This is a genomic window from Clostridium pasteurianum DSM 525 = ATCC 6013 (assembly GCF_000807255.1).
GTDB classification, from domain to species: domain Bacteria; phylum Bacillota; class Clostridia; order Clostridiales; family Clostridiaceae; genus Clostridium_I; species Clostridium_I pasteurianum.
In genome coordinates this window covers 4,036,837-4,152,179 of record NZ_CP009268.1, presented here as the reverse complement: position 1 = coordinate 4,152,179, position 115,343 = coordinate 4,036,837, and the positions used below count along the sequence as shown (strand labels likewise).

Annotated in this window: 112 protein-coding genes and 3 pseudogenes (2 of these 115 only partly in view); 82 read left to right on the top strand and 33 right to left on the bottom strand. The window is 30.1% G+C overall.

The features are described 5' to 3' along the window. The 6 genes from CLPA_RS18965 to CLPA_RS18940 all read left to right on the top strand — a co-directional run. Positions 1-101, top strand: partial view of a nitrogenase component 1 gene (locus CLPA_RS18965; RefSeq protein ID WP_003445227.1) — the 3' portion only. It extends 1,381 nt beyond the left edge of the window; the window shows 101 of its 1,482 coding nt (coding positions 1,382-1,482); the start codon falls outside the window, past its left edge; the stop codon is at positions 99-101. Continuing rightward, complete coding sequence (locus tag CLPA_RS18960) at positions 85-1,401, top strand: nitrogenase component 1 (protein ID WP_003445229.1); 1,317 nt, start codon at positions 85-87, stop codon at positions 1,399-1,401. Before CLPA_RS18965 ends, CLPA_RS18960 begins: the two co-directional genes overlap by 17 nt. A 250-nt stretch (positions 1,402-1,651) precedes the next feature. Then, positions 1,652-1,993, top strand: a complete 342-nt coding sequence (locus tag CLPA_RS18955) for a PadR family transcriptional regulator (RefSeq protein WP_003445231.1) — start codon at positions 1,652-1,654, stop codon at positions 1,991-1,993. Beyond that, the gene (locus CLPA_RS18950) at positions 1,986-2,642 is read left to right on the top strand and encodes a permease prefix domain 1-containing protein (RefSeq protein WP_003445234.1); all 657 of its coding nucleotides are present in this window, start codon (positions 1,986-1,988) and stop codon (positions 2,640-2,642) included. The genes CLPA_RS18955 and CLPA_RS18950 overlap by 8 nt, the downstream gene beginning before the upstream one ends. Before the next feature lie 4 nt (positions 2,643-2,646). Beyond that, entirely contained in the window at positions 2,647-3,585 is a 939-nt protein-coding gene (locus CLPA_RS18945; RefSeq protein WP_003445236.1) for a DUF4097 family beta strand repeat-containing protein, read from the top strand. A 162-nt stretch (positions 3,586-3,747) separates the two neighbouring features. Then, positions 3,748-4,704 carry a 2-hydroxyacid dehydrogenase gene (locus CLPA_RS18940; RefSeq protein WP_003445238.1) on the top strand — a complete coding sequence of 319 codons (957 nt, stop codon included), beginning with the start codon at positions 3,748-3,750 and terminating at the stop codon, positions 4,702-4,704. Between the two features lie 190 nt (positions 4,705-4,894). Here CLPA_RS18940 and CLPA_RS18935 read toward each other — a convergent pair whose 3' ends face one another. Both CLPA_RS18935 and CLPA_RS18930 read right to left on the bottom strand, forming a co-directional pair. After that, positions 4,895-5,305: an ABC transporter permease gene (locus tag CLPA_RS18935; protein ID WP_003445240.1), complete on the bottom strand. Its 411-nt coding sequence runs from the start codon at positions 5,303-5,305 to the stop codon at positions 4,895-4,897. Further along, on the bottom strand, positions 5,293-6,216 hold the full coding sequence (locus CLPA_RS18930) for a daunorubicin resistance protein DrrA family ABC transporter ATP-binding protein (RefSeq protein ID WP_003445242.1): 924 nt from the start codon (positions 6,214-6,216) through the stop codon (positions 5,293-5,295). The genes CLPA_RS18935 and CLPA_RS18930 overlap by 13 nt, the downstream gene beginning before the upstream one ends. Before the next feature lie 549 nt (positions 6,217-6,765). Here CLPA_RS18930 and CLPA_RS21450 point away from each other — a divergent pair. The 4 genes and pseudogenes from CLPA_RS21450 to CLPA_RS18905 form a co-directional block, all read left to right on the top strand. Continuing rightward, positions 6,766-6,969, top strand: a pseudogene (locus tag CLPA_RS21450) (winged helix-turn-helix domain-containing protein); the annotation flags it as partial. A gap of 308 nt (positions 6,970-7,277) precedes the next feature. After that, positions 7,278-8,498, top strand: coding sequence for a multidrug effflux MFS transporter (locus CLPA_RS18920; protein WP_003445245.1), 1,221 nt, complete (start codon positions 7,278-7,280; stop codon positions 8,496-8,498). Positions 8,499-9,156: 658 nt separating this feature from the next. After that, positions 9,157-9,654 carry a reverse transcriptase domain-containing protein gene (locus CLPA_RS18915; RefSeq protein WP_003445247.1) on the top strand — a complete coding sequence of 166 codons (498 nt, stop codon included), beginning with the start codon at positions 9,157-9,159 and terminating at the stop codon, positions 9,652-9,654. A gap of 483 nt (positions 9,655-10,137) precedes the next feature. Further along, positions 10,138-10,941 (top strand): reverse transcriptase domain-containing protein, encoded by an 804-nt coding sequence (locus CLPA_RS18905; RefSeq protein ID WP_003445249.1) that lies wholly within the window; start codon positions 10,138-10,140, stop codon positions 10,939-10,941. Positions 10,942-11,142: 201 nt separating this feature from the next. Here CLPA_RS18905 and CLPA_RS18900 read toward each other — a convergent pair whose 3' ends face one another. The 3 genes from CLPA_RS18900 to CLPA_RS22190 form a co-directional block, all read right to left on the bottom strand. Beyond that, positions 11,143-11,949, bottom strand: a complete 807-nt coding sequence (locus CLPA_RS18900; RefSeq protein WP_003448320.1) for an ExeA family protein — start codon at positions 11,947-11,949, stop codon at positions 11,143-11,145. A 15-nt stretch (positions 11,950-11,964) separates the two neighbouring features. Then, entirely contained in the window at positions 11,965-13,227 is a 1,263-nt protein-coding gene (locus CLPA_RS18895) for a DDE-type integrase/transposase/recombinase (RefSeq protein WP_236900340.1), read from the bottom strand. 199 nt (positions 13,228-13,426) lie between these two features. Next, positions 13,427-13,981 (bottom strand): DUF6431 domain-containing protein, encoded by a 555-nt coding sequence (locus tag CLPA_RS22190; RefSeq protein ID WP_076719224.1) that lies wholly within the window; start codon positions 13,979-13,981, stop codon positions 13,427-13,429. A 230-nt stretch (positions 13,982-14,211) separates the two neighbouring features. Between CLPA_RS22190 and CLPA_RS18885 the strand changes: the two genes are divergently transcribed. The 6 genes from CLPA_RS18885 (at position 14,212) to CLPA_RS18860 (ending at position 20,827) form a co-directional block, all read left to right on the top strand. Beyond that, positions 14,212-14,685: an RNA-dependent RNA polymerase family protein gene (locus tag CLPA_RS18885; RefSeq protein ID WP_039263276.1), complete on the top strand. Its 474-nt coding sequence runs from the start codon at positions 14,212-14,214 to the stop codon at positions 14,683-14,685. Beyond that, complete coding sequence (locus CLPA_RS18880; protein ID WP_003447809.1) at positions 14,678-15,598, top strand: reverse transcriptase domain-containing protein; 921 nt, start codon at positions 14,678-14,680, stop codon at positions 15,596-15,598. The genes CLPA_RS18885 and CLPA_RS18880 overlap by 8 nt, the downstream gene beginning before the upstream one ends. 122 nt (positions 15,599-15,720) lie before the next feature. Further along, entirely contained in the window at positions 15,721-16,413 is a 693-nt protein-coding gene (locus tag CLPA_RS18875) for a response regulator transcription factor (RefSeq protein ID WP_034830577.1), read from the top strand. Beyond that, positions 16,410-17,669 carry a sensor histidine kinase gene (locus CLPA_RS18870; protein ID WP_003447806.1) on the top strand — a complete coding sequence of 420 codons (1,260 nt, stop codon included), beginning with the start codon at positions 16,410-16,412 and terminating at the stop codon, positions 17,667-17,669. Before CLPA_RS18875 ends, CLPA_RS18870 begins: the two co-directional genes overlap by 4 nt. A 105-nt stretch (positions 17,670-17,774) precedes the next feature. Beyond that, positions 17,775-18,449: an ABC transporter ATP-binding protein gene (locus CLPA_RS18865; protein ID WP_003447804.1), complete on the top strand. Its 675-nt coding sequence runs from the start codon at positions 17,775-17,777 to the stop codon at positions 18,447-18,449. A 2-nt stretch (positions 18,450-18,451) separates the two neighbouring features. Then, a complete protein-coding gene (locus tag CLPA_RS18860; RefSeq protein ID WP_003447803.1) occupies positions 18,452-20,827 on the top strand; it encodes an ABC transporter permease in 2,376 nt (791 codons plus the stop codon). Positions 20,828-21,079: 252 nt separating this feature from the next. On the opposite strand, the gene CLPA_RS18855 is transcribed toward CLPA_RS18860, so the two are convergent. Together CLPA_RS18855 and CLPA_RS18850 are read right to left on the bottom strand one after the other, a co-directional pair. Then, on the bottom strand, positions 21,080-21,286 hold the full coding sequence (locus CLPA_RS18855; protein WP_003447802.1) for a TOBE domain-containing protein: 207 nt from the start codon (positions 21,284-21,286) through the stop codon (positions 21,080-21,082). 339 nt (positions 21,287-21,625) lie between these two features. After that, on the bottom strand, positions 21,626-21,832 hold the full coding sequence (locus tag CLPA_RS18850; RefSeq protein WP_003447801.1) for a TOBE domain-containing protein: 207 nt from the start codon (positions 21,830-21,832) through the stop codon (positions 21,626-21,628). Between the two features lie 319 nt (positions 21,833-22,151). Here CLPA_RS18850 and CLPA_RS18845 point away from each other — a divergent pair, with 319 nt between their 5' ends. From CLPA_RS18845 to CLPA_RS18820, 6 genes are all read left to right on the top strand, one after another. Beyond that, positions 22,152-23,339, top strand: coding sequence for a sensor histidine kinase (locus tag CLPA_RS18845; protein ID WP_003447800.1), 1,188 nt, complete (start codon positions 22,152-22,154; stop codon positions 23,337-23,339). Continuing rightward, entirely contained in the window at positions 23,326-23,982 is a 657-nt protein-coding gene (locus tag CLPA_RS18840; RefSeq protein ID WP_003447799.1) for a response regulator transcription factor, read from the top strand. The genes CLPA_RS18845 and CLPA_RS18840 overlap by 14 nt, the downstream gene beginning before the upstream one ends. A 98-nt stretch (positions 23,983-24,080) precedes the next feature. Further along, positions 24,081-25,019, top strand: coding sequence for an ABC transporter ATP-binding protein (locus tag CLPA_RS18835; protein WP_003447798.1), 939 nt, complete (start codon positions 24,081-24,083; stop codon positions 25,017-25,019). Between the two features lie 8 nt (positions 25,020-25,027). Further along, the gene (locus CLPA_RS18830; protein WP_080751540.1) at positions 25,028-26,188 is read left to right on the top strand and encodes an ABC transporter permease; all 1,161 of its coding nucleotides are present in this window, start codon (positions 25,028-25,030) and stop codon (positions 26,186-26,188) included. Positions 26,189-26,193: 5 nt separating this feature from the next. Next, the gene (locus tag CLPA_RS18825; protein WP_003447796.1) at positions 26,194-27,270 is read left to right on the top strand and encodes an ABC transporter permease; all 1,077 of its coding nucleotides are present in this window, start codon (positions 26,194-26,196) and stop codon (positions 27,268-27,270) included. A gap of 565 nt (positions 27,271-27,835) precedes the next feature. After that, positions 27,836-28,282 (top strand): MarR family transcriptional regulator, encoded by a 447-nt coding sequence (locus tag CLPA_RS18820; RefSeq protein ID WP_003447788.1) that lies wholly within the window; start codon positions 27,836-27,838, stop codon positions 28,280-28,282. Between the two features lie 189 nt (positions 28,283-28,471). Here CLPA_RS18820 and CLPA_RS18815 read toward each other — a convergent pair whose 3' ends face one another. Beyond that, positions 28,472-29,716 (bottom strand): IS110 family RNA-guided transposase, encoded by a 1,245-nt coding sequence (locus tag CLPA_RS18815; RefSeq protein ID WP_003447787.1) that lies wholly within the window; start codon positions 29,714-29,716, stop codon positions 28,472-28,474. A 316-nt stretch (positions 29,717-30,032) separates the two neighbouring features. On the opposite strand from CLPA_RS18815, the gene CLPA_RS18810 reads away from it, so the two are divergent. The 3 genes from CLPA_RS18810 to CLPA_RS18800 all read left to right on the top strand — a co-directional run bounded on the left by CLPA_RS18810 (position 30,033) and on the right by CLPA_RS18800 (position 32,782). Further along, positions 30,033-31,109: an SDR family NAD(P)-dependent oxidoreductase gene (locus tag CLPA_RS18810; RefSeq protein ID WP_003447786.1), complete on the top strand. Its 1,077-nt coding sequence runs from the start codon at positions 30,033-30,035 to the stop codon at positions 31,107-31,109. Positions 31,110-31,310: 201 nt separating this feature from the next. Beyond that, positions 31,311-32,318: a hypothetical protein gene (locus CLPA_RS18805; protein ID WP_003447782.1), complete on the top strand. Its 1,008-nt coding sequence runs from the start codon at positions 31,311-31,313 to the stop codon at positions 32,316-32,318. A 125-nt stretch (positions 32,319-32,443) separates the two neighbouring features. Next, a complete protein-coding gene (locus tag CLPA_RS18800; RefSeq protein WP_003447780.1) occupies positions 32,444-32,782 on the top strand; it encodes a hypothetical protein in 339 nt (112 codons plus the stop codon). Positions 32,783-33,103: 321 nt separating this feature from the next. On the opposite strand, the gene CLPA_RS18795 is transcribed toward CLPA_RS18800, so the two are convergent. Further along, entirely contained in the window at positions 33,104-33,685 is a 582-nt protein-coding gene (locus CLPA_RS18795; protein ID WP_003447778.1) for a flavodoxin family protein, read from the bottom strand. A 121-nt stretch (positions 33,686-33,806) separates the two neighbouring features. On the opposite strand from CLPA_RS18795, the gene CLPA_RS18790 reads away from it, so the two are divergent. The 5 genes from CLPA_RS18790 to CLPA_RS18770 all read left to right on the top strand — a co-directional run bounded on the left by CLPA_RS18790 (position 33,807) and on the right by CLPA_RS18770 (position 39,654). Beyond that, a complete protein-coding gene (locus tag CLPA_RS18790) occupies positions 33,807-34,649 on the top strand; it encodes a helix-turn-helix transcriptional regulator (protein WP_143756601.1) in 843 nt (280 codons plus the stop codon). 68 nt (positions 34,650-34,717) lie between these two features. Then, a complete protein-coding gene (locus tag CLPA_RS18785) occupies positions 34,718-35,446 on the top strand; it encodes a response regulator transcription factor (protein WP_003447775.1) in 729 nt (242 codons plus the stop codon). A gap of 1 nt (position 35,447) precedes the next feature. Then, entirely contained in the window at positions 35,448-36,854 is a 1,407-nt protein-coding gene (locus CLPA_RS18780; RefSeq protein WP_003447774.1) for a sensor histidine kinase, read from the top strand. A gap of 81 nt (positions 36,855-36,935) precedes the next feature. Continuing rightward, the gene (locus tag CLPA_RS18775; protein ID WP_003447773.1) at positions 36,936-37,703 is read left to right on the top strand and encodes an ABC transporter ATP-binding protein; all 768 of its coding nucleotides are present in this window, start codon (positions 36,936-36,938) and stop codon (positions 37,701-37,703) included. Continuing rightward, positions 37,690-39,654: an FtsX-like permease family protein gene (locus CLPA_RS18770; RefSeq protein WP_003447772.1), complete on the top strand. Its 1,965-nt coding sequence runs from the start codon at positions 37,690-37,692 to the stop codon at positions 39,652-39,654. Before CLPA_RS18775 ends, CLPA_RS18770 begins: the two co-directional genes overlap by 14 nt. A gap of 215 nt (positions 39,655-39,869) precedes the next feature. On the opposite strand, the gene CLPA_RS18765 is transcribed toward CLPA_RS18770, so the two are convergent. Then, positions 39,870-40,679 carry a hypothetical protein gene (locus tag CLPA_RS18765; protein ID WP_003447771.1) on the bottom strand — a complete coding sequence of 270 codons (810 nt, stop codon included), beginning with the start codon at positions 40,677-40,679 and terminating at the stop codon, positions 39,870-39,872. Then, positions 40,676-41,284, bottom strand: coding sequence for a TetR/AcrR family transcriptional regulator (locus CLPA_RS18760; RefSeq protein ID WP_003447770.1), 609 nt, complete (start codon positions 41,282-41,284; stop codon positions 40,676-40,678). Before CLPA_RS18760 ends, CLPA_RS18765 begins: the two co-directional genes overlap by 4 nt. Before the next feature lie 329 nt (positions 41,285-41,613). On the opposite strand from CLPA_RS18760, the gene CLPA_RS18755 reads away from it, so the two are divergent. Further along, positions 41,614-42,660, top strand: coding sequence for a Fic family protein (locus CLPA_RS18755; RefSeq protein WP_003447768.1), 1,047 nt, complete (start codon positions 41,614-41,616; stop codon positions 42,658-42,660). An 85-nt stretch (positions 42,661-42,745) separates the two neighbouring features. Here the strand turns inward: CLPA_RS18755 and CLPA_RS21290 are convergent. Then, positions 42,746-42,961, bottom strand: a pseudogene (locus CLPA_RS21290) (YhgE/Pip domain-containing protein); the annotation flags it as partial. A 354-nt stretch (positions 42,962-43,315) separates the two neighbouring features. Between CLPA_RS21290 and CLPA_RS18750 the strand changes: the two are divergent. Genes CLPA_RS18750 through CLPA_RS18740 form a run of 3 tightly spaced genes read left to right on the top strand, consistent with a single transcriptional unit; the run spans position 43,316 to position 44,697 of the window. Further along, positions 43,316-43,867, top strand: a complete 552-nt coding sequence (locus tag CLPA_RS18750; protein WP_003447766.1) for an RNA polymerase sigma factor — start codon at positions 43,316-43,318, stop codon at positions 43,865-43,867. Continuing rightward, complete coding sequence (locus CLPA_RS18745) at positions 43,857-44,132, top strand: hypothetical protein (RefSeq protein WP_003447765.1); 276 nt, start codon at positions 43,857-43,859, stop codon at positions 44,130-44,132. The genes CLPA_RS18750 and CLPA_RS18745 overlap by 11 nt, the downstream gene beginning before the upstream one ends. 1 nt (position 44,133) lies before the next feature. Continuing rightward, entirely contained in the window at positions 44,134-44,697 is a 564-nt protein-coding gene (locus tag CLPA_RS18740) for a hypothetical protein (RefSeq protein WP_003447764.1), read from the top strand. A gap of 223 nt (positions 44,698-44,920) precedes the next feature. Here the strand turns inward: CLPA_RS18740 and CLPA_RS18735 are convergent, their stop codons facing one another. From CLPA_RS18735 to CLPA_RS18720, 4 genes are all read right to left on the bottom strand, one after another. Then, on the bottom strand, positions 44,921-45,616 hold the full coding sequence (locus tag CLPA_RS18735; RefSeq protein WP_003447763.1) for an ABC transporter permease: 696 nt from the start codon (positions 45,614-45,616) through the stop codon (positions 44,921-44,923). Beyond that, positions 45,609-46,532: an ABC transporter ATP-binding protein gene (locus CLPA_RS18730; protein WP_003447762.1), complete on the bottom strand. Its 924-nt coding sequence runs from the start codon at positions 46,530-46,532 to the stop codon at positions 45,609-45,611. The genes CLPA_RS18735 and CLPA_RS18730 overlap by 8 nt, the downstream gene beginning before the upstream one ends. A gap of 338 nt (positions 46,533-46,870) precedes the next feature. Further along, the gene (locus CLPA_RS18725) at positions 46,871-47,806 is read right to left on the bottom strand and encodes a sensor histidine kinase (RefSeq protein WP_003447761.1); all 936 of its coding nucleotides are present in this window, start codon (positions 47,804-47,806) and stop codon (positions 46,871-46,873) included. Position 47,807: 1 nt separating this feature from the next. Beyond that, positions 47,808-48,500, bottom strand: coding sequence for a response regulator transcription factor (locus tag CLPA_RS18720; RefSeq protein ID WP_003447760.1), 693 nt, complete (start codon positions 48,498-48,500; stop codon positions 47,808-47,810). Between the two features lie 177 nt (positions 48,501-48,677). On the opposite strand from CLPA_RS18720, the gene CLPA_RS18715 reads away from it, so the two are divergent. Then, the gene (locus CLPA_RS18715; RefSeq protein ID WP_003447758.1) at positions 48,678-49,136 is read left to right on the top strand and encodes a DUF441 domain-containing protein; all 459 of its coding nucleotides are present in this window, start codon (positions 48,678-48,680) and stop codon (positions 49,134-49,136) included. A gap of 181 nt (positions 49,137-49,317) precedes the next feature. Here CLPA_RS18715 and CLPA_RS18710 read toward each other — a convergent pair whose 3' ends face one another. Together CLPA_RS18710 and infC are read right to left on the bottom strand one after the other, a co-directional pair. Further along, positions 49,318-49,803 (bottom strand): hypothetical protein, encoded by a 486-nt coding sequence (locus tag CLPA_RS18710; RefSeq protein ID WP_003447756.1) that lies wholly within the window; start codon positions 49,801-49,803, stop codon positions 49,318-49,320. Positions 49,804-50,101: 298 nt separating this feature from the next. Next, the gene (infC, locus tag CLPA_RS18705) at positions 50,102-50,611 is read right to left on the bottom strand and encodes a translation initiation factor IF-3 (RefSeq protein ID WP_003447754.1); all 510 of its coding nucleotides are present in this window, start codon (positions 50,609-50,611) and stop codon (positions 50,102-50,104) included. 329 nt (positions 50,612-50,940) lie between these two features. On the opposite strand from infC, the gene sigI reads away from it, so the two are divergent. From sigI to nifH, 22 genes and pseudogenes are all read left to right on the top strand, one after another. Then, complete coding sequence (gene sigI / locus CLPA_RS18700) at positions 50,941-51,645, top strand: RNA polymerase sigma-I factor (RefSeq protein ID WP_003447752.1); 705 nt, start codon at positions 50,941-50,943, stop codon at positions 51,643-51,645. 303 nt (positions 51,646-51,948) lie between these two features. Beyond that, complete coding sequence (locus CLPA_RS18695) at positions 51,949-52,920, top strand: 2-hydroxyacid dehydrogenase (protein ID WP_003447749.1); 972 nt, start codon at positions 51,949-51,951, stop codon at positions 52,918-52,920. 243 nt (positions 52,921-53,163) lie between these two features. Beyond that, positions 53,164-53,916 carry a Fe-S cluster assembly ATPase SufC gene (sufC, locus tag CLPA_RS18690; RefSeq protein ID WP_003447747.1) on the top strand — a complete coding sequence of 251 codons (753 nt, stop codon included), beginning with the start codon at positions 53,164-53,166 and terminating at the stop codon, positions 53,914-53,916. A gap of 62 nt (positions 53,917-53,978) precedes the next feature. Beyond that, positions 53,979-55,385: a Fe-S cluster assembly protein SufB gene (gene sufB / locus CLPA_RS18685; protein ID WP_003447745.1), complete on the top strand. Its 1,407-nt coding sequence runs from the start codon at positions 53,979-53,981 to the stop codon at positions 55,383-55,385. Positions 55,386-55,397: 12 nt separating this feature from the next. Next, entirely contained in the window at positions 55,398-56,504 is a 1,107-nt protein-coding gene (gene sufD / locus CLPA_RS18680) for a Fe-S cluster assembly protein SufD (protein WP_003447743.1), read from the top strand. Beyond that, positions 56,497-57,723, top strand: coding sequence for a cysteine desulfurase (locus CLPA_RS18675; protein ID WP_003447741.1), 1,227 nt, complete (start codon positions 56,497-56,499; stop codon positions 57,721-57,723). The genes sufD and CLPA_RS18675 overlap by 8 nt, the downstream gene beginning before the upstream one ends. After that, complete coding sequence (gene sufU / locus CLPA_RS18670; protein ID WP_003447739.1) at positions 57,713-58,147, top strand: Fe-S cluster assembly sulfur transfer protein SufU; 435 nt, start codon at positions 57,713-57,715, stop codon at positions 58,145-58,147. The genes CLPA_RS18675 and sufU overlap by 11 nt, the downstream gene beginning before the upstream one ends. Before the next feature lie 492 nt (positions 58,148-58,639). Further along, positions 58,640-59,731 carry a glycerol dehydrogenase gene (locus CLPA_RS18665; protein ID WP_003447737.1) on the top strand — a complete coding sequence of 364 codons (1,092 nt, stop codon included), beginning with the start codon at positions 58,640-58,642 and terminating at the stop codon, positions 59,729-59,731. 977 nt (positions 59,732-60,708) lie between these two features. After that, entirely contained in the window at positions 60,709-61,740 is a 1,032-nt protein-coding gene (gene aroF, locus CLPA_RS18660) for a 3-deoxy-7-phosphoheptulonate synthase (RefSeq protein WP_003447734.1), read from the top strand. Then, positions 61,724-62,581, top strand: coding sequence for a prephenate dehydrogenase (locus CLPA_RS18655; protein WP_003447733.1), 858 nt, complete (start codon positions 61,724-61,726; stop codon positions 62,579-62,581). Before aroF ends, CLPA_RS18655 begins: the two co-directional genes overlap by 17 nt. Beyond that, complete coding sequence (gene aroB / locus CLPA_RS18650) at positions 62,574-63,635, top strand: 3-dehydroquinate synthase (RefSeq protein WP_003447732.1); 1,062 nt, start codon at positions 62,574-62,576, stop codon at positions 63,633-63,635. The genes CLPA_RS18655 and aroB overlap by 8 nt, the downstream gene beginning before the upstream one ends. 17 nt (positions 63,636-63,652) lie before the next feature. Next, a complete protein-coding gene (gene aroA / locus CLPA_RS18645; protein ID WP_003447731.1) occupies positions 63,653-64,945 on the top strand; it encodes a 3-phosphoshikimate 1-carboxyvinyltransferase in 1,293 nt (430 codons plus the stop codon). Continuing rightward, complete coding sequence (aroC, locus tag CLPA_RS18640; RefSeq protein ID WP_003447730.1) at positions 64,926-66,008, top strand: chorismate synthase; 1,083 nt, start codon at positions 64,926-64,928, stop codon at positions 66,006-66,008. The genes aroA and aroC overlap by 20 nt, the downstream gene beginning before the upstream one ends. Before the next feature lie 241 nt (positions 66,009-66,249). Further along, positions 66,250-67,452: a prephenate dehydratase gene (gene pheA, locus CLPA_RS18635; RefSeq protein WP_003447729.1), complete on the top strand. Its 1,203-nt coding sequence runs from the start codon at positions 66,250-66,252 to the stop codon at positions 67,450-67,452. Between the two features lie 3 nt (positions 67,453-67,455). Beyond that, on the top strand, positions 67,456-68,271 hold the full coding sequence (gene aroE, locus CLPA_RS18630) for a shikimate dehydrogenase (protein WP_003447728.1): 816 nt from the start codon (positions 67,456-67,458) through the stop codon (positions 68,269-68,271). A gap of 150 nt (positions 68,272-68,421) precedes the next feature. Continuing rightward, on the top strand, positions 68,422-68,934 hold the full coding sequence (locus CLPA_RS18625; RefSeq protein WP_003447727.1) for a shikimate kinase: 513 nt from the start codon (positions 68,422-68,424) through the stop codon (positions 68,932-68,934). 67 nt (positions 68,935-69,001) lie between these two features. Then, positions 69,002-69,436 carry a type II 3-dehydroquinate dehydratase gene (aroQ, locus tag CLPA_RS18620; protein WP_003447726.1) on the top strand — a complete coding sequence of 145 codons (435 nt, stop codon included), beginning with the start codon at positions 69,002-69,004 and terminating at the stop codon, positions 69,434-69,436. A 1-nt stretch (position 69,437) separates the two neighbouring features. Further along, on the top strand, positions 69,438-70,064 hold the full coding sequence (locus CLPA_RS18615) for a GntR family transcriptional regulator (RefSeq protein ID WP_003447725.1): 627 nt from the start codon (positions 69,438-69,440) through the stop codon (positions 70,062-70,064). A 145-nt stretch (positions 70,065-70,209) separates the two neighbouring features. Continuing rightward, positions 70,210-71,352: pseudogene (locus CLPA_RS18610) on the top strand (betaine/proline/choline family ABC transporter ATP-binding protein); the annotation flags it as partial. Next, a complete protein-coding gene (locus tag CLPA_RS18605; RefSeq protein ID WP_003447713.1) occupies positions 71,352-72,926 on the top strand; it encodes an ABC transporter permease/substrate-binding protein in 1,575 nt (524 codons plus the stop codon). The pseudogene CLPA_RS18610 and the gene CLPA_RS18605, both read left to right, overlap by 1 nt. A 175-nt stretch (positions 72,927-73,101) precedes the next feature. Continuing rightward, the gene (locus CLPA_RS18600) at positions 73,102-74,859 is read left to right on the top strand and encodes a helicase-related protein (RefSeq protein WP_003447711.1); all 1,758 of its coding nucleotides are present in this window, start codon (positions 73,102-73,104) and stop codon (positions 74,857-74,859) included. 1,089 nt (positions 74,860-75,948) lie between these two features. Further along, a complete protein-coding gene (gene nifH, locus CLPA_RS18595; protein WP_003447709.1) occupies positions 75,949-76,776 on the top strand; it encodes a nitrogenase iron protein in 828 nt (275 codons plus the stop codon). Between the two features lie 185 nt (positions 76,777-76,961). Here the strand turns inward: nifH and CLPA_RS18590 are convergent, their stop codons facing one another. Beyond that, entirely contained in the window at positions 76,962-78,257 is a 1,296-nt protein-coding gene (locus CLPA_RS18590) for an IS110 family RNA-guided transposase (protein ID WP_003440352.1), read from the bottom strand. A 408-nt stretch (positions 78,258-78,665) separates the two neighbouring features. Between CLPA_RS18590 and anfD the strand changes: the two genes are divergently transcribed. From anfD to CLPA_RS18565, 7 genes are all read left to right on the top strand, one after another. Beyond that, entirely contained in the window at positions 78,666-80,243 is a 1,578-nt protein-coding gene (gene anfD, locus CLPA_RS18585; RefSeq protein WP_003447707.1) for a nitrogenase iron-iron protein, alpha chain, read from the top strand. A 15-nt stretch (positions 80,244-80,258) separates the two neighbouring features. Then, positions 80,259-80,609, top strand: coding sequence for a Fe-only nitrogenase subunit delta (anfG, locus tag CLPA_RS18580; RefSeq protein WP_003447705.1), 351 nt, complete (start codon positions 80,259-80,261; stop codon positions 80,607-80,609). A gap of 15 nt (positions 80,610-80,624) precedes the next feature. Next, complete coding sequence (gene anfK / locus CLPA_RS18575) at positions 80,625-82,013, top strand: Fe-only nitrogenase subunit beta (protein ID WP_003447703.1); 1,389 nt, start codon at positions 80,625-80,627, stop codon at positions 82,011-82,013. Between the two features lie 149 nt (positions 82,014-82,162). Further along, positions 82,163-82,327, top strand: a complete 165-nt coding sequence (locus tag CLPA_RS21285; protein WP_155760404.1) for a hypothetical protein — start codon at positions 82,163-82,165, stop codon at positions 82,325-82,327. Positions 82,328-82,484: 157 nt separating this feature from the next. Continuing rightward, positions 82,485-82,646: a Fe-only nitrogenase accessory AnfO family protein gene (locus CLPA_RS20605; RefSeq protein WP_158380947.1), complete on the top strand. Its 162-nt coding sequence runs from the start codon at positions 82,485-82,487 to the stop codon at positions 82,644-82,646. Between the two features lie 32 nt (positions 82,647-82,678). Beyond that, a complete protein-coding gene (locus CLPA_RS18570; protein WP_003447698.1) occupies positions 82,679-83,323 on the top strand; it encodes a type 1 glutamine amidotransferase in 645 nt (214 codons plus the stop codon). A gap of 4 nt (positions 83,324-83,327) precedes the next feature. After that, positions 83,328-83,867 (top strand): pyridoxamine 5'-phosphate oxidase family protein, encoded by a 540-nt coding sequence (locus CLPA_RS18565; protein ID WP_003447696.1) that lies wholly within the window; start codon positions 83,328-83,330, stop codon positions 83,865-83,867. Between the two features lie 203 nt (positions 83,868-84,070). Here the strand turns inward: CLPA_RS18565 and CLPA_RS18560 are convergent, their stop codons facing one another. The 3 genes from CLPA_RS18560 to CLPA_RS18550 are packed head-to-tail and all read right to left on the bottom strand — an operon-like array spanning position 84,071 to position 85,263. Beyond that, positions 84,071-84,643 (bottom strand): manganese catalase family protein, encoded by a 573-nt coding sequence (locus tag CLPA_RS18560; RefSeq protein ID WP_003447694.1) that lies wholly within the window; start codon positions 84,641-84,643, stop codon positions 84,071-84,073. A 30-nt stretch (positions 84,644-84,673) separates the two neighbouring features. Next, a complete protein-coding gene (locus CLPA_RS18555; protein ID WP_003447692.1) occupies positions 84,674-84,946 on the bottom strand; it encodes a spore coat protein CotJB in 273 nt (90 codons plus the stop codon). Between the two features lie 20 nt (positions 84,947-84,966). After that, positions 84,967-85,263 carry a spore coat associated protein CotJA gene (locus CLPA_RS18550; protein WP_003447691.1) on the bottom strand — a complete coding sequence of 99 codons (297 nt, stop codon included), beginning with the start codon at positions 85,261-85,263 and terminating at the stop codon, positions 84,967-84,969. Positions 85,264-85,615: 352 nt separating this feature from the next. Between CLPA_RS18550 and trxB the strand changes: the two genes are divergently transcribed. The 4 genes from trxB to rd all read left to right on the top strand — a co-directional run bounded on the left by trxB (position 85,616) and on the right by rd (position 87,739). Beyond that, positions 85,616-86,542: a thioredoxin-disulfide reductase gene (trxB, locus tag CLPA_RS18545; RefSeq protein WP_003447690.1), complete on the top strand. Its 927-nt coding sequence runs from the start codon at positions 85,616-85,618 to the stop codon at positions 86,540-86,542. A 1-nt stretch (position 86,543) separates the two neighbouring features. Continuing rightward, positions 86,544-86,771, top strand: a complete 228-nt coding sequence (locus CLPA_RS18540; protein WP_003447688.1) for a glutaredoxin domain-containing protein — start codon at positions 86,544-86,546, stop codon at positions 86,769-86,771. Positions 86,772-86,825: 54 nt separating this feature from the next. Then, complete coding sequence (locus CLPA_RS18535) at positions 86,826-87,362, top strand: peroxiredoxin (RefSeq protein WP_003447686.1); 537 nt, start codon at positions 86,826-86,828, stop codon at positions 87,360-87,362. Positions 87,363-87,574: 212 nt separating this feature from the next. Further along, complete coding sequence (gene rd / locus CLPA_RS18530) at positions 87,575-87,739, top strand: rubredoxin (RefSeq protein WP_003447684.1); 165 nt, start codon at positions 87,575-87,577, stop codon at positions 87,737-87,739. Between the two features lie 52 nt (positions 87,740-87,791). On the opposite strand, the gene asnB is transcribed toward rd, so the two are convergent. Beyond that, positions 87,792-89,633, bottom strand: a complete 1,842-nt coding sequence (asnB, locus tag CLPA_RS18525) for an asparagine synthase (glutamine-hydrolyzing) (RefSeq protein ID WP_003447673.1) — start codon at positions 89,631-89,633, stop codon at positions 87,792-87,794. A 377-nt stretch (positions 89,634-90,010) separates the two neighbouring features. Between asnB and asnS the strand changes: the two genes are divergently transcribed. Then, on the top strand, positions 90,011-91,402 hold the full coding sequence (asnS, locus tag CLPA_RS18520; protein ID WP_003447672.1) for an asparagine--tRNA ligase: 1,392 nt from the start codon (positions 90,011-90,013) through the stop codon (positions 91,400-91,402). Positions 91,403-91,487: 85 nt separating this feature from the next. Here the strand turns inward: asnS and CLPA_RS18515 are convergent, their stop codons facing one another. Genes CLPA_RS18515 through proB form a run of 3 tightly spaced genes read right to left on the bottom strand, consistent with a single transcriptional unit; the run spans position 91,488 to position 93,904 of the window. Further along, complete coding sequence (locus CLPA_RS18515; RefSeq protein WP_003447671.1) at positions 91,488-91,769, bottom strand: DUF4491 family protein; 282 nt, start codon at positions 91,767-91,769, stop codon at positions 91,488-91,490. 49 nt (positions 91,770-91,818) lie between these two features. After that, the gene (locus CLPA_RS18510; RefSeq protein WP_003447670.1) at positions 91,819-93,075 is read right to left on the bottom strand and encodes a glutamate-5-semialdehyde dehydrogenase; all 1,257 of its coding nucleotides are present in this window, start codon (positions 93,073-93,075) and stop codon (positions 91,819-91,821) included. A 28-nt stretch (positions 93,076-93,103) separates the two neighbouring features. Beyond that, positions 93,104-93,904, bottom strand: a complete 801-nt coding sequence (proB, locus tag CLPA_RS18505) for a glutamate 5-kinase (RefSeq protein ID WP_003447669.1) — start codon at positions 93,902-93,904, stop codon at positions 93,104-93,106. Positions 93,905-94,074: 170 nt separating this feature from the next. On the opposite strand from proB, the gene proC reads away from it, so the two are divergent. Then, the gene (proC, locus tag CLPA_RS18500) at positions 94,075-94,881 is read left to right on the top strand and encodes a pyrroline-5-carboxylate reductase (protein ID WP_003447668.1); all 807 of its coding nucleotides are present in this window, start codon (positions 94,075-94,077) and stop codon (positions 94,879-94,881) included. 93 nt (positions 94,882-94,974) lie between these two features. On the opposite strand, the gene CLPA_RS18495 is transcribed toward proC, so the two are convergent. Continuing rightward, the gene (locus CLPA_RS18495) at positions 94,975-97,062 is read right to left on the bottom strand and encodes a glutamine synthetase III family protein (RefSeq protein WP_003447667.1); all 2,088 of its coding nucleotides are present in this window, start codon (positions 97,060-97,062) and stop codon (positions 94,975-94,977) included. A 423-nt stretch (positions 97,063-97,485) separates the two neighbouring features. On the opposite strand from CLPA_RS18495, the gene murI reads away from it, so the two are divergent. The 5 genes from murI to CLPA_RS18470 all read left to right on the top strand — a co-directional run bounded on the left by murI (position 97,486) and on the right by CLPA_RS18470 (position 101,874). Continuing rightward, entirely contained in the window at positions 97,486-98,265 is a 780-nt protein-coding gene (gene murI / locus CLPA_RS18490) for a glutamate racemase (RefSeq protein WP_003447666.1), read from the top strand. A gap of 152 nt (positions 98,266-98,417) precedes the next feature. Beyond that, positions 98,418-98,933 (top strand): peptidylprolyl isomerase, encoded by a 516-nt coding sequence (locus tag CLPA_RS18485; RefSeq protein ID WP_003447665.1) that lies wholly within the window; start codon positions 98,418-98,420, stop codon positions 98,931-98,933. 55 nt (positions 98,934-98,988) lie between these two features. Beyond that, positions 98,989-99,375, top strand: a complete 387-nt coding sequence (locus CLPA_RS18480; RefSeq protein WP_003447663.1) for a DUF3783 domain-containing protein — start codon at positions 98,989-98,991, stop codon at positions 99,373-99,375. Between the two features lie 5 nt (positions 99,376-99,380). Further along, on the top strand, positions 99,381-100,055 hold the full coding sequence (locus tag CLPA_RS18475; RefSeq protein ID WP_003447661.1) for a helix-turn-helix transcriptional regulator: 675 nt from the start codon (positions 99,381-99,383) through the stop codon (positions 100,053-100,055). A 19-nt stretch (positions 100,056-100,074) separates the two neighbouring features. Continuing rightward, entirely contained in the window at positions 100,075-101,874 is a 1,800-nt protein-coding gene (locus tag CLPA_RS18470) for a heme NO-binding domain-containing protein (RefSeq protein WP_003447659.1), read from the top strand. Between the two features lie 141 nt (positions 101,875-102,015). Here the strand turns inward: CLPA_RS18470 and CLPA_RS18465 are convergent, their stop codons facing one another. Both CLPA_RS18465 and CLPA_RS18460 read right to left on the bottom strand, forming a co-directional pair. Next, a complete protein-coding gene (locus CLPA_RS18465; protein WP_003447656.1) occupies positions 102,016-102,915 on the bottom strand; it encodes a radical SAM protein in 900 nt (299 codons plus the stop codon). An 85-nt stretch (positions 102,916-103,000) separates the two neighbouring features. Continuing rightward, complete coding sequence (locus CLPA_RS18460) at positions 103,001-104,047, bottom strand: YkvI family membrane protein (protein WP_003447655.1); 1,047 nt, start codon at positions 104,045-104,047, stop codon at positions 103,001-103,003. Between the two features lie 256 nt (positions 104,048-104,303). Between CLPA_RS18460 and CLPA_RS18455 the strand changes: the two genes are divergently transcribed. From CLPA_RS18455 to CLPA_RS18430, 6 genes are all read left to right on the top strand, one after another. Continuing rightward, positions 104,304-105,461 (top strand): hypothetical protein, encoded by a 1,158-nt coding sequence (locus tag CLPA_RS18455; RefSeq protein ID WP_003447653.1) that lies wholly within the window; start codon positions 104,304-104,306, stop codon positions 105,459-105,461. Between the two features lie 129 nt (positions 105,462-105,590). Beyond that, positions 105,591-106,487, top strand: coding sequence for a tRNA modification radical SAM protein MnmL/YtqA (gene mnmL, locus CLPA_RS18450; protein ID WP_003447650.1), 897 nt, complete (start codon positions 105,591-105,593; stop codon positions 106,485-106,487). A gap of 94 nt (positions 106,488-106,581) precedes the next feature. Further along, the gene (locus CLPA_RS18445) at positions 106,582-107,691 is read left to right on the top strand and encodes an ABC transporter ATP-binding protein (protein WP_003447648.1); all 1,110 of its coding nucleotides are present in this window, start codon (positions 106,582-106,584) and stop codon (positions 107,689-107,691) included. 11 nt (positions 107,692-107,702) lie between these two features. Further along, a complete protein-coding gene (locus tag CLPA_RS18440) occupies positions 107,703-108,653 on the top strand; it encodes a PucR family transcriptional regulator (RefSeq protein WP_003447646.1) in 951 nt (316 codons plus the stop codon). A 124-nt stretch (positions 108,654-108,777) separates the two neighbouring features. Further along, entirely contained in the window at positions 108,778-109,488 is a 711-nt protein-coding gene (locus CLPA_RS18435) for a 2-phosphosulfolactate phosphatase family protein (RefSeq protein ID WP_003447643.1), read from the top strand. 120 nt (positions 109,489-109,608) lie between these two features. Then, the gene (locus CLPA_RS18430; RefSeq protein WP_003447640.1) at positions 109,609-111,165 is read left to right on the top strand and encodes an ABC-F family ATP-binding cassette domain-containing protein; all 1,557 of its coding nucleotides are present in this window, start codon (positions 109,609-109,611) and stop codon (positions 111,163-111,165) included. A gap of 46 nt (positions 111,166-111,211) precedes the next feature. Here CLPA_RS18430 and CLPA_RS18425 read toward each other — a convergent pair whose 3' ends face one another. The 4 genes from CLPA_RS18425 to CLPA_RS18410 form a co-directional block, all read right to left on the bottom strand. Continuing rightward, complete coding sequence (locus tag CLPA_RS18425; protein ID WP_003447638.1) at positions 111,212-111,652, bottom strand: hypothetical protein; 441 nt, start codon at positions 111,650-111,652, stop codon at positions 111,212-111,214. 192 nt (positions 111,653-111,844) lie between these two features. Continuing rightward, positions 111,845-112,498: an HAD family hydrolase gene (locus CLPA_RS18420; protein WP_003447637.1), complete on the bottom strand. Its 654-nt coding sequence runs from the start codon at positions 112,496-112,498 to the stop codon at positions 111,845-111,847. Between the two features lie 56 nt (positions 112,499-112,554). After that, positions 112,555-113,076: a phosphatase PAP2 family protein gene (locus CLPA_RS18415; protein WP_003447635.1), complete on the bottom strand. Its 522-nt coding sequence runs from the start codon at positions 113,074-113,076 to the stop codon at positions 112,555-112,557. Positions 113,077-113,269: 193 nt separating this feature from the next. Next, positions 113,270-114,622: a [Fe-Fe] hydrogenase large subunit C-terminal domain-containing protein gene (locus tag CLPA_RS18410; RefSeq protein WP_003447632.1), complete on the bottom strand. Its 1,353-nt coding sequence runs from the start codon at positions 114,620-114,622 to the stop codon at positions 113,270-113,272. Positions 114,623-115,238: 616 nt separating this feature from the next. Here CLPA_RS18410 and CLPA_RS18405 point away from each other — a divergent pair. Further along, a protein-coding gene (locus CLPA_RS18405; protein WP_003447630.1) for a hypothetical protein crosses the window boundary here: on the top strand, positions 115,239-115,343 show its start. Its footprint extends 216 nt past the window's final position; 105 of the gene's 321 nt are visible here — the first part of the coding sequence; it begins with the start codon at positions 115,239-115,241; its stop codon lies beyond the right edge, outside the window.

Here is a 115,343-nt window from a genome sequence, read left to right as displayed (position 1 = left end):
CTAATCTTGCAAAACACAGCACTATGCCTTATACAAAATGGTGGCTGGATCAAGATCCTTTCACTTTTCTTGGAGGTGGAGCACATGTCAAAAATTATTGAGCAGCCTAGGTACTCCTGTGCATTAGGAGTACAGCAAACTGTAATAGCTATAAAAAGAGCAGTACCTATAGTGCATGCTGGTCCGGGATGCAGTACGAAAATAAGTAGATTGATAGGTCAGGGAGAAGGCTATGCAGGAGGAAGTACAATACCATGTACTAATTCCAGTGAATCAGAAATTGTCTTTGGTGGAGAAAAAAAGCTGAGGACAGTAATTGATGGTTCCTTTAAAGTTATAGATGCAGATCTTTATGTAGTTCTTTCAGGATGTACTTCTGATATTGTGGGGGATAACATAGAGAGTGTTACTGGTGAATACCAAAAACAGGATAAGCCAATTGCCTTTGCTGAAACCGGAGGATTTAAGAGCAATAATTATGTAAGTCATGATATTGTAGTAAATGCAATAATAGATCAATATGTAGATAAGTTTGCAGAAGACAAAACTGTAGAAAAGGGACTGGTAAATGTATTTGTTACTATTCCCTACCAAGATCCTTATTGGAATGGTAATCTTGAAGAGATAAAAAGAATTTTGCAAGGTATAGGACTTAAAGTCAATATATTATTTGGTAATGAATCTGGTGGAGTTGAAGAATGGAAAACAATACCTAAAGCAGAATTTAATATTGTGGTAAGTTCCTGGGTTGGACTTAATATAGCTAACCATCTAAAAGATAAATATAATACACCATACTTTCATTTTCCATACCTACCTATAGGAGGAGAAGAAACTACAAAGTTTTTAAGGCAGGTAGCGGATTATGCAAAGCTGGATAAAACTAAAGTAGACGCTTTTATTGCTAAGGAAGAAGAAAAGTTCTATTCTCATATTGAGAGAACTGCTGACTTTATGCTGGAATTTAGATATGGCATACCAAGAAGATTCTACACTATATTAGATGCCAGTTATGCTGTGGGTTTTGCAAAGTTTCTTTTAAATGAGCTTGGAATTATACCTGCTAAACAATTTGTAATTGATGATACTCCTCAAAAGTATCAACAGCAAATAATTGATCAATTTAAAACCATATCTCCATATAGGTCTGCAGAGGTTACTTTCTCCATTGACGGAGGAGAAATTCAGGAAGAAATAAGAAAAGAACCTCAAAATAATAGAGCATTGATACTTGGAAGCGGCTGGGAGAGAGATCTTGCGAAAGATATAGGAGCAGATCTTTTAATAGTAAGTGCACCAGTAAACTATAGGCTAATTCTTAATTGTGGCTATGCAGGATATAATGGAGGATTAAGGGTTATTGAAGATATATATGATAGAGTACTGGATACCTATAGATAAAAATTGTAGAATTAATTAAATATAAAACATATAATTTATAATTAAAGGCCACATAATGGATTCTATTTCCAAAATGTGGCCTGTTTTTATATGTATTTTGATGTATCTCAGTAAAATATAAAAAATCACAAGCTATATCGTATATTAAATATATAATATAACAAAATATACATTGACAGACGATGTATATTATATTACTATATAAGTATAGAAAGAGTTTATATAATGAACTGAAGAGAGGAGTGAGGGTATGTCTATAACTTCGGATATAATAAGAGGTCATACAGAAACTATAATTTTATCTCATCTTGTAGAAAATGACAGTTATGGGTATGAAATTAACAAATCAATACAGCAAAAGACAGATAACCAATATGAACTTAAAGAGGCAACCCTGTATTCAGCCTTTAGAAGACTAGAACAAGCAGGACTAATAGCTTCCTATTGGGGAAATGAAACAACAGGGGCAAGAAGACGATATTATTCCATAACAGCGCTTGGAAAAGCGGCTTTAAAACAAAATAAATTGGATTGGGAAGAAGCAAAACAGTTAATTGATAAATTGATCTATGGAGGGGATGGAGATGTATGAAAAATTTCAAAAAAAATTGGATGAATTATTTGAAAATGCACCAGAAACTAATAGGGCAAGAGAGTTAAAGGAAGAATTATTAGCAAATCTAATAGATAAGTACAATGACTTGATAGCTTCTGGTAAAAATGATGAAGAAGCCTTTAATATTGCCGTTTCAGGTATAGGAGATGTAGATGAACTCATAAGGGGACTTAAGGAAAAGGATGTACTTGATTATGCACAGATAGAAAAGAGTAGAAAGAAAAGTGCATTAATTATATCTACTTCTGTAGGATTATATATTATAAGTGTAGTTATTTTAATACTATTTAGCGAAGTTTTTCAAATTGATGATAATATCAGTGTTTGTGTAATGTTAACCATAGATGCAATAGCTACTTGTCTTATAGTATACAATGCAATTTCAAAACCTAAATATTTAAAAGCTGATGACACTATAGTAGAAGAATTTAAAGAATGGAAATCTGCTAATAGTAAAGATAAGGAGATACTAAAATCGATAAAATCTATACTGTGGATGTTAATTGTAGTTCTATATTTTGTATTGAGTTTTGAATTTGGCAGTTGGGCGTATTCCTGGGTTATATTTATTATAGGGGCTGCTTTAGAGAGAATTATTACTTTAGCATTTCAATTAAGGAAGTGATAATATGAGTAGAAATTTAATAAAGATATTAATTGGAATATGGACTTGTATTGCATTGGTACTCACAGTATTTCTGGTTTACAATATAAGTTATAACAGAAGTGCAGGAGATGCCTTTAGAATTTTCAAATGGGATAATAATTCTATGCTAACTGTTCAGAAGGATGAAAGCATATCTATAGATAATTTTAATAAAATAGAAGTGAATTTCTCAAGTGCAGATATAATAGTACAGAGTACAGATGAATCTAATCTTAGAATTGTTCAAAAATCCAGAGGTAAATTAAAGGAAGAAGAAAAGTTTGCCATTAATAAAGAAAATAACAGCATTTTAGTTAAAAGAAGTACTTCCCATAAAGTATTTAGTATATTTAATATTGGAAACCTTCAAGAAAGTATAGAAATATATATACCTAAAAACTATGCTAAAGATTTAGATATACAATCTTCTTCTGGAAATATCATATTCAATTCAAATATAAATTTAAATAATATAAGCTGTGTAGCCAGATCAGGAAATTTACAAAGTGAAACTAATATAAATGCAAATAATATTAATTTAAAAGCCAACTCAGGCAACATTAATGTAGAAAATTTAATGAGCAAAAGCTATAAAGTAAATACTTCTTCTGGTAATATTCATATAGGCTCTATTTCTGGTTCCGGTGAGGTAACTGCATCTTCAGGAAATGTCAGGATAAGTTATAAGGATATTAGTGAGTATTCAAATGTTAGTGCAAATTCTGGAAATGTTAATTTGGTAGTTCCAGAGGAATTAAGTTTTGAATTCAATGGAAAGTGCAATTCCGGTGATATAGATTCAAACTTTGATCTGAATTATAAAAATAAAAGAGGTAATGAAGCAACAGGTCAGGTTGGCAGTGCCCCTTATAAGAAGATAAATGTAACAACAAGTTCTGGAAATATAGATATTTCTAAGTAATTATTTTAGTATATAATCCTCTATATGATTAATCATATAGAGGATTATATGATTTTTTCGTAAACAAATAGTTATTATAGGTTTATTTTGGTAATTTTAATTTTACGAGTGATATAATAAAAGTAATTTATATAATAATAAAAATAGGAGGATTTTTTATTTATGAACGTTGTTATGATAGAACCCTTAGGAGTTAGCAAAGAAAAAATTAATGAACTTGCAGAAAAATTGGTGAGTTGTGGTCATGAGTTTGTTTATTATGATACAAGAACAGAAGATACAAAAGAATTAATTGAAAGAGCTGCAAATGCTGAGATTGTTATGTTAGCAAATTTACCTTTTAGAAGAGAAGTTATTGAAAATTGTCCTAAGCTAAAAATGATATCTGTAGCATTTACAGGAGTTGACCATGTGGATATGGATGTATGCAGAGAAAAGGGAATTACTGTTTGCAATGCGGCTGGATATTCAACAAATGCAGTGGCAGAACTTGTATATGGTCTTGCTATATCAGTAATACGTAATATTGTACCTTGTGACAATGCAACAAGAACTGAAAAAACTAAAAATGGCCTTGTAGGTACGGAATTATTTAATAAGAAGTTTGGTGTTGTTGGAACGGGAGCAATTGGATTAAGAGTAGCTGAAATAGCAAGTGCTTTTGGTTGTGAAGTATTAGCTTACAGCAGAACTCAAAGAACAGATGCTGTTGAAAAAGGTGTAAAGTATGTTGATCTTGATACCCTTTTAAAAGAAAGTGATATTGTATCATTACACGTACCTTTAAATGAAAGTACTAAAAACTTAATTGATGAGAAAAAAATAAATCTTTTAAAATCTTCAGCTATATTAATAAATACAGCAAGAGGACCTGTTGTAGATAATACAGCTTTGGCTAAAGCCCTTAACGAAGGTAAAATTGCAGGTGCAGGTATTGATGTGTTTGAAAATGAACCTCCAATAGAAAGTGTACACCCTCTTGTAAGTGCCAAAAATACTGTATTAACACCACATGTTGCTTTTGCAACTGAGGAAGCTCTTTATATTCGTGCACAAATAGTATTTGACAATATTGATAAATGGCTTAAAGGTAAGCCTCAGAATGTTATATGTGTATAGTAAATATGTAAGGGTAAAAGGATATATTTCTCACCTTATGTGAATCTACGGAGAGAAATATTTTTAATTGATTATTTAAACACTAGGCCTAGTATTATGAACAGACCTAGATAAGGTTTTATTATAAAACCATTTATATCAAAAGCTACTCCAGCCTTTACTAAGGATTCTGTACTGAGATTTCACATGCTCAAGGTAATATATCTGAAAATTGAAGTACATCTAGTTTTAACCCCAGGAACATACCTAGTATAATAACTATGAGGCCCTGAATAAAAGCTATAGTTGTAGCTGAAAGAACTTGTCCTATTGATATTTGCCATCTTTTAATAGGGGATACTATAATTTCTTTCATAAAACCCATGGACATATCCTCTATTATACTTGTGGAGTTACTTAAAGCAGCTTGGAATACTGTCATGATGATTATTCCTGAAATCAGATAGTTAAGTGGCTGAGCAACTCCCGTGGTAGAAGATTTCATTACAAAGGAAAAAACAAATAAGAAAAATACTGACATAATTATTGAAAATACTAGTCTAAGTTTATCACGTACAAAATTAGTTAAATTTCTTTTTAAAATGGCAATCATTCCACGCATTGTTCTATCTCCTTTCCTGTTACGGTTAAAAATACATCGTTTAGGGTTCCTTTAGTTGTTTCAAAGTCTGTAATGGAGTCTTTAAATAGGGATACCATTGATAATATATCTTTTATATTTGTTGAATATATTTTAAATAAATCTTCACTCAGTTTATATTTTATAGAATTAGCTTCAAGGTACTGAATGAATAAATCCATATTGGAAACTTTTATTCTAGTTACATTTGAAGTATATTTTTTTTCAAGATTATAAGGACTGTCGTAAGCTACTATCTTTCCATGGTCCATAATAGCTACTTTATTGCATATCTCGGCTTCATCCATATAATGTGTAGTTAAAAAAATAGTAATATTCTTTTCCTTTTGTAATTTGTAAATATAACTCCATATATTTGCTCTGGTCTGAGGATCAAGTCCTGTAGTAGGCTCGTCTAAGAATAGAACCTTTGGGTAATGAACAAGGCCTCTTGCCAGCTCAACTCTTCTTTTCATACCTCCAGAAAGACTTCCTACAGGAGCTTTTCTCCAGTCTGTAAGATCTACTAGATTCAGTACAAAATCAATTCGTTCTTTAATTTCGTTTTTTGGTACACTGTAAAATTCGCAATGGAATTTTATATTTTCTTCAATTGTGAGTTTATTGTCTAGTGTAGATTCTTGAAATACTATTCCTATTTCATTTCTGACTTTATCCTTTTGTCTAGATATATCATATCCATTAATTTTTACATTCCCTTTAGTTTTGTCTAATATGGTGCAGAGTGTATTAATGGTTGTACTTTTACCAGCACCATTGGAACCAAGAAAACCAAAAATAGAGCCTTCTTCCACAGTAAAAGAAATATCATTTACAGCAACAAAGTCACCAAATCTTTTAGTGAAATTTTTCACTTCAATTATATTTGACATAATTTTTTACCTCCTGCTTTTATATTGTCTATGTTCCTTATACTAATGTCCCATTATAAAATTCCCTTAAATTGTTTTTAAAGATTTTATAAAATTATTTGAATTTTTTATTGATACAATCTCATAAATAAAAATTTATATGAGTAAATTTAAGAACAATAATTAGTAGCTATTATGTAATTGAGATTGAGTTAAAATAGTAATTAATATATTGAAAAGGAAAGTATTTTATAAAATTTTTATAATTGATTTAAAGGATTTTTAATATTTAACTTTAAAATTATATAGAATATATTTATGAAAAAATCAGGTGATAAAATGAAGAAAAATATAAAATTTATAGAAGTTGTTCATAAAAGAATTGCAGCGATACGTCAATATAGATACAGAGCAAAAAAAAATCATGAAAGATTTCACGAAATACAAAGTGAAATCAATAGAAAGATTAAAAAAGAATATATGGAAGACGATGAATTTCAGTGGTATTATAAACATGTTAAATATTCACGTATATTTACTATAATTTTTAATGTGATCTTATGGTTTTTGATATTAGTATTTTTTGCTTCAAATCCTAATATTGTTTTTACTAAAGAGCATATTTTTGATAGAATATGGGGAGATGAATTTTGTGGTGATATGGCAACAGTAGCAGTTCATATTCAAAAAATAAGAAAAAAGATAGAAAAAAATCCATCAAACCCGGAATTTATAGAAACACTATGGGGAACTGGATATAGGTTTAGAGATTAGGCATGTGAAAATAAATAGTAAGTGAAAGAGGCAACGAATATTTTGAATCCAACAAGGAAGCAGGTGACCAGGATAGTGGCCTATCTGAGGGTTCTGCTGACGCAGTAGGATTCAAAATAGGCTAGCATACTGACTAGTTATTTATTTGAATATGCCTTAGATAAAAATTATATGGAAAAGGTGGTGGATTCCGTTATTAATTTACTAAAATAACTTTAAGTATATTGATTTATTATTTGTATTTTTTTATGACTTACGATAATTATAGGATATTATATATTTTAAGTAGATTTAATTTAACGGTTTAAATGATTACAGAAGAAAAAATGGATAATGATAGTATAAAGGCACAAAAATATTTAGGAAGTAGAGGATTTGTAATATTTATTGCTTTTTTAAGTGCATTTGTTCCTCTATCTACAGATTTATATCTTCCAGCACTTCCACGGATGGTAGAAAGTTTCCAAACTACTATTGGATTGTTAAACATGACTCTAATTTTATTTTTTATATTTTACGCAGTTGGAATGCTTTTATGGGGTCCTTTAAGTGATAAGTATGGAAGACGGCCCATATTGTTGACAGGACTTAGTATTTATACTTTGTCAAGTACACTATGTGCTCTAGCGGGATCCGTACATATGCTTATTATATTTAGAATTTTACAAGCAATTGGCAGTGGGGCAGTTGTTTCTGTATCAGTAGCAACTATAAAAGATTCTTACAATGGTAGAAAGCGTGTAGCTATATTGGCAGTTGTACAGTCTATGGCAATGCTGGCACCAGTTATTGCACCGGTTATTGGTGCTGTAATACTTAAACTTTTCTCTTGGCACGGAGTATTTTGGATATTGTCTATTGTGGGAGTTATAGCTTTAATAGGCGGTATTTTGATGCAGGAGACAATTCCAAGTCATAGTAATGAAAATATTTTCAGAACGGTCGCAAGAATAGGGGTTGTAATTAAAAATCCTAGATATACAGTTTTATTAGTAATATTTGCAATTCAGATGCTGCCTCTATTAGCATATATTTCTGTATCTTCTTATATTTATATAGATGGTTTTGGATTAAGTGAACAGGTGTATAGTTATTTCTATGCATTTAATGCTATATTTTCAGTACTGGCACCATTATTTTATATGAGAATATCAACTTATTGTAAAAATACACTTATAATTATGACTTCCTTTGCAATAATAATTATAAGTGGTATATTAATTATCACTATAGGAAGATTTTCACCTTGGTTATTTGCATTATCAATTTTGCCTGCTACTTTGGGTGGAAATATAATAAGACCACCAAGCACTAATTTGATACTTGAACAACAGCAGAGTGACACGGGCACAGCCTCATCACTTATGAGTTTTTCCTATACGATTATGGGAAGTATAGGTATGATGCTTATCTCTTTAAGTTCTGGAAATAGAATTTTTACAATGGGATTTATGTATATAATTATTGGGGGAATTAGTTTAATAGGTTGGGTATTAGTGCAGAAGAAAGCTTTTATAAATAATATTTAATGAAAAAATTTTTATTCAGATAATAACTGGTGTAAGTAGATTTATTAAAAATAGTATTAAATCTACTTACACCAGTTGTTTTATATATTTTTATTTTATTTATCTAGTACTTTTGTCTTATGGTTGCTGTTATATTGCTATGCTATAATTGTAATTGGGTGGTGCGACAGTTCGGTGCCAGGTGTATAGTTGGTGAGAAGCCGACACGGTAAGGTCTAGCCAACCGCCGTTATCCAGCCTTGGAGCCGAAGCCGTGAGGCTAGGTTTAAGCGTAGGTAAGAAACTATGCGAGCCGTAATGCGAAAGCGTGAAGTGATTGAATCTCGTTAGTTTATATAGAATGGAAGCCGATACCCTCACCTCGGTAGCAGGTAATAATACTTGGTCGTAAAGGGCAAGAACAAGTAGGTTCCATCGGGGTCTTAGAGCACGGCGAGCATAAGATAGTTACACATGGCATACCTGTGAGACCTTGCATATTCCCGTTAGGGTATTTGTTACACAAGGAGCATTTCATCCAAGGTGATAGAAATGGTATGCAAGGAGTCGGATTTGCTCATAGTACCGAAGAAGCTTGTAACGAAAGTGGAGGAAAGGGGCAAACATATAAGCCGTTTTGAAAATAAAACATTGGTCACACTGGAGGTGGCAGAAGACAATGGCAAATGCGTTTGAAGAAATAGCATTACAAGCAGAAAAGCATAATAAAGTACAGACCATAATGCACTATGTCAACAAAGAAAGTTTGATTATGGAACACATAAAACAGACAAGTGGAAAGGCTATGGGAATTGACGGAGTAAACAAGGAAACCTATGGAGAACAGCTAGAAGAAAATATAGATAATCTACTAGCAAGAATGAAGAATTTTAGTTATAAACCACAGGCAGTTAGACGGACGTACATTCCTAAAGCAGGTAGTGATAAGCTTAGACCTCTTGGAATTCCATCATATGAAGATAAGCTTGTTCAAGGAGTAATGAGGAAGATACTTGACCAAATCTATGAAAATAAATTTTATGATTTCTCTTATGGGTTTAGGGAAGGTAAAAGTTGTCACGATGCAATTAGAGAAGTAAATCAAATAATCATGACTAAGAGAATTAACTTTATTGTGGATGCCGATATTAAAGGATTCTTTGGTGCGCCGGGCTAAGCCGGGCAATTTCAGTTGGTGAAATTCCAACTCAGGAAAGAGGTAAGCCACCTCACCTGAAATCGAGTCTTGGGTTTGTGAAGGTAACGACACAGACTAAGCGTAGACAGAGCGAGTCTAGGCCGTAACGCAAGTGAAGCGATTGAGCCTCGTTAGTACGTCCGGAGGCCGACAAGGTCGAATACTTGGAAGGCTATAGTAGTTTCCTGTTAATGGCGAGGGAAATGGAGACTCCGGCGGGGTCTGAGAGCATGGCATGGATGAAATGGAATTGTCAAGGAACCCGGGAGACCCGTCATGGTCTTTACAAAACGTAGAGTACGCAAGCCGAAAGGACCATCCACAAGCAAGCGGAAGCTGTGGCGGGAGTCGGACCTGTTGGTAGTACTCGGAGCGTGGGAAAGCCACGTACATGGGGAAGCGACAGGACAAAATAAACTCTCAGCAAGGAAACATAAACTACACAAACAGAGGTAGATAGATATGTCAACAAAATTGAATGAGATAGCAATTAAAGCTCGTAAAGACAGGAAAGCAGTATTTACATCACTTGCTCATATTATAACTCCGGAATTTCTAAAAGAAACATGGAAAATGATGAATAGAAAAGGATCAAGTGGTGTGGACGGAGAGACGACTCTAGAATTTGAATGTAATATTGATGAAAGAGTAAAAGATATATGGAGCAGAATGAAAGAAAAGAAATATAAAGCACCGCCGGTAAGGCGTGTAGAAATACCAAAAGGTAATGGAAAAACACGACCATTAGGCATTCCAACTGTAGAAGATAGACTTGTACAACGTGCGGTAGCAAGAATTCTTGAGTCCATATATGAACAGGAATTTATGGATTTCTCATATGGCTTCAGACCAAGAAGAAATCCTCATCAAGCACTCAAAACACTAAGAGAATGCATAGTAAAGAAGAAAGTAAGATTTATATACGAGGCTGATATTAAAGGATATTTTAATAATATAAACCATCAGTGGCTTATGAAAATGATAAAGCTGAGAATAGCGGACCCTGTAATAATTAATATGATAGGGAAATGGCTAAAAGCGGGAGTAATGATTAATGGAGTAGTTACAATAAATACACAAGGAACTCCTCAAGGTGGACCAATCAGCCCTATACTTGCAAATATTTATCTTCACTATGTTTTAGATTTATGGTTTGCAAAGAAATATAAAACATATGCACAAGGCGAAGCATACCTGATAAGGTTTGCTGATGACTATGTGGCTTGCTTCCAATACATGTTACGTGTCAAATTATTTAATCCTTAAAAAGTCAAATTATTTCAGCCTAAAATTAGTAATAATGTGGTAAAAAATCAGTTTAAATAATCTTACTAATGGCAAATTAAGTCTCAAAAATCAAATTAAATAACCCTTTCTCCACAATATCCACAATGTATAAAATTCTAAAATTGGTCAATAAATATAGGCATAGAAAAACACTGCTCAGAATAAGCAGTGTAAAAAATTTTAAATTGTAAGATCAATTTCACTCTGAGATTTATAAACTGTATCTGAATTAATAGAAGTAAGTCTTTCATTAGCACCAGAGATAAGGCACATTCTCGTTAGAGAATTTAGTGGTCTTATAGCTCCATTAGTGCTTGAATAAATGAGTTCAAAAGCATCATCAGTAAAAATTGGTTCTGAACAGCCTGCGGCTTTTAGCATAGAAGTTATGTAGGGCTTACATTCATCATGCGTTAGCCCTTTTAAGCAATAATTCATTATGATTCGTTGACGTAGTGCTTCATGGACCTGCCTGCTGAGTTGAAGTAAAAAATTAGGTTGACCTGAAAGAATTAACATAGCATAATTCTTTGAGTCCATATGAAAATTAAATATTATTCTTAAATCATCAAGAATGGAATTGCTTAAAAATTGACATTCATCAATTATAATAACTGGAATTACATTTTTACTGTGGCTATAAGTGTATATAGACTCTTGTATTTGCTTAAACATAGTTACTTTTTTCTGAGCATGAATTATTCCAAGACCATCGCATAATGCTCTATAGAAGTCCATAACAGTTAAAGTGGAAATAGGAATGTATACGCACTTATATAAATTTGGATTTAGTGAATCTACAAAATTGCGGAGCAAGAAAGACTTACCAACTCCAGGCTCTCCAGTAATAACGCCAATCCCTAAAACAGATTTTAAAAATTCTAATCTATTCATTGCTTTAGAGAAATCCTCAGATTTAAAACTGTATTTTAAGTCAAGATTTTTATCAAAAGGATCAAAAGTTAAGCCATAAAAAGCTTTATACATAATATCAACCTCCGGTTAGTTAGCTTCAAAGGCAGAAAAATCAACAGAATTAGTATTGTTAGTTCTTCTGATTTTTGAATTATCAATTTTTTTAACAGGGAAAATAGTATCTTCAAGTTTACCATCCTGTGAAAAAATATAAGCTTTATCAATAGATGATGGATCATAGCGTATATTTATTTTGTCACCAACATATTTTAGTGGTACTTCAAATATTTTTGTACCTATAGATACTGTGGAGTCATTTTTTACAGTACGGAGTACTTTATATAAAAATAAATAGTCTAGTTCAGTTTTAGAATCAATAAATCTTATATTTTCAACATTAGACATGTACTTATCAATTGGTTTTTTGTTTATTGAGGAATGTATAGTGTTGTTATAACTGTTAACATAACCCGACAGGGATTCATTTAAAAGGTCTATAGATTTAAAATCATTCCAATTAATTGAATTCATCCATTGTTTTTGCATAGTTTGGAACCATCTTTCAATTTTGCCCTTAGATTGAGGGGAATATGGTCTTGCAAAACTTAAAATACTACCAAGAGCTGCACAAATCAAATGAAATTGCTCACTTTTATATATCTTTCCATTATCAACGAAAACTTTTTTAGGAATTCCCTTTGATGCTACCGCATCTTTAAATACAGACATAAGAGATAAAAGATCATCTTTAAAAAATGCTTTGCATCCTACAATGACTCTACTGGAATCATCTAAAAAAGCTATAATATAAGTCTTGAATTTTTTATCTTCTATAGTAAGGTAAGGACCTACAGATACGTCAGATTGCCAGCATTCATTGGAAAACTCAAATTCAAAGGCTCTTCTATCATCAGGTACAAGCTTTTTAGAACCTATCTTAGCCTTATTTATAAATCTAGTTACTGTTGACAGGGAAATACTAGTTTCACTTTCAAAACCTTTAGCTATAACTTCATGATATATGTACTTGGCAGTTTTTTTAGGTGAATTTAATTTACTGTTTATAATAAATTCTTTGGTTTCATTTGAAATTTTTCTGGAAGTACCTTTATCAGCTCTTGATTTTGGATATAAGCCATCAATACCATATTTCCTATATTGAACTAGCCATCCTTTGATTGTTGCAGGAGAATACTCTTTTTTCTTGCCGTTAGGCAGTGTATAAGACTTTGCTGCAATTTCTGCTAAATAATCTTTTACAGAAGTCTGAGTAAATGTATTGGTTATAATGGGTGCAATCAGAGAATAACGAAATAATGCTATCTTTTGATTAAATTCTTTTAATATCATTGATTATCAACCTCCTATTTTTATTAATAATTATGACTTAAAATCGACATTTAAACCGTTAAAGGTTGTGTGGAATTATACAAAAATTTTAGATAGAACAAGAGAAATGAGGACAAGATTGATATAAAAAGACATTAAAAAAAGTGTGAAGTATTTAATTTGATAAAAAAGATAGATCTAATTTGTACCTATTAAATTATCATTTACAAAAGAAATACTTAGGCATGTGTAAAAAATAATCCAAGTTAAAATCGTGCCTTAAACGGCAAAAGATAATAATTTTTTTTATGATATCAATAGGTAATTTGCTATTTATGTTAGAATTATAGAATTTATACTGTGCAAAAAATAAACGAATACTCGATAATGAGCTTACTAGCCTATTTTTCCAAAATGATAGATCTGTTGTATTAAGAGATGAGTAGTTAATATTAAGAGATTTTATAAGAGTTAATATTTTACTAAAGGAATAACCTAGTTTTAGCATCATAATAATAGAAGTTAGAATAACTTCATAAGCATATTGCCTATAAGGAATAATAAAACTGGGTATAAGAGAATAGGTTTTACCACAGGATTGACATTTACAACGCAGGATGACTATCTTGTATGCACCTTTAAGGGTAATTAAGTTTCTATAATAAAATCCATGTCTGTACAGCTTACCTTCAAATCCACATGCTTCGCATCCATATTTACTTGGAAATTGATTAAACTTACAAAGTTTATTGTATTTTTTTATTCCGTAAGGCATTTTTACTATATTTATCATTATTATTTCTTCTCATAATTAAAAAATTTTCTCCTTACTAATTATCGTCAGATTAAATAATCTTATTCTTTTTGAGTCAGATTATTTAATCTGACCTATAAATTAAGTCTATAATAATTTGACTTTTTTGAATGTTTTTTAGCTTAAGTAAAATGCCTAATAACAAATACAAAAGAGATGCAGAAAAGTTTCAGAAATATTCAAAGTACCGAATGAACAAGTTTAGTTTAGAACTTGCGGAGGAAAAGACGAGACTTCTTTCTTTTGGGAGATATGCAAGAGAAAGAAGAGCCCAATATGGCGAAAAGCCGGAAACATTTGATTTCTTAGGCTTTAAGCATATAAGTGGAGTTGGTACAAATGGACAATTTGCACTAATTCGAAAACCTACAGTAAAGAGTTGTAGAAAGTTTCTGGATAAAACTCATAAATGGCTTAAAGGGCATAGTCACTGGAAAAGAAGAGACCAGCAGAAGCAACTAATAAGTATGTTGAAAGGTTTCTATCAATACTTTTCCTTATACCACTGTAGAAATAAACTTGTATACATTCGTGAAGAAGTTGTTAATCAATGGATTAGGTCGCTTAGAAGAAGGAGCCAAAGGCATAAAATGTATTGGTCTTATCTAAGTACTAAAGAATGGTTTAAATTACCATATCCAGAATTAATACATGCAGATGTCTAACGATGATAATTGTGAATTGTTTTGGGGAGCCCGGTGCGGAAAAACTGCACGCCGGGTTCTGATTGGGGCTGGAAGTACAAGGATAAAACCAAGGCTTCCTTCTACCAACCATAATGTAGATCATGAATGGTTAATAAAATTTCTAGAACATGATATCCAGGACAAGAACTTTCTACGCTATACTAAAAGGTTTCTAAAAGCTGGTATTATAGAAGATATGAAATTTTATGAAAGCGACAAGGGAACGCCGCAAGGCGGCTTAATATCACCTGTTTGTGCTAATGTGTATCTCCACTATGTACTGGATATGTGGTTTGATATTGTAGTAAAGAAACATTGCAAAGGTGATGCATATATTGTGCGTTATGCAGATGATTTTGTATGCTTCTTTCAGTATAAGAAAGAAGCTGAAAGCTTCTATAAATCTCTGGCAGGAAGACTTAAGAAATTTGGACTTGAACTTGCAAGAGATAAAAGTAAAATAATTCCTTTTGGAAGATTTGCTGCTGAAAATAGCAAGGACGGCAAAACAGATACCTTTGACTTTCTAGGTTTTACGCATATAAATGGTAAGACAAGAACAGGTAAATATAGACTTCAACACAGAACCAGTAGAAAGAAGCTGAAAGCCAAGAAACTAAAGGTAAAGGAATGGCTGAAAAGCAACATACATGGGAAACCATCAGACACAATAAAGCTTCTAAACCGAAAGATAAAAGGACATTATGCTTATTATGGAATATCAGGCAACTATCGAGGATTACTGAATTTCTATAGATTTGTAAAAGTTGCACTGTATAAGGTGATTACACGAAGAAGCCAAAGAGCCTATCTTAGTTGGGCTCGCTATCAGTATCTTCTTAAGAAACACCCCATATCAGAACCTAAAATTTATGCAAATATTTGGTTGTAATGTAAGGAATATATGAAGAGCCTAATGCCTTAGTAGGGCACGTTGGGTTCTGTGAGGGGCAATAGACTAGCCCTCACTTTAATGAAAGAGAGGTGAAAGTCGAGTTGTCTACTCGACATTGTATGAAAAATATTTTGCTGGTAGAAGATGATAAATCTTTAAATAGAGGTATTAGTTTTAAGTTGAGCAAGGAAGGATATAAGGTGTTTTCAGCTAAAACAGTTGAAGAGGCCTGGAAAATATTTAATAATAACAATGTTGATCTTATTTTACTTGATGTAGGGCTACCTGATGGTGATGGCTTTGATTTTTGCAGTGAAGTTAGAAAAAAGAGCAATGTACTTATTATTTTTCTTACTGCTTGTGATCAAGAGACTGATATTGTTACAGGACTTGATTTGGGTGCAGATGATTACATAGTTAAACCTTTCAGTCTTATGGTGCTGATGTCAAAGATAAATGCTCTGTTGAGAAGAAATTCTAGTGAAGAATATGGGGAAAGATTATCTTCTGGAGATATAGTTTTTTCTGTAAAGGACATGAAGGTCTTCAAAAATCACAAGGAATTAGTCTTAAGTAAAACTGAACTTAAGCTTTTAAAATATTTAATGGATAATGCAAAGCAAATTATAACTAAAGAACAGCTTTTAAGCCAGTTGTGGGATGTTGAAGGTAATTTTGTAGATCAGAATACTATTGCTGTAAATATAAGAAGGCTGAGAGAAAAAATAGAAGATATGCCTTCACAGCCTAAGTATATAAAAAATATAAGAGGTATAGGATATATGTGGATAGAAGGATGTGTAAAAGGATGATTAGTTATATAAAAGAAGAACCATTATTAAAAAAGTTATTGCTACTATTAATAGGCAGTATTCTCTTTGTGTGGATTTTAATCTTTTTTACACATTATTATACTGTTAATAAAATTTACAGTGAACGTATTAATTCTAGCAGACAATTAATAGGAAGTCTTACAAAGTTGTATCCTGAAAGTGAAACGGATATAGTAAAATCAGTACTTAATAAAGAAAGTAATAAAAAAGATTTGGATTATGGAGAAAATATTTTAAAAAAATATGGCTACGATAACACAGCAGCAGTATGGAATGATGATAATTTCAATAGAGAATTTAAAAGTTTTATTATCAATGATTTTATTATTTTGCTTTTGCTGATAGTTATATCTGCAATACTTTTCAGTTATTTTAGCTTGTATTTTATAAAAAGACTGAAAAAGCTTTCAAATAATATTGATAATATTATAATTGGTAACTATTCTATTAATATAGAGGATTATGAAGAAGGAGTTATATCAAAGATATCTAATCAGTTTTATCAAATGGCAAGAAGGGTTGAATTGAGTATTGGTAAAATAAAGGAAGAAAAAGCAAATATAAAGGCATTGGTTACTGATATTTCACATCAAATTAAGACACCTCTTGCGTCTATCAAGCTTTTTAATTCACTTCTAATTGAAGATAATAATTTGGATACCAGGGAAAGAAACGAATTCTTAATGACAATTAAAAGTGAGGCAGCAAAGCTTCAGTGGCTTGTGGATTCTCTTATAAAACTATCAAGGCTTGAAGTGGGTATGATTGAACTAAAAAAAGAAAATAAATCTATAAAAGATACTGTATATAAGGCTGTTGAGGGTATATATTCAAAGGCTTTATACAAAAATATTGACATAATAGTTAATCCCATTGAGGAAATTTTTATTTATCACGATGTTAAATGGACTAAGGAAGCAATACTGAATGTACTTGAAAATGCAGTAAAATATTCCTATGCAAATGATGAAATAAGCATAAACGTTACTAAATTAAATTCTTATATAAGAATTGATATTGAAGATCATGGAATTGGTATTGCAAAAGAAGATTTCAATAAAATTTTTAAAAGATTTTTTAGAGGTAATTCTGACGTGGTTCAAGAAGAGGAAGGCTCTGGTGTAGGTCTATATCTTTCTAGAAAGATACTAGAAGAACAGAGTGGAAGCATAATGGTTGATTCTTTGTTAGGTAAGGGAAGTAAATTCAGTCTTTTCTTACAAAAATGTAAGTGATTTTGAAAGTAAGTTGTAATTTAAAAGTGTTATCCTCTAATTATATTAGAAATCTTAAAATTATTATTTATACATTTAAGGATGGAGAAAAGAGGGATAATATTTATGAAAATATTAGAAACAAAGTCATTAAAAAAGTATTATGGAAAAGATGAAAATTTGGTAAAAGCGGTGGATGATATTAATTTAAGTGTAGAAGAAGGAGAATTCGTGGTTATAATAGGAACCTCAGGTTCTGGTAAAAGTACTCTTTTGAATATGCTTGGAGGACTGGACAGACCTACTTCAGGAAAGGTTCTTATTGAAAATAATGATATATTTTCAATGGATGATGAAAAGCTTGCCATATTCAGAAGAAGGAGGATAGGCTTTGTTTTTCAAGCATACAATCTTGTACCAATTTTAAATGTGTGGGAAAATGTTATTTTACCTATAGGACTGGATGGCAAGGAAGTTGATGAAGTCTATGTAAGGGAACTTATGGAAACTTTAGATATTTATCATAAGAAGAATTCACTTCCAAATGCAATATCCGGAGGACAGCAGCAGCGTACAGCCATTGCAAGAGCTCTTGCTTCAAAGCCATCAATAATACTGGCAGATGAGCCAACGGGAAATCTTGACTCTAAAACAGCCCAGGAGGTAATGTCTCTTCTTAAAATGTCTGTTAAAAAGTATCATCAAACCTTAATTATGATAACCCATGATGATAAAATTGCGCAGATGGGAGATAGGGTAATCAGAATAGAAGATGGAAAAGTTAAGGCAGGGGAGGTATAACAATGAACACTATATCTAATCTTGCTAAAAAAAGTTTAAGAGCTTATAAAACTAAAAATATATTAGTTATCTTAACTATAATATTATCTACCTGTCTAGTAACTTCAGTGGGTATTTTTGCCTATAGTATTCAGAACATGTTGAAAAACTCAGCAGTTGAACAAGCAGGAGGTAATTATCATGCTAGGTATACTAATGTAAGTGATAAACAATTTGAAATACTTAAAAATAATAGAAATGTTGAAAAGGTAGGTGAATATATTCCACTTGGAAATGTAAAACAGGCAAAAGCAGGAGATCCAATAATAGCCTTAATATATGCTAGTCCTTCAACCTTAGATATGACAAATACAAAATTAAGGGAAGGAAAATTACCAACAAAAATTAATGAAATAGCCATTGAAGGTTGGATACTGGATAAATTAAAAGTAAATTGGAAAATAGGAGATACAATTCATATTGAAGATGAAGCTAACTCTATAAATAATGATTTTGTTATAAGTGGTATACTTCAGGATAATAAAATGGATAAATCACAAAATGCAAGTTCAGCTATATTATCAAAGGAATTTGTATTACAAAATACACAAAATGTAGAGAGAACTTTTTTTGTAAGAGTTAAGAATCATGGAAATATAGAAAAAGCTGTTTTAGATGTTGGACGCAGTATAGGTCTTAAGGATAAAGATATAGATGCTAATAAGACATATATTCAGGCAAGTGGTGGAGATGTTCAAGCAATAATCCCTTTTGTTATTATAGGTTTAATTGTAATATTTGCAACGATTATAGTTATTTATAATATATTTTATATATCTGTTATAGAGAGAATCAGGCAATTTGGATTACTTGCAGCCCTTGGTGCCACTAAGAAGCAAATTAGAAAGCTCATATTCAGAGAAGGTTTAATTTTATCCATCATAGGAATTCCGCTGGGAATTATACTGGGACATATTCTGTGTTATGCTATAAAATTAGTATTTTCACAGTATTTTATAGAAATAAAATTTTCACCCTATATAATAGTTATTTCAGCTTTAATAAGCCTAGTTACGGTAAGCATTTCTCTTAGAAAACCAGGAAAGCTTTCTTCAAAAATACCTGCGGTGGAAGCCATAAAATATAATGGTGTACAACTTTATGAGGGTAGAAAAGAAAGAGCTTCTATTAAGAAAATTACTATATTTAAAATTGCATATTTAAATCTTTGGAGAAATAAAAAGCGGACAATTATGACTATGCTGTCCCTTACTATGAGTGGTATTTTATTTATTACAGTTTTCAGTGTTGTTAAAAGTATGAACATAGACAATTTAACAAAACAGGAATTCAAACATGAATTTGCTTTAACAAGTATTGATACAAAAGGCAGTCCTTTAAATGATGATTTAATAAATAGAGTAAAGAAAATAGATGGAGTTAGAGAAGTTAGCACTGAAAAACTTGCAACAAATGTTTTTAAAGATAATGTACGGTCTATTTTATATGGATATGATGATAAGCTTCTAGACGAGCTAAAAAGACATTTAATAGCTGGTAAAATACCTATAGAGGATTTAAAAAATAGTAACGAAATTTTGGTTGTAACTGACTATGATAACTATAATAAGGGAAATTTTAAATACAAAATTGGAGACAAAATTAATCTTACAGTTAAGGATAATAAATCAGGTGAAAGTATTAAAAAACAATTTACCATAGCGGGAATAGTTAGTAAAAACATAGCTAACTTAGGATTGATGAATGGAGGAGATACATTTATAACTCATGAAGATATATTTCAAAGAGATGAATATAAAAATTTATTATCTACAGCGGAGGATAATAAACTGGCAGCAGCCTATATAAATATAGATAATAGTAAATTTGAAACCATAAAGAGCAATATAAAATCTATCATAGGAGATAATAACCAAATATGGTATAATTCCTATACAGATAATAGAAAGGAAATTAAAAATCAATTTATGGGAATACAGATTATCGCTGGAAGTGTTGTGGGAATTATAGGACTTATCGGTGTTCTAAATCTTATAAATACCATGGTAACAAGTATACTTACTAGAAAAAGGGAATATGGAATGCTTGAAGCTGTAGGTCTTTCTAAGTTTCAACTGAGAAAAATGCTTCAAATTGAAGGTCTATATTATGCTTTAACCAGTTCTTTAATATCCCTAATTGTTGGTTCGGCGTTAGGATATTTATGTTTTAAACTATTTAGAAAAATTGGAGCTGACTATGCGGAATATGAATTTCCATTAATGCCTATTATAGTGTTGGTCTTAGTTTTTATCATAGTTGAACTATTGATTTCCTATGTGATTGAAAATAAGCTTAAAAAGCAATCCATAATTGATAAGATTAGGTATAATGAGTAAATTCTCTTACAAATGATCATTACAATTTGTTATCTATAATCTATTATATAAAAAAGAAATATAAGATTAGAAAGAGTATGTTATTACGTAGGGATTTTGGGGAAAATAGAATAGAAAAAATCCATAAATTTTTTATACTATGTTGGTTATTAAGTGAAAACAATATTAAAAAAGGGAAATCAGCCTATTTGGTGATTTCCTTTTTTTATATATCTATGTTAATAAAGATGTAAGTAATTTATCTCTATAATATTAAGCTAAGATCATAACGTCAGTTGATTTAATAACAGCAGTTAATTCTGCTCCTTCTTTAACACCCAGTTCTTCAACAGAATCAAGAGATATTATTGAAGTGATTTTATTTCCACCAGCAATCTCAAGAACTACTTCTGCAGTTATAACACCTTTCTTTAAACCTACAACTTTTCCTTTTAATTGGTTTCTTGCACTTATACTCATAATTAATTCCTCCTAGTTTTACAATTTTTTATTTATTTTCGTTCTTTATACTTATTATTATACATGAATATTTTATAAATACAAGTACTAATTAAAAATTTTTTATTTATTTTTGTTGATTTTAATTTGTTTAAATTGACTGTGGTTTGCTTGAGCTAATAATAGATAGATAAATTTTGAAAATATTCATAATAGTTAATTTATTAATGAGCTTTGAAATTGTAAAGTTAAGATATCTAATAGTTTAATAAGGTTTGTAATTTACAAAAAAATAAAGATGCAAATCATTAAGGTGTGTGATTTGCATCTTTATTTCTCATGTAGTAATTAATTATAATATTAAGCTAAGATCATAACATCAGTTGATTTAATAACAGCAGTTAATTCTGTACCTTCTTTAACTCCAAGATCTTCAATTGAATCAAGAGATATTATTGAAGTTACTTTATCTCCTCCAGCGATTTCAAGAACTACTTCAGCAGTTACAAGTCCTTTCTTTACAGCTACAACTTTTCCTTTTAATTGATTTCTTGCACTTATACTCATAATTAATTCCTCCTAATTCTTTGTTATTGTTATGTATTATTTGCTTTTAATCTTTACAGTTATTATTATACACAAATATTTTATAAATGCAAGTAATCATTTAAAAAGTGTTTGTTTTTATTCGGTATAGATTGTTGTAGATAATTTAAGAATGCTGATGTTGCTTGGCATATTAGAAATATAAGTTTTATGGCTGATTGTAAATAGGGTTCTTTAAAGGACTACAATAAAAATATAAATAAATTTATCGAAATCTATGCACATTATTGTATAATCATTAATATGAATATTTTCATTAATAAAATATTAGGGAGAAACTATGGGTAATAAAATGGTATTGGTAGCTATAAGATATTATGTTATTTTCATGATGATAATGGCAATTTTTATGAACAATCAAATGAATTTTAATAATGAAATGATTATATTTATATTAATTTTTTTAGTAAACAATCAATTGAGATTTTTTTCATTAGATAAAGGGTGGCAGAAAATAGTATCATTTATTTTAGAAATGGTATTTGTTCTTATTTTTTATAAATGGATTAAAGTATATTTATTTATATATTCTGCTTTGTTAGCTATAGATTCTAATGTGTTATTTAAAAAATATATATCCATAATTTTTAATTTGATTATTGTATTGGAAGAATTATATCTACTTAGATACAGTGGTTTACAAAATCAATTTTTAAATATAGCTATAGTAACAATGGTAATAGCTGTACTTTATTTTACAAGAGAGGAAAGAGATAAAAAACTTGAAGCACAGGATTTATATGATAGATTAAAAATATCTGAAGATAAGTTGAAAAAGGCAAATGAGGAATTGGAAATTTATGCTGCTTCTATAGAAGAAATTACTTCACTGAGAGAACGAAATAGAATATCAAGGGAAATTCACGATAGTGTTGGACATCATCTTTCAACTATGGTGATACAGCTTGGAGCTATTGAAAAAACTATTAGTAAAAATGCTGGTGCAGCTGAGACGCTTACAAAAAATCTTAGAAAGTTTACCCAGCAGAGTCTTAATGATGTTAGAATGGCTGTTAGAGAAATGAAGCCGAAAGAATTTGAAGTATATGAAGGAATTTTAAATATAGAAGAACTTATAAATAATTTTAAGAAAATGACTGGAGTAGATGTAAGATTATCTTTTACTAAAGAGAAATGGTCTTTGAACTCAGACCAGGCTTTTATAATCTATAGGATAATTCAAGAGTTTTTATCTAACAGTCTTAGACATGGAGGAGCTACAATTGTTAGAATAATGATGGCTTTTAGTGAAAAAAAGCTTGTATTAACCTTAAAAGATAACGGTAGAGGAGTAAATAATTTAGTAGAGGGGATTGGAATTAAGAGTATAAGAGAACGAGTCATGGAAGCTGGTGGATTTTTTGAATACAATAGTAAAGCAGGTGAGGGATTTCTAGTAAAAATAGAACTGAATAGATGGGAAAAGCCTAAGATTCATTCAAGGAGGGAAGGGCATGGAGAAAACTAAAGTAATACTTGTTGATGATGAAAAATTAGTGGCAGACGGGCTAAAAATTATACTGGAGACCTATGAAGATATTGAAGTTATTGCTACAGCTTCAAATGGACAGGAGGCACTGAATAGATGCAGGAACCATAAGCCAGATGTAGTGCTTATGGATATAAGGATGCCAGAGTGTGATGGAGTAATTGGGACAAAACTAGTAAAGAAAGAATTTAAGGATATAAAAATACTTATTTTAACTACTTTTAATGATGTTCAGTATATCCATGAAGCCCTAAAGTATGGAGCCTCGGGATATATTTTAAAGGATAGCGATTATGATTTAATTTACGAAGGCATAAAGGCAAGCCTTAAAGGAAATGTTGTAATTAATCCTGAAGTTATTTCTAAAATGATCAGCGAGAGTTCATCCTATTATAAAAAAGCTTCTATAGAGAAGGTAACAAAGGATTTTAATTTGAATGAAAAAGAAATCAATATAATAAAAAAGGTTGCAAGTGGTTTATCCAACAAAGAGATAGGTAAAAAACTTTTTTTATCTGAAGGTACCATAAAGAATAATATAAGTATGATTTTATCAAAACTTTCCTTAAGAGATAGAACACAACTTACTATATTTGCCTTTAAAAATAATATAGCTGAATAGTAAATAGTGACTTAAGTAATTTTTATGGTTACTTTAAGTACTTGGAATACTCCTCAATATTTTCTAAAATGAAATTAGAAAGTTTGAGGAGGTTTTTTATGAGTAATATAAAGGTAAAGAATGTCACTAAAAGATTTAATGATAAATTAGTATTGAATAATATAGACTTTGAAATAAAAAAAGGAGATATATTTGGACTTATAGGTCCTAATGGTGCTGGAAAATCAACATTAATAAATATAATTACAGGGTTATTGAAGCCTAGCAGTGGAGACATAGAAATTGGAGGACATTCTGTTTTAAAGGAAGCTGTAAAAGCTAAAGAATATATAGGACTTGTACCTCAAGAGTTAGCAATTATGGAGACTATGTCAGCCTATGATAATCTTGAATATTTTGGAGCCTTCTATGGGTTGGGTGGAAAACTACTAAAGGAGAGAATAGCAGAAGCACTAGAGGTTACAGGACTTAGAGAAAGAAAAAAGGAAAAAGTGAAGAAATTTTCAGGGGGCATGAAAAGAAGACTGAATCTGGCAATAGCTATTATGCATAGACCTAAGATTTTGATAATGGATGAGCCTACTGTAGGGGTAGATCCGCAATCACGAAATTGTATTTTTGAGTTTATAAAGAAAGTAAATAGGAAAAATAATACAACAGTAATATATACATCTCATTACATGGAAGAAGTTGAAAGTCTATGTAATGATATATTTATTTTAGATCTTGGTAAAGAAATAGCCTCTGGCTCAAAACAAGAAATTAAATCTATGGCTAATATTCATGGAACTGTAAGATTTAAGGTGAAGGATTATAATGAAGAATTTATATTTATGATAAAAAAATTGCAGGGGGTTAAGGACGGTTTTATTGTTGATGATACAATAAATTTGCTTATAGATGAAAATAATTTTGTTCTTGAAGATTTGCTTAAACTTGCAGCTGACAATGATAAAAAAATAATAAGCTTTAATTTGGAGGAAGCCTCTTTAGAGGAAGTCTTCCTGTCACTTACTGGAAAGAAATTAAGGGATTAGAGGTGATAATGATGAGAATTAAGGCAACTATAATTACCTGCCTTAAGGGTACTATTGTCAGTTGGAAGCAGGTGCTGCTTATGTACTGTATTTTTCCAATAATTTTATCTGTAGGACTTGGATATTTTCAAAAGGATTCTTTTAAAACAGAATCAGAAATAGACAAGATTAATATAACTATTGTAGATAAGGATGATAGCAGTAGTTCTCATGTTTTTAGAGAATTGTTTAAAGCTAATGAAATGCAAAAACTATTTAATGTAACTAAGGATGGAGATTATTTAATTACTATACCAGAGAACTATGAAAATAAGCTTATGAACTTTAAAGATGTTACTATTACTGTAGATGAAAAGGAACGAGTATCAAGAGATAACGAACTCATAATAAAGAATATTATAGAGCAATATGGGAAGAATGTAACAGAAAATTTGATTGTTGGAAATAAAATAGAAAATTTAGACGTAGCAGATAAAGATAATTTATACAATAATATAGCTAAAGAAATAAATGATTTCTCAAAAGAGAATTCACTAAAAATTAATATGGTAAGAGGTAAAAAAATACTTAGCTCTTATGAAAATCAAGCAGCATCTCTTATCACTTTTATGATTACTATTATGGCAATGGGATGTGTTGGCAGTTACTATTTAGAAAAAGAAAATGGAACCTTTAAGAGACTAATGTCTACACCTATTACAAAAGAAATTTTCTTTAATTTAGAGCTTTTATGTTTTTTTATATATAGTTTTATACTTGGAGCAGTATACATTTTGACTTTTGCCTTTTCGGGTTTAGCTTTTAGAGATGTAAATCCTCTGTATTTGTTTATGATACTTATTGGTCAGAGTTTGATAGTGACAACTTTATCTGGACTTATAGTAACTTTTTTAGGTAAAAAGAATTCAAATTTATTAATGATTTTAATTTTATATTTTCAAATATTATTTGGAGGAGCTTTTATTCCTTTAAAGGGAATAACAAATAAAGTTTTTATAATTTTATCTGAATTTTCACCAGGTAATATAATTTCACAGGTTTATAGAAGCAGTATATTATTTAATTCCTTTGAGAAGCTGTGGAGAGATTTGGCTATAATGATTATGGTTTCTGCCTTTTTATATATCATAAGTATTATAAAAGTGAAAATCAGATGGGAGGAGGAATAACATTGATGTTTTTTAGAATGGTATTTGCCAATAGTAAAAGGTATTTAAAAGATTATAAAAATATAGCTATTATGTTTTTGCTTCCTATAATATGTGTGGCTTTAACTAATTTTTTAGTTAATAACAGTGAAAAGGGATTAAATATTGAAATTGCAATAATAAATATGGATGGAGGAAATTATGGAAAGCAGTTAGCTAGTGATTTAGGTGTTAATAATGTATTTTATAGTAAAGAAACAGCTGTTGAAGGGTTAAAAAACTATAATTATTCCGTAGTATATGAAATTCCTGAAAATTTCTCGGAGAGTATAGATAATAATATAAAACCTACTATAAATGCATATAAAATAGAAAAGGGAAATAGTACTCAGATTTTTGAAGCTAATTTACAAGCTAAATTAAATAACCTATTAAAGGTAAAGCTTTTAGAAAAGAATAGAATTATAGAGAATCAAAAAGAATTGGATAAAAATATTATTTATGTAGACTATAATATGAAAAAAGGGTTATTAAGTGCAGATTCCTTTGTGCCTATTTTGATGATTCTGTTTTTTATTATGAATTATTCAATTAATATAAGTGTAGATTTATTAAAGCTTAAAAAGGATAAAATATTAGAGAGATTTTTGTCTACAGGAAATAAAGGCTATGCTATAATGGGAAGTATTTATCTTTCTATGGTAGCAGTGCAGGTATCTATGTATACATTGTCATTTATTATAATGAACTTTGTTTTTAAATATAATTTTCAAAATTTTTGGATGCTAATAATAAATATTGCATTGATGAGTATGGTATCAATAAGTTTATCTTTAATGGTAATAAGGATATTTAAGGACAACCAAGCAAGTTCTTTAATCTCTATTTTGTTATCAATGACTATGTTCTTTTTATACATTTATAGTATTAGCAATCACTCTGATTTAAGTACAGCTTTAGGTAAGTTTACCCCATTTTACTGGGCTATGGACAGTATAGAAAAATCGGTAGTTTTTCCAAATATATTTATAATCATATTAATGATTTTAGTACTGTTTACTGCAGGAAGTATAAGGTATTCTAGTTTTGCTAAGGAGTCATAAATTGTTGAAGATTTATGTTTAAGTTTTGATTAATCGGCTGTATTCATTTTCATTCGTTTTAATGGATTTATGACAGAAAGCACTGTTATAATAAAAATAATAGCAAATATTAAAATTGTTTATACTAATGGAAATTCCCATACAATATGCATTTGGGAAAGTAAATTTGTAACTAGGAACTTTTGCAGTAAAGTACCTAAGATGCATTCGGTTAAAGAGTCGGTAAAGCTATAAGTTCCGGCTTCAACTAAAACCATTTTATTTTAATTGATCTCCGGACATACCAATAGCCCTCATGACCACTCTGTGAACTTAGCTGCATTAAAAGTAACATTAATATATTTGAAATTTCTTCCATAGATCTTTTTAACTCCATCAATCAATTAAAGTTTTTACTAATTAGATACCAAGTTTAAATTTACATTTTAAATATTTATTATAATTATTAGCACTTAATTTACAAAAGATAAAATTAGTTATAGCTTGACATAGTGATATATACATGATAAATTAGTTAAATAAATTTAATTAAATTTATTTAACTAATTTGCTTTAGGAGGGTTATATGCTTAAAGATAACTTTGCATTTATAGCTAATTATTTATGGAGAGAGTCAATTAAAAATTTAAATACACATTTATCAGAAAATGAACTAAAAAATTTTAGTAATAATGATTATTATTATTTAACTACTATTTATTATCTAAAAAAGCCCAATTTTTCTGAAATAGCTGAAGCTTTAGGACTTACAAAACCAGCTATTTCTATAATAATTAAAAAATTAACTAAAATGGACCTAATAGAGAAGAAACAATCTGATGAAGATAGGAGAATTTATTATGTTAATCTCACAGAAAAGGGGAAGAAAATTGTAGAGGGAGATGAGGAACTTTATAGTAAATTTGACTTACTTATAAAAAGCTTATTAAAAGATGATAACCAGTATGGTATTGTAGACGATTTATTAGGAAAAATAGTTTTTAAGCTAGAGGAAAATCGAACTCTTGATTAGTAAGATTCATTGATATGAAGAAGTTTATATAGGTATATAAAAGTGTTAGTACTTTGCACAGGAGGAAAATATAGAGTGGAGGTAATAAGGTTGAAAATAAAAGTATGAACTGTCACAAGAGTAAAAGTGCATAACAAATAAGCCATCCGTAGGTGACTAAAAAAATTAAATATAGATGTTGCAATAATGTCAACTAGCTGACTTGATCTTATAACCTTGATTCTGCGCAATTAAAATTGCCTGCTCCACAGTAATCTCACGTTGTATAGGGAAAACATCAGATTTTTTATATAAATCAGCATTATATGGTTCTTTATTTTTCAACATGTTGTATAATGCTGTTAGAAGCATTCTTGCTATAGCAATGATTGCTTTCTTGTGACCGCGACGTTTCCTTATACGGAGGTAACGGTTACGTATTTCAGGATGTTTTTCGCTTTTGACTACGGCGGTAGCACACTGTACAAGGAGCGGCTTTATAAAACATCCGGCTTTGGAAACCCGGACAGATTTTTTCTTCCCTGCACTTTCATTGTTAGTAGGTGTTAATCCTGCCCATGAGCATAAGTGTTTCGCCGAAGGAAAAGCTTCCATGTTTACACCAATCTCTGAAATGACAGCAATTGCAGAGAAAGGATTTTTAAATGATGGAGCAGTTAGAATTAGGTCGAGTTCTTGCTGATAGGGACTGGCGAGCGCAAGAATCAGTTTTTCTAACTCTGCTTTCCGGGATTCCAAATCCTCACAATGCTTCTTGATAATCTTTAATTTACCAGCCTGTTCAGGAGAAATGTATCCATCCACGGCGAGCTCCAATTCAGGAATTTTATCTTTCATAGAGCCATGAATTAAAGGTTCCAAATCAAAAGAAGTATTTAGAGGATCTTCAAGAATCTTATCTAGGATTTTCATAGAACTTTTACCAAAAGTGTCCGAAACAACGCTTCCCAATTGAATATTGGAAACTGTGAGACAGTTTTGAAGACGGTTCTTTTCACTAGACATAAAGCAGGTTAATTTGTAACGATAGCGCATTAAGTCACGAAGCTGGCGAATATCAGCAGGAGGCATAAAGCTGCCGGCAACAAGATCATGCTTAAACAGGTCAGCAATCCATTTAGCATCTTTCTTATCAGTTTTTTTACCACGAATAGCTTTAACGTATTTAGGATGTGCAAGTACAATGGAACAACCTTTTTCAAGGACATTGTACACGGGAATCCAGTACTTACCTGTAGATTCCATACAAACATCTTTACAATTGGAATCAAGTAGCCATTGTAACAGCTCTTTCAAACCTTTCGTGTAGGTAGAAAAGCGATGGCTCTTGTAGGTGGTAACACCATTAGAATTAGTAGATGCAATACAAGCAGCTACAAAAGTTTTGTGGACATCAATGCCACAACAGATTTTGTACACGATTTTTAAAGCCATAGGGACTCCTTTCTGAACTAACAAATTCTGAAAAATTATAGGGAGAAACAGCATTGACTGATAGCCTAGCATTTAAACGAGATTGTTTAAACAAAGATAAGGTTACGTGTTCAAAGACACACTTATTTGTGCTTGAAAAGGCTATCTACACATATATTTATACGGTCATCTGACAAGTCAGACAGCCCACTCACCTCCTCGTGATTTGTAGTATACCGAAATCCCTATGACTCAATGATAAAATAAAGCTCGCTTGAAGCCAACATTTTTCATTACGTTTTGTGCCTTGAGCGAAGCGAAAGGAATGGGAATATTTATGAGAAAAAGATTTGAGGGCAAATCTATTCTAATAATAGGTGCATCTGGAGGTCTTGGGGAAAGCTATGCTGGAGCATTTATCAATGAAGGCGGAAGGTTATTACTGGCAGGGAGAAATGCAGAAAAGCTTAGGGTATTAGCTGATAGATTATCAGGAGATGTGAATATTGCTGTAGCTGACATTACAGATGGTAAATCAGTAGACGAGCTTGCTGGATTTGCTTGCCAGTGGTCAGAAAAGATTGATATTGTAATAAATGCTACAGGTTATGATGTGAGAAAATCATTGGAAGATCATGAATTTTACGATATAAGAAAGAGTCTTGATACGAATCTCTTGGGAGCTATATTGGTGACAAAGGCATTTCTACCTTATATGAAAGATGAAAAGGGCAGTACTATTGTTCATATGGGTGGTTTTGCAGATGGACATCTGGCCTTTCCCTATTATAGTGTAGATGTTGCTACTAGAGCAGGTATATTTTCTTTTATTGAAGCTATGAATAGAGAGCTTTATCAGGAAGGCAGCAAAGTTTCTCTTACTTATTTTTGTCCTAATGCAGCAGATACAGTGGCAGAAAAGCCTTATCATAAGATATGGCAAGAGATGGGTATAGCAATTTCCTCTACTGAACAAGTTGCTTCTGAAGTGTTAAAGGCAATTGAGCGTCAGAAAACAGTATATATTATGGGTGGTGTCCCCACTCGTTTTTTTGCTCATCTGAATACATTGTTTCCTAAATTAGCAGATGTGCTGTTGTTAAAAAAATATAGTAGTATTTTAAAGAAATATTTAAGTAATTCAACCGATAAGAAGGTTATTAAAAGTAAAAGAAAAGGTATTAAAAAATTTGCTATAGGTTTAGTTGTATTGTCTTTTGTATTTTATGCACTTCTTCCAATAGTTCCTTTTTTAAATTTTGATACAAAAATAAAAGTAGCAATAACTGCTGCTATGATGGGTACCAGTGAAGTTATATTTTGGGTTGGTGGTGCTATTTTAGGTAAAGAGATTGTAGCTAAATATAAGAGGTATATTAATCCTGTTAACTGGATTTGCTGTAAGAAGCATTGATATATTTTTAAGGGTGTATTTGTGCTAATAATAATAAAGAAAGAAACCATATCGGCAGTAACGAGCATGCCACGCAAATATTTATCAAATTATCTAAAATAATTGCACCTATACTAGGTGTTGATGAGAGTATATTTTACTTTAGTGAAGAGAAATAACATGCTGTAAGAATAAAATTAATATAGACATTGGGGTGATGGTATGACTAAGGATATAAATAGGCAAAGGAAACAAAGAAAAATATTTAAGGCTTTTTTAGGAATATTGTTGTCTTCCATAGTTAGTCTTATCATCGCTTTTTTACTGACTAAACATCATTATAGAAATTATTACAGGATGGCTACAAAGGAATTTGAAGTACCAGGATTAAATGAAAGTTTTGTTCCTCAAGGATTAGATTATAGTAAAGAATATGATTCATTTATAATTAGTGGTTATCTTTCAAATAATAACGAAACAAGAGTTTATACGGTTAATAAAGAACATGAATATAAGCAAATTAATATTGTATTTGAGGATGGTTCTATCTTTAAAAATCATGCTGGTGGAATTAGTATATATAAAGATTTTGTTTATATTGCTGGCTGTGATCGTAAAGTCTATGTTATTTCATTAATGGATATGATGTCTGGCAATGATGTGGCAATTCGTGGAAGATTTGAAACGGGAAATAATGTAACTTTTCTATCCGTTAAAGATGAGTATTTATATGTTGGTGAATATTATCATGATCTTAAATATTCAACAGATAAAGCACATCATATCACAACACCTTCTGGAGATAGCAATAAAGCACTCATGTATGCTTTTAAACTAGATTATTTAAAAGACTTAGGCGTTGAAAATAATCCTAGTTTTGCATTATCCATTCAAGGAAGAATTCAAGGAATGAATATTTCAGAGGATCAAAAGCTAGTTCTTTCTGCGTCTAGTATATTTGAAGGATCTCAATTATATGTATATGACTTCAAAACAGCATTGGATAAAAACAACGAAGTATTCATTATTTACAACAAAAACATTCCTTTATATTATTTAGATTCGTCTGTTTTAATTAAACAAATAGAAATACTTCCAAAAGCTGAGGGGATTGTTTTTAAAGATAATAGACTATATATGATTTACGAATCAGCAACGAATCGATTTAAATATGGAAAATTATTTGATGCACAATATGCCTATAGCATGGATTTCAATTTAGAAAAATAGTTCATTGATTTTATTAAAAAAGTAAATATATATTTTAGTTTAATGGACAAGTATACCTATTTCATATTACATTAATTTTATGTTTATGAGTACATCACTGTTCATAGGTATATGTTGACAAGCCTTTGGATTTCAGTAGGAATAATTTATTTGCTTGGGGCATTGATAAAAATTTTGCTTTAACTGCTTCTTTATTCTTTTTCATATTTGTAGTATTAGAGGTGATTGTTGCGGCACCAGCAATTAAAGATGCAATTCCCCATAGACTATGGGCCAATAGCAATAAGCCCGACGCAGACGCTTCCACTAATTACGGAACCGATTTTTTTATAAAACCTATCCTCATGGAAATAATTCCTATTCCACCTGTAGCAAGGACAGTAATACCAATTGTTTGGAAAGCAGAGATAAGCACTGCTGCTGAAATAGAATCCTTTACGATAGGCACTATGGGAAAATTTTAAAACATGTTTCGACTCTTTACTATGAAGTCCTACCATACCCAGTGTCTCTGAAACATCAAATCTTTGGACTCCCATATAAGCAAGATGAATTTTGATGAAGAGATGATTAATTGTAAATCAAGGTGCATATGGCGGTAAAAGTATAAATAAATATTGAGATAGTATAATAAAGGTAAAGTTAGACAATTCTATTGATATAGACACAATAAAATAGGACCTACCTTACTAAAGTAAGTCCTTGTTGTGTCTTATAAGAATAAAATTAAACCACATTAAGTGATAGAGGCATTCCATTAAATTAAGGTTTTGTTAGGAAAGTATCTATGATTGCAGATCCATTCCAAGCATTTTAGCCTTGTCCCGAATTTCTAAAGGAATTTCATTTTTGGAAGCGGCACCATCTAAAGTTACACTTCCTATAATATCATATCCACCAGCTTTCAGTACTATTTCCATAGCTTGCAGAGTACCTTTGCTCTGAGTTGGAAGCTGACTTATTGGAGAAGGTGAATTACATACTGTTACCATGGCAGCTTTTTTCCCTTTGTGTAGTGGAGTTGGCATTTCTAAACCGCTTGCTGCTATCGCTTCAAAGGCAGTGAGATTTCTGTCAATAAGAGTCTTTAATGGTCCAGACATATTTCCATAATAGGTAGGACTACCAATAATTAGAGCATCTGCAGAACGGATTTTATGCCATACATCATGTCCGTGGTCATGTGGAAGATGGCATTCACTATCAGGTCTACATTGTAAGCAGCTTTGGCAGGGTTTTATCAATAAGTCATAAGCGTTTATCCATTCAACATTGTGATTTGAATCGATTCCTTCCTCAATACATTTCATAACACCCACGGTATAACCATTTTTTCTAGGAGATCCATTTAAAAATAATACTTTCATACACAATTTTCCTCCAGTTTTGTTTTTTAAAATTAAATAATGTGATATAAATAGGTTAATGTTATTTTAATAATAGTAATAGGAGTTTATTTATACTGGTATAAATTCTAACAGGATAGGGATGAAAAATTTGAATAGTGAAAAACAACGATATAAAGAACTAGGAGATTTTTTGAAAATGCGAAGAGACAGAATTTTGCCGTCACAGGTAGGACTGTCAGAAGGTTTAAGGCGTCGGACACCCGGTCTTAGAAGGGAAGAGGTAGCAGCTCTTGCAGGTATAGGCTTAACCTGGTATACATGTCTTGAACAGGGGCGTCCCATACAAGTATCAGCTCAGGTAATTGAAAGCCTATCTAGAGTACTAATGCTTGATAAGCAAGAACGAATTCATCTGTATACTTTGGCAAAACAAGTACCACAAGCAGATATTACTTCATATGAAAGAACTGTAAGTCCAATGCTTCAGCATGTACTAGATAATTTAGTTTTAAGCCCAGCTTTTATTATGGACACAAGGTGGAATATCATTGCATGGAATAAAGCAGCGTGTTTAGTATTTACAGATTTTAGCAAAATAAATATGCATAAGCGAAATATGGTTTGGATGATGTTTACCAATGCTAATTATAAGCAATTGTTTATAGATTGGAAATTTCACGCACAGGGAATGCTAGCACGATTTCGCTCAAACTGTGGACAATATATTGAAGATCCTTGGCTTGTTCAATTTGTTCAAGAGCTTAAGAGGGAGAGTATGGAATTTGATTTATGGTGGTCTAAACATGATGTACAGAGAAATAGTGAAATTTATAAGAAACTCAACCATCCAATTGTAGGAACGCTGGTTTTTGAATTTAGTAGTTTTGAGGTTTCTGATGATCCTAGCTTAAAACTAATTGTGAATACTCCTTTTTCAGAAACAGATACTGATATGAAAATAAAACTGTTGCTAGATAAATGAGATAAATGTTTTTTTAAATTTAAAGTTACACAAGAATTAAATATAAAAGGGTAAGAGTGATTTTTAGAATGAATTTGGTGAATTTTTCAGATAAAAAAGTATTACTTATAGACGATGAAAAAGATATAACTGACTTAATAGAAGATATTCTATTAAAGGAAGGCTTTAAGAATATACAAAAGGCCCATTGTGGTTTGGATGGGATAATAATGTGCAGAGATGAAGAGCCTGATGCTGTAGTACTTGATATAATGCTTCCTGATATTGATGGTATTGAGGTATGCAAAAGAATAAGAGAATTTTCTTATTGCCCAATTTTATTTCTATCTTCAAAAAATAGTGATATCGATAAAATTCTTGGGCTAAGTATAGGGGGAGATGATTATATCACTAAGCCTTTCAGTCCAAGAGAAATCGCCTTTCGTATCAAGGCTCAAATGCGAAGACAGCAGTATGCTGATATAAAAGAAGCTAGTGACAGTAAAAATCAGAGCATAAAGCTTGGTAACATTATTATTGATACTGAGCATTGCCAGGTATATAAAATGGATGCAGAGATTAGTCTGACAGCAAAGGAATATAAGCTTCTCTTATATTTAGCAGAAAATTCTAATAAGATAGTAAGTAAGGAAAGACTTTGTGAGGTAGTATGGGGAGAAGAATACATTGGATATGATAATACAATTTCCGTTCATATAAGGCATTTAAGAGAAAAGCTGGAGGACAATCCTTCTAAACCTAAGCTTATTGTTACAGTAATAGGACTTGGATACAAGCTTGTAAAAGGAAATGATTAGAATGAAGAAATCAGGTTATAAAGTAATATTTCATTTATATTCTATATTTTTTATTGCTTTTTTGATTGTAATTTTTCTTTGCGCAGGAGTAGGTATTTACTTATTGAAAAGCAGCATTAGTAATGAAAATAGTCAAATTAACTGGAGCAGCTGGCCCATATCCTTTACAGGGGATTTTTCTAAAAAAATTAATTTTAAGGATGGCAGACCACAATTAACGGCTTCAGGAATAAGTGAATTAGAAAAGTATAAGCTTTTTCTTCAAATTGCTGATAAAAACGGTGATGTGGTTACTAGTTATAATAGTCCTGCTAATGCTTCACTTCATTATGCTCCCATAGAAATGGTTCAGTTATATAAAAACGGAGGTAATCTAGGGGATTACACTATGTTTGTTGGAAGTGTTGATAATAACGGGGAAAAATGGACATATGTTATAGGTTTCCCTGTAAAGATACTAAAAATCACTATGTATTTGAATTACGATAAAGCTTCCCAGCTTAAGTTTGTCATATTGGGCATATTATCTATAATTGTGCTTCTTATCGCCGCTTATGGCATGCGTATGAACCGTACTTTATTGAATATTATAACAGGTATAAGAAGACTAGCCTCAGATTCTTATACTCCTATGAAGGAAAAGGGTATATACCAGGAGGTATATAAAAGTCTTAATTTTTTGAATAGTAAGCTTAAAGCTAGTGAAATTGAGAGAAAAAGGAATGAAACCTTGAGGGAAGAATGGATTGCTAATATTTCTCATGATTTAAAAACTCCATTGTCTCCAATAAAAGGTTATGCTGAGATATTAACTGATCCTGAATATATTGTTACTTCAGAGGACGTAAAAAAATATGGAACAATAATACTGAGAAATGTAAAAAATGTAGAAAGCATAGTTGAAAATTTAAATTTTACATATCAATTGAAAAATGGCATGCTTCCTATAGAGAGGAAGGATGGAAACCTTATACGCTTATTAAAGGAAGTAGTAATAAATATATTAAATCATCCCAAATATGAGGACAGAAATATTATTTTTAACTGCGTTGAGGACAGAGTAAATTTTAATTTTGACAGTACACTTCTTCGAAGAGCTTTCACTAATTTGTTATATAATTCAGTAGTTCATAATGCCACCGATACTATAATAAGAGTTTCTATAAAAGAAGAGGATAAAATATATATTAAGATTGAGGATAATGGAAAAGGCATAGGAGAAGAGGAACTGAAAAAGCTTTTTGAAAGATATTATAGAGGTACAAATAGTGTTGTCAATGTTAAAGGTTCAGGACTTGGAATGGCAATTGCAAAGCAGATAATAGAAGCACATGAAGGGATAATAAATGTAGAGAGCGCTCCTAATGTAGGTACAAGCATAAATATAGAATTCCCAAAGGAAACTTAAGATGAAATTAAGATGATTTAAAACTCAGCTTAAAACCGTATATATACAATCTAACTGAAGTTAAATTTAGGGGGAATTCTTATGAATGTAATGGAAGTTAGAAATGTTAAAAAAATTTACAGCTCAAAATTAAATGGAAATGAGTCGCAGGCCTTAAAGGACATAAGTTTTTCAGTTAAAAAAGGTGAATTTTTAGGTATTATGGGACCTTCAGGCTCAGGCAAATCAACTCTTTTGAATGTTATATCTACTATAGACACGCCAACTGGTGGAACTGTAACCATTGGAGGTAAAAGTATAATTAATCTTGATGAAGATGAATTGTCAGAATTTAGACGCAGCAGACTTGGCTTTATATTTCAAGATTATAACTTGCTGGATACACTAACACTTAAGGAAAATATCATTCTTCCATTGTCTCTTGCAAGACAAGATGTTAGAGTTATTGAAGAAAAGGTAAAGAAAATAAGCTCAGTACTTGGCATCGACGACATACTTAATAAGTCTCCCTATGAAGTTTCAGGTGGTCAAAAACAAAGAGCTGCAGCAGCAAGAGCAATTATAACAGAGCCAGAGCTGATTCTGGCAGATGAACCCACTGGAGCCCTTGATTCAAAGTCTTCAACAGAGCTCTTAGAGAACCTTTCTGAGCTTAACAGACAAAATGCTGCAACAATAGTTATGGTTACTCACGATGCTTTCTCTGCCAGCTACTGCAATAGAATTATATTTATCAAGGATGGGCTTTTGAATTGTGAACTTGAAAGAAAGGGCAGCAGAAAGGAATTTTTCAATGAGATTCTTAAAACGCTTTCTACCTTGGGAGGTGTTTTAAGTGACATTGTTTAAGCTTGGTGTTCAGAATATCAAACACAATTTTAGAAGTTATTTTTCATACTTTATTAGTACTTTATTTTCTGTTTTCATGCTTTTTATGTTCTATTCCATTTACTATAACAAGCAGATGGAGGCTTTTAGTAATGGAAGAGTAAAGGTCTATACCATATTTAAAGCAGCCTCTATTGTAGTTATAATTTTCTCAGCTCTTTTTATTTGGTATGCCAACAGCTTTTTTATAAAAAGCAGAAAGAAGGAAATGGCTTTATACTCTATTCTTGGTATGAAAAAGAAGGAAATAGGTACCCTTCTATTCTGCGAAAATATGTTTCTTGGCATATTGTCAATTATTATAGGTCTACCCTTAGGTGTTATAGCATCAAAATTTCTCCTTCAGCTGCTTGTCAATATTATGAAAGTCCGTGTTGTTGTGCAATACACCGTTGAAAGCAGGGCAGTTATTGCTACAACTTTAATATTTATAGCTTTGTTCTTATTTAATTCAATTAAGGCATATGGGGTAATATATAAGTTCAGGCTCATTGAACTTTTAAGTGCAGAAAAGGAAGCTGAAAAGGCTCCTGAAGGATCAAAAATTATGGCACTCCTGTCTGTTATAATGATCTTCAGCGGTTATTTCATTGCTTATACTAAGCTACTTCAAGGCGGAAGTAAAATGATGTATTTTGGACTCCTTGTATTGATATTAGTAGTTTCAGGAACCTATATTTTGTTTAATAATTTTATTGTAATACTGTTTAATAGGTTGAAAAAAAATAAGAAACTATATTACAAAGGAGAGAATCTTATAAGTATTTCTCAGATACTATATAGAATAAAGGCAAATTCCAATCTTCTTTCCACCATAGCAGTAATTTCCGCCGTTGCAATTACTGCAATAAGTTTTACCTTCAGCACATATATGTCACTGGAACAAGTTCCAACATTTAACTCACCTTTTTCTCTAATGTATACAGGCGGAGATGAAACTTTAAACAATAAAGTAGAAAAAATAATAAATAAACACAGTGAAACAAAAGTTACCTATAGGTCAGATATTGTGATGATTAATGGGAAAGGACTAACATCAAAGTATAAAGGACCCTATGGTAAAGATTTAAAGGCACCTTTTGATGTTTATATAATTTCAAGAAGTGAATACAATGAAATTTTGAATAATTCAGAACTTAATAAGGCAATTGATGGTTTGGAGATAGTTAAGGATCTGAAATTTACAAAGGATAATCAATGCTTTTTTATTGAAGTAAGTAATGATGCTAAAAGAGGAAGATTGAAGGGGGAGAAGGTTAAGGTTGAGACTAATGGTAATTCCTCTGATTTAGATATTATAGATTCCGATACGAAAGGTGTAGTAGGAGCCAGCTTACAAAAAACAACTCTTGTGGTTGCAGATAGTGCTTTCAACAAATTACTTAATACAAATAAGGAAAATACTACAGTAATAAGAGGATACACTTTGGATAATTCACTTAACTCTGGAAAGCTTGTTTCTGAATTAAGTCATGTAATTCCTGAAGATAAATACTTTAATTCTTTTTATGGTGCTTATACTAATACGTATAAGCTGATGGGCAGCTATGTATTTATAGGGATGTTTCTTGGTATTTTGTTTGTACTTTCCACAGGAAGCATACTTTATTATAAGCAACTGACAGAAGCATATGCAGATAAAGGAAGATATAATATATTAAGAAAAATAGGTGCCGGTAAAAAAGAAACAAGAAATACAGTCGTTAAACAACTTGCACTAATCTATGGATTGCCTCTTTTAGTAGGTATATTTCACAGTGCTGCGGCTTTGTGTGTATACATTAAATACATGGATGTAACTAAAGCTGTAGTAGAAGGTGTTCTGGCAATGGCAGCAGTCTATACTGTAATTTATTTATGTTATTATGCGCTTTCTGTTAAAGCATATATGAAAATTGTTAGTTCAAAATAATCTAATGAAGGAGATGTATTTCATTCATCTCCAATTTATATTTATTCTATAATAAATATAAGGATTATTTTTTTATCCCTAAGTACTTTTCTTCATTAACTGGATTATTTTCAGAAACCATAAATATTGAATAAATTTTTGAAATTAATTTTCTTAGCATTTTGAAACATCTCCTTGTATAAAAACTCTTGCATGAATAAAAAGATATCTTAAAATTAATCAATTTTATCGAATAACTTTTTACAGACACATGCACCTATAATTGCAAATAAGATATCTGTTCCTGCACGAATAAAGAGATCAAGAGATAATTCTGCTATTGCAGCAATAAAAAGATGATTCATTAACCAGTTTGAGCCGAAAATAACTATTCCAAAGTATAATCCCTGTGAAATATTGGACTTTCTTTTAATGCTTGGGTGTAAAATAAAGTAGATTATTCCTACCCATAATCCCTGACATAGTGTCCAGATAAATGTTCCTAAGGGCTTGCTGATATATGCAGATTGTATGTGTAATATAGAGTATGCAAAGTATCTGCCAATAATATAAAAAATTGCCATAACAAAAACCGATAAAATATTTTGTCTCTTCTTGTTTTGAGTTTCATCAGTTCCGGTAAAAATACCAAGAAGAATTCCTATTAACAAAATGGGGATAAAATCACCTAAACCGATTAAGGCTTCGTTAAGTATACTGCTGTTAAAAAGCAAAACGCACTCAAACATTCCTACTAAGTATAATCCACCAAAGGAAAGTCCATACAAAAAACCTTTAAACCATTTTTTCCCTGGAAGATTACGCTCAATAAGGATAAAAACTAATGCTAGTATACTAAGGGCTAACAACTCCCAGGCAATGATAGCAGGTACAAGCATACCGTTTTTAACAAAAATACTTGGTTTTAATAAAGATATATTTGATGAATTAAGTGGTGATATTAATGCGTGGAGAAGCATATCAAAAAAACTACTGACAAGGATAATTAATATAACTTTCCACCAGTCCTTTTTTAGAGTTTTCATGCTTTATCTTCCTCCCTTTGAATTAACAATTTATATAGATATTTAAGGTTTGAAAATACACTCATTTTTGTTTCCGATCTGCTGTTTTTAAAACTTCGATTATTAATCCATTTACATAATTCGCCATGTAAATAAGTCATTAGGATATCACCAATTAAATTTGCTCTTTCTTCTGAAAGTTTATTATTGCTTAATTTTATAAGCATTGCGTTAAATCCTCGGGTCGGTAAATGTAATATTTCATTGACTTCAGAGGAGGGAGTTCCATCTATAGCTTCCAGCCATATAAGTCTATACCAGCCAGGATGGTCCATTGAAAAATCAATTATATTTGATAATGCCAAATATAATTTCTCTTCTGGATCAGTTTCATAAGCTAAATTAACATCTACATAATCAATCATTTTAAGCAGGACTTGCCCAAGTGCTTCCCAGAAGATTTCATCAAGACTGTTGAAATAGTTATATAAATTTGTGTGGGCACATCCGATATTTTTGGCGATTTCTCTTAAATTTACATCTTTAATTCCACCTTTTTCTTCAATTAAACGCAATGTAGTTTCTATTATGATTTCTTTACTTACATTTTTTCTATTTGTTTGCATATGTACACCTCGTACTTATATTACCAATGGTAATTACCATTGGTAATATAATATCAAAGCAATATTTCATTGTCAATGTATTTCAAAGAAAATTCAATTTATATTGGAAAAGTCAATGAACGAATCGAATATATGAGGAAGTCCTGTATTAACGGTTTATGTGATATTTAACTTTTGATACAGGCTGAAAATGAACATTATCATTATTGCGTAAATGATAATATTTATTTTGATTTTAATATAAAATTATTGATAAATATTATGTTTCAGTGGTGTAATGAATATTATTATGCTAATATGATAATATTAATATAGTGGGAGTTGATAAGGTGAAATCTTTTGAAAATAATAGATTAAATAATATAACTTTACCTATGAATTTGGTAAGAATGCTAACATATATAAATGAATATAAAGGAAAACAGGAGTTGTATAAAAGGCAATCGCCTCAAATACTGAATACTTTAAAAGAAGTAGCAATAATACAAAGCACAGAATCCTCAAATAGGATTGAAGGTATATATACTTCTAATAAAAGATTGCAAGAAATAGTAAATAACAAGGTTGAACCAAGAGATAGAAGTGAAAGTGAGATAGCAGGTTATAGAGATGTATTAAATACTATACATAGCTCATATGATGCAATCCCTGTAAATTCGTCAGTGATTTTGCAGCTCCACAGAGATTTGTATAAGTTTTTACCTGTAAGAGGAGGAAGCTATAAGAATGTAAATAATGTTATTGAAGAAATATTGCCTGATGGTAGTAAGTACATAAGGTTTAAGCCTGTTGATGCATTTTATACACCTATGTATATGGAGAAGCTTTGTGATGAATACAGGAAGATAAGCATAAAAGGAGAAGTTGAACCACTTGTTTACATAGGGTCTTTTATTTTAGATTTTTTATGTATACACCCATTTAATGATGGTAATGGAAGAATATCTAGGTTAATCACACTTCTATTACTATATCAAAGTGGTTTTGAAGTGGGAAGATTTATAAGTATAGAGAAAATTATTGAAGAAAGTAAAGAAACTTATTACGAAGCATTAAATAAATCATCTATGCTCTGGCATGATGGAAAGCACAACTTAGAAATATGGCTGGAATACTTTTTGGGAGTAATATTAAAATCATATAAACAATTAGAAGAAAGAGTAGGGTATGTAACTAATGTAAAAGGAGGTAAAAGTCAAAGAATAGAAAAAGCTATTGAAGGAAAACTTGGGTATTTTACTAAGGGAGAAATAAGAAATATATGCCCTGATGTTGCAGAAGCTACTATTAATAGAGTTTTCGATAAATTAAAAGCTGAAGGGAAAATTGAAGTTGTTGGTAAAGGCAGAAGTGCTAAATGGAAAAAACTTTATTGATACTTTTAATTGGTTTCTACTGGATAAATTCCACCAGCCCCTGGAATTTGAAAGATCATTATTACAACTACTGCGGTTTTCACCTCATTTCGTAATAGGTACCATCCACTATCCCTAGGTTTGCATCCCTAGAATTAACAAATTCACATCCAATATTATGATTATTTTTTAACTTATCAATAACAGTATTTTCATAGGGCTTCCAGCATGAATTTATATTTACCAAGTATACAGAGAAGGAATAATGCATAAGGCTCCAATAATTAAAAGTGCCACTGGATTTTTTTATTATGCTTTTCATATTTCATTTAAATATTTTTATAATGTTTTTATATACCAGTACCTCATAAATTATTAATATATATTTACTAAGTAGTAAATGCATTTTGAATTAAGGATGACGATATGATATTTGAAACTGTTTAAATAGTTTGTCCTTAAAACTTGAGCTTTCAATAGAAATTTTATTTAATTTTTTCAGGGGATTTTTTTATATTTAGCGACTAATTAATGAAAATAAAATTAGGAGGTCAAAAATGGAAGATATAATAATTAAAACTTATGATCTGTGTAAAACATCTCTTAGTATTATTATATTCATGCGTCAGCAAGAAGCTTGTTATGAAATAGAGTAGTAGAAAATGAGGATATAAGCATGATAAATATGTTTTTAAAAAAGAAATCAAAAAGGGAGTTATTCAAAGAAATGTATGAAAAAATTTTTCAATATATTTATTCTTTTGTATATTCTAGACTTGCAGGTAGAGTAGATAGTGTTGAAGATATTGTTCAAAATGTATTTATGTCAGCTATGAATTCTATAGATGGATTTAAGGGAAAAAGTTCTTATAGAACATGGCTCTGTGAGATTGCCAGATATAAAGTTATGGACTATTACAGAAAGGAAGTTTCCTTTGAAGCAATTGAGTACATGGATGAGATAAATAATGTAGATAGCAGCTTGAGCTTAGAGGATATAGTTATTAATGAAGAGACAAAAGCCATTGTGATAAAGATTTTAAATAAACTTCCATCAATTTATAAATTTGTTCTTATTTTAAAATATATAGATAATTATAGTGTGAAAGAAATAGCTGATATTTTTCAGAGGACGCTCAAGGCAATAGATGGAATTCTTCAAAGGGGAAAAATACAGTTTAAGAATGAATTTTTAAAGCTAAAAGGAGCTGATTTTTATGAAAGATGATGATAAGGCATTTGAAAAATTAATTAGGAGTATAGAAACTGATGTTGAACCGGCAAAAGGTTTTAAAGAACAATTATTTGAAGATGTGATGTATAAATCTAAAGAGAATTATCAACCAAGTTTCTTTGCAGAGAAATTATTTTTTGTTTCACCATGGAAGCTTACGATTCCATCATCGCTTCTATTTTCAATTATTATAAAATTGGCAATGGGAAGTTCTTTTAATAAGGCAGTAGGCATGATTTTTGGTTTAGGAGGTTTTTAATATGAAAATGTTATATTTTATTAAGGATATGTTTAACTCACCATATAAAGTTGTTTTAAGTCATAAGAATGAGAATAATAATAAGCCTGCTCTAATAATTGTCATAATTACAGCATTATTTGCATCTTTTTATAGAGGTAATATGGATTGGTCATCAGCAATATCAGTAAGCTTTTCTCTTAATTTTTGTTTGTATTTTGCTGCCTGCCTTGCTTTTAAACTGGCAGCAGTAGTTAATAATAAGGAAGTAACCTTTAATGAAATATTATCTACTTGGGGATTTAGCTATTTACCGACAGTAAGTTTTATAGCTTATATCATCATAACACATGTTTTTTTTATGAATACAAAAATTGGACTTAGTACGCCCATTTCTATAGTATTACTGGCTTTTATAATAGCAATATTAATTTGGAAGGTTATATTTTATTTTATTGAATTAAAAGTAGTATTAAAATTAAATCTTATTGAAATGATTTTAGCAAGCATAGTAATAGGTTCAGTGTTTGTAGTTTGTTATATGATTACAGGGATAGTGTTTGGAACTAAAATACCAATAGTGTAATAAATCTTCTGACACAGGCTTAAAATTATTGATAAATATAGTATTTATATGGTGTATGAATACTATTATGTTAATATGATAATATTAATACAAAGAGATGACTTCCAGTCATCTCTTTGGGGGGAGCTGGCCTTTGGTGAAGGATTATTTGAAGTTGTCAGTGAATATATAAATATCATTTAAAATCATATATTCTAAAATACTACATAGTAATGTTGTTTTATCAATTAACTACATCTGCATCTTCTACATCTTTTATTGATATATAGGAAATAACTGCTCCTACAATGCCTAAAATAAGTGGAATAATAATAATTGAACTTAAGGAGCTACCATTAAAACTGCCGTTTAATATACTGGTTAATATTATTGAAGTTACAATTGTAGCAGAGGTGGATTTTCTTTTCATACCAACATATATGGGAATTAGACTTAAAAAGCTGTACCCTATTGAATATACGAAAATACTAATTATATTTTGCGCTACCATATCTACTGTTAATGTGTCAGTGAATAATTTGGCAAATGCATTAAAAAAATACATACAAAAATTTGAAAAAATATTTGATATGACCATGGATATAAAGGTAAATATGATTACAATAGTTAACTTTGCAAGCATAATATGTTTTCTCTTTATTGGATACATAAACATGAGGGTGATAGTTTTATTTGTATATTCACCAATTATTAATCTTGAAATTAGTACTGCTGCGAAGATTGAAAAGGTACCTCTTACAAAAGTGCCAGTAATTAAAAACATTTCGCTGTAACCTTTAAAAGCTATATCCCCGTCGGATTTTGAAGCGAAAGTAACTAAAACTAAAAATGCTAGAATAATTAAATTTGCAAGTAGGGCTCCTTTTATATAGCCACTCATTTTAATTTTTTTCATTTCAAGCTTCATTAATTTAAGCATTTATGCCACCTCCATTTAATATTTTTAAGAAATGATCTTCTAAAGAACTATTTTTCTTATTAATGGCTTCAATATTAACTCCCTTTAAAATTAAGGTCTTTGAAATATCACTTTGAGATACCTTTAAGTCATATATCCTTATTAAGTTATTATCTATAATCTTAAAGTTTGAAATGTTTAGGGTATTTTCTAAAATATAAGCTGCCGTTGTACAATCTCTAGTAATTATTTCTATATAATCAGTATTAAGTTGCCTTATGCTATCCATGGTGACTTCTTCTATTAGCCTGCCATTGTTTAATACGCCTATGGTATCAGCTATTTGTTCAATCTCGCCCAGAATATGACTTGATATCAATATTGTTATTCCATATTCTTCATTTAACATTTTTAATAGATTTCTAACTTCCTTAATGCCAATGGGGTCAAGTCCGTTAATTGGCTCATCTAGGATTAACAGCTGTGGTTTAGTTATAATTGCCCTGGCAATTCCAAGTCGTTGCTTCATCCCTAGTGACAAATCCTTCACTGCTTTGCCGTTGATACCATTTAAATTTACCATATTTAAAACCTTGTCAATTTGATTTTTGTCATAATATCCCATATATTCACAGTGAAGCTCTAGGTTCTCTCTTGTGGTGAGTTTATCATAAAATACAGGATATTCAATGATAGCTCCCATTCTTTTTAGTATCTCATAGGACTTATTGGTAAGCTTGTCACCAAAGATTTCAATTTCTCCAAGAGTAGGCTTGATTAGATTAGTAATCATCTTCATAATAGTGGTTTTACCAGCGCCATTAGGTCCCAAAAAACCATATATCTCACCTTTTTTAATATTCATATTTACATTGGATACAGCCTGTTTTTCCTTGAAGGTCTTTGTCAAGTTTATAGTTCTTAATATATAATTCATATTATCCTCTCCTGTTGTTTATTATAGGATTCCACTTCCAATGCTTAACTGATACATGGGGAAAATACTGGATTTTTAACGGTATTTAATTGTATATAGATTAACAGTTGAAGTTGGAACTTTGTGCCACAATGCTATTGTATAATTTAAACTTCGATTTTTTCATTAAGCAAATCTTACAAAATTCTTAAGTTAAAAAAAGATGCTTTTATAGCATTCCATTAATAAAAATTAATCTATACATGAAGAAAATATCCAACCCTATAAGAATTGTTTTTCTTATATAAGTTAATAGTTGATTTTAGAATTCTATGAAGAAAGCATCTTGTATATATAATTTAATAAGTTAATCTTTTTAATTTAATAATAAAGGAAGTTTTCTCATTTGGTTTACTATTAAGAAGAATTTTTCCTCCCATTTTTTCTACAAGTCTTTTGGTTATGGTAAGTCCTAAACCACTGCCTTGAAAGGAGCTATTTCTCGAATCCTCAAGGGTATACATTCTTTCAAAAACTTTATCTATCTCATTTTCATCAATACCCTTACCTCTATCCCAGATCTCTACATAGGTAAAGTCATCATCACAGTTTAAATTTAATCCTATAACTTTACCATCACTTCCATATTTAATGGCATTGGAAATCAAATTGCTCATTATTCTATCAAGAGCCTCAATATTTCCTAATGCATAAATGTTAACTTGGGGAATATCAATATTCACTTTAAAACCTTTGGTATTTAAAATTTCATAAAAATCTAATATATTTTTTCTGCAAACCTCATTCATATTAATTCTGGTGATACCAATATCCTTATCTCCTGATTCCAGTTTTGCCAGATCAAAAAATTTATTCATAAGTTCAATTATTTCAAGAGTTTTATCGTGTACTTTAGAAAGCAATATATCTTTTTCCTTATTTTCAATAGCCTTGTCCAACTTTATAGTTTCTATATATCCTAATACAACAGTAAGAGGAGTTTTCAAATCGTGGGAAATATTTGAAAGCATTTTTCTCATAGCTATTTCTTTTTTTCTGTAGTCTGACAGTATCTTTTGGTTGTAATCTAAAAGATTATTGATTTCTACTAATAATCCCTTTAGTTCATTTTCATCAGTAACAACTAAAAGTTTTTCATCAGCACCATGAAGAATAATTTTTTGCAGCTTGCTTTGAATGTATTGTAAATTTTTAGTTCGTTTATTTTGAAGCCTGTATTGAAAAAGTATTATACAAATTAAGACGAAAATAACTATGAATAATAAAATGGTCATCTTAATTTACCTCCAGTTTGTAGCCTATTCCCCACAAGGTCTTTATATATTGAGGCTTTGATGGATTATCCTCTATCTTTTCTCTTAATCTTCGCATATGTACATTAATTACATTCTCATCTCCAAAGTAATCATCTTCCCAAATTAAATTGTAGATTTGAGCCTTGGTAAACACTCTATTAGGATTTTTAATGAATAATTTTAGAATATCAAATTCTTTTGAAGTAAGTTGTATAGTTTGACCATTTTTACTGACTAAAAAATTATTTAAATCAACGGTAAGGTTTCCAATTTTAATGATTTGTATTTCTTGCTTATTATTAGAATATTTTGTTGATCTTCTAATAGCTGCTTTAATTCTTGCAGAAATTTCAATCATAGAAAAAGGCTTAGTAATATAATCATCAGCTCCAAAACCTAGACCTATAGCTTTATCTACATCGCTATCCTTTGCAGACATAATTAAAATAGGCACTGAACTTTTTTCTCTAATTATTTTTATAGTTTCTATGCCGTCTAATTTTGGCATCATTAAATCAAGAACAATTAAATCAAAATTGTCCTTTAAAAATACAGCAATTCCATCTTCGCCATTACAAGCAGTTGTTGCTATAAATCCTTCCTTTTTTAAATAATTCTTTACCATTTCACTAATAGATATATCATCTTCAATAATTAAAATTTTGTTATTCATATGTAATACCTCATTTTACAAATATATATATAATAATAATTAAACTTATGACAGAAATTTTATCATAGAAAAACATATGTGTGAAGGTAATGTTAGAAAAATGTACAGAATATGTATATATCAATGTTAATATGAATATTAATTTTAGTATGAAATTTATTTTTGGAGATGATAATTTTGGAAGCCAATATTATATTAGTTATTATATTAGCTATATCAATAATAGGGAAAGCTAATTCTGTATCAGTTGCGGTTGCCTTTCTTTTAATCCTTAAGCTTTTAAATATTCAGAAATATATTTTGCCAGTCCTAGATAGTAAGGGCATATTTTGGGCATTAGTTATACTTATAGCAACTATACTTATTCCAATTGCCAATGGAAGTATAAGCTTTATTAACATAAAGGGAAATCTTATATCTGTAGTAGGGATAACTGCGCTTTTGCTATCTTTTTTTACCACTTATCTAAGTGGGTTGGGATTAAAGTATCTAACCGTTCAAGGGCATGGGGACGTGATGCCAGCACTTATTTTAGGTTCAATAGCAGCAGCTGCTTTCTTAGGAGGAGTTCCTGTAGGTCCGCTTATTACTTCGGGATTACTTGCTTTAGTTATGAAGGTATTTCATAAAGGATAGATTATATGTATTAAAATAAATAACAAGTAAGATATTTTTATCATATGTATGCAAATATGATATACTAACCTGTTATTTATTTGAAAACTAACTATATATAATTTATCTTACATAAAATAATTGAATTAGGCTATTTGGTTATTTAGATTTATAACTAAACTAAAAAATATATATTTTTAGTTTAGTAAGAAGTCATGTGTTTTAAAATATCAATATACCTTTGTGATACATTAGGATATACGGTTAGAAGAGTATCAATAACGTAATCAATATTATTATCGTCTACTTTTTTTAGTGAAGTGTCTTGAAATAGTATAGAATTGTCATTGCTTAAAGAAGTATAAACAGTATTTACGATGGGGGATTGCATAACAGCAGAATTTTCTGCGCATTTTTCTGAAAAGTACAATATACCATCTACTACTACAAATTCTCCATAAGCATATTCTTTTTTTTCGTTTTTTGAATTGTTGCATTTGCAGTCAAACTTAGTATGTTCTACATGTTTTAAATCTAATATGTTTTCATCATTTTCTCGTGTCAATACACATCTTAAATCCAATTCCATCAATCTTTTTTTTATGTGATCAGAAAAGTTTTCTCCAAATTCAGATATGAATTGCTTCATTGAAATAGTCTTTTTTAATTTGTAGTTTTTCTTATACATAATATATCTCCTTTTTATTGTATTAAAAAACCAAAACCACCTTAAGAAGGTGGTAAAACAATTTGTATATATAATTAAAAAATTATGGTTATAGTTTTATTATAATAATATAATAAATTTTAATTTTTAATAGTATTTACTATCGTACTTAAAAGTATACCATAATAATGGATTAATATCAAAAATATATATGGTTGCCAATGATATCATAGATTATATTTTGACAAAACTTCTTTTATCAAATAAAGCTTTTTAATGAAAATATTAAAATTTTATAATCTATGAATATGCAATGGATCTATTTTTTAGGGCCTAATATCATAAACATATTTCGACCTTCTAATTGAGGAGCTTTTTCAATTGTGCCTAATTCACCTATTTTATCTACAAATGCCTCTAAAACTTTTTTACCCATTTGAGTGTTGTTGTTTTGTCTACCTCTAAATCTTATAGAAACTTTAACTTTGTCACCATTTGATAAAAATTTTTTAGCATTATTGGCTTTTATATTTATATCATGATCTTCGATGGTAGGGCTTAATCTCACTTCTTTTAGAACTACGACCTTTTGATTCTTTTTAGCTAATTTTAATTTCTTGGATTGCTCATATAGATATTTGCTATAGTCCATAATTTTGCATACAGGTGGTTTTGCATTGGGGGAAACCATAACTAAATCTAAATCTCTTTCTCTGGCCATTTTAAGAGCTTCATCTGTTCTGATTATACGACTATCCTCTCCGGATAATCTTATTTCCCTGTTTTTAATATTTTCGTTCAAAATTAAATTTTTATTGATATATAACACCTCCAAAGTATAATGACAATTAAATCATTATATAATAATATCACTTTTAATAATTTTTTACAACTTATACATTTTGCTTAATATAAAAATATAATTAAAAAATAAATATTTTTATATTAAATTGGAATTAATTACTTGTTTACACCTGATTTAAAAATAACTTAGTATACTTGTATATTTATAATTTTTAACTTATTTATAGCAATTAGAAAAAATATAATAATTTTTTAAATTAAATTAAATTTTAAATTAAATTAAATCTAAAAAACCTCAAAAATCATAGCTTTTATATCGAATGAATATAAGATGTTTTTTAGTGAGGTGAAAAAATGTTTTTAAAAAGATCACTTGAGGATAGAGTTGAAAAGGCTAAAATAGATCAAAAAGAATTAAATAAATTAATTGAGGTATATAAGCCATTTATAGCAAATATTTTATACAAGAAAAAAGGCAAATTTTTACAATATGGATGCGATGATGAACTTACCATTGGAATGATGGCTTTTAAAGAAGCAGTTGAAGCCTATGATAAGAAAAAAGGAAAGTTTTTATCTTTTGCTAAACATGTTATTAGCCTTAGAAGTATAGATCATTATAGAAAAAATGAAAAAATGAAAGATAAAATTTGGTTACCTATAGTTACTCAATCTGATGATAAATCTGAAAATAGTGTCATGGATGATGAATCTATAAAAAAATATGAATATGAAAAAGAAAATGAGCTTAGAAGATTAGAAATATCAGAGTACAAAAAAGAATTAAAAAAGTGGGACATAGAGTTTGCGGATTTACTAAGGACATGCCCTAAACAAGATAGACTTAAAAAAGTTTATAAAGAGATAGCTCAATTTATTATAATGGATTCAAAAATACTAAATAGATTGATAATTACAAAGAGATTGCCTATAAAAGAAATTCAGGGAAATATGCTAATACATAGAAAGAAAATAGAAAGAGGAAGATTATATATTATTGCTCTTGTAATAGCTTTAAAGGGTGATTACGATTTGATAAGGGAATATATTATAAATTAAAATACATAAAATTATTATGGACTAGTATTTATTTTTACGTACTAGTCCTTTTCATATTAATAGATCGATCATATTTAAAGGTTATACTTTTTATAAATTACATGAATTATTATATATAGGAATGAGCTGCTTTATGAACTTTTAATAAGATATTGTGTTTCCTATAGTGTAAAGTAGATAAATTTATTAAATAGCAAGAAGTATTGATAAAAATAAGAATATTATTTAAAATTATTATTAATGAGTATTAAACAAGTATAATAATTGTTTTCATATATAAATGTTTTAGGAGGAGAAAGTGTTATGAAACCTAGAGTATATGTGGCAAAACATTTTTCAAAGGAAGTAATTAGCTATATTGAAAATTATTGTGAATGTGAAGTGTGGGAAGGCGAAGGAGAAATTTCAAGAGAAGAACTTTTAGAGAAGATAGAAGATAAAAATGGAGTAATACTAACTTCAATAAAAATTGACAAGGAATTTTTAGATAGAGCACCTAATTTAAAGGTTGTAAGTAATATGTCTGTTGGTTATGATAATTTTGATTTAGATATTATGAAATCAAGGAATATAATTGGTACCAACACTCCTGAAGTACTTGATAATAGTGTGGCAGATTTAGTGTTTGGACTTATGCTATCTTCAGCTCGTAGAATTGTGGAATGTGATAAATATCTAAGAGAAGGTAAATGGAAATCTCAATATGATGAAAGTTATTATGGAATTGATGTATATGGTAAGACACTAGGCATAATAGGTATGGGGAGAATCGGAGAAGCTATTGCTAAAAGGGCTAAATTTGGTTTTGATATGAATGTATTTTATCATAATAGGAGTAGGAAATTAGAAACTGAGGGAAATTTAGGAGTAAAATATTTAGATTTACAAGAACTTTTAAAAAGATCAGACTTTGTAGTTTTGATGACGCCTCTTACAAGAGAAACTTATAGACTTATGGGAGCTGATGAATTTAGAGTGATGAAAGAAACTGCAATATTTATTAATGCATCCAGAGGTCAAACTGTAGATGAAAAGGCATTAATTGAAGCACTAAAGTCTGGACAGATAAGAGCTGCTGGATTAGATGTATATGAAAAGGAACCTATTGATATTAATAATGAACTTATCAATTTGAATAATGTAGTTATTCTTCCGCATCTTGGGTCAGCTACCTTTGAAACGCGTAATAGTATGGCAAAACTCAGTTCAGAAAATATGGTAAAAGCACTAATAGGAGAAAGGGTACCCAATATAGTTAAAGAACTTAAAGAATAGCTCATTTTTATATTTAAATATAATCTTTTTTTATATAGTAAATATTTTCATTCTTATATTGTCAAAATTTAAGCGCTTTTATTTTTAAAATTTTAAAAATAAAAGCGCTTTTTTATATAATTATCTATTATTTATTGCAAATAATAGATAATTATTATTGACAAATAATAATCTTAGATATACAATAATTATAAATCAGAGTTAAACACTCGGGATTAAAACTTTATTTTAGGAGAGAATAATATGGGAGATAGACTTTTAGATATAAAAGATATTCATGTTGAAGCAGATGGAACTGAGATATTAAAAGGTCTTAATTTATCTGTAAACAAGGGAGAGGTTCATGTAATAATGGGTCCTAATGGAGCTGGAAAGTCAACTTTGGTAAATGTAATAATGGGTCATCCTAAATACAACATTACAAGTGGAGATATTATTTTTGAAAATGAAAAAATTAATGATTTAAAAACAGATGAAAGAGCAAAAAAAGGAATATTTTTATCTTTTCAGACACCGGAAGAAGTTCCAGGTATAACTGTAGAAGGGCTTCTAAGAAGTTCTAGAACTTCTATTACGGGAAAGCCAATTAAACTTATGGCTTTTAGAAAAGAACTTAAAGAAAAACTGGAAATATTGCAATTTGATGAAAGTTATGCCTCTAGATATTTAAATGTTGGGTTTTCTGGAGGAGAGAAGAAAAAAAATGAAATAATTCAAATGATGATGATAAATCCTAAATTAGCAATACTTGATGAGACAGATTCAGGTCTTGATGTAGATGCAGTTAAAATAGTTTCAAAGGGAGTAAATAAATTTAAGAATGAAAATAATGCTATAGTGATAATAACTCATAACAGTAAAATACTAGAGGATTTAAAACCAGATTTTGTTCATGTTATTTTAAAGGGTAAAGTTGTCAAAACAGGAGATGCATCTTTAATAGATGAAATAAATAATAATGGATTTGCAGAATTTAAAGAAGCAGCTTTAAGTTAAGAATTATATATCTCAATGGAAAGTTGTAAATAAAAGAGATATGTTATAAGGAGATGAGTCTCATGGAAAGGAAAAAGACTTTTATTGAGGATTTAGACAGGGGTTTTTATGATATAAAAAATAAAGATATATATAGTTATAAGGCTGATAAAGGATTAACTAAAGAAATAATACTTAATATATCCAAGGAAAAAAATGATCCAGAATGGATGAGAGATTTCAGACTTAAATCATTAGAAATATATAACAATATGGAGTTGCCAACCTGGGGACCATCATTAGATGAGTTGGATATGGATAATATAGTTACATATGTTAAGCCAAATACCCAAATGAAAGGTAACTGGAATGAAGTACCAGAAGATATAAAGGATACTTTTGAAAAATTGGGAATACCAAAAGCTGAAAGGGAATCCTTAGCGGGAGTTGGGGCACAGTATGACTCAGAAGTAGTTTACCATAGTATAAAAGAAGAGTTAGTTAAACAAGGTATTGTATATACTGATATGGAAACTGCCCTTAGAGAATATGAAGATATAGTTAAGGAATACTTTATGAAGCTTGTTCCACCAAACGATCATAAATTTGTAGCCCTGCACGGAGCAGTCTGGTCTGGCGGCTCTTTTGTGTATGTACCAGAAGGAGTAGATGTGGAAATACCGCTTCAATCTTATTTTAGACTTAATTCGCCAGGTGCAGGACAATTTGAGCACACGCTGATAATAGTGGAAAAAGGTGCTAGACTTCATTTTATAGAAGGCTGTTCAGCTCCAAAGTATAATGTAACCAATTTGCATGCTGGATGTGTTGAACTTTATGTTAAAGAAGGAGCTACCTTAAGATATTCAACTATAGAGAACTGGTCAAGGAATATGCTTAATCTAAATACAAAGAGAGCAGTTGTTGAGAAGAATGGTACTATAGAATGGGTATCAGGTTCTTTTGGATCTAAGATTTCCATGCTTTATCCTATGAGTATATTAAAAGGAGAAGGAGCAAAAGCAGAATTTACAGGAATAACTTTTGCAGGAAAAGGACAGCATTTGGATACCGGAGCTAAAGTAGTTCATGCAGCTCCATATACATCTTCTACTATAAATACAAAATCTATATCTAAAAGTGGTGGTGTTGCTATATATAGAGGTGCGGTGAAGATTACACCAAATGCTCATCATACAAAAGCATCAGTATCCTGTGAATCACTTATGTTAGATGATATTTCCCGTTCAGATACATTACCTGTACTTGATATATTAAATGATGAGGTGGATATTGGACATGAGGCAAAAATAGGAAGAATAAGCGATGAAGCTATATTTTATCTTATGTCAAGAGGTATAAGTGAAGAAGAAGCTAAAGCTATGATAGTAAGAGGGTTTGCTGAACCAATTGCAAAAGAATTGCCTTTAGAGTACGCAGTGGAAATGAATAATTTAATAAACTTAGAACTAGAAGGAAGTATTGGGTAGGCGGTGAGAATAGTGAGTGATAGAATCTTAAAAAATATAAATAAAATTCCTGTAAGGACTTGGAGATGGCTTGGGGTAAATGATTTATCTATAGATAGCAAAATTCCCGAAATAAAACCATACAATAAAGGTATACTGCAGGATACATACGAAGAAGAACTAAAAGTTATACACGTCAATAAAGATAATACTAATCTTAGAATATTTGATGGTTTAAATTATGAGGGTATAAGCAAAGAAGCAACGGATCAGGTAAAAAATCACTATAATACAGGGGTATTTATACAGACTTATGAAGATAAAAAAAACTTAGAACCAATATTTATAGAATATTCTATGGATAAAGAAAGTCCTGTAGTTATAGATGATAATGTAATAATTGCAGAAGAAAATAGTGAAATTACAGTAGTATTTAAATATGATTCCAATAGTAATGAAAAGTATTTTCATAATGGGCTTACGAGAATATATGGGAAAAAAGGTTCAATTATAAATCTTATAAAAATACAAAATATTTCAGATTCATCTATTCATCTTGATGCAAATGCAGCGGAACTGGAAGAGGATGCTACAATAAATTATGTATCCGTTGAATTAGGTGGAATACACAGTATTACTAATTATAAAGCAGATTTAAAAGGTTATAGAAGTTCAACAAATTTATATTCTATTTATCTAGGAGACAAGGAGAGAAATATAGACATAAACTATCTGATAAATCACTATGGAAAAGAGACGAGGAGTTCCATAGAAACAAGAGGTGCTCTTCTAGATAAGAGTAATAAAATATTCAGGGGTACTTTAGATTTTAAAAAGGGTTCATCAAAGTCTAAAGGACAAGAAGAAGAATATGCAGTGTTGTTAAGTCCTAATGTAAGAAACAGATCAGTTCCAATACTTCTATGTACTGAAGATGATGTAGAGGGACAGCATGCTGCTAGTGCTGGTAAGATAGATGAAAATAAGCTTTTTTATCTTATGAGCAGAGGGCTTAGTGAAAAAGAGGCGAAAAAGCTTATAATAGAAGCAGCCTTTAATCCAATTTTAAATAGAATTCCTTTAGAAAAGGTTAAAAATGAAATTTCAGAGAGTGTTAGGAGGAAACTTACAGATGACTAATAAATATGTTGCGGATTTCCCGGTTTTAAATCAGACAATTAATGGACACCGTTTAGCTTATCTGGATAGTGCTGCTACCACTCAAAAGCCGGTATCAGTAATGAATGCAGTAGATGAATATTATAAACAATTTAATGCTAATCCTCATAGAGGCGCCTATTATCTTAGTGTAAAGGCAACTGAGATCTATGAGAATACAAGGGAAGTTATAAAAAAATTTATAGGAGCAGAAAAAGCTAAAGAAATAGTATTTACTAAGAATGCTACAGAGGGCTTTAATCTTATAGCTTATTCCTATGGGATGAACTTTATAAATGCTGGTGATGAAATAGTTATTTCTATAGCTGAGCATCATTCTAATTTGGTTCCTTGGCAGCAAGTGGCTAAGGCTAAAGGGGCAGTGCTTAAATATTTGTATTTAGATGAAGAAGGAGTAATTTCAAAAGAAGAGGTTGAAAGTAAAATAACAGAAAAGACCAAAATAGTTTCTGTTACTCAAGTATCAAATGTTTTGGGTACTGTTAATCCTGTAAAAGATATTATTAAAAAAGCTCACAGTGTTGGAGCTATTGCTATAATAGATGGATCACAGAGTATACCTCATATGAAAGTTAATGTAAGAGAGATGGATGCAGATTTTATAGTGTTTTCTGGACATAAAATGTTATCTCCTATGGGAATTGGTGTGGTTTATGGAAAAGAAGAATTACTTGAGAAAATGCCGCCCTTCATATTTGGAGGGGATATGATAGAATATGTGTGGGAGCAGGAAGCTACTTTTGCAGAAATTCCATATAAATTTGAAGGTGGTACTCAAAATGTAGGAGGAGCTATTGGTATTACTGCGGCTATAAAATATCTTGAAAATGTGGAAATGGATAATGTAAATAGTATAGAAAAGGCATTGGTAAGCTATGCTTTAGAGAGATTAAGTGAGATACCTTATATAACTGTATATGGTACAAAGGATATAAATAAAAAAGCTGGCGTGATTTCTTTCAATGTGAAGGATGTGCATCCGCATGATGTATCTTCTATATTAGATGCCTCTGGTGTTGCCATTAGAGCAGGGCATCATTGTGCCCACCCGCTTATGAAATATATGGGAGTAAATGCCACTTGTAGAGCAAGTTTTTATCTGTATAATACAAAAGAAGACGTGGACGCTTTAGCGGAAGGGTTAAAAAATACAAGGAAGTGGTTAGGCTATGGATCTTAATAGTATATATTCTGAGATTATAACTGAACATAATGCTTCACATCATAATAAAAGACATGTTGAAGGGGCAGATGTAATTGAGCAGGGTCATAATCCAAGCTGCGGAGATGAAATCCAGCTGGAATTAAAAATAGAGAATAATATAATTGAAGACGCTGGTTTTACAGGTATAGGCTGTGCCATATCTCAGGCATCTACATCTATAATGATAGATCTTATAAAAGGAAAAACTGTTGAAGAGGCAAAGCATATTATAGAAACTTTCTTGGGTATGATAAAGAGAGAAATAACTGATGAAAAGGAATTGGAAATATTAGAAGATGCTTTAGCTCTTAAAAACATATCAAATATGCCAGCAAGGGTTAAATGTGCGGTTTTAGCTTGGCATACATTAGAGCAGTCACTAAATAAGAAGAACTCTTAAATTGTATAAGTTTTATCATACATGTTAATTTCATAATTAAATGTTTGTTAAAAAAACTTTTTAGAAATACTTTATATATCAAAGTAGTTTATGTCTATGTTAATGATTTACCACATTTTAATTTATGATGATTTGTAATTATAAGTTAATGAACTGGTGTGTTATATTATAATTATTAACTAAATATTGTTTTGTATGTGGGCTGTTCCCAAAGGAAATGATTATTCACTGAATTTGAGGATTGGCTCTTTTTTTGTTAAAATAGTATTTTGATATTTTTAAATTATATGTAATAAAATGTATTTAATTCTTTGGTGTTGCAATATAACAATCAAAAAGATTGTTAAAAAAATGTCAATATTTTGTTGGAATGTATTATTTTTGTTGAGAAAATGTGATTTTTTTGTCTAAATATATTGCATATACTTTTTGCTGATGCTAAAATTAACTTGTAATACAATATATAAAATTATAAAAAGTGGAGGGAAAGTTATGGTAAAATCAATTTACTCACCAAGAAAGTATGTACAAGGTTCAGGTGTACTTACGGAATTGGAAAGATATGTAGGGAGTTTGGGAAACTCTTTTCTTGTAGTAGCAGATCCTTTTGTTCTTGAAGATGCAGTGAAAAAAATCGGAAAAGGATTTGAAGGAAGTGAATCAGAGGTAATATTTGAAAAGTTCAATGGGGAATGTACAAAAAAGGAAATTGACAGATTAATAGAAATTGCAAAAGTAAAGAAAAGTGATGCAGTAATTGCCATAGGAGGAGGAAAAACTCTAGATACAGTAAAAGCAATTGGATACTATACAAAGCTTCCAGTGGTTATAATTCCAACTTTGGCTTCTTGTGATGCTCCATGTACTGCACTTTCTGTTATATACACAGAAAAAGGAGAATTCAGTGAATATTTATTTTTACCGGAAAATCCTGATATAGTTATAGTTGACACAGATATAATTGTAAAAGCTCCAGTGAAATTTTTAGCAGCTGGTATGGGAGATGCCTTTGCTACTTATTATGAGGCAAGAGCATGCTATAAAGCTGACGCTAATAATTTAGTAGGTACTAAAATAACAAAAGCAGCGTTAGCTCTTGCAGAACTTTGTCATAAGACTCTTCTTGAAGATGGGTTAAAAGCAAAACTTTCAAATGAGAAAGGTGTTTTAACTAAAGCACTTGAGAATATAATTGAAGCAAATATATATTTAAGTGGAGTTGGTGCTGAAAGCTCAGGATTAGCTGCTGCTCATGCTATAAGTAATGGACTTACTGTTCTTACAGAATTACACCATGCATCTCATGGAGAAAAGGTTGCTTTTGGTACTCTAGTTCAACTAGTTCTTGAAGATGCTCCTGAAGAAGAAATAAGAGAAGCTTTAAGCTTTATGAAGAATGTAGGATTACCAGTATCCTTAGAAGAAATGGGTGTAAATGTTATAAATAAAGAAGCTATAATGAAAGCTGCTGAAGCATCTTGTGCTGAAGGTGATACCATGCACAACATGCCATTTACGGTTACTCCTGAGGATGTTTATGGTGCAATAATAGTTGCTAATGAACTTGGAAAGCAATTTAAATAGTATTTTTTTATCAGTGATTGTTACATATTAGACAAATATGTTATAAGTCAAACAATGCTGTTATAAATTAGACAAAATTTTAGAAATGCTTTAAATAAAAAAACTCTCTAATGCGATTTTTATATCATAATTAGAGAGTTTTTTATTTAAATTATTTTTAGTACTTTTGTCATTTATAAAACAAGCTCTTATTTAATATGATTAAATCTAATAATTTTAAAGTGAGGAACTTTTAAGAGAATTTATTGTAGAAAATAATTTTATACATAAAAAACTCACTAAAATCATTGACAGCAGTTTCTTATTTGTTATAATTAATATAAACAGAGTTCTTTGTTTTAGGTGTGGTTTTTACAACTAAAATTTAGAAATAGTTATCCAGGGACGTTGTAGCCGTTATCTCTAATTTTGTAGTTATGAAAGTATTACGGATGGTAGTCATCGGATAAAAGTTATTTATCAAATATTTTGTAAGAAAGTTGGTGAATTTATATGAATAAGCTTCTTAATGGAAAACTTAATAATGTATATGGTTTTTATTTTAGCTGGGGCTTTTATTTTAGCGCTGGTTATTATTTTTGCACAAAAAAATTTCATATATCTTCACATAATGAGTTTAATAGATTGGTAGCTGTTTAATGAATCAATCATAGAGGTTGTTAATTTAAGGAAGACTCATTGAGAGTCTTCCTTTTTATTTTATAAATAATATTAATAATAACACTCTGCTTAATTGCTTAATAATCAAAAAACAGGTATAATATAATTGCTTTAGCACTATACAGTGTAAAACAGATATTCTGTTATCAATAAATATTTTCATATTAATTTGTGTTTTGAGAAAAATAAGCTTAAGTGTTGACATTTCCAATATTTGATGAAGGAATCAATTTATCAAAATCAAATTTAGCTTACAAATATCTTCTAAATTTGTAATGGGAGATTAAAAATAAATTAAAATAGAGGAGGCAATTATTATGATAATTGTTATGAAGCCAAATACATCGAAAAATATAATAGAAGATTTTATAGAAAGATTACAAAATAAAGGACTAATAGTTCATACAGATTTTGGTGATAAATACTGTATATTAGGTCTTATAGGAGATACTACAGCTATCGATCCAGAACAGATTCAGGCTCATGATGCTGTTGAAAAAGTTATGGTTGTTCAAGAACCTTTCAAAAAGGCAAATAGATTATTCCATCCTGAAGATTCTGTAATTAAAATAGGTAATGGATCTATAGGTGGAGGTAAATTATCTGTTATAGCAGGACCTTGTTCTGTTGAAAGTGAAGATCAAATTGTCAGCATAGCACAGGATGTTAAACAAGCAGGTGCATCATTTTTAAGAGGTGGTGCTTTTAAGCCTAGAACTTCACCTTACAGCTTCCAGGGTATGGAACTAGAAGGCTTGGAACTTCTTAAAATTGCAAGAGAAAAAACAGGACTTCCAATAGTAACAGAATTAATGGGAACTAAGATGCTTGATAAATTTGTAGAAGATGTTGATGTAATACAAATTGGAGCTAGAAATATGCAGAACTTTGAGCTTTTAAAGGAACTTGGAAAAATCGATAAGCCTATTCTTTTAAAGAGAGGTTTAAGTGCAACAATTGAAGAATTGCTTATGTCAGCAGAATATATAATGGCTGGCGGAAATGAAAATGTAATATTGTGTGAAAGAGGAATTAGAACCTATGAAACTTACACTAGAAATACTCTAGATTTAAGCGCTATTCCAGCTATAAAGAGACAAAGTCATCTTCCTATTATAATTGATCCAAGTCATGCCGCTGGAATGTGGTGGATGGTAGAGCCTCTTTCTAAAGCAGCAGTAGCAGCAGGAGCAGATGGATTAATAATTGAGGTACATAATGATCCTGCCAATGCTAAATGTGATGGTCAGCAATCTATAAAACCAAAAAAATTCAAGTCTTTAATGGATTCCTTAAAGGAAATAGAAAAATTCAAATGGAGCTTTGATATTAATGAAATTGGATTTTAATATTACAATTGTTGGACTTGGTTTAATTGGTGGATCTTATGCTATGGCTCTTAAAGAATTAAATCCCAAGAATTTGTGGGGGATTGATGTGGATTTAAAGGCTATTGAAACAGCAGAAGATTTAGAGATTATAGATAAAGGATACAAAGAGGCAGAGGTTCCTTTGAGTGAATCCGATATAGTTATAATATCCTTGTACCCAGAGGCAGCAATAGAATTTATTAAAAAGCATAAAAATGATTTTAAAAGAGGTGCAGTTATTACTGACACCTCTGGTATTAAAGAAAGTATAGTAAAAGAAGTATCTGCCTTTATACCAGATTATGTTGATTTTATTGGAGGACATCCAATGGCAGGGAGAGAATCTAAAGGACTTGCTTTTGCTTCAAAGGATATATTTAAAAATGCAAATTATATAATAACTCCATCAAATAAAAATAAAAAAGAAAATATTGAGCTAGTTAAAAGCATTGCTGAGGGTATAGGGTGTAAGAATGTGGTTTTAATAGATGCTGAAATTCACGATAAAATTATAGCTTATACCAGTGCTATACCCCATATAATTGCTGTGGCTCTGATGAACTGTGATAATTTTGATAAAGAAAGAGGATATTTTATAGGGGGAAGTTTTAGAGATGCTACAAGGGTGGCATTAATTAATCCTGATTTATGGTCAGAGCTGTTCATTTCCAATAAAGAAAATATATTAAAGGAAATTGAAGAGTTTGAAAATAATTTATCTACTATGAAGGAAGCTATTAAAAATGAAGATTCTACCTTAATGAAGGAAATATTTAATAAGGCAGGTTCAAAAAGGAGGAAACTTAACAGCAATGAGTAATATTATGGTGAATCTTTCTCATAAAACCTATCCTATTTATATAACAAAGGGTCTTATGAATTCTATTGGAAAAGAAATAAAAAAAATATATAGTGGAAATAAAATTGCTGTAGTAACAGATTCTAATGTAAATAGTTTTTATGGAGATAGACTGGAGAAAGCTTTAAAAGATGAAAATTATAATGTAAAAACTTTAGTCGTAGAAGCTGGTGAAAAGAGTAAATCTTTTGAAGTACTATTAAAACTATATGATGAACTTTTAGATTTTGAAATCACTAGAGGAGACCTCATAATTGCATTAGGTGGAGGGGTAGTTGGTGATTTAACAGGTTTTGCTGCTGCTACTACACTAAGAGGAATTTCTTTTATTCAAGTTCCCACCTCACTTTTAGCTCAAATAGACAGCAGTATTGGTGGTAAAGTAGCCGTAGACCTTCCAAGAGGTAAAAACCTAATAGGTAATTTTTACCATCCAGAAGCAGTATTTATTGACCCAGATGTGTTAAAGACTCTGGATAAAAAGTTTCTACATGATGGCATGGGTGAAGTTATAAAATATGGTGCCATCAAAGATAGACAGTTATTTGATAAACTCATGACCTTTAAAGATGATAATGATCTTTTAGATCATATAGATGAGATAATATACAGGTGCTGCAGTATAAAGAAGGAAGTAGTAGAGAAGGATGAAAAAGACAAAGGTGATAGAATGCTTCTTAATTTTGGTCACACTTTAGGTCATGTTATAGAAAAATATTTTAATTATGAGAAATACACTCATGGGGAAGCAGTTTCTATTGGGATGTATAAAATTACTGAAAAGAGTGAAGCTATGGGTATAACTGAAAAGGGGACTTCAGAATTGCTTAAAAAGATACTCATTAAATATGGTCTTCCTTTTGAAGTTGAAGCTTTGAATAAGGATAAAGTACTGGAAACTATATCCATGGATAAAAAGAACGATAGAGATAGAATTAATATTATTTTACTGAATAAACTAGGTGAAGCTTTTATTAAAAATATAGATAGCAAGCTTATGGAAAATTATATTTAGGAGAAGTGGATAGGAATATGAATTATGTTAAAATAACTCCATCAAAATTACAAGGGGAAGTGACAATTCCGCCCTCTAAAAGTTTAAGTCACAGAGCTATAATTGCGGCAGGATTTTCTAAAGGTAAAAGTGTTGTAGAAAATGTTATGTTCTCTGAAGATATAGTGACCACCTGCAATGCAATGGAGGCACTAGGGGTCAAAATAGATAAAGTAAAAGAGGCAGATAACATATATACATTGAAAATAGAAGGTAATAGTGATTTAAAGTTGTTAAAAAGAGAAATAGATTGCTCAGAATCAGGATCATCTCTAAGATTTTTTATACCTATTTGCCTGGCTGAAAAAAATGATGTGGTATTTACAGGAAGAGGAAAGCTGGTTTCTCGTCCTTTAGATCAGTATTATAAAATATTTGATAAGCAGGGTATAGAATATTCTAATAATAATGGAATGCTTCCTCTAAATGTACATGGAAAGATTAGTCCGGGAGAATTCACTATAGACGGAGATGTAAGTTCTCAGTTTATAACAGGTCTCATGTTTACTTTACCATTGCTTGAGGGTGATTCTAAAATTATAATCAATAAAACTTTAGAGTCAAAAGGGTATTTAGATTTAACAATGGATATACTGGAGAAAGCCTCTATAGAAATTGTAAATAGAGATTACAAAGAATTTTTAATAAAAGGTAATCAACAATATAATAGCAAAGACTATAGAGTTGAAGGAGATTTTTCACAGGCAGCTTTTTGGCTGGTTGCAGGTGTTATAGGCGGAAAAATAGATTGTCTTGATTTAAACTCAAGCTCTAGACAGGGAGATAAAGAAGTAATAGATATTATAAAGAGAATGGAAGGAAGTTTGATAAATGGAAGCAGCAGTATTGTTGCAAAGACTTCCAACACAAAGGCTACAGTTATAGACGCTTCTCAATGTCCTGATATAATACCAGTTCTTGCAGTATTAGCTGCTGTAAGTGAAGGAACTACAGAGATAATTAATGCAGGAAGACTTAGAATAAAGGAATCCGACAGATTAACTGCTATAACTACAGAGTTAAACAAACTTGGTGCAGATCTAGAAGAAAAAGAAGAAGGACTTATAATTAGAGGTAAAAAAGAACTCACAGGCGGAGAAGTGGAAAGCTGGAATGATCATAGAATTGCCATGGCACTGGCAGTAGCTTCTATAAGATGTACTGATGAAGTTACTATAAAGGATAGCGGATGTGTAAAAAAATCTTATCCTACCTTTTGGGAGGACTTTAAAAAGCTAGGAGGAAATGTCCATGAGTGGAGTGTGGGGTAAAAATATTAAACTTTCAATTTTTGGAGAATCTCATGGTAAAGCCATTGGAATTACTATAGATGGGCTTGTACCAGGGATTAAACTGGATATTGATTATATAAAAGGTGAAATGGAAAGAAGAATGCCTGGTAAGAATAAACTTTCTACTGCAAGAAAAGAAACAGACCAATTTGAAATTCTTTCAGGGTATTTTAATGATAGAACTACAGGAACCCCCTTATGCGCTACAATAAGAAATTCAGACCAGCATTCCAAGGATTATAGTAAGTTAAAGAATCTTATGCGTCCGGGACATGCGGATTATACAGGAAATATAAGATATAGAGGTTTTAATGATTATAGAGGCGGCGGACACTTCTCAGGTAGAATAACTGCACCGCTGGTATTTGCAGGGGCTGTAGCTAAACAAGTTTTGGCTGAAAAGGGAATAGTTATTGGAAGTCATATAAAGAGCATTAGTGATGTAGAAGATAACTCCTTTGATAAAGTTAATGTGGAAGAATCTCTTTTAAAGAGTTTGTTAAAAGAAGAATTTCCTACAATTAATAAGGAAAAGGGTATAGAGATGAGAAAACTAATAATAGATGCTAAAGGAGAATTAGATTCTGTAGGCGGAATAGTTGAAACAGCGATTTTAAATCTGCCTGTGGGCATTGGATCTCCCTTCTTTTATTCTGTGGAATCTCATCTATCTCACATGATCTTCTCTATACCAGCAGTAAAGGGAATTGAGTTTGGAGAAGGTTTTGATATATCTAAACTTAGAGGTTCAAAGGCAAATGATGAGTATTATATGGAAAATGATAATGTTAAAACCAATACTAACAACAATGGAGGAATACTGGGTGGTATAACAAATGGTATGCCTCTTATATTTAGAACAGCTTTTAAGCCAACAGCATCTATAGCTAGACTTCAACATACCATAGATATAGAAAGACATGAAAATGCGGAACTTGAAATAACAGGCAGACATGATCCTTGTATTGTGCAAAGAGCAGTACCAGTAGTAGAAGCTGCTGCAGCAATTTCTATATTAGATTTAATGTATGATATTAAATAGTAGAATCATTATAGGAATAACTAAGTCGGTTTAATATATAATTTTAGACAGTATATATGATTTATGACTAATTAAAATTCATAATGATTGTATTTTACTAATAATTGTTTTATTAAACTTGACTTGTTATTTAGTTTAAGGTAATTTTAGGCTAAAAAGTTTAAGTTTTTGTATAAATAATAAAGTAAATACACTGACTAATTATTCGTTATGTCTTAGTATGAGTAAAGGGGGATTTTCTATGAAAGACCTAGAGGAACTTCGTGAAGAAATTGATGCTATAGATAAACAGATGGTTGCTCTTTTTGAAAAGAGAATAGAAGCCGTTTTACAGGTAGCAGAATATAAAAGTAAAAATTCCATACCAATTTTAAATGCAGAAAGAGAAAAACAAGTTATAGAAAAAAATATAGCAAGTTTAAAAAATAAAAAATTCAGTAATGCTACAGAGAATTTTTTTAAGGCTATAATGTCTATAAGTAGAGATCTTGAAGCTAAGGATATGTGGCAAGATAATAATGTAAAAAAGAAAAGTTATGTAAAGGGACTGCGTTATGAAGTTAAAGAGAATATAGCAAATGAAGCTGAAAATTCTCAGATTACAGTGGGATTTCAAGGTGTATCAGGTTCCTTTAGTGAAGAGGCATTGAATAATTATTTTGGAGAAAAGGTTTATACTTATAATTTTAATCATTTTGAAGAGGTATTTAAAGCATTAAAAGAGGGAAAAATAAAATATGGAATTTTACCAGTGGAAAATTCTTCTACTGGAAGTATTTCAGAAGTATACGATCTTCTTCATAAGTATGGTCTTTATATAGTAGCGGAAAAATGTATAAAAATTTCTCAACATTTAGTAGCAATGCAGGGAGCAAAACTTGAAGATATAGAAGAGGTTTATTCTCACCCGCAGGCATTTGAACAGAGTAGTGTATTTTTCAAGGATTATCCTGAATGGAAACTTATACCGTATTATAATACAGCTATAAGTGCTAAAATGGTATCTGATAGAAAAAATAAAAATATAGCAGCTGTAGCTAGTGAACGGGCAGCTCAGCTATATGATTTAAATGTAATTAAAAGAGATATCAATTATAATAATAGCAATTACACTAGATTCATAATTGTAGGTAAAGAATTGGAAATAGAAAAGGATTCAGATAAAATAAGTATAGTTATATCTATGCCTCACAAATCAGGAGCTCTTTATAGTATTTTAAGAAATTTTTCTGAAAGTAATTTAAATATGCTTATGATTCAATCCAGGCCTATAGAGGGAAAACCCTGGGATTACCTATTTTATATAGATTTTGAAGGAAATATAACTGAGAATAGAATAATGGATGCGGTGGAAGGAATAGAAGAGAAAAGTACATATTTTAGATTGCTTGGAAATTATAAATCAGATTCATTTATAGATATTAATATTGAAAAGAGGGGATAATATATGACATGTTTATTTGGACTTATAGGGGAAAAATTAGGGCATAGTGTATCTCCAGCTATTCATTCTACTATTTTTCACATATTAGAGATGGATGCTGAGTATAAGTTATTCGAAATAGAAAAGGGATATCTTAAGGATGGATTTAAGGACCTGTTAAAAAATGGGGTAAAAGGTCTTAATGTCACTATACCCTATAAAGTAGATATTATGAGTTGTTTAGATGAGGTATCTGTCCAGGCGGAAAAAATAGGAGCTGTTAATACTGTATGTTTTAAAGAGAATAAAATTATTGGTTATAATACAGATTACTATGGATTTGGAAGGATGCTTGAAAAAAGCCATATAGAATCCCAAAATAAGAAAGTTGTAATTCTGGGGGCCGGTGGTGCAGCAAAAGCTGTTATACAATATTTTATAGACAACAGTTCTAAAGACATAATACTTGTAAGCAGAGATAAAAAAAAGGCTGCAGTAAATTTTAAAGATATAGAAATAATTGATTATGAAGAATTAAAACTTTTAAAATCAGGAGATATAATTGTAAATTCTACTCCTTGTGGAATGTATCCTAAAGTAGAGAATTCTCCTGTAGATGAAAATTGTGTAAGTAAGTTTTCATCAGCTGTAGATTTAATATATAATCCTAAAGAAACCTTATTCTTAAAATTTGCTAAAAAGAGAGGTATAAAAGCAGTTAATGGGTTATATATGTTAGTTGGTCAAGCTGTAGCTGCAGAGGAACTATGGAATAATATCACTATTGAGGAGTCTGTAGTAGATAAAATATATGACAAATTTTTAAAAAAACAAATATAAATAAATCCTGCTTAGTTAGAATTGTTGTAAATAACTGTACAGAATGTGAAACGTAAACCCTTATAGTTTATAATCATTGAATAGACAGTCTATGAGGATATTTTAGATTTAACAATTTTAGTTGTTATAGTTAAGAGGTGTAAATTTGTTATGGCTTTACGAAAGAATATAGTATTTATAGGAATGCCAGGTTCAGGAAAAACAACTATAGCTAAAAATATATCAAAGCGTTATGGATTACAATTGTATGATACTGATGAATATATAGAGAAAAAAGAAGGTAAAATCATATCGGATATATTTAAAAATGGAGAAGAATATTTTAGAAAACTTGAAACAGAAGCAATAAAAGAGATTAGCAGTAAAGAAGCTGTAGTTATATCTACTGGTGGAGGAGTTATAAAATCTTCTTATAATATGAAACTTTTAAAAAGAAATGGAATAATAGTATTTATAAATAGACCATTAGAATATATAATAAAGGATGTTGATATCTCTAATAGACCACTCTTAAGTCAGTCTAGAGATAATTTACATAAATTATATAAGGAAAGATATAAGCTGTATAAAGAGTATTGTGATTGTGAAGTTATAAATGATAAAAAATTAAAAATAACTATAGATAAAGTTTCAGATATAATAAAGGAAAAATTAAATTTATAATAAATAATTATTATCTATAGCTGTTATTAAATAATATGAAAAATAAGTTAGAAGGAAGCGTATATTTGTGAAAGTATTAGTGATTAATGGGCCTAATATTAATTTTTTGGGAATCAGAGAAAAGAGCGTTTATGGAACTAAAAATTATCAGGATTTATGTGATTACATAAAATTGCAATCTAAAAAATTGGGAGTTCAGGTTGAGATTTTACAGAGTAATATAGAAGGAGAAATAATAGGATATATACAGGCTGCCTATAAGAAGTATGATGGTATTATAATAAATCCTGGTGCATATACTCATTACAGTATAGCGATTTATGACGCTATTAAATCCGTTTCTATTAAAACTGTAGAAGTACATATAAGTAACATACATTCAAGAGAGGAATTTAGAAGAAAATCTGTTACAGCTCCAGCATGTATTGGTCAAATCTGTGGTTTTGGTTTTTATGGATATATAATGGCTATAATGGCATTGTTAAAGGAAGATGAGGCGTAAAATGGGGAGTGAATCAATAATAAAACCTGTTTATCAAAAGATAGCAATTGATATTGCAAATAGAATAGTAGCAGGAGATTTTGCTGTAGGAGATAAGCTATATGGCAGGTCTTCTTTGGCGAGCCAATATAATGTATCTCCTGAAACCATAAGAAGAGCTACTATTCTTTTAAGTGATATGGGGATAGTAAAAGTTACAAAAGGCAGTGGGATAATAGTAGAATCTGTGGATAATTCTCTAAAATTCATTGATAAATTTAAGGATATAGATTCATTAACTTCTTTAAAAAAAGAAATTATAGATTTAATGACTAAAAAAAATCAAATAGAAAAGAGCATGGATAATGTTATAAATGAGCTAATTGATTATTCAAATAGATTTAACAAGAGTAATCCTTTTGTACCTTTTGAGTTTGAAATATATGCTGGCTTGCATATAGTAGGAAAGGCTATATCAGAGGTAAAGTTTTGGCAAAATACCGGAGCAACTATAATAGCTATAAGGCGTAACGGAAAGCTAATACTTTCACCGGGACCTTATACTGTATTTTTAGAAAATGATGTGTTTATCGCTATAGGCGATGAGAGTACCTATTATAGAACTAAACAATTTTTATATAAAGACTAAAAAATCTTGAAGCAATTGCTTCAGGATTTTTTTGTTATTGTATTAAAAAGTCATTATTATTTTACTGCATTAACTTCTGGAAAATTTTGTGCTTATTTTACAGTGAAACAACTTTGTGGTATAATTAAGTTGTTACTTTCCGAAGAAATGGAGGAATATTATGATAGAATTTAAGGGAATTAATAAAATAATAAATGGTAAAAAAATACTTCGAGATATAAATATAAAAATAGAAAAAGGAGAATTAGTTACGTTTATTGGACCTAGTGGTTGTGGAAAAACTACTACATTAAAAATGATAAATAAACTTATAAAACCTACCTCAGGTGAGATATTAATTAATCGAAACAGAATTGAAGAAGAGAATACTATTAAATTGAGAAGAAGTATGGGGTATGTAATACAACAAACAGGTCTTCTTCCACATTTAAACGTAAAAGAAAACATAGAATTGATACCTTCCATAGAAAAAGTTCCAAAGGGAAAGGTGGATAAAAGAACAGAGGAATTATTAAAATTAGTGGATATGGAGCCAAAAGATTATTTATATAAATATCCTAGTGAGCTTAGTGGAGGTCAGCAGCAGAGAGTGGGAATAGCAAGAGCCTTTGCTATGGATCCCGAAATAATATTAATGGACGAACCTTTTAGTGCTTTAGATCCTATAACTAGATGTCAGCTTCAGGATGAGGTGTTTAATATACAACAAAACATTAAAAAGACAATAGTATTTGTAACTCATGACATGGATGAAGCGTTAAAACTGGCAGATAAAATTTGTATTATGGAAGCTGGAAGAGTAGTTCAATTTGATACTCCCGAAAACGTATTAAGGAATCCAATTAATGATTTTGTAAAAAACTTTATTGGAGCTAATAGAATATGGAATCAACCAGAACTTATAAAGGTTAAAGATATTATGATAGAGAATCCTGTAAAGTCTAGTGCAGAGAGAACAGTAATACAAGCTATAGAAATAATGAAGTACAATCATGTAGACAGCTTGCTTATAGTAAATAAAGATAATACATTAAATGGTATTATAACATTAAAAGAAATTAGAGCTAGTACCAATAGAAATACAAAATTAAAAGATATAATGGAAACGAAAGTAATAACAGTTAATTATGAAGAGTCTATATTAAATGTTTTGGAGACTATAGAAAAAGAGAGCATAGGATATGTTCCAGCAGTAGATAATGATTCTAAATTAGTAGGTCTTATTACTAAAAGTAGTTTACTGTCTGTACTAAGTGATCAACTTATGAATAAGGAGGTAGAAGCATAGTGCAAGAATTTTTTAGTTTTGTGGTTGATAGAAAATTACAAATATATGATTTAATTATTCAGCATATTCAATTAACGCTATTTTCAGTTATAATTTCTATATTAGTTGGAATTCCACTAGGAATATTAATAGTTAAATTAAACAAGTTATCTACTCCTGTTATAACTATAGCAAATATAGTTCAGTCCATTCCAAGTTTGGCATTACTAGGATTTTTAATACCAGTTCTTGGGATAGGCAGTAAACCAGCCATTGCTATGGTTGTCTTATATTCATTATTGCCTATTGTAAAAAATACTTTTACAGGACTTACAAATATTAATCCGTCAACTGTTGAGGCTGCAAGGGGAATTGGACTTACCGATAATCAGATACTATTAAAGGTTAGATTTCCTTTAGCTATGCCAGTTATAATGTCTGGAATAAGGATATCTGCAGTTACTGCAGTTGGTCTTATGACTATAGCTGCCTTTATTGGAGCAGGAGGGCTCGGTTATTTGGTATTCTCAGGAGTTCAGACTGTAAATAACAATATGATTTTAGCAGGAGCTATTCCGGCTTGTATTCTTGCTATTGTACTTGATTTTATTATTAGTAAAGTTGAAAATATAGTTACTCCTATAGGTATAAAAGCCTCTAGTAGAACAAGTAAAAAGAAACCATCTATTACTATAGCAGTTATTAAAAAATATAAGATGGCTATTTCTATAATAGTAGTTATATGCATAATTGGAGGAGCTGCATTTGGATATTACAGAAATAAAAATACTATAGTTGTAGGCTCTAAAAATTTTAATGAGCAATTAATATTGGGAAATATGATTGCTTCACTTATAGAACATAATACTAATTATAAAGTTGACAGAAAATTAAATTTAGGTGGTACTAGTGTTGTATTTGATTCTATGAAAAATCATAATGTAGATTTATATGTTGAATATACAGGTACAGGCCTTGTAAATATAATGAATCAAAAGTCAGTAAATGATGAAAATAAAGTATATGATATTGTAAAAGATTATTTTCATAAGAATTACAAAATGGAATGGATGAAGCCTTTAGGTTTCAATAATACTTATGTGTTAGCAGTGAAAAAAGATGTAGCTGATAAGTATAACTTAAATTCTATATCAGATGTAGCTGCAGTAAGTAGTGAATTGAATTTAGGTTCAACTATGGAGTTTGCAAATAGATCTGATGGATATCTTGGACTTCAAAAACAATATGGGTTGAATTTTAAAACAGTTAAGGGCTTAGATGGTGGTCTTAGATATTCTGCTTTAGAAAAAAATGAAACACAGGTAGCAGATGCCTTTTCAACGGATGGATTATTGAAGAAGTTTAATCTTAAAACATTAAAAGATGATAAAAATTTTTTTCCACCATATTATGCAGCCACTCTAATTAGAGAAGATACATTGGACAAATATCCAAAATTGAGACCTTTGTTGAAAAAACTTGAAGGGCAAATTACTGATGAAGACATGAGAAACCTTAATTACAAAGTTGATAATGGTGAGGATTCAAAATTAGTAGCAGAAGAGTTCCTGCGTAGTAGGAATTTAATTGAATAATGTGAAATAAAATAAGGTTTAATATTTGAGATGATTTTATCTTAAATATTAAACCTTATTTATTTTATAACTAATTGTTTAATTAGTAACATTGAAATTACAGCATAGTTTTCATTATGCTATGGTAAAATATAAGTATTAGTGAATGTATAAAAGTTTATTTGGGAGGTATGACATGAAGATTGGAGCTATTGAGAGGAATTTTAGAAAGATAAAGAATCAGTTTGCCCAAACAAAGAACGTGATAAATCATAGTAAATTAAGTGGACTTTGGGAACATGAAGCATCAATAAGAAAAAAACTTAAATTATTAAGAGAATTTAAGCATGAGAATTTAAAAGATTATGATTTAGTATATGAAGGTTATCTATCTTTGCTGGAGTACATATCAAGAAAGCTTATAGAAGCCTATAATAATAAAAATGATACTAAATTTGGGTTTGAAGATGTACTTGAGGAAGACTATGAAGGATATCTTCAATCAGGAATTATAAGCGTACTTATAACAAAACATATACCTGAAATTATATCTGAAGAATTCAATAGAGTGTTTCCGTCAAATCCAAAAGATGAATACAGTGCTGCAAGAAGGCTAAAGAGAAAATTTTATCTGCACTTAGGAGAAACAAATACAGGTAAAACTTATAATGCCATGATGAGGCTTAAACAGTGTAATAAAGGTATATATTTATCCCCGCTTAGAATATTGGCTCTTGAGAATTATGAAAGATTAAATAGTGAAGGTGTAAAATGCAGTCTTATAACAGGGGAAGAAGAAATAATAGTAGAAGGGGCACAGCATATATGTTGTACTATAGAAAAGCTGGATATAAAGGAAATTTATGATGTAGCTGTTATTGATGAAGTTCAGATGATAGATGATGATCAAAGGGGAGCTGCATGGACTAGGGCTATACTTGGAATTCAATGTAATGAAATTCATGTTTGCGGAGCATATAATGCAAGCCCTTTGCTGCTAGATATAATAGAAGATTGTAATGATAAATATAAACTTAAAAGATATATTAGAGATATACCGCTTAAGATAGATTATAGGACTTTTGCCTATAGAGATGCAGAGGAAGGGGATGCACTGGTAGCATTTTCAAAGAAAATGGTGCTGAATTTAGCTTATTATTATTCAAATATGGGCATAAAAGCTAGTATTATATATGGTGATTTACCTCCAGAGGTCAGAAAAAAACAATATGAGCAATTTATAAATAAAGAGACAAAGATTTTAATAACTACAGATGCAATAGGTATGGGAGTAAATCTTCCTATAAAGAGAATAGTTTTTATGGATATAAAAAAATTTGATGGAAATGAAATGAGATATTTAAAATCTCAAGAAGTGAAGCAAATAGCTGGGAGAGCTGGAAGAAAGGGGATATACGATACTGGTTATGTGGCAACTTATAATAAGGTTCAGGATTTTATAAGAGAGAATCTTGATATAGAAGATAGAATAATAGAACAGGCTGTTGTAGGACCTAGTGAGGAAATTTTAAAGATAAAAGAACTTTCTTTAAGAGAAAAGCTTGCTTTATGGAAAACGAAAGAAGAAAAATTGTCTTATTATAGAAAAATGGATGTAAATGAGTACTTAAAAGTACTAGACAGTATAAAAGTATATAGACTTGAAGATAAAATTCAGTGGAGACTTTTAAAAATTCCCTTTGATGTTTCTAATGAAGACATGCTTAATGCATTTTTATTTTATGTAGATGAAATTTTTGTGGCTAAAAAACATAATATATCTAAACCAAGCTGTAATTTAAAGGAATTATATGATTTAGAAATATTCTATCAGAAGATAAATCTCTATTATTCATTTTCTAAGGCATTTAATTTAGAATTTGATCAGGAATGGGTTTATGAAAATAGAATTAAAGTCAGTGATGAAATAAATAATATTCTCATAAAAATCTAATTATTTTAGCTATGCTTGTATTTACTGTGAAATTAGAGACAAAGTAAATAATTTTAATTTTATAGTAAATACAAATTAAAGGAAGTTTGTCCTTTATCTTTAATTTATAATAAAGTAGTATTTTTTCTAATTATATAAATGAATATTAATAAATATAAATATATACTAAGAAGTAAAACGTGAAATAACTAAATTGAATACAATGTATTTATAAAATGTTTATTAAAATCTTATCTATAATTGCTAATTAATTAATAATATAAAATTTAAAAGGGTATTTTCTTTAAATAATACAATAAAAAATAAAAAAAGTTGATAATTTATCAAAAAACTATTGTGTTGCATAACAGATTGTGATATAGTTTTATTATACCAAAAGTAATAAAACGGTACATAATGGAATAAAACACAAATAAAATGTTTTGAAATACTACAAAATGTGTTTTGCTATAACAATTATAAAGACAATTATTTATATTGTTCACTTATACAATAGTTTATATAACATAAGATGATTAAATCCAATAGAAAGCAATATAATAGAACAAATGAGTACTGTATTAATAATAAAATTATGATATAGTCTTATTAATCAATAAATTAATAAAAAACCAACCTAATATTCACAATTTCAACTTGAAAGTTTTTAATAATGCCAACTTTATTAAATTTATCTTGCCATATTTTAACGATTCCATCATGATAAGGTAAATTTAATAAAGCTAGTGCATGATGAACATGAAAATAAATAAATTTTCAAAGGCACTAGACTTACTTAATTTGCTAACTTTGCTTAAGCTTACTTTATAGAATGTGTAATAGAGGAGGTGAATAGTGTTTTAAGCAAATAGGATGAGATTATAAAATCTTCATGGATACTTCGAATACCCATGAAGAAAGGTAATATCATATTCCCAGTGACACTAGATATATTTAACTTACCCAATTTTTATTTTAACATTTCAAGAAGTATTTTTCAAGATAATTTTATAATTTTCAAAAAGGACAGCAGAAGGTAATTTAGTAAAAATAATTTTTATACTACGGCTATATGAATAATCATTTTTTTATATGAAAGGGGAAATTAAAATGACAAGAAAAATCGCAATTTACGGTAAAGGTGGAATTGGTAAATCTACTACACAACAAAATACAGCAGCAGCAATGGCTCACTTCTATGATAAAAAGGTATTTATACATGGATGTGATCCAAAAGCAGATTCAACTCGTCTTATCCTTGGTGGCATGCCTCAGAAGACATTAATGGATATGCTTCGTGATGAAGGTGAAGAAAAAATTACTACTGAGAATATTGTAAGAGTAGGATATGAAGATATCAGATGTGTTGAATCAGGCGGTCCAGAACCAGGAGTAGGATGTGCAGGTCGTGGAGTTATAACAGCTATAGATCTTATGGAAAAAAATGGAGCTTATACAGAGGATTTAGATTTCGTATTCTTTGATGTACTTGGTGACGTTGTATGTGGCGGATTTGCAATGCCAATAAGAGATGGTAAAGCTCAAGAAGTTTATATAGTTGCATCAGGAGAAATGATGGCCGTATATGCAGCAAATAATATATGTAAAGGTCTTGTTAAATACGCAAATCAAAGTGGAGTTAGACTTGGTGGAATAATTTGTAACAGTCGTATGGTGGATTTAGAAAGAGAATTCATAGAAGAATTTGCTGCTTCTATAGGAACTCAAATGATTCACTTTATGCCTAGAGATAACATCGTTCAAAAAGCTGAATTTAACAAGCAAACAGTTATTGAATTTGACGATACATGTAATCAAGCAAAGGAATATGGAGAATTAGCAAGAAAAATAATAGAAAATGAAATGTTTGTTATTCCTACACCTCTTAAGATGGATGATTTAGAGGCTATGGTTGTAAAATATGGTATGACTGACTAAGAGCTGTATCAGTAGTTATAAAATAAAGAAGTTAAATTTTGGTATTAAATAAAGACCAGCTAGTAAAAGTCAATAAAAATTAAAAAAATAATTTATGAGTAAAAATTTGCATAGCAAATAATCCATTGAAAAAGCACGAACAATGGAATTAATTGTAAGATGATTAGTCTTTAAGTTTTTAGCCGTTAGGCTGCTGTAGTAGAACCATTATTAAGATACATTTTAATATGTATTTTAGGATCACGTATTTCATACTCTTTTTGGTTCCTTAGGACGGAGAATATGTAATTAACAAGTTTATGCATTATTGCCACTAAAGCAACCTTTTTGCTTTTACCATTTAGGTTTTCTTTATAGTAGGTAAGTAAAACTTTGTTTATAGGTTCACCGCTTCTACTGGTTCGTATGGATGCTAATGCCACAGCATATAAGGCTCTTCTGCCTATTCTGGTACCACGTTTAGACATAGTATTTTTATTACTGTTAAACTTACCAGATTGATTGACAGATGGGTCAATACCAAAGTAAGCAACTAAATGTTTAGCTTTTACAAAACCTTTAATATTGCCTATTTCACTCATTATTGTGATGGCAGTTAATTCACCAATACCTGGTATTGAGTAAATCAATTGAACATTTTTCTTAAATTGCTCTGAAATCCTATTGCTTTTCATCAATGAATGAATTTCATTTAATAAATTGTTAAGCTGATTTTCTAAAGTTTCTATTACAGAAATTGTGTTCATGATTTTTACAAACAGGCTAGGCGATTTAAGACCAATGTAAATAGCTTCTTCAGCAGCATCAATTAGCTTTTTATAGATTTTTTCACTATATGTTAGTCCTTTTCTTGAATGACTGCGAATAAGATCTATTAACTCATTTTTATCAGCATTTAAGATAGCTTTAGGACTTGAATATTCTTTTAAAATTGCTATTGATGTTTTGCAAGTAATGTTTGAAAAAACAGAGCTATAGCTAGGAAAAATAATTTTTAAGTCGGTAGAAAGCTTTTTCTTAAAAGTAGATTTACTATCAGTAAACTTATAGTAATCTCTACAGAGAGCTTTTAAGGTATAAATTTCAATATCAAATGCAGAAGTATATTTAACATTTTGAAATTTGCCTATTTTAGCAATGGTTAATGCATCTTTTTTATCATTTTTCACTTTTCTTATGTCTCCATTCTTGTTACAATTAGTAATGAGTGGATTTAAGATACATGTTTCAAATGTATCCCTAAGAAAGTGGAAAAGAGTAAGATGGTATACACCAGTAGATTCCATGAAAATTGCCGTTTTCATGTTAAACTCTTCTTCCGCTTTTTTTATTTGATCTACTAGGTAATCAAAACCATTTCTATTGTGCTTAATTTTAAAAGGCTTTCTATAAACTTCACCGTCAGGTGCTAGTATAGCAACTACTGAAAAGTCTGCTGATACATCGATTCCAACTATTGGTCTATAAAAAAATTTACTCATAAAATAATATCTCCTTTGCTTTGTGAGATAGAATAGATATTCCATTTCTATCAGTAATTCTATAACCTTGTTTGTGACACGGGTAATTCCCAAAGGGAAACCCAACCAGCTAAACATAGAACTCTCACTGATGGAATGATACGCTAATTTTCGGGTATCAATGACTCGTTAGAGTTACTTCCCAGGAGGAATACATCTATCTTCTATTCAGGAGATATTATACATCAATATTTACTAGTATGGATTCCCACTTGGGAAAAATAGAAAACTAAGTTAGATGAGATTAGTACACCCTATCGGGTAGAAAATCTTCGAATAAATTAAAAGAAATGAGTTGTAATGTTCGTTAGAATTCAAGATAGTTTTCTATTGAATGTTATGACTACATTATACAAGGAGGAAAAATTTATGCCATATCATACTTTTAAATGTAGTGAGTGTATTCCTGAAAGAGGAAAACATGCAGTTGATAAAGGTGAGGGAGAAGATTTAACAGATGCTCTTCCTTTGGGGTATTTAAATACAATTCCAGGAACAATTTCAGAACGTGGTTGTGCTTATTGTGGAGCAAAACACGTTATTGGTACGCCGATGAAAGATGTTATACATATGAGTCATGGTCCTATTGGCTGTACGTATGACACTTGGCAAACAAAAAGATATATAAGTGACAATAATAATTTCCAATTAAAATATACTTTTGCAACAGATGTAAAAGAAAAGAATATAGTATTTGGAGCTGAAAAAGTATTAAAGCAAAATATTATTGAGGCTTTTAAGGTATTTCCTCATATAAAGAGGATGACAATTTATCAAACTTGTGGTACAGCACTTATTGGAGATGATATTGAAGCTGTTACTAAGCAAGTGAAAGCTGAAATGCCGGATGTAGATATATTTGTATGTAATTCTCCAGGGTTTGCAGGTCCAAGTCAATCTGGTGGACATCACAAGATTACTATAGGATGGGTTAATCAAAAGGTTGGAACTTATGAACCAGAAATAACCAGCCCTTACGTTATCAACTATATAGGTGAATATAATATACAAGGTGATCAGGAAATTATGCAGGATTATTTTAAGAGAATGGGCATCCAAGTTCTTTCTACCTTTACGGGTAATGGTTCTTATGATGATCTTAGGGGGATGCATCTTGCACACTTAAATGTACTTGAATGTGCACGTTCTGCGGAATATCTTGCAAATGAACTTAGACAAAGATATGGTACTCCACGTTTAGATATAGATGGATTTGGTTTTAAAGCGTTAGGAGAATCTCTTAGAAAGATAGGTATTTTCTTTGGAATAGAAGAGAGAGCACAACAGATTATTGATGAGGAAATTGCCAGATGGAAACCAGAGCTTGATTGGTATAAAGAACGTTTAAAAGTAAAGAAAGTATGTTTATGGCCAGGCGGATCTAAACTTTGGCACTGGGCTCACGCAATTCATGAAGAGATGGGCGTTGAAGTTGTATCAGTATATACTAAATTCGGTCATCAGGGAGATATGGAAAAAGGTATATCAAGATGTGAAGCTGGAGCACTTGCTATTGATGATCCTAATGAATTAGAATCTTTAGAAGCAATGAGAACTTTAAAACCTGATTGTATATTTACAGGTAAACGTCCGGGAGAGTTTGCAAAGAAAGTTGGAGTTCCATATCTAAATGCACATGCATATCATAATGGTCCTTATAAGGGATTTGAAGGCTGGGTTAGATTTGCGCGTGATATATATAATGCAATTTATTCACCAGTTCACAAACTTGCTATGGTAGATATAACTAAGGATGAAATATCAAACGTTAATTTTGAAACTCCAGGAATGTTATCAGATGTTAATTTAAGTGAAGAAGTTAAATCTTCTACTGTTTTAAGACAATATACTGGTAAATATGATAATGTTTCATCTATAAGATCAAAAACAATAGAAGATTATCCATATTTAAAACAGGCAAAAGAAGCAGTAGAGTCAAAGAAATAGCAGGAGGAGATAATTATGGAAGATCCAAGTAAAGTTCAGCTTAATCAGCTTACAGATTATATTATGAAGAATTGTCTTTGGCAGTTTCATTCTCGTAAATGGGATAGAGAAAGACAAAATGAAGGGATTTTAACTAAAACTAAACAGATATTGTTAGGCGAAGAAGTAGATCTTAGTACTCCTGCAGATAGATGTTATTATGCAGATGCATTATGTCTTGCAGATGCTTATAAAACTGAGTACCCATGGATAAACGATATGAGTAAGGATGAACTTATACAATTAATGCAACAACTAAAAGATCGTATAGATTATGTAACTATTACAGGGTCACTTAATGCAGAACTTACAGACCCAAGATACTAGAAAGGAAGTGAAATTATGGCTTGTGAAGTAAAAGAAAAAGACCGTACTGGTGTTATTAACCCTATTTTTACCTGTCAGCCTGCTGGTGCGCAGTATGTTAGTATAGGAGTAAAAGATTGTATAGGATTAGTCCATGGAGGACAAGGCTGTGTTATGTTTGTTCGTTTGATATTCTCACAGCATTTTAAAGAAAGTTTTGAATTAGCATCTACATCATTACATGAAGATGGTGCTGTATTTGGTGCACTTAATCGTGTTGAGGAAGGTGTAGACGTACTTTTAATGAGATATCCTGATGTAAAAGTTATACCTATAATATCAACCTGTTCAACTGAGGTTATAGGAGATGATATAGATGGTGTTGTAAGAAAACTTAATAATGGTCTTCTTAAAGAAAAATATGCAGGTAGAGAAGTTCATCTCATTCCTATTCACACACCAAGTTTTAAAGGAAGTCAGGTAAGTGGATATGATGTAGCAGTAGAAGCTTTTGTAAAATATTTTGCTAAAAAAGGCGATGCTAGCGATAAAATCAATTTGATTACTGGATGGGTTAATCCTGGTGATGTAAAAGCATTAAAGCACCTTTTATCAGAAATGAATATAGAAGCCAATGTACTTTTCGAAACTGAAAGTTTTGATTCACCATTAATACCATCTGAAAATACAGTTTCTCATGGAGAAACTACTATAGAAGAAATAGCTGATACAGCAAATGCAATGGGAACTATTGCGCTTAACAGATATGAAGGCGGAAATGCTGCTAAATATCTTGAAAGTGAATTTCAAGTTCCAGCAGTCATAGGACCAACCCCTATAGGTATTCGTAATACAGATATATTCCTAAAGAACTTAAGTAAGATGACTGGAAAGCCTATTTCTAAATCATTAGCTTATGAAAGAGGTATTGCATTAGATACTCTTACCGATCTTACTCATATGTTCTTTGCCGGAAAAAAAGTTGCTATTTATGGAAATGCTGATCTTGTTATAGGCCTCACAGAATTTTGTCTTGATTTAGAAATGAAGCCTGTATTACTTCTTTTAGGTGATGATAATAAGAATTATGTAGATGATCCACGTATTAAAGATCTTCAAGAAAAAGTGGATTTTGATATGGAAGTTGTGTTAAATGCAGACTTATGGGAATTAGAAGATAGAATAAAGAATCATGGACTTGAGCTTGATCTTATCATGGGACATTCAAAAGGCAGATTTGTTGCTATGGAATATAATATTCCAATGTTAAGAGTGGGTTTCCCTGTGTTTGATAGAGCTGGATATTTCCGTCATCCTGTAGTTGGATATGAAGGAGCTATGTGGCTTGCAGAAGAAATGGCAAATGTATTATTTACTGATATGGAATACAAGAAGAATAAAGAATGGATACTTGCTATGTGGTAAATTCATAACTATAGTTTTTTGGTAATTAAATATTATAAGATTTATTTTATATTTATTATATTCTGCCAAAACTTAACTGTAAAATTAGGTTTTGGCAGAATTATTAAGAAGAGGGTATAGATAATGAGTGAAATGAAGCTATAAGATCATTGGATTTAATGTTCGATATTTGTTCTCTTGAAGATTATCATTATGAAAATCCTGAGGCATCTGATGCGGATAGGGTTCTTTCAATGTGTACTCAGGTCCATAGGTTATTTGATCAGAATAGAATTTCAGCAGTTAGATGTATTTTTAATAAGGGAGAAAATTAATAACAATAATTAAATCTTAAGAAAGGAGGGGGATTAGTGTATGGGGTATAGAAGGCTCTCCAGAAGAATTTTTGGAAGTGGTACTTCAAAATGAAGAATATAATAAAGCTAAAAGCATTAAAGTGGAAAACCTATAGAGAAGATACCTGTACCTACCTTGGCAGGGAAAGTTGGAAGTTATTATATTGATCTTAGACCAATTATGAAGAATAACGAAAAAATTAATTCTAAAGATATATTAGTACCATTTTTAAATGCTAATAAGTTTGAGGATTTGACAGTTGAATGTGATCATGTACCACCTTGGTTTGAAAAATAATTAAAGATTTTAAATTTAGAGTCAAGTGTTGAGTGTATAAACTAACAGGTACGCATCTATATAATTATGAATCTCTTCCATCAGTAGACAAATTTGATTGGCTTATAATTATGGGAGGTCCTATGAATATTTATGAGGAAAAAACTTATCCATGGCTTAAATATGAAAAACAACTTATAAAAGAAGCTATAGATAAAGGTAAAATTGTACTAGGTATTTGTCTTGGTGCCCAACTTATAACTGATGTTTTGGGAGGTAAAGTTACAAAAAATCCCGAAGCTGAAATTGGATGGTTTCCTGTTACTTTAAATATAGAAGCAAAAAAGTCATTACTTTTTAAAAATTTTCCTCAATCATTTCATGTTTTTCAATGGCATAATGATACTTTTAGTACGTTAGGAAAAGAAGCGGAAAATATAGCTGTTAGTGAAGCTTGCCAAAATCAGGCTTTCATGTATAAGAAAAGGGTTATAGGCTTTCAATTTCATATAGAAAGTAGTGAAGATAGTATTGACTCAATAATACATAATTGTCCTTATGATAATGTTAATGATCCATATGTTCAAACTAAAGATCAGATTCTGTCTAAAATGAGCTATCTTAAAATAGCTAATGAATTAATGTATAATTTTTTGGATGAACTTGAAACTCATTATTTTAATTTTAATCAGGAGTAATAATATGGAAAAAATAAAATATACGCAAAGAATATGTGAAGATAAAGAAAGAATTAAGAACTTTTTAGTTGAAAAAAGAGTAGGTACACTGAGTATGTGTGATAAGGAAGGAAATCCCTATGCACTTCCTATGAATTACTTATATTATAATGATAAAATTTATATACACGGTATGGGGAGTGGTAAGAAGAATACAATACTTGCAGAAAAACCTTCTGTTTGTTTTACTATATTTGAAGAATTTGGTACAGTAACTGATCCAGTACCTTGTAAATGTGACACTTCTTATTTAAGTGTTGTTATTTTTGGTAAGGCAGTTCTTGTGGAGGATTTAGAAGAAAAGGCCCAAGTACTTACACAGCTTGTAGAAAAGTTTATGCCTAATTTTTTTAAAAATCCTCTTTCAAAACAGTTTATAGGTAAATATCATTCATCTTTTGATAATAAGACTGTAGCTGTGTATTGTATTGATCCAGAAGATTTAACAGCTAAAGAAAATCCAATAGATATGGATCATATGTTTAATGGGAATAAATCTAAATAATTATATCATATATTACAATTTAATAGAATTTAAAATTAGAGTATATGTATAAAAATATTAAATTTTTTATAATAAAGCTTCTTCTCTGTATCAATGAGAAAAAGCTTTATTGAATTTAAAGTTTATTTATTATAAATTGTTGTGAATTAAGTATTAATTTATATAAATTTAAGTATTTTAATTTTTAAACCTTTTGTAAAATTTTAGAATATCCTTTTGCTTTTATTTAAATCATATACACTTTCCAAAGCTTCACCAAAACGTTGGTAGTGTACAACTTCTCTAGCCCATAAAAATTTTAAAACATCTTTTACATCGTGATCATCTGTTAAGTCTATAAGATGTTCATAAGTTGCTTTAGCTTTTTGTTCAGCAGCCAGATCTTCATGTAAATCTGTTACTGGATTACCTAGGGTACCAATATAAGCTGCTGTCCATGGAACACCATTAGCATCTGTTGGGAATAAAGCATGATCGTGTTGAGCATAATGACCGCCGAGACCTGCTGCTTTTAGTTCATCAGGGGTGGCATCTTTAGTAAGTTGATAAACCATAGCAGATATAATTTCTACGTGTGCTAATTCTTCTGTACCTATATCTGTTAAAAGTCCTTTAGTACTACCTGTTGGCATAGTATAACGTTGATTTAAATATCTTATAGCAGCACTTAATTCTCCATCAGGTCCACCGTATTGAGTTACTAAAAATTTAGCCATTCTTATATCCTTATTTTTAATTTTTACTTTGTGTTGCAGATTTTTTGAGTAATTCCACATAATTTATTTTCCTCCTATTTTCCACATAGTTTATTCTCCGCTTTCCCAAGGCCAAGGTTCATCTACCCAAGACCAGGGATGTTTGCTTTCTGCACCTCCGAAGTTAGTTAATGGACCATATTTTTTTTCATACATAGCTATTACAGCTTTTAAATCACTGGTTATATTATTGTAATCAGTTAATGCTGGTTTGCAATCAGGATGTGTGTCTAAATATAAATTTAAATCTACAGCAGCAAATTTTAGCTGATGAATATTATCCATTAATTCTTCTCGAGATAGGTCTTTTAATGATTTTGCCATACTAATTCCTCCATTCCATTTTATAATCTAGGGTATCTAAGATTTATATTAGGGAATACACTGCCTCTTTTTAGACCTTCTTTTAGTGGTAATATTCCCACATAAGTTTGAATAGGCATATATGCTCTAGCTAGTTCAAGATTCATTGGATTTGAGCCACAACCAGCTGAATCTCCTTTAACATTGTTTATTTGGTTGTTGTTATTATTAATTTCTATATTATTTTTCTGTGGATTATCATATATATTATTATGAGAAATATTTTCATTACCTCTCATCATTTCAGGATTTATACATGGGAAAAAATTTTCATACATTATATATTCACCTCTAAATTTTAACTTACAATAATATGATATTCATATAAAAAAAATATGTGTGAGAAAATATATTTTTTAGTATAAAATTGAATAATATATTTAATTTGATATAAACTTAAAGAGAATGAAAAAAGTGATTATGTACTTAATAAAATATTGGTAATTTTGTAAAAAAGCAATGCTGTGCATATTGCATATTTTTTTTTGTTATATTATAATAATTAATATAAGTAAAAGGCTATATTAATTAATAATGATTATTGTTTAATGCTGTTAATGTAAAAAACATCTTTATATATTAAAATATAAAGGTAGTCTAATATATAAATTATATGGTGGTGTTTATGACATGAAAGAAGAGAAGCAGCTTGATTTAGTTATAATCGGAGCAGGTCCCGCGGGACTTACGGCGGCGATTTATGCAATAAGAGCTAAACTCAATACTTTAGTTTTAGAAAATGAACTTGTAGGAGGACAAATTAGGGAAACTTATACAGTAGAAAATTTCCCGGGATTTAATGTTATATCTGGTGCTGATTTGGCAGATAAAATGGAAGAGCATGCAGCAAGCATTGGAGTAAATATAGATCAATTTAGTAATATAGAAAAAATTAAATTATCTGATGATGAAAAAATTATAGAAACAGAGGATGTAATATATAAAGTTAAGGCGCTGATAATAGCTACAGGAGCCAAAAGCAGAAGACTGCCTATTCCAGAAGAAGAAAAACTCCATGGAAAAGTTATTCATTATTGTGAGTTATGTGATGGAGCTCTATACCAAGGAAAGGATTTGGTTGTTGTGGGCGGTGGAAATTCTGCTGTAGAAGCAGCTATATTCTTAACTAAATATGCTAGAAATATTACTATAGTTCATCAATTTGACTATCTTCAAGCACAAAAGTACTCACAGGATGAATTGTTTAAACATAAAAATGTAAAAATAATATGGGATAGTGAGATAAGAAATATTGTTGGAGAAAATGAGATTGAAAAAATAGTAGTAGAAAATGTAAAGACAAAACAGAAAACAGAATTGAAAGCAGATGGAGTTTTTGTTTATATTGGTTATGAGCCTAAGACGGAACTCTTTAAAGATTCTATTAATATAAATAAATGGGGATATATAGAAACCGATGAAAATATGGAAACCAATATAAAGGGAGTTTTTGCTGCTGGAGATGTAAGGTCTAAACTTATAAGACAGTTAACTACAGCTGTTAGTGATGGCACTGTTGCTGCACTAATGGCTGAAAAATATATAGGAGGTAAATAATATGATTAAAATATATTCCACACCAACATGTCCATGGTGTAAAAAGACAAAAGAATATTTAAAATCAAAAAATATAGATTTTGTTGATGTAAATGTAGCTGATGATATGAAGGAAAGAGAAGAAATGCGTAGCTTATCCAAGCAATCAGGAGTGCCAGTTATAAATATAGATGGTAATATAATAGTTGGATTTAACAAGGCAGAAATAGATAAACTAATAGAGAAATAGACTACTTTTTGGTATGGTATATATGGTATATGATGAACAAAAGGAGGAGATTTTATGGAGAGATTAGTGGGAAAGCCAGCACCAGAATTTGAAATGAAGGCTGTCAAAGGTGATGGAAGAGGATTTACTGAAGTTAAACTGGGAGATTATAAGGGAAAATGGCTAGTAATGTTTTTTTATCCGTTAGATTTTACATTTGTATGCCCAACTGAAATTACAGGCTTTAGCAAAAGGGCTGAAGAATTTAGGGATTTAAAAGCTGAATTATTAGCGGTAAGTTGTGATAGTCAATATTCTCATGAGACTTGGATTAATCAAGATATAAAACAGGGGGGACTTGGTAAAATTAATTTTCCAATTGCCTCCGATAAAACTACTGAAGTGAGTACAAAATATGGAATACAGATAGAAGAAGAAGGTATTTCTCTAAGAGGACTATTTATAATTGATCCTGAAGGAATAGTTAGGTATTCTGTAGTGCATGATCTTAATGTAGGAAGAAGTGTTGATGAAACTCTTCGTGTATTAAAGGCATTTCAAACTGGTGGAATGTGTGCTTTAGATTGGCATGAAGGAGATGACAACTTATAATTTATGGGGATTTGATCTTATATGACTAGACTAAATTTTATTATTAAAACTTGAAATATATACTATATATTTCAAGTTTTAATTGAAGTTCATATTGCATAAATTTTTGTTAAATAAGTATATTTTTATAAAATAAGGTAGAAATATTTACTTAATTGTTGTAATATAAAATAAATACATTAAAATTTTATTAAGGTATTGGAGGAGTTTTTATGAAGAAGTATACATGTACAGTATGTGGATATATTTATAATCCCGAAGATGGAGACCCAGATAATGGAGTAAATCCAGGAACAGATTTTAAAGATATTCCAGATGATTGGGTATGTCCTTTGTGTGGAGTAGGAAAAGATCAATTTGAAGAAGTAGAAGAATAGGATAAATTAAAGACTGGGAGAGAATTTGCTTCCAGTCTTTAATTATGATTCACTATATTTGTATATCTACATTATATAATCTTAGCCAAGTATCTACTTGAATAAGATAAGCTATTAATTGAGGTCCTGTCATTAATTGACCATACCAAGGTTTTTTATAGGATTTACCTCCAGTTCTCACAATCTCTCTTACTACAGGAACATCGATCAATTGAAGTATAGGAGAATTAGGATCATTTAAAATATTTTCAAGCCATTTTTGTACTATTTTAGTATATCCAGGATTAAAGGTTTTAGGATAAGGACTCTTTTTTCTATAGACAATATCATCAGGAAGTATTCCCTTTAAAGCTTTCCTTAGTATTCCCTTTTCCCTATCTCCGCAAAAACGTATTTCTGGAGGAATATTAAAGGCATATTGTACTAATCTGTAATCGGCAAAAGGTATTCTTACCTCTAAATTACTAGCCATACTCATACGATCATTTCTTGTTAATAGAGTCAGCATAAACCACTTCATATTAAGATAGAATAATTCTCTCATTCTATGCTCATATTTACTTTCTCCATCAAGATGAGGAACTTGTTTTAAAGTATTTTCGTAATGGGCTCTTACAAAGCCATCAAGATCTATATTTTTTAAATCTCCACTTAATATTTTAGATCTTTCACTTACGGATTTTGACCATGGAAAAGTATTGGCATTTATATCTTCAGGTCTTCTATACCAAGGGTAACCACCAAATATTTCATCAGCACATTCACCAGATAATGTAACAGTTTTTTCTTTTCTCACACCTTTGCAGAAAAGATAAAAGGAAGAATCTATATCTGCCATCCCAGGAAGATCATTGGCCTTTACTGCCTCTACTAGAGTTTCAGCTAAATCTCTATTGGTATTTATTATAGTATGGTGATTACTGCCTATAAATTCATGCATCTTTACTGCCCATTCACTATCAGAATTAGGTTGAAATTCATTTGCTTTGAAGTATTTTGCATTGTCTTCGTAATCCACTGAATAAGTATCTAAAATTTTACCCTGTTTTTTGAATTCCTGTGCTGTAAAGGCAGAAATTGCACTTGAATCTAAGCCTCCTGATAGAAAGGTACCTACAGGCACGTCTGATACAAGCTGTCTTTTAACTGCATCATTTAATAAAGTTCTTAAGTGTTCAGCAGTTTCATCGGTTGTTTCAGTGTGAGGTTCACTTTTTAATTTCCAGTATTCTTCTAATTTGAAGCCATAAGGAGTGTATATTCCACAATGTGCTGGTGGTATTTCATGTATATCCTTAAATACACCGCTATCTGAAGCACGACCTGGTCCAAGACCAAATATTTCAGTTAAACCTTCTTTAGTTAATATTGGTTTTACATCTGGATGAGCAAGAACTGTTTTTATTTCTGATCCAAATATAAGAGAATTGTTTTTTATAGTGTAAAATAAAGGTTTTACACCAAGGGGATCTCTTGCTAAAAATAAGCTTTTATTCCTTTCATCCCAAATTGCAAAAGCATATATTCCGTTTATATATTCAACACATTTATATCCCCAGTGAATATAAGCTGTCAGCAATACTTCGGTATCGGAATAGGAATCAAAAGTATAGCCTTCTGATAAAAGAATTTTTCTTAGATCTTCTGTATTATACAATTCTCCATTATATACTAATACAAACTTATTATTGTTAATAGTTTTTATCATAGGCTGTTTTCCGCCTGATGGGTCTACAACAACTAGCCTTCTATGACCTAAAAGTGTATGTTTTGAGTAGTAATATCCTAATTCATCAGGTCCTCTTTGTTTCAAAGTATCAGTCATATTTTCTATAATATATTTATTATATAATATATTTTCTTTGAAATTAACAAAGCCAGCAATTCCACACATTATATCAATCTCCATTATTAGTAATATATAATATAGTGTATGATAAGTAGTGGATATAAGTTACGATAAACAGGAATTTCAATTAATTCAAATAATTCTGATTATATAAATTATTTCAGGTGGATTAATTCAATTATATTTTAGTACAAAGTGTAAATAGTTGACATATATCAAATCAAATATTATAATTTTTCTGTAAATAGGCTTAACAAATTGTAAATATGATAATAATATAAGTATATATTATAAAAATAATATATAGATAAATCTCTCAGCATTTCTATGGAAGATAGTGTAGTAACACTTACTGTCCTTTCATACCTTTAATTACCAGAGTAGAAAAGTTTTTTATTTATATTTTATAGGAGGTAAGAAAAATGAAAAACATAATTGTAAAGGAATTATATAGAAAAATAGATCAATATAGTAATAAAAATATAAGAATATCTGGATGGGTTAGGACTGTAAGATCATCTAATGCCTTTGGGTTTATAGAAATTAATGATGGAAGTTTTTTTAAAAATATTCAAATTGTATTTGAGAAAGATTTAGATAACTTCAAAGAGATAAGCAAAATTGCTATTAGTTCTTCATTGAGCATAGAAGGAACTGTAGTTTTGACTCCAGAAGCAAAACAACCTTTTGAAATACATGCAAAAAACATTACAATAGAAGGGGATTCCACTGTAGATTATCCTCTGCAAAAGAAAAGACATACGTTAGAATATTTAAGAACTATTGCACATTTGAGACCTAGAAGTAATACTTTCTCGGCAGTATTTAGAGTTCGCTCACTAGCTGCCTTTGCAATACATAAATTTTTTCGAGATAGAGACTTTGTATATGTTAATACACCGATAATTACAGGAAGTGATTGTGAAGGTGCAGGAGAAATGTTCAAATTGACCACTTTAGACTTAAATGGTGTACCTAAAGATGATAATGGAAAAGTAGATTATACAAAAGACTTCTTTGGAAAAGAGACAAATCTTACTGTCAGTGGTCAGCTATCAGCAGAAACATTTGCATTGGCCTTTAGAAATGTATATACCTTTGGACCTACCTTTAGAGCAGAAAACTCAAATACTGCTAGACATGCAGCAGAATTTTGGATGATTGAGCCAGAAATAGCCTTTGCAGATCTCAATGATGATATGGCACTTGCGGAAGACATGGTTAAATATATAATAAAATATGTTATGAAAAATGCACCAGAGGAAATGGAGTTTTTTAACAAGTTTATTGATAAAACTCTCTTTGATAGATTACAAAATGTGGTGAATTCAGACTTTGGAAAAATAACTTATACTGAGGCAATAGATATACTTAAGAAGTCAAATGAAAAATTTCAGTATGAGGTTAAATGGGGAATAGATCTTCAGACTGAGCATGAGAGATATTTAACTGAGAAAGTTTTTAAAAAGCCTTTATTTGTAACGGATTATCCAAAAGATATAAAAGCCTTTTATATGAGAATGAATGATGACAATAAGACTGTAGCAGCGGCAGATTTGCTTGTACCAGGTGTTGGAGAAATAATAGGAGGAAGCCAAAGAGAAGAAAGATTGGATATCCTTGAATATAGGATGGAGGAATTAGGGCTTAATAAAGAAGATTATTGGTGGTATTTAGAACTTAGAAAGTATGGAGAAACAAAGCATGCTGGCTTTGGTCTGGGATTTGAAAGAATTATAATGTATATTACCGGTATGACAAATATAAGAGATGTAATACCATTTCCTAGAACTACAGGTTCAGCGGAGTTTTAAGCTGATGAAACATAATTGTTATTATTTTTATAGGTATCAAATAAGGAATGATGTAAATTTAATCATTCCTTATTTGACGCTTATATTATTTTTTTCTAGGGAACCAACCCTTTTGTACTCTTTCTTTTTGTTTGAAAAGTTCTAAAATAGCCCATAAGAAAGTTACACCTATAATACCAAGGATTCCTGAAATAAGTAAATTTTTTAATATAATAGAAGCCACTGAAGATAATATTCCTATTATAAGAAATACAGGCCATAATTTCATTCCAAAGTGATATTCTCCTTTAATGACAATAATATGACCTATACCTGTGGCAACAAGCATTACTAAACCCATAATTATACCATAATAATTAAAATACAAAGCATAGCCCTCCACAAAAATATTATATAGTTATATAATATTTATAAACTTATTTTCTTATCTGACCATTACCATATATTATATATTTAATAGTGGTAAGCTCATTTAACCCCATAGGACCTCTAGCATGAAGTTTTTGAGTGCTTATACCTATTTCAGCACCAAAACCAAATTCTCCTCCGTCTGTAAATCTTGTAGAGGCATTTACATATACAGCAGCTGAATCTACCTCTTTTAAGAAACGCTGAGAAGCTTCATAGCTGTTTGTTATTATGGATTCAGAGTGTTTAGTGCTGTATTTATAAATATGATCTAATGCTTCATCTAAAGAATCAACTACTTTTACAGCTAATATTAAATCTAAAAATTCTATCTCATAGTCTTCCTCAGAAGCAGGATTTGCATAAGGAAGTATTTTTTGAGTTTCACTACAACCTCTTATTTCCACACCTATGGCCCTTAAAGTATCTCCAAGCTTAGGAAGGAATTTATCAGCTACTGATTTATGAACAAGTAATGTTTCCATAGCATTACATACAGCAGGTCTTTGAGTTTTTGCATTTACTATTATGTTTTCTGCCATATGTAGGTCAGCATCACTGTGAACATAAACATGACAGTTTCCAACGCCAGTTTGGATTACAGGTACAGTAGAATTATTTACTACATTATTAATTAAACCAGCACCACCTCTTGGGATAAGTACATCTACGTATTTATTGAGTTTCATAAGAATATTTACCGCTTCTCGTTCAGTTATATCTATAAATTCAATGGATCCCTTTGGAAGACCTGCTTTAATTGCCGCATCATTAATGGTTTTATAGACTTCTAGATTAGAATTTATAGCTTCACTGCCGCCTCTTAGAACAACAGAATTACCGCTTTTAAGGCATAATGCTGCAGCATCCACGGTTACATTTGGTCTTGCTTCGTAAATTATGCCTATAGTGCCGAGAGGTACTCTGATTCTACCTATATTTAAATTATTTGGTCTTTTCCACATACCAGTAACTTCACCTATTGGATCAGGCAGTGCAGCTACGCTTCTAAGTCCCTCTGCCATACCGATTATTCTCTTTTCATTTAAGGTCAATCTATCAATAAGTGCTGTGGTGGTACCGGCTTTTTTAGCATTTTCTATGTCTATGCTGTTTGCCTTTAAAATGTTATTTTTGTTTTTTTCTAAGGCTTCAGCCATGGCAATTAATGCATTGTTTTTTATATTAGTATCTAGAGTTCCAAGCTTTCGCACAGCTAAATTAGCATTTTTAGCTTTTTCAACTACATAATCATTAATATTCATTTAGTTAACCTCCATTATTGTAAATATTCTATTTTTGCGCTGAAAACAGAGTGCCTATTTCCTTATTTGAAATTATATCTTTTATTACATTGTCATCAGAACCATTTGCAATTATCATTGATACACCATGTTCTACTGCAATTTTTGCAGCTTTTATCTTGGTGTACATGCCGCCAGTACCAAGTTTTGAACCAGAACCACCACCAAAGCTTTCAATTTCATTTGTAATCTTTTCTACGTGAGATATAAGCTTAGCATCTTTATTTGATCGAGGGTCTGAGTCATATAAACCATCAATATCTGAAAGTAATATAAGAAGATCAGCATCAATTATACTTGCAACTAGAGCAGAAAGGGTATCATTATCCCCGAATTTTATCTCATGTATGGCAATGGCATCATTTTCATTTACTATGGGTATGACTCCTTGACTTAAAAGTTCATTGAAGGTGTTTTGGGCATTATTGTATCTTGTCTTATTGTTTATATCATCTTTAGTAAGTAGAATTTGAGCAACTATTTGACCATACTCTGCGAAGAACTTTTCATAAATGTGAAGAAGAATACCTTGGCCAATGGCAGCAGCTGCTTGCTTTTCAGGTATAGTTTCGGGCTTTGTCTTTATTCCTAGCTTTGCAGTACCAACACCAATGGCACCAGAAGTTACTAGAATTACTTCTTTACCTTGATTGTGAAGATCTGAAAGCTGCCTTGCTAGCTTATCTATTCTATCAAAATTTAGTAGCCCATTTTCATGAGTAAGGGTTGAAGTACCTACTTTTACTACAATTTTCTTTGCTTTATCTATATGTTCTTTTCTAGTATTCATTTTTATACCTATGTAAAAAGCTAATTAAGCTTTATCCTTTCAATAAATTTAATTTATATGAATTAAGGAATTAAGTTTACTCGTAAAACTTTGTAAAAAAATGTGATATAATAAAATTAATTATATCATATTAACAGATATTTTTTCAATGCACAAGAGGAGGCGTGAAAATGACTAAAAATATAGGGTTCATAGGTTGTGGAAATATGGCAAATGCTATGATAGGTGGTATTGTAACTTCTAAACTGTATTCGCCACAAAAAATAATGGTAAGTAATCCATCAAATCCATCGCTACAAGAGGTTAAGGAGAAGTTTAAGGTATTAACTACCAATGATAATTTAAAAGTAGCAGAATTTGCTGATATACTAATACTCTCAGTTAAACCTAATAAATATGCTCATGTAATTGGCAAAATTAAAGATTCAGTTAAAAAAAATGTAGTTATTGTGTCTATAGCAGCTGGAACAAGTATAGAAGATATTAAAAAGTATTTTGAAAGAGATATTAAGACAATAAGAGCCATGCCAAACACGCCGGCATTAGTAGGAGAAGGAATGGCATCATTATGTAGAAACAGAGAGGTAACAGATGATGAAATGCAATTAGTTTTAAATATTTTTAAAGCTTTTGGCAGGTCGGAAGTTGTAGAAGAAAAATTAATGGATGTAGTAACTAGTGTAGGAGGATCATCACCAGCTCTTGTATATATGTTTATAGAGGCTCTTGCAGATGGTGGAGTATTAGAAGGACTACCTAGAGAAAAAGCATATAAAATGGCTGCACAGGCTGTATTAGGATCAGCTAAAATGGTGCTGGAAACAGGTAAGCATCCTGGACAATTAAAAGATGAAGTATGTTCACCTGGTGGTACAACTATTGAGGCAGTTTATTGTCTTGAAAAAAATAAATTTAGAAGTGCTGTAATAGAAGCAGTTAGGGTATGTACAGAAAAATCTAAGAATATGATCAAATAATATTTACTAAATTATTTGATGAATTAACTTTAATCAAAAAGAAAAGGAACTGTCTTTAATATCTCATAGACAGTTCCTTTTCTTTATCTAAAATTATAGACCGAATAATAATTCACCATAAGATGGTAATGGCCAGAATTCTGCATCTACTATAGTTTCAAGTTTATCCGCAACTTCTCTTAATTCATCCATTTTTTCGAATACGTCGAATTTGTAAGCATAAGCAACATCATAAGCATCACCAGATAATCCCTGAGTTTTTTCAAGTGAAGCTTCAAGGCTAACAATTTTATCCTTTAAGGAAGCCGCTAAATCAGCTACTTCAGTAAGTAATTCTGTTTGAACTTTAGCATCTACGCCAGCAGCTTTTACAGCAGCAGCTGATCCCGCTAAACTAGTTTCAAATTTAATAACAGAAGGTAAAATTTGACGTTTTGCTATTAAAAGCGCTGTTTCAGCTTCTATATTTATAGTTGTAGCATAATTTTCAAGTATAACTTCATAACGTGCATGTGATTCAGTTGAATCTAATACATTGTGTTTTTCAAGTAAATTTACATTTTTTTCAGCAATTAAAGCTTTTGTAGCTTCTACAGTAGTTTTTACATTTGGAAGACCTCTTTTTTCAGCTTCAGCTACCCATTCGTCTGAATAACCATTTCCATTGAATATAATCTTCTTATGTTCTTTAACAATTTCAGTAAGAATAGATTGAACTTCTGAATTTACGTCAGATGCTTTTTCTAATCTATCAGCTACTTCAGAAAGTACTTCAGCAACTGATGTATTTAAAACAATGTTAGGATCAGCAATATTTCCTGAAGATGGTACCATTCTGAATTCAAATTTATTTCCTGTAAATGCAAATGGTGATGTTCTGTTTCTATCAGTTGCATCTTTTAAAAGTACTGGAAGAGTTAAAGCACCAAGACTTAAGTTGCCGCTTGTTTTTGAAGTAGTGGCAGTTCCCTTTTCAATTTGTTCTATTATATCTTCAAGCTGATCTCCTAAGAATATAGATATAATTGCTGGAGGAGCTTCATTAGCACCTAAACGGTGATCGTTACCAGCATTAGCAGCAGATAATCTCAATAAATCTGAATATTCATCAACAGCTTTTATAACTGAAGTTAAGAATAGTAAAAATTGAGTGTTTTCATGTGGTGTTTCACCTGGATCAAGAAGGTTTTGACCATCATCAGTACTCATTGACCAGTTATTGTGCTTACCTGATCCGTTTATACCTGCAAAAGGTTTTTCATGAAGTAGGCAAACTAAACCATGTCTTACTGCAACTTTTTTCATAAGATCCATTGTAAGCTGATTGTTATCAGTTGCAACATTTGTTGTCCCGAATATTGGAGCTAATTCAAACTGTGCAGGAGCAACTTCATTATGTTTAGTTTTAGCTAGAACTCCAAGTTTCCAAAGTTCTTCATCAAGTTCTTTCATGTAAGAAGAAACTCTTTCTTTTATTGTTCCAAAATAATGATCATCAAGTTCCTGGCCCTTTGGAGATTTTGCACCAAATAAAGTTCTACCAGTGAATATAAGATCTGGACGTTTTTCATATAAGTCTTTATCAACTAAGAAATATTCTTGTTCAGGTCCTACAGTTGTTATAACTTTCTTAGTAGTAGTATTTCCAAGTGCCTTTAAAAGACGAAGAGCTTGTTTTGATAAAGCTTCCATTGAACGAAGAAGAGGTGTCTTTTTATCAAGTGCTTCACCTGTATAAGAAGTAAAAGCAGTTGGTATATATAAAGTTCCATCTTTTACAAAAGCAGGAGAAGTTATATCCCATGCAGTATAACCTCTAGCTTCAAAAGTAGCTCTGATTCCACCGGAAGGGAAAGAAGATGCATCAGGTTCACCTTTTATTAGTTCTTTTCCTGAAAACTCTAATATTACTTTTCCATCTCCTGTTGGAGATATAAAAGAATCATGTTTTTCTGCTGTAGTATCAGTTAATGGTTGGAACCAATGAGTGAAGTGAGTAGCTCCTTTTTCTACAGCCCAATCCTTCATTACAGAAGCTATTACATTTGCTGAATCTAAATCAAGAGCAAGACCTTTCTCTATTGCCTTTTTATAAGCCTTATATGTAGCTTTAGGAAGACGTTCCTTCATGACTGAATCACTAAATGAATTTGAACCAAAAATTTCTGCTGTGTTGCTCATTACAAAATCCCCTTTCATTTTTAAAAGATTAAGACTATTAATAGTCAATATTTTAATAAAAAACTAGAACAAAAATAGTATTTTTAATGTGTTTATCATATGTATAATAATAATTAATTATAACAATTACATTACACAATAAATGCTAGTATGATTGAATTATAATATAATTATTAAATATATACAACATAATTAACAAATTTTTTAACTAAACTTTATTAAACATATAGATTTGTTAATTTTAAATGGAGATATTGCTATTGTTGTAAAATTAGATTTAGTATATAAGCAAATTAAAGGGATATCCCTTTAATTTGCTTATATACTAAAACACTAACTGTAGAAGAAAAAACGTATATGAGTTATAATAATATGGAAATTTATAATAAATTTTTGTTTTAATGTGTGACTTGAGGTGATATTGTGGATGTACGAAATAGACCTATAGGTTTTTTCGATTCAGGTGTTGGTGGAATAAGTGTTTTGAAAGAAGCAATAAGGATTTTGCCAAAGGAGGATTTTATTTATTATGGTGATTCTAAGAATGCGCCTTATGGAGATAAATCTGTTGATGAAATAAGACAATTAAGTTTTAATGTTGCCCAATTTCTTGTTGAAAAAAATATAAAAGCATTGGTTGTTGCCTGTAATACAGCTACTAGTGCAGCAATTAAGGATTTAAGAAAAAAATATTCCAATATTCCTGTAATTGGTATAGAACCAGCTTTAAAACCTGCAGTAGAAATTAAGGGAATGGGTAAAATATTAATTATGGCTACACCTGTAACTTTGTCTGAAAAAAAATTTAATAATCTATTAAAAAAATATAATGGTAAGTCGGATATAATACCAGTACCTTGCCCTGGCCTTGCTGAATTGATAGAAGCTGGAATTTTAAGTGGAAATAAGCTTCAGAATTATTTGGAAGATAAATTATCTAGTTACATACAAAATGAAATAGCAGCAATTGTTTTAGGATGTACACATTATCCATTTATAAAAGATGAAATATCTAAGCTTATACCTAATGTGCCAATAATAGATGGAAGCATAGGTACTGTTAAACAATTAAAGAGAAAACTTATTACATTAAATTTATTAAATGTAAGTGGTGAAAAAGGTAAAGTACAAATGATAAACTCTTCTGAAAGTAAAGAAATTATGGAGCTTAGCAATAAACTTTTAAAATTATCCTACAACTAGTGGTACTACAAATTTCAACTAAGTAAGATTCGTTGATAATAAGTGCAGCTATTAAATACATTTATTATGTTTTTACTGATTTTAGTGTATAATAATTATAAAATACACAGACTATTGAAAAATATAAAATAGAAATAATGGAGGAGATAAATATGAACCCTATTGTTACAATAAAACTATCAAATGGTGAGATAATGAAAGCAGAACTATATCCAGATATAGCACCGAATACAGTAAATAATTTTATAAGCCTCATTAAAAAAGGGTTTTATAATGGATTGATTTTTCATAGAGTAATACCGGGCTTTGTAATACAAGGAGGATGCCCTAATGGAACTGGAACTGGAAATCCTGGGTATTCTATTAAGGGAGAATTTGAAATTAATGGATTTAAAAATGATTTAAAGCATACAGAGGGAGTATTGTCCATGGCAAGAGCTATGTCACCTGATTCGGCAGGAAGTCAATTTTTCGTAATGGTAGGAGATGCTCCACATTTAGATAGGCAGTATGCTGGATTTGGAAAAATAATAGAGGGATTAGATGTAGCTAAAAATATAACAAAGGTAAAAACTGATTATAGAGATAAACCTGTAGAGAATATTATAATGGAAGAGGTAACTGTAGATACCTTTGGAAAAGACTATGACGAGCCAGAAAGAATTTAGGGATATTGTACTTTAAAATATTATAATACTATTGTTTTAAGAGGTGAGGGGTTAAATGGTACTTAATAATGATAAATTGATTTTAATATATGGTTTTAGCCAAGAAGAAATTGTAAATATAGGCGAACTTATATTAGATAATAATCTTGTGAAATTTAAAGTAATAGACAGACATAGCGGGAAAATGACTGTAGAAAATATTATACAGGGTGTTAAACTTCCATTAGCATATGGAAATGTAAACCATGAAAAAGTAGTATTATTTAATAATCTGACTGATGAGGAACTTGAAAAAACTATAAAGATATTTAGAAATAATATAGATAAAAAAACTATATTTGCAGTAGTAACCCCAACCTCTATTAAATGGACTTTTGATGAATTATTAGAACATTTAGTACAAGAAAGAAAATGGGTGGAAAAACGAAAAAGTAAGGGGTGATACATGTGTCTAGAGTTGGAGAAAAAATCAGAATATTGAGGAACGAAAATAAATTGACACAAAAAACTTTGGGAAAGAAACTAGGTGTTTCAGAAGGATTCATAAATGAACTTGAGACAGGGAAAAAAGTTGCTAATGAGGCTATCATTAAGAGAATCTCAAAGATATTTGGAAAAGATTTAGATGATATTAATATGTACGTAGAAGATAAAGAAGATAATTATATCCCTAAGAATGTGCCAAAGAAAACTGTGCAAAAGAAAGACATTATTAATCCAGTTTGGAATGATGCATTGGAATCCATATTAAAAAATGTTCCAGTTTATAAAACTGATTTAAAGACAGTAATTTCTTCAAGGTCGCTTCCTGTAGTTTCCAATAAAATAGAAGGCTATCCTCAGAATAAAGTATTTTTTATGGAAATTCAAGATGATGATATGATAGGTTTTAGAATAGCGAGAGGCGATGTTGCTTTTGCACATACAATTAATGAAATAGAAAGTAATTCCTTATGTTTATTAGAATACAACGGAAATAAAATCATAAGGCAGGTTAAAAAATTAGATTCTAGTAAGTTATTACTTGTCAGCAATAGCGGCAGTGGAGTTAGAACGCAAACAGTATACATAAAAGAAATAAAACCATTGGCAAAGCTTGATAAATTGGAAATTTTATTATAAATATTAGGAGTTGGGAAGCATGAAGGGAACTGTAGTTGCAACTTGGATAAGGACGTGCAGAAAGCTCTATGGAGATTCTGTAATTGATAATGCCATGAATCAAATAGGATTTGGCAGTGAAAAAATATTTTCACCTCTTGAAAATGTTGACGATAAACAGGTAAATGATCTAATAAAATATATTTCGAATGAGACTAACATCAGTATTAAAGAAATTTGGGGCAAAATAGGAAGAGATAATATATTGTCCTTTTTTAATGATTTCCCTGCATTTTTTCAACATGATAATTTGTATTCATTTTTAAGATCACTTTTTGATATTCATGTAGTGATGACTCAAAGATTTCCAGGTGCAAAACCGCCAATTGTATCAATCGAAGCTATAGCTGCTAAAGAGGCCATTTTTACTTATGAATCTAAAAGAGGAATGTTTGATTACTTGTATGGATTACTAAATGGTAGTGCAGAATTTTTTAAAGAGAATATAACTATAGATGAAATTGAGAGAACGGATAGCTCGGCTAAATTAAAAATTAATTTTGAAAAAGATATATACTATGTAAAGAAATTTACATTTAATAAGTTATTATCTTTAGGATTTGTAAAAAATATAGGAGTTAAGTCAGCAATATTTACATTTATAATTTCTGGTATATTGTTTATTCCTATAATTGGGACAAGCAACATTGTAAGAGCTATTGTTGCTGCTATTATTGCGGCTTTAGCCTCTTTTATAGGAACAGAGATTTTATTGAGGCCTAGAAAAATTATACAGCAGCAATTACAAAAGATAAGTAATCATGATTTTGTTGTAAATAGTAGCATACAAACCTCAGATTTTTTTCAAGAAATTTACGATAACATAATAGACCATGAGAAGATAATTTGTAAGGATTTTGTTGGTATTAAGGGAATAACAGATGAAATAAATACTTTTGTAAAAAATATAAATAGCATTTCAGAATTTATGAGTACTACATCTAATCAGATATCTGGTATAGTAGAGCAATTAGCAGGTGGAGCTGTAGATCAAGCTAATAATACTCAGGATTGTGCTACAATTTTAAATGAAAATATAGAATCTTTAAAGGATGTAGTGAAAGATCAAAATGAAAATAAAGAAAAACTAGAAAATGCTATCAGCAAAATTAATAATAGTTATGAAAGTGTAGATGATACTGGCAAAAATATAATGAATACTTTAACTAAGTTTAAGGAAGTTAAAGATAAGGGAAATGAGTTAAGTGAAGAGGCAAAAAATATTAAGGGTATTATATCTATAGTTTCAGATATATCAGAGCAGATTAATTTATTAGCTTTAAATGCCTCCATTGAAGCTGCACGTGCTGGAGAAGCTGGACGAGGTTTTAGTGTGGTTGCGGAAGAAGTAAGGAAGTTAGCAGAAGAAACGAGAGATGCTGTAGAAGAAATAAATATTAGCCTAGGAAATTTTGTTGGTGATATTGAGGGGCTTACAGGTAATATAGGAAGTCAATATGATGTGCTTCAAGATGAGATAGATTCATTACAAAAAGTAAGAAATTTGAGTTATGAATCAAAAATAGCCGTTAGAAATGTTTCAGAGGCTATGATAAAGACTGCAGAAAGATTGAATATTGAAGCGGATTCAATAGCAGGTATATATGATAATATAGAATCTCTTGCAGCCATAGCAGAGGAAAATTCTGCATCATCAGAAGAAGTAAGTGCTAACGTAATTAATTATACTAATCAGATTAAAAAATTAACGGATAATGTTGGTCAATTTAAAAATCTCATAGAAAGTTTTGAAATTGAACTTAAAAAATATAAGATATAAAAATTATTTCACCTGACTAACTTGGCGTAAGACTACCACGCACTCTGTGAAAGTGGGAGTTCGACGCCAAGTAAGCCATGCATTTGCAGTTCTAAAATTCAGATGGAGTAAAAGAATCCCCATCTGAATTAAGAACTTGCTTCAAACCCCTCTTAAATCAAATTGGGGTATGAAACTTTCTTTTACCGTACCTTCTTCCTGTATAAAACCATTTTTAATTCCTAAACTTAAACTATAGTTTATAAGACTTTCATAATGTTTTTTATTTAAAGGTTTATTAATTTCAGGATATTTTTTTGAATTAAAGGTAGGTGTGTATTGATTCATAAGACTAATATAGACACTATTATTAAAGCTAGTGAATATATAGTCTATTATTTTTTTTGAATCAAAAAGGAGCCCCGGAAGCATTAAATGTCTTATAATTACACCTTTTATCATTAGGCCTTTTTCATTAAATTTAGGATTAGGACACTGTCTTACCATTTCACTTATTGCTTTTGACGCAAAATTGAAATAGTTATTAACTTTAGAGTACTTTAATGCGTACTTGTCATTCATGTACTTCAAATCAGGTAAATAGATATCTATGTATCCATCTAAGGCTTTTAGTGTGTCTATATTTTCATATCCACTACTATTATATAAGATTGGTATATTCAAGCCAGATTTTTTAGCGGATTTAATGGCTTCTATAATTTGTGGAACATAATGGGTAGGAGTTACCAAATTAATATTACTGGCACCTCTTTTCTGCTGTTCCATAAATATTTCACTGAGTCTTTCTATAGAAAGACTTTTTCCTATATTTTCTTGACTTATTTGGTGATTTTGACAAAACACACAGTTTAAATTGCAATTAGAAAAAAATATAGTTCCCGAACCTTTTTTTCCAGAAAGACAAGGTTCCTCCCAAGGGTGAAGAGAAACTCTTGCCACTTTGATAGTGTCATCTGAATTACAAAAACCTCTCTCTTTTTTTAATCTATTTACATTACAATTTCTTGGGCAAAGCTTACAATTTTTTAGCATTTGTAACATTAAGCATACCTTCATTTCATGGATTTTAATTTATAAATTTAACATATGAATTAATTATATAACCTTTGTAGTATAATTACAAAAATTAAATATTTTTTCTATAAAATATAATGCATTGTACTAAAAATATGAAACTTATTATACCAAATGCAGGATATAAAAAATTTATAAGTTTTTTAAATCCTATTTGTGATATTGGAATAGATAACATTATTATACATATAACTGCTTTATTATAAGATATTTTGAAAGATTGCTCTAGTGTTTTTGATACACTGTATATATTTGATACCTCCGTTGAGAACATTTCAAACCATATTATACTTAGAAGCAATATTTGAACTATTTTACCAAAACGATTGGCTATATATAGTAAAGGAATATCATAGTTGAATATATAGGGTATATTTGTTAATAACATAAAATTTATCATTAAAGAGAGAATAGTTAAACCTAGTGCTCCCAATGATGTACCAATTATAAGATATTTTTTATTTTTTACATCTTGGCTAAAAGGTACTAAAACACCGCTAAAAGATAATATATTAAAGCTGGCATATATAATTGAGGATAGAAACCAGTAATTTTTATTATAAGGTATAGTTTTTATATGATTTATATTAACAGCATGTCCCGAAAAAAACATATACAATAAAAAAATAGTAGTTATAATTATTAGAAGAGATGGGACTATAAAAGAATTTATCTCAACTAATCCTTTAGTATTTCTAAATAATATAATTAGTGCTGTAATTGACATTAATAATATTCCTATCAATGTGGGCATTCCAAAGTATTGATGCAACAATGCCCCGCTGCCTGCAAGAATTATAGCTGCACCACTTATCATAAAAAAACTTGTTAATATGTCAGTTATTTTACCTAAAAAACCTGGGCTAACTAAATTTATTAAATCTTTATAGGAATTCAAATTATGTTTTTTACTAAGATTTATAATCATAAAGCTATAGGATATGTACATAATCATGCAAATTATAAGACCTATAAAACTTTTATATCCAAAAGCAGTGAAAAATTGTGTTATTTCCTGCCCGGAAGCAAGACCTGCACCTACTATAGTACCTATAAATACAGCAGCAATTTGAAAAATTATATTTATGGATTTTATCATACTATACCTCCAAGTTAAATATGGTATTTAAATATAATTAATTAGATTAATATCAATGTTTACTTAGTAGGAGTTTGCATTCCACTAAGTTTAGATAGATAATTTAAAATATATTAATTTTTATATATTAGTATGATATAGATTACCAATATATGATAAATAAAAATATTGTAATAAAATAATATAAAACTTTATAAATGAAATTTATATTTTGTGGAAAACTATTATAAAATTCTTTATAAAGTGAGGTAATTATATGAAAAAGATATTTTTAGGCATTATATGTATTTGCATATTTATAAGTTCAGTTTCATGTAGTAAAAGTCATGTAAGTCAGACTAGTGAGTTAAAAGAGTTTGATATAGCAAAGGCTTTTGGAGTAGTGAATAAATATATGACTGCAAATATGAAAAATGATATAAAGGAAATGTCTAAGTTTTATAGCAGCACTTTTAAAAAAGATAATGTTGAAAAAATGCAGCAGGATGTAATTATAAACGGATATAAATTTGATGAAGTTTCACAGGCCCAAGATATGGCGGATATATATGTAAGAGTAACAAAAATTAATAGCAAGATACCCTACTCATCATTAGAAATACAAAATTTTAAAGTTATAAGAGAAAAAGGTGAATATAAAATTAAAAGTATAGATATCGAAAATCAGAGTGAAAGTTTTGAAAGCTATTCAAGTAATAACCTAAACTCATTAAATGGAAGACAGATAAGAATTAGATTTAAAAATGCTGTAAAAACTAATCTTGTAACAAATATGCAGAGTATTCCTAGATATTATTATACTCAAGATGATAAAGCAAAAATTGATAAAATACCTGTAGGATTAAAAGATTTTGGAATTAGTGCTATGTCCTATGATGGAACTTCACAAATAATAACAACAAAAGGTGACAATCCTTTTATAGAAATTGTACATTTTGATGAATCCATGGCTACACAAGGTGGAACTGGGGATTCTCAGAGTTCCGGAGGCGGAGGTAATGGAACTGGAACCTCTGGAGAAAGTGAAATGCAGCCAGAAACACCAATAGGTAAAGAGATTAGGCCAATTGACGTAATTCCTGGAGCGAATATAAAAAATTTGATTTTTTCTCAGGATGAGATATATATGGCCGTACAATACTCTAAAGCCAATTTAGGAAATTCCATAAGAGTATATTTAAATAAAAATGGTAAAATTATATCATTTAAATTTGAAGATAATTATCCTATGGATAAAGTAAATGTAGATATTATAAATTTTGTAGAAGAGGGTCTTGTATATAAAGTTACTCCAAAGAATGGTCAAAATAATGACAATAGTATAAAAAATATGGTGGGAACTTGGCAATTAGATATGGAAGAATATAAACCTAAAAAAGTAAATGAAAGTGATTTAAGTAGTTTGAAGAAATAGCTATAAGATAATTTTTTGTGATATTATATTTATGAGGTTTATAATATAAACAGAAATGAGGTATATATCATAGAAGGAGAATTTTGTTCAGATAAGATTTCCAAGTGGAATGGCAAGCACTATTACAGTTTGAATAGTTTTTTAAAAGAAAAATTCGGGGAAAAAGTATTCAAAATATCCTTGGATGGAGGGTTTTCATGTCCTAACAGAGACGGGAAAATAAGTAATACAGGATGCATTTTTTGCAGTGAGAGAGGTTCTGGTGATTTTGCTGGAAACAGAAAGTTTTCAATCAGCAGACAATTTGAAGATATAAAGAATATGATGAAGAAGAAATGGAAAAAAGGTGAATATATAGCCTATTTTCAAGCATATACTAATACTTATGGAGATATTGACACTTTAAAAGCTAAATATGATGAGGCTTTAGCCCAGGAAGATGTAGTAGGATTAGCTATAGCAACAAGACCAGATTGTATAGATGATGATATACTAAATTTATTACAAGAATATAATAATAAAACCTACCTATGGATAGAACTTGGATTACAAACTGTACATGATGATACCGCTAAATTGATTAACAGAGGGTATAATTTAAATGTATTTGAAAAGGCACTTGAAAGGCTTAGACTGAAAAATATAGATGTAGTTGTCCATACTATATTTGGACTCCCTGGAGAAAACCAAAAAGATATGCTTGATACTATAAAGTATATAAGTAAAAAAGATATTCAAGGGATTAAAATGCATCTTTTACATTTAATGAAATATACTCCTTTAATGAGATTATATGAGGCTGGTAAACTAAACTTTATGAGTCAAGAGGAGTATATAGATGTTGTATGTAAAGCTATAAGTATCCTTAGAGAGGACATAGTTATTCATAGACTTACTGGAGATGCTCCAAGAAGTCTTTTAGTAGAACCTAAATGGAGTATAAAAAAGTGGGAGATTTTAAATGCCATTGACAATAGACTCAAGTCGGAAAATATTTATCAGGGTTTGTATTTTTATACAAATTAAATAAAATACTTTTGTTACTTTTGCAAATAGATAAAAGTATTTTATTGATTTAAAATATAAACATAAAGTAAATTAACTTAAGGGGGTTTTTTCAATGGCGGATTTATCATTGAGACATATATATAAAATTTATTCAGGTAATGTTACAGCTGTAAAGGATTTTAATCTCGAAATAGCCGATAAGGAATTTATTGTGTTTGTAGGACCATCAGGTTGCGGAAAATCAACTACACTTAGGATGATAGCTGGATTGGAAGATATTTCTAAAGGTGAATTATATATTGGAGGAGAATTGAAAAATGATGTTTCACCAAAAGATAGAGATATAGCAATGGTATTCCAGAATTATGCACTATATCCGCACATGACTGTTTACGATAATATGGCCTTTGGTTTAAAACTTAGAAAAATTCCTAAAGATGTTATAGATACGAAGGTTAGAGAAGCAGCAAAGATTTTAGATATTGAACACTTGCTTGATAGAAAGCCTAAAGCTTTATCAGGAGGACAAAGACAAAGGGTAGCTATGGGTAGGGCCATAGTAAGAGAGCCAAAGGTATTCTTAATGGATGAACCTTTATCAAATCTTGATGCAAAGCTTAGAGTACAGATGAGAACGGAAATAGCAAAATTGCATAAAAAACTTGAAACAACATTTATATATGTTACCCATGATCAAACTGAAGCTATGACTTTAGGAACGAGAATAGTAGTTATGAAAGATGGTATAGTACAGCAAGTAGATACACCACAACAATTGTATAATCATCCTGTAAATATTTTTGTTGCTGGTTTTATAGGAAGTCCTCAAATGAATTTCATAGATGCCAAGGTTGTAGAAAATGCTGGTAAGTTAAGTTTAAATTTTGAGCAGGAGTCAATTCCACTAAATGAAGAACATAGTAAGATTATTAAAGAAAAAGGTTATTTAGGGAAAGAAGTAATTATGGGAATAAGACCAGAAAATATAGATGATGATAATGAATTTATTGAAAAGCACAGTAATAGCAGTATTGATGCTAAAGTTACTGTAACAGAACTTATGGGAGCAGAAACCTATTTATATTTAAATAAAGGAAAGGCTAATTTTACTGCAAAGGTAGATGGCAGTTCTAAGGCTAGAGTAGGGGATACTATAAAGATAGCTTTTAATAACGATAAATTACATGTGTTTGATAAAGAAACAGAGCAGACTATATTTTAGGAGGCAAATTTATGGAACAATTTAAGAATTTTCTACAGGATCTAAGTAACAATACTAAAATTAATTTTAGCATTATATCTGAAGATGAATATGTAATATTTACAAGTAAAGGATTTGTGGAAAATTCTAATATAATATCTGTTCCTGTGTCTATATGTAAAAATAGAGGAAAAATTAAATTAGAACATAAATTTTCATCTTGTTCTAATTTATTAAAGTATATAATTGAAAATAAATATAAAGAAATGTATTTAACAAAAGAGCAAATACTTATGGATGTGTTATACGGTAAAGATATATCAAATGATAAAATATGTGATATAATACCTTTTTTATTACAAGGATGTTTTGTATTACTTGTAAGTGTAGATAAGAATATATATGAAGCTCTAACTTTAATTAAACAGATTTATAAAGATGAAGAAGATATAATAAGTTTAATAGATGATGATAAAATTATAATAATAGGCAGTTTTACAGAAGTTAGAGAGCATACCAAGTCCATAAGAGATGCTATAAATTCAAATTTGTTTATAAAGTGTAAGATAAGTTTCAGTAGTATTTGTTATAATAAATCAGATTTAATAAAGTGTTTTAATGAAAGTAAGGAAGCCCTATTACTTGGGAAAATATATTCTTTAAAAGAAGATATATTAGATTATAATAAGTTACTTTTTGAAAAAGTAGTTTACTATTTAAATATAAAGACTAAACAGGAATTAATGAGTATTTTTAATAAAAAATTTAATGAATTTGATTATGAGATGATAAATACTATAGAAGAATTTTTCAATTGTGGTTTAAATATAACTGATGCTGCAAGAAAACTATATATTCATAGGAACACTTTAATTTATAGATTATGCAAAATTGAAAAGGAAACAGGCTTTGACATAAGAAATTTTAAGGATGCCACTGTTTTTGTAATAGCCTTTTTAGTTTGGAGAGAGAATAAGCAATAATTTGAATATATCTTTAAAGGAATAATTAGTTAGGTGTAAATTTATTTTGCATTTTACTAATTGTTTCTTTTTGTCATTTTAAAAAATTATAGTATAAAATATAATTTTATTGGAGGCGAATAATATGAAGGTCGATATAATAATATCTGCCGATGATATTAAAGAAAAAAAGATATTAAATAAATCCGTTGTAGTTATAGATATGTTGAGAGCTACATCAGTAATTGTAACAGCTATTAAGAATGGATGTGAAGGAGTAATACCTGTTCTTACTGTGGATGAAGCTGTAAAAATAGCAGAAAAGCATAGAAATGAATATATACTTGGCGGAGAAAGAGATGCCATAAAAATACAGGGATTTGATTTTTCAAATTCGCCATTAGAGTATAATGAAGAAAAAGTTAAGGGAAAAACTCTTATAATGACTACTAGTAATGGTACCAGAGCTATAAAAGCCAGTATTAAAGCAAAAAATATAATTATTGCAGCTATGATAAATGCTGAAGCAGTTGTACAAAAACTTATTGATTATAATGAGGATGTAGTTATTATAAATGCAGGAACTAATGGGGAGTTCTCTATTGATGATTTTATATGCAGTGGCTATATAATAAGTATATTAAAGAAACGACATCCAATAAGCCTATCGGATATTGCTACTACATCTTTATACATATATGAAAAAAATACAGATGTAAAAAGCTTCATAAAATATGCAAATCATTACAAAAAGATTAAGCAACTGGGACTTTCTAAAGATTTAGAGTATTGTTGTCAAAAAAATATAGTTGACGCAGCTCCTGAATATAAGGATGGAATAATTACAATAAAATAGTGGGTAAAAGTTTTGCTGTTATGGATAAAAATTTCTTTTGACATAGTTATTAAGCTAATTTAAACTGTTTAGTGTAATGAATTATCGCGGATAACTAGCATGTGAAATTTGGAGGGAAATATGAGTATTCTTACAGTGAAAAATATCAATCATGGTTTTGGTGATAGAGCAATCTTTGAAGATGTATCTTTTAGGTTGCTAAAAGGAGAACATATAGGTCTTATAGGTGCTAATGGTGAAGGTAAATCTACTTTTATGAATATAATAACTGGAAAACTTATGCCTGATGAAGGTAAAATAGAATGGTCTAACAACGTAAGAGTAGGATATATGGATCAGCATGCACAGCTTCAAAAGGGTAAAAGTATAAGGGATGTACTTAAGGGAGCTTTTAAATATTTGTTTGAGCTTGAAGATGAACTTATGAAAATAACAGAAAAGATGGCTGAAGCAGATGAAAAAACTTTAGAAAAATTACTTGATAGAATGGGAAATATACAAGATTTATTGGATAACAATGGATTTTATATGATAGATGCTAAGATAGAAGAGGTAGCTAAGGGGCTGGGACTTGCAGATGTAGGACTAGATAGAGATGTGACAGATTTAAGTGGAGGGCAGAGAACTAAGGTGCTCTTGGCAAAGTTGCTGCTAGAGAATCCAGATATATTACTTTTAGATGAGCCTACAAATTATCTTGATGAAAAGCATATAGAATGGTTAAGGAGATATTTAGAGGATTATGAAAATGCATTTATATTAATTTCTCATGATATTCCATTTCTTAATAGTGTAATTAATCTTATATATCATGTAGAAAATAAAAAACTTACTAGATATGCAGGAAATTATGATGATTTTATGAGAGTATATGAAGCCAATAAAAGACAACTGGAAGCAGCTTATGAGAGGCAGCAAGCAGAAATAGCTAAATTAAAAGACTTTGTAGCAAGAAATAAAGCTAGAGTTGCAACTACCGGTATGGCAAAGGCAAGACAGAAAAAACTAGACAAGATGGAGAAGATTGAACTCACTCAAGAAAAGCCAAAACCAGAATTTAATTTTAAGCCTGCTAAAACTTCTGGAAAACTTATTTTTGAAACTGATAATTTAAAAATAGGCTATGATACACCTTTATCAAAATCTCTGAACCTGAAAATGGAAAGAGGACAAAAAATTGCACTAGTAGGAGCTAATGGACTTGGGAAAACCACACTGTTAAAGAGTTTATTAGGAGAAATACCTGCAATTTCTGGCTCTGTGACATTGGGGGATTATCAGAACATAGGATATTTTGAACAGGAAATAAAAAAAGATAATTATAATACTTGTATAGAAGAAGTGTGGAATGAGTTTCAAGGCTTTACCCAATATGAAGTTAGATCTGCACTAGCTAAATGTGGACTTACTACAAAACATATAGAAAGTAAAGTTGTAGTCTTAAGTGGTGGAGAACAGGCAAAAGTAAGATTGTGCAAACTTATAAACAGAGAAACAAATATATTGGTATTAGATGAGCCCACAAATCATCTTGATGTTGAGGCAAAAGACGAACTTAAGAGAGCTTTAAAGGAATATAAAGGAAGTATACTTTTAGTTTGTCATGAACCTGAATTTTATAATGATATAGTTACTGATATATGGAACTGTGAGGAATGGACAACAAAAATTGTATAATATACTTTGGGAAATTAGTCAGTTCATTAAAGCTGACTATTTCTATTTATTCATTCATTTGAAGATTATTAAGATTATTTTCAAAAATAATTATATTTTTTGCTTCTATCCAACCTTTATTATTGATATTATTTTCTGATTGGAATTTTACTTCATACCATATAATATTATTAATTTTTGCGCAATCTAATATTTTAAGTTTTTTATTAGGTTTTAATTTGCAAAGTACTATATATTCTTTTATAGGAGCAATATACAGGTCACATGAATTAGATACAATACCATAAGCATATTTTGGCATTGTATAGTATATAGTAATATTGTCAATTGTCATTGGATTTGTATTAAACTCATTTTTTAGATTCCTATTTTCCCTCATAAGGAGCATGAGTTGTTTTTTTTGCATTGAAGCTATTGCAGCAAAATGAGAAATAAAATATACAGAAGTACCTAATAGTATTAAAAATAATATGATTATAACTAACAAAACACTCTCTCCCTAGAATATTGATTGTATTTTAATAAATTAGTTTAGAAACTAAAATTTCTAATAAAATTCTAGCTGATATACAGTATTATGTTATTATTATATTGTTTAAAGCTATTTATATTACTCTTATTTTTATTAAAATTAAAATAGACATTATCATAGATAATTGATAATGCCTAAAATTTCAATTTAAACCGCTTCAGTTAATTCTTTGTATCCAATAATGTATTTATCAGCTTTTTCTATAATTTCCTTTTGTTGAGGTTCAGCATAGGAATCATGAACTCCTATCACCCTCATTCCAGCTGATTTAGCACCAATTACAGCAGGTAATATATCTTCAAAAACAATACAGTTTTTAGGATGAATATTGAGTTTCTCAGCAGCCAGTAAGTATATATCCGGAAAATTCTTTCCTCGTACTACCTCATCAGTAGTGGTTATGGCGTTAAAAATATCATATATTCCATATTTTTTTAATACTGTTTCTAAAAGAAATGTACAGTTACTTGTTGCTAGCCCTAATTTTATATCAAGTGATTTTAACTTAAGTAAAAATTCTTTTGCAAAAGGTTTTAGTTGTACATTATTAGCATATTCGTAATATGCTAATTGATTCCATTCATCCATTATATCTTGTAAAGAATCTCTCAAATTAAATTTATCCTTAAAATACTGAGCTGTTTCTAAAAAACTTAGATGTTCTATATCAGATCTAAGAGTAGGAGGCATAATTAAATTTCTTTTTTTTAAATAGGTTACATCAATTAGATTCCAAACCCACATAGAATCTATAAGTGTACCATCCATATCAAATATGGCAGCTTTAATATCTTTTAGCATAATATCACCTCTTCAAAAGTATAACATGAAATTTTTATATTATAAAGAAAAGTTATTTAAAAGATGAAAAAATATATGGATAGAGAAGTAAGCGTACCCAAAATCATTCCTACAAAAACATCAGTAGGATAGTGAACACCCAGATACATTCTTGAGATTCCAACAGCAATGGCTGCTAAAATACTAAAAAATCCAATAGCCGGTGTATTTAATGCTATTATAGTACCAATAGAGAAAGCAACAGTTGTATGCCCGGAGGGAAAAGAGTAATTATCTATTCCTATTTTTTTAGTATATAAATTTTTTAAAGTAATATAAGGTCTTATTCTACTTACATGAATTTTTATAAATCTAGCAATTAATGAACTTAGTATAATTGAAGCAGTTGTTTCTATGCTTAAAATTCTCGTCCTTAAGTAAAAAAAAGATATGATGCAGAATATAGCTCCAAAGGCTGCAGAACCCATATAAGTAATTATAGGCATTAATATATCTAGTGGCTTACATCTTATTGAATTATTAAAAATCATTAATATAGATACATCTTTTCTGTGAATACGATCTAAAAAAGCATTCATAAATTTCACCACCTTATAAAATATATTATGAATATATTATGAATTAGTATATTAATTTTATAATATTAATGTTTAATCTTCTTTAAAACTATGTTAACTTTTAAATTTAAATGACAAGAACACTGTTATATAAATATTTCAGCATTCTTGTCATTTTAGGTAGTATATATCTATACAAATACTAAATACTTTGTTAAAATTCTCTTTCAAATATTTTTATTTTTTCTTCGTCCATAAAATCTTTAGCAGAAGTTATATTTAGCATGTTTAATATCTTTTTCATTTGATCACTTTCTAATGAAATTTTTACATTTGAATTTTCTGCAAACTCATTAACCTTTTCTCTGCCCTTTTCTTTTGGAATAAGAGCTTTAGGACCACCAACACAGCCGCCAACACAGCCCATACCCTCGATAAAGTTTGCAGCAACTTCACCATTTTGAGCTTTTTCCAGTATTTTTTTACACTCTATAACACCATTTGCCTGCACGCTTTTAAATAAATCCTTTTTTTCAGGAAATAATTTTGCTACAGCTTCACTTACTGAGATAGAAACACCACCAGTACGTGCGTATAATCTTCCTTCACGAGAAGCGTAATCTGTAGAAGGATCTTCAGGTAATTCGGAAGGATTTATGTTTAGAGATTCAAATATATTTTTAACCTCTTCAAAAGTTAGAACAAAATCAATATCACCTTCAATATCTTTATTCTTGCTCTCAGCTTTTTTTGCTATGCATGGACCTACAAATACTACTTTGCAATTGCTATTGAGAGTTTTAATAACTCTGCCAGCAGCTATCATAGGGGATACTGATGGTGAAACGTATTTTACCATATCTTTATAAACTCTCTTTAACATTCCCACCCACATAGGACAGCAGCAAGAAGTAATCATAAGATCATCTTTTGATTTTACATGAGCATTAAACTCACAGGCTTCTTTTAGTGTTAGCATATCCGCAAAGAAAGCCACTTCTATCATATCCGCAAAACCCACTTTTTTAAAGGCGGTTCTCAACTGGTCTATAGTGACATCATCTCCGAATTGTCCTGTTATGGCAGGGGCTACAGCGGCTATAACAGGTTGCTTTTCTTTTAAAAGATTAGCTAAAGGAATAAATTCAACTTTGTCTAAAATAGAACCATTTGGACATCCCTCTACGCAGAAACCACAATCAGTACAAAGATCTTTATCAATATAAGAGGTTTTATTTGCTTCGTCAATTAAAATAGCATCAAAGGGACAGGATTTTTGGCAAGAAGTCTTGCCATTTTCATCAGCACAATCCACTGAACAATCTCTAATTTTAGTTACAATTTTATGATCGGAGTTATAATTCTTAATTGCATTTTTCAAATCTTTTATGTAAGTATCCTTATCAGTATATTTTAATTCTACTCCACAAAAAGAAGAAATAATATTGGAAAGTTCTTCTTTATTTACAGTGGAATCTGAAAGTGCTTTTTTTATGAATTCATCAAAATCATCTTTGTAGTAAGCATCTATTAAAGACTTGAATAAATCATTATATTCTGATTTCATTTAAATCAGCTCCTTTTAATTGTTAGGTAGTACTATAATTTTAAAGAAATAACTAATGTTTGATAATAAAATTATAGCCTTAAAATATTAATCCGTATATGTCTAATATTTTAACCTTACTTTTAATATTGTATACTTAAGTCAGTGTTTTATAAGCCTTATATCTAATATTATTATATGTGATATCATGAGAAAATTCAAATTTTGTAAGGGTAAAGGATATAGTAAAAGTTTATATATAACTTTAAAATTTAGAAATATATATGGAGATAAATGTTGATCTCTATACATTTAATTGAGTGGATGAATTTTCTAAGTTAAAAGGGATTTTAAGTTGAATTGGCGAAAATTTTCAATTTCACAGAACAGTAGTTTTGTGAAATTCATTTTTTTATGGCAAGAAAAATGAATTTCATGACACATCTATTGAATAAAATAATTAAAATAATTTTTAAAAATCAAATAGTTATTTAATATATATAACTAAATTTGTAATATTATAATATATTATGTAGTAAATATGTATATTGTAATAAATGAAAATTACTTTTATTAATAATAATGATATGATATAATGTATATTGTTGGGGGAAATGAATAAAAGAGGGAATTTAAAATGGAATTAAGTATTGTAAAAAATAGTCTTAAAACATCAAACTTAAAAGAATTTGGGAAAATAGCGTTAAGTGTATTAATTATAGGATTAGCAGTAAGCATAACA

What these genes read in the sequence shown, in the direction of transcription:
- CLPA_RS18845 (WP_003447800.1), top strand. Translation starts at nt 22,152, where the DNA reads ATGGGTAATAAAATGGTATTGGTAGCTATAAGATATTATGTTATTTTC.
- CLPA_RS18855 (WP_003447802.1), bottom strand. Translation starts at nt 21,286, where the DNA reads ATGAGTATAAGTGCAAGAAACCAATTAAAAGGAAAAGTTGTAGGTTTA.
- CLPA_RS18835 (WP_003447798.1), top strand. Translation starts at nt 24,081, where the DNA reads ATGAGTAATATAAAGGTAAAGAATGTCACTAAAAGATTTAATGATAAA.
- sufU (WP_003447739.1), top strand. Translation starts at nt 57,713, where the DNA reads ATGGATCTTAATAGTATATATTCTGAGATTATAACTGAACATAATGCT.
- CLPA_RS18960 (WP_003445229.1), top strand. Translation starts at nt 85, where the DNA reads ATGTCAAAAATTATTGAGCAGCCTAGGTACTCCTGTGCATTAGGAGTA.
- CLPA_RS18870 (WP_003447806.1), top strand. Translation starts at nt 16,410, where the DNA reads ATGATTAGTTATATAAAAGAAGAACCATTATTAAAAAAGTTATTGCTA.
- CLPA_RS18420 (WP_003447637.1), bottom strand. Translation starts at nt 112,498, where the DNA reads ATGCTAAAAGATATTAAAGCTGCCATATTTGATATGGATGGTACACTT.
- CLPA_RS18860 (WP_003447803.1), top strand. Translation starts at nt 18,452, where the DNA reads ATGAACACTATATCTAATCTTGCTAAAAAAAGTTTAAGAGCTTATAAA.
- CLPA_RS18775 (WP_003447773.1), top strand. Translation starts at nt 36,936, where the DNA reads ATGAATGTAATGGAAGTTAGAAATGTTAAAAAAATTTACAGCTCAAAA.
- CLPA_RS18830 (WP_080751540.1), top strand. Translation starts at nt 25,028, where the DNA reads ATGATGAGAATTAAGGCAACTATAATTACCTGCCTTAAGGGTACTATT.
- CLPA_RS18720 (WP_003447760.1), bottom strand. Translation starts at nt 48,500, where the DNA reads ATGAATAACAAAATTTTAATTATTGAAGATGATATATCTATTAGTGAA.
- CLPA_RS18510 (WP_003447670.1), bottom strand. Translation starts at nt 93,075, where the DNA reads ATGAATATTAATGATTATGTAGTTGAAAAAGCTAAAAATGCTAATTTA.
- CLPA_RS18730 (WP_003447762.1), bottom strand. Translation starts at nt 46,532, where the DNA reads ATGAATTATATATTAAGAACTATAAACTTGACAAAGACCTTCAAGGAA.
- CLPA_RS18710 (WP_003447756.1), bottom strand. Translation starts at nt 49,803, where the DNA reads ATGTATAAGAAAAACTACAAATTAAAAAAGACTATTTCAATGAAGCAA.
- CLPA_RS18750 (WP_003447766.1), top strand. Translation starts at nt 43,316, where the DNA reads ATGATAAATATGTTTTTAAAAAAGAAATCAAAAAGGGAGTTATTCAAA.
- CLPA_RS18880 (WP_003447809.1), top strand. Translation starts at nt 14,678, where the DNA reads ATGTCTAACGATGATAATTGTGAATTGTTTTGGGGAGCCCGGTGCGGA.
- CLPA_RS18885 (WP_039263276.1), top strand. Translation starts at nt 14,212, where the DNA reads ATGAACAAGTTTAGTTTAGAACTTGCGGAGGAAAAGACGAGACTTCTT.
- CLPA_RS18555 (WP_003447692.1), bottom strand. Translation starts at nt 84,946, where the DNA reads ATGGCAAAATCATTAAAAGACCTATCTCGAGAAGAATTAATGGATAAT.
- anfK (WP_003447703.1), top strand. Translation starts at nt 80,625, where the DNA reads ATGGCTTGTGAAGTAAAAGAAAAAGACCGTACTGGTGTTATTAACCCT.
- CLPA_RS18455 (WP_003447653.1), top strand. Translation starts at nt 104,304, where the DNA reads ATGAAAAAGATATTTTTAGGCATTATATGTATTTGCATATTTATAAGT.
- CLPA_RS18625 (WP_003447727.1), top strand. Translation starts at nt 68,422, where the DNA reads ATGGCTTTACGAAAGAATATAGTATTTATAGGAATGCCAGGTTCAGGA.
- trxB (WP_003447690.1), top strand. Translation starts at nt 85,616, where the DNA reads ATGAAAGAAGAGAAGCAGCTTGATTTAGTTATAATCGGAGCAGGTCCC.
- CLPA_RS18840 (WP_003447799.1), top strand. Translation starts at nt 23,326, where the DNA reads ATGGAGAAAACTAAAGTAATACTTGTTGATGATGAAAAATTAGTGGCA.
- CLPA_RS18615 (WP_003447725.1), top strand. Translation starts at nt 69,438, where the DNA reads ATGGGGAGTGAATCAATAATAAAACCTGTTTATCAAAAGATAGCAATT.
- CLPA_RS18875 (WP_034830577.1), top strand. Translation starts at nt 15,721, where the DNA reads ATGAAAAATATTTTGCTGGTAGAAGATGATAAATCTTTAAATAGAGGT.
- CLPA_RS18725 (WP_003447761.1), bottom strand. Translation starts at nt 47,806, where the DNA reads ATGACCATTTTATTATTCATAGTTATTTTCGTCTTAATTTGTATAATA.
- anfG (WP_003447705.1), top strand. Translation starts at nt 80,259, where the DNA reads ATGGAAGATCCAAGTAAAGTTCAGCTTAATCAGCTTACAGATTATATT.
- CLPA_RS18915 (WP_003445247.1), top strand. Translation starts at nt 9,157, where the DNA reads ATGGCAAATGCGTTTGAAGAAATAGCATTACAAGCAGAAAAGCATAAT.
- CLPA_RS18745 (WP_003447765.1), top strand. Translation starts at nt 43,857, where the DNA reads ATGAAAGATGATGATAAGGCATTTGAAAAATTAATTAGGAGTATAGAA.
- CLPA_RS18485 (WP_003447665.1), top strand. Translation starts at nt 98,418, where the DNA reads ATGAACCCTATTGTTACAATAAAACTATCAAATGGTGAGATAATGAAA.
- sigI (WP_003447752.1), top strand. Translation starts at nt 50,941, where the DNA reads ATGTTTTTAAAAAGATCACTTGAGGATAGAGTTGAAAAGGCTAAAATA.
- CLPA_RS18445 (WP_003447648.1), top strand. Translation starts at nt 106,582, where the DNA reads ATGGCGGATTTATCATTGAGACATATATATAAAATTTATTCAGGTAAT.
- CLPA_RS18495 (WP_003447667.1), bottom strand. Translation starts at nt 97,062, where the DNA reads ATGAGCAACACAGCAGAAATTTTTGGTTCAAATTCATTTAGTGATTCA.
- CLPA_RS18410 (WP_003447632.1), bottom strand. Translation starts at nt 114,622, where the DNA reads ATGAAATCAGAATATAATGATTTATTCAAGTCTTTAATAGATGCTTAC.
- CLPA_RS18415 (WP_003447635.1), bottom strand. Translation starts at nt 113,076, where the DNA reads ATGAATGCTTTTTTAGATCGTATTCACAGAAAAGATGTATCTATATTA.
- aroB (WP_003447732.1), top strand. Translation starts at nt 62,574, where the DNA reads ATGAGTAATATTATGGTGAATCTTTCTCATAAAACCTATCCTATTTAT.
- CLPA_RS18780 (WP_003447774.1), top strand. Translation starts at nt 35,448, where the DNA reads ATGAAGAAATCAGGTTATAAAGTAATATTTCATTTATATTCTATATTT.
- CLPA_RS18440 (WP_003447646.1), top strand. Translation starts at nt 107,703, where the DNA reads ATGGAACAATTTAAGAATTTTCTACAGGATCTAAGTAACAATACTAAA.
- aroF (WP_003447734.1), top strand. Translation starts at nt 60,709, where the DNA reads ATGATAATTGTTATGAAGCCAAATACATCGAAAAATATAATAGAAGAT.
- sufC (WP_003447747.1), top strand. Translation starts at nt 53,164, where the DNA reads ATGGGAGATAGACTTTTAGATATAAAAGATATTCATGTTGAAGCAGAT.
- sufB (WP_003447745.1), top strand. Translation starts at nt 53,979, where the DNA reads ATGGAAAGGAAAAAGACTTTTATTGAGGATTTAGACAGGGGTTTTTAT.
- CLPA_RS18535 (WP_003447686.1), top strand. Translation starts at nt 86,826, where the DNA reads ATGGAGAGATTAGTGGGAAAGCCAGCACCAGAATTTGAAATGAAGGCT.
- CLPA_RS18470 (WP_003447659.1), top strand. Translation starts at nt 100,075, where the DNA reads ATGAAGGGAACTGTAGTTGCAACTTGGATAAGGACGTGCAGAAAGCTC.
- CLPA_RS18430 (WP_003447640.1), top strand. Translation starts at nt 109,609, where the DNA reads ATGAGTATTCTTACAGTGAAAAATATCAATCATGGTTTTGGTGATAGA.
- CLPA_RS18735 (WP_003447763.1), bottom strand. Translation starts at nt 45,616, where the DNA reads ATGCTTAAATTAATGAAGCTTGAAATGAAAAAAATTAAAATGAGTGGC.
- pheA (WP_003447729.1), top strand. Translation starts at nt 66,250, where the DNA reads ATGAAAGACCTAGAGGAACTTCGTGAAGAAATTGATGCTATAGATAAA.
- nifH (WP_003447709.1), top strand. Translation starts at nt 75,949, where the DNA reads ATGACAAGAAAAATCGCAATTTACGGTAAAGGTGGAATTGGTAAATCT.
- CLPA_RS18825 (WP_003447796.1), top strand. Translation starts at nt 26,194, where the DNA reads ATGTTTTTTAGAATGGTATTTGCCAATAGTAAAAGGTATTTAAAAGAT.
- CLPA_RS18850 (WP_003447801.1), bottom strand. Translation starts at nt 21,832, where the DNA reads ATGAGTATAAGTGCAAGAAATCAATTAAAAGGAAAAGTTGTAGCTGTA.
- CLPA_RS18895 (WP_236900340.1), bottom strand. Translation starts at nt 13,227, where the DNA reads ATGATATTAAAAGAATTTAATCAAAAGATAGCATTATTTCGTTATTCT.
- CLPA_RS18795 (WP_003447778.1), bottom strand. Translation starts at nt 33,685, where the DNA reads ATGAAAGTATTATTTTTAAATGGATCTCCTAGAAAAAATGGTTATACC.
- CLPA_RS18805 (WP_003447782.1), top strand. Translation starts at nt 31,311, where the DNA reads ATGACTAAGGATATAAATAGGCAAAGGAAACAAAGAAAAATATTTAAG.
- CLPA_RS18740 (WP_003447764.1), top strand. Translation starts at nt 44,134, where the DNA reads ATGAAAATGTTATATTTTATTAAGGATATGTTTAACTCACCATATAAA.
- CLPA_RS18905 (WP_003445249.1), top strand. Translation starts at nt 10,138, where the DNA reads ATGTCAACAAAATTGAATGAGATAGCAATTAAAGCTCGTAAAGACAGG.
- CLPA_RS18460 (WP_003447655.1), bottom strand. Translation starts at nt 104,047, where the DNA reads ATGATAAAATCCATAAATATAATTTTTCAAATTGCTGCTGTATTTATA.
- CLPA_RS18480 (WP_003447663.1), top strand. Translation starts at nt 98,989, where the DNA reads ATGGTACTTAATAATGATAAATTGATTTTAATATATGGTTTTAGCCAA.
- CLPA_RS18820 (WP_003447788.1), top strand. Translation starts at nt 27,836, where the DNA reads ATGCTTAAAGATAACTTTGCATTTATAGCTAATTATTTATGGAGAGAG.
- CLPA_RS18955 (WP_003445231.1), top strand. Translation starts at nt 1,652, where the DNA reads ATGTCTATAACTTCGGATATAATAAGAGGTCATACAGAAACTATAATT.
- proC (WP_003447668.1), top strand. Translation starts at nt 94,075, where the DNA reads ATGACTAAAAATATAGGGTTCATAGGTTGTGGAAATATGGCAAATGCT.
- CLPA_RS18540 (WP_003447688.1), top strand. Translation starts at nt 86,544, where the DNA reads ATGATTAAAATATATTCCACACCAACATGTCCATGGTGTAAAAAGACA.
- CLPA_RS18560 (WP_003447694.1), bottom strand. Translation starts at nt 84,643, where the DNA reads ATGTGGAATTACTCAAAAAATCTGCAACACAAAGTAAAAATTAAAAAT.
- CLPA_RS18590 (WP_003440352.1), bottom strand. Translation starts at nt 78,257, where the DNA reads ATGAGTAAATTTTTTTATAGACCAATAGTTGGAATCGATGTATCAGCA.
- CLPA_RS18565 (WP_003447696.1), top strand. Translation starts at nt 83,328, where the DNA reads ATGGAAAAAATAAAATATACGCAAAGAATATGTGAAGATAAAGAAAGA.
- aroE (WP_003447728.1), top strand. Translation starts at nt 67,456, where the DNA reads ATGACATGTTTATTTGGACTTATAGGGGAAAAATTAGGGCATAGTGTA.
- CLPA_RS22190 (WP_076719224.1), bottom strand. Translation starts at nt 13,981, where the DNA reads ATGCCTTACGGAATAAAAAAATACAATAAACTTTGTAAGTTTAATCAA.
- CLPA_RS18810 (WP_003447786.1), top strand. Translation starts at nt 30,033, where the DNA reads ATGAGAAAAAGATTTGAGGGCAAATCTATTCTAATAATAGGTGCATCT.
- CLPA_RS18935 (WP_003445240.1), bottom strand. Translation starts at nt 5,305, where the DNA reads ATGCGTGGAATGATTGCCATTTTAAAAAGAAATTTAACTAATTTTGTA.
- CLPA_RS18900 (WP_003448320.1), bottom strand. Translation starts at nt 11,949, where the DNA reads ATGTATAAAGCTTTTTATGGCTTAACTTTTGATCCTTTTGATAAAAAT.
- CLPA_RS18790 (WP_143756601.1), top strand. Translation starts at nt 33,807, where the DNA reads ATGAAAAATTTGAATAGTGAAAAACAACGATATAAAGAACTAGGAGAT.
- proB (WP_003447669.1), bottom strand. Translation starts at nt 93,904, where the DNA reads ATGAATACTAGAAAAGAACATATAGATAAAGCAAAGAAAATTGTAGTA.
- CLPA_RS18600 (WP_003447711.1), top strand. Translation starts at nt 73,102, where the DNA reads ATGAAGATTGGAGCTATTGAGAGGAATTTTAGAAAGATAAAGAATCAG.
- aroC (WP_003447730.1), top strand. Translation starts at nt 64,926, where the DNA reads ATGAGTGGAGTGTGGGGTAAAAATATTAAACTTTCAATTTTTGGAGAA.
- CLPA_RS18765 (WP_003447771.1), bottom strand. Translation starts at nt 40,679, where the DNA reads ATGAAAACTCTAAAAAAGGACTGGTGGAAAGTTATATTAATTATCCTT.
- CLPA_RS18435 (WP_003447643.1), top strand. Translation starts at nt 108,778, where the DNA reads ATGAAGGTCGATATAATAATATCTGCCGATGATATTAAAGAAAAAAAG.
- CLPA_RS18675 (WP_003447741.1), top strand. Translation starts at nt 56,497, where the DNA reads ATGACTAATAAATATGTTGCGGATTTCCCGGTTTTAAATCAGACAATT.
- CLPA_RS18465 (WP_003447656.1), bottom strand. Translation starts at nt 102,915, where the DNA reads ATGTTACAAATGCTAAAAAATTGTAAGCTTTGCCCAAGAAATTGTAAT.
- aroA (WP_003447731.1), top strand. Translation starts at nt 63,653, where the DNA reads ATGAATTATGTTAAAATAACTCCATCAAAATTACAAGGGGAAGTGACA.
- CLPA_RS18550 (WP_003447691.1), bottom strand. Translation starts at nt 85,263, where the DNA reads ATGTATGAAAATTTTTTCCCATGTATAAATCCTGAAATGATGAGAGGT.
- CLPA_RS18760 (WP_003447770.1), bottom strand. Translation starts at nt 41,284, where the DNA reads ATGCAAACAAATAGAAAAAATGTAAGTAAAGAAATCATAATAGAAACT.
- asnS (WP_003447672.1), top strand. Translation starts at nt 90,011, where the DNA reads ATGAAAAACATAATTGTAAAGGAATTATATAGAAAAATAGATCAATAT.
- CLPA_RS18930 (WP_003445242.1), bottom strand. Translation starts at nt 6,216, where the DNA reads ATGTCAAATATAATTGAAGTGAAAAATTTCACTAAAAGATTTGGTGAC.
- CLPA_RS18940 (WP_003445238.1), top strand. Translation starts at nt 3,748, where the DNA reads ATGAACGTTGTTATGATAGAACCCTTAGGAGTTAGCAAAGAAAAAATT.
- CLPA_RS18920 (WP_003445245.1), top strand. Translation starts at nt 7,278, where the DNA reads ATGATTACAGAAGAAAAAATGGATAATGATAGTATAAAGGCACAAAAA.
- CLPA_RS18695 (WP_003447749.1), top strand. Translation starts at nt 51,949, where the DNA reads ATGAAACCTAGAGTATATGTGGCAAAACATTTTTCAAAGGAAGTAATT.
- asnB (WP_003447673.1), bottom strand. Translation starts at nt 89,633, where the DNA reads ATGTGTGGAATTGCTGGCTTTGTTAATTTCAAAGAAAATATATTATAT.
- CLPA_RS18815 (WP_003447787.1), bottom strand. Translation starts at nt 29,716, where the DNA reads ATGGCTTTAAAAATCGTGTACAAAATCTGTTGTGGCATTGATGTCCAC.
- CLPA_RS18945 (WP_003445236.1), top strand. Translation starts at nt 2,647, where the DNA reads ATGAGTAGAAATTTAATAAAGATATTAATTGGAATATGGACTTGTATT.
- CLPA_RS18950 (WP_003445234.1), top strand. Translation starts at nt 1,986, where the DNA reads ATGTATGAAAAATTTCAAAAAAAATTGGATGAATTATTTGAAAATGCA.
- rd (WP_003447684.1), top strand. Translation starts at nt 87,575, where the DNA reads ATGAAGAAGTATACATGTACAGTATGTGGATATATTTATAATCCCGAA.
- anfD (WP_003447707.1), top strand. Translation starts at nt 78,666, where the DNA reads ATGCCATATCATACTTTTAAATGTAGTGAGTGTATTCCTGAAAGAGGA.
- CLPA_RS18785 (WP_003447775.1), top strand. Translation starts at nt 34,718, where the DNA reads ATGAATTTGGTGAATTTTTCAGATAAAAAAGTATTACTTATAGACGAT.
- CLPA_RS18865 (WP_003447804.1), top strand. Translation starts at nt 17,775, where the DNA reads ATGAAAATATTAGAAACAAAGTCATTAAAAAAGTATTATGGAAAAGAT.
- CLPA_RS18665 (WP_003447737.1), top strand. Translation starts at nt 58,640, where the DNA reads ATGGTAAAATCAATTTACTCACCAAGAAAGTATGTACAAGGTTCAGGT.
- CLPA_RS18655 (WP_003447733.1), top strand. Translation starts at nt 61,724, where the DNA reads ATGAAATTGGATTTTAATATTACAATTGTTGGACTTGGTTTAATTGGT.